At 73.1% G+C, this 112855-nt stretch carries 100 protein-coding genes, 1 pseudogene and 2 riboswitches (1 of these 103 running past the window's edge); of the genes and pseudogenes, 42 read left to right on the forward strand and 59 right to left on the reverse strand.

Annotated elements, in window-relative coordinates:
- Positions 1 to 102 precede the first annotated feature (102 nt).
- Positions 103 to 1686: a glycoside hydrolase family 20 protein gene (locus ACIG3E_RS01725; protein ID WP_399609934.1), complete on the reverse strand. Its 1584-nt coding sequence runs from the start codon at positions 1684 to 1686 to the stop codon at positions 103 to 105.
- Positions 1687 to 1992: 306 nt separating this feature from the next.
- On the opposite strand from ACIG3E_RS01725, the gene ACIG3E_RS01730 reads away from it, so the two are divergent.
- The 6 genes from ACIG3E_RS01730 (at position 1993) to ACIG3E_RS01755 (ending at position 6894) form a co-directional block, all read left to right on the forward strand.
- Positions 1993 to 2589, forward strand: a complete 597-nt coding sequence (locus tag ACIG3E_RS01730; RefSeq protein WP_399610751.1) for a 2-oxo-4-hydroxy-4-carboxy-5-ureidoimidazoline decarboxylase — start codon at positions 1993 to 1995, stop codon at positions 2587 to 2589.
- 148 nt (positions 2590 to 2737) lie between these two features.
- Positions 2738 to 3118, forward strand: a complete 381-nt coding sequence (sdhC, locus tag ACIG3E_RS01735; protein WP_138961444.1) for a succinate dehydrogenase, cytochrome b556 subunit — start codon at positions 2738 to 2740, stop codon at positions 3116 to 3118.
- 8 nt (positions 3119 to 3126) lie between these two features.
- Positions 3127 to 3609: a succinate dehydrogenase hydrophobic membrane anchor subunit gene (locus ACIG3E_RS01740; protein ID WP_172385184.1), complete on the forward strand. Its 483-nt coding sequence runs from the start codon at positions 3127 to 3129 to the stop codon at positions 3607 to 3609.
- A gap of 16 nt (positions 3610 to 3625) precedes the next feature.
- On the forward strand, positions 3626 to 5380 hold the full coding sequence (gene sdhA, locus ACIG3E_RS01745) for a succinate dehydrogenase flavoprotein subunit (protein ID WP_399609938.1): 1755 nt from the start codon (positions 3626 to 3628) through the stop codon (positions 5378 to 5380).
- Positions 5380 to 6141 (forward strand): succinate dehydrogenase iron-sulfur subunit, encoded by a 762-nt coding sequence (locus ACIG3E_RS01750; protein ID WP_399609941.1) that lies wholly within the window; start codon positions 5380 to 5382, stop codon positions 6139 to 6141. The genes sdhA and ACIG3E_RS01750 overlap by 1 nt, the downstream gene beginning before the upstream one ends.
- 153 nt (positions 6142 to 6294) lie before the next feature.
- Positions 6295 to 6894: a Uma2 family endonuclease gene (locus ACIG3E_RS01755; RefSeq protein ID WP_399609944.1), complete on the forward strand. Its 600-nt coding sequence runs from the start codon at positions 6295 to 6297 to the stop codon at positions 6892 to 6894.
- A gap of 48 nt (positions 6895 to 6942) precedes the next feature.
- Here the strand turns inward: ACIG3E_RS01755 and ACIG3E_RS01760 are convergent, their stop codons facing one another.
- Positions 6943 to 9591 carry an MMPL family transporter gene (locus tag ACIG3E_RS01760; RefSeq protein ID WP_399609947.1) on the reverse strand — a complete coding sequence of 883 codons (2649 nt, stop codon included), beginning with the start codon at positions 9589 to 9591 and terminating at the stop codon, positions 6943 to 6945.
- 276 nt (positions 9592 to 9867) lie between these two features.
- On the opposite strand from ACIG3E_RS01760, the gene ACIG3E_RS01765 reads away from it, so the two are divergent.
- Positions 9868 to 10533: a response regulator transcription factor gene (locus ACIG3E_RS01765; RefSeq protein ID WP_399610752.1), complete on the forward strand. Its 666-nt coding sequence runs from the start codon at positions 9868 to 9870 to the stop codon at positions 10531 to 10533.
- Positions 10530 to 12068, forward strand: coding sequence for a sensor histidine kinase (locus ACIG3E_RS01770; protein ID WP_399609949.1), 1539 nt, complete (start codon positions 10530 to 10532; stop codon positions 12066 to 12068). Before ACIG3E_RS01765 ends, ACIG3E_RS01770 begins: the two co-directional genes overlap by 4 nt.
- Here ACIG3E_RS01770 and ACIG3E_RS01775 read toward each other — a convergent pair.
- Together ACIG3E_RS01775 and ACIG3E_RS01780 are read right to left on the reverse strand one after the other, a co-directional pair.
- Positions 12034 to 13272, reverse strand: coding sequence for a metallophosphoesterase (locus ACIG3E_RS01775; RefSeq protein ID WP_399609951.1), 1239 nt, complete (start codon positions 13270 to 13272; stop codon positions 12034 to 12036). The genes ACIG3E_RS01770 and ACIG3E_RS01775 overlap by 35 nt on opposite strands.
- A gap of 2 nt (positions 13273 to 13274) precedes the next feature.
- Positions 13275 to 13514, reverse strand: coding sequence for an SCO4848 family membrane protein (locus tag ACIG3E_RS01780; protein WP_138961436.1), 240 nt, complete (start codon positions 13512 to 13514; stop codon positions 13275 to 13277).
- Positions 13515 to 13623: 109 nt separating this feature from the next.
- On the opposite strand from ACIG3E_RS01780, the gene ACIG3E_RS01785 reads away from it, so the two are divergent.
- On the forward strand, positions 13624 to 14859 hold the full coding sequence (locus ACIG3E_RS01785; protein WP_399609953.1) for a D-alanyl-D-alanine carboxypeptidase family protein: 1236 nt from the start codon (positions 13624 to 13626) through the stop codon (positions 14857 to 14859).
- Here the strand turns inward: ACIG3E_RS01785 and ACIG3E_RS01790 are convergent.
- The 4 genes from ACIG3E_RS01790 to ACIG3E_RS01805 are packed head-to-tail and all read right to left on the reverse strand — an operon-like array spanning position 14828 to position 17721.
- Positions 14828 to 15760: a YihY/virulence factor BrkB family protein gene (locus ACIG3E_RS01790; protein ID WP_399609955.1), complete on the reverse strand. Its 933-nt coding sequence runs from the start codon at positions 15758 to 15760 to the stop codon at positions 14828 to 14830. The two genes, ACIG3E_RS01785 and ACIG3E_RS01790, sit on opposite strands and share 32 nt — an antisense overlap.
- On the reverse strand, positions 15748 to 16248 hold the full coding sequence (locus ACIG3E_RS01795; RefSeq protein WP_399609957.1) for a GtrA family protein: 501 nt from the start codon (positions 16246 to 16248) through the stop codon (positions 15748 to 15750). The genes ACIG3E_RS01790 and ACIG3E_RS01795 overlap by 13 nt, the downstream gene beginning before the upstream one ends.
- Positions 16245 to 17192, reverse strand: a complete 948-nt coding sequence (locus ACIG3E_RS01800) for a decaprenyl-phosphate phosphoribosyltransferase (RefSeq protein WP_399609960.1) — start codon at positions 17190 to 17192, stop codon at positions 16245 to 16247. The genes ACIG3E_RS01795 and ACIG3E_RS01800 overlap by 4 nt, the downstream gene beginning before the upstream one ends.
- Positions 17185 to 17721 (reverse strand): phosphatase PAP2 family protein, encoded by a 537-nt coding sequence (locus tag ACIG3E_RS01805; protein ID WP_399609963.1) that lies wholly within the window; start codon positions 17719 to 17721, stop codon positions 17185 to 17187. The genes ACIG3E_RS01800 and ACIG3E_RS01805 overlap by 8 nt, the downstream gene beginning before the upstream one ends.
- Before the next feature lie 143 nt (positions 17722 to 17864).
- On the opposite strand from ACIG3E_RS01805, the gene ACIG3E_RS01810 reads away from it, so the two are divergent.
- Both ACIG3E_RS01810 and ACIG3E_RS01815 read left to right on the forward strand, forming a co-directional pair.
- On the forward strand, positions 17865 to 19334 hold the full coding sequence (locus ACIG3E_RS01810) for an FAD-binding protein (RefSeq protein WP_399609964.1): 1470 nt from the start codon (positions 17865 to 17867) through the stop codon (positions 19332 to 19334).
- Between the two features lie 152 nt (positions 19335 to 19486).
- Positions 19487 to 20242, forward strand: a complete 756-nt coding sequence (locus ACIG3E_RS01815) for a decaprenylphospho-beta-D-erythro-pentofuranosid-2-ulose 2-reductase (protein WP_399609968.1) — start codon at positions 19487 to 19489, stop codon at positions 20240 to 20242.
- Between the two features lie 55 nt (positions 20243 to 20297).
- On the opposite strand, the gene ACIG3E_RS01820 is transcribed toward ACIG3E_RS01815, so the two are convergent.
- Both ACIG3E_RS01820 and trpS read right to left on the reverse strand, forming a co-directional pair.
- The gene (locus ACIG3E_RS01820; RefSeq protein ID WP_399609970.1) at positions 20298 to 20870 is read right to left on the reverse strand and encodes a 2'-5' RNA ligase family protein; all 573 of its coding nucleotides are present in this window, start codon (positions 20868 to 20870) and stop codon (positions 20298 to 20300) included.
- A gap of 90 nt (positions 20871 to 20960) precedes the next feature.
- Complete coding sequence (trpS, locus tag ACIG3E_RS01825; RefSeq protein WP_399609972.1) at positions 20961 to 21998, reverse strand: tryptophan--tRNA ligase; 1038 nt, start codon at positions 21996 to 21998, stop codon at positions 20961 to 20963.
- A gap of 107 nt (positions 21999 to 22105) precedes the next feature.
- On the opposite strand from trpS, the gene ACIG3E_RS01830 reads away from it, so the two are divergent.
- Positions 22106 to 22387, forward strand: a complete 282-nt coding sequence (locus tag ACIG3E_RS01830; protein ID WP_399609974.1) for a type II toxin-antitoxin system RelE/ParE family toxin — start codon at positions 22106 to 22108, stop codon at positions 22385 to 22387.
- 11 nt (positions 22388 to 22398) lie between these two features.
- Here ACIG3E_RS01830 and glyA read toward each other — a convergent pair whose 3' ends face one another.
- Positions 22399 to 23697 (reverse strand): serine hydroxymethyltransferase, encoded by a 1299-nt coding sequence (glyA, locus tag ACIG3E_RS01835; protein WP_399609977.1) that lies wholly within the window; start codon positions 23695 to 23697, stop codon positions 22399 to 22401.
- Between the two features lie 41 nt (positions 23698 to 23738).
- A riboswitch (ZMP/ZTP riboswitch) is annotated at positions 23739 to 23829 on the reverse strand.
- Positions 23830 to 24000: 171 nt separating this feature from the next.
- On the opposite strand from glyA, the gene rocD reads away from it, so the two are divergent.
- The 6 genes from rocD (at position 24001) to ACIG3E_RS01865 (ending at position 29666) form a co-directional block, all read left to right on the forward strand.
- Entirely contained in the window at positions 24001 to 25203 is a 1203-nt protein-coding gene (rocD, locus tag ACIG3E_RS01840; RefSeq protein WP_399609979.1) for an ornithine--oxo-acid transaminase, read from the forward strand.
- Positions 25204 to 25438: 235 nt separating this feature from the next.
- Positions 25439 to 26338, forward strand: coding sequence for a polysaccharide deacetylase family protein (locus ACIG3E_RS01845; RefSeq protein ID WP_399609981.1), 900 nt, complete (start codon positions 25439 to 25441; stop codon positions 26336 to 26338).
- Between the two features lie 271 nt (positions 26339 to 26609).
- Positions 26610 to 27056, forward strand: a complete 447-nt coding sequence (locus ACIG3E_RS01850; protein WP_399609984.1) for a hypothetical protein — start codon at positions 26610 to 26612, stop codon at positions 27054 to 27056.
- A gap of 140 nt (positions 27057 to 27196) precedes the next feature.
- Positions 27197 to 27541 (forward strand): hypothetical protein, encoded by a 345-nt coding sequence (locus ACIG3E_RS01855; RefSeq protein WP_399609987.1) that lies wholly within the window; start codon positions 27197 to 27199, stop codon positions 27539 to 27541.
- A gap of 162 nt (positions 27542 to 27703) precedes the next feature.
- On the forward strand, positions 27704 to 27988 hold the full coding sequence (locus ACIG3E_RS01860) for a DUF397 domain-containing protein (protein WP_399609989.1): 285 nt from the start codon (positions 27704 to 27706) through the stop codon (positions 27986 to 27988).
- Between the two features lie 94 nt (positions 27989 to 28082).
- Positions 28083 to 29666, forward strand: coding sequence for an alpha/beta hydrolase (locus ACIG3E_RS01865; RefSeq protein ID WP_399609991.1), 1584 nt, complete (start codon positions 28083 to 28085; stop codon positions 29664 to 29666).
- Here ACIG3E_RS01865 and ACIG3E_RS01870 read toward each other — a convergent pair.
- Complete coding sequence (locus tag ACIG3E_RS01870; RefSeq protein ID WP_399609993.1) at positions 29663 to 30286, reverse strand: hypothetical protein; 624 nt, start codon at positions 30284 to 30286, stop codon at positions 29663 to 29665. The two genes, ACIG3E_RS01865 and ACIG3E_RS01870, sit on opposite strands and share 4 nt — an antisense overlap.
- Before the next feature lie 194 nt (positions 30287 to 30480).
- Here ACIG3E_RS01870 and ACIG3E_RS01875 point away from each other — a divergent pair, with 194 nt between their 5' ends.
- On the forward strand, positions 30481 to 31302 hold the full coding sequence (locus ACIG3E_RS01875; RefSeq protein WP_399610755.1) for a hypothetical protein: 822 nt from the start codon (positions 30481 to 30483) through the stop codon (positions 31300 to 31302).
- Positions 31303 to 31351: 49 nt separating this feature from the next.
- Here the strand turns inward: ACIG3E_RS01875 and ACIG3E_RS01880 are convergent, their stop codons facing one another.
- Complete coding sequence (locus ACIG3E_RS01880) at positions 31352 to 31825, reverse strand: RrF2 family transcriptional regulator (protein ID WP_399609995.1); 474 nt, start codon at positions 31823 to 31825, stop codon at positions 31352 to 31354.
- A 117-nt stretch (positions 31826 to 31942) separates the two neighbouring features.
- Between ACIG3E_RS01880 and ACIG3E_RS01885 the strand changes: the two genes are divergently transcribed.
- Positions 31943 to 32686, forward strand: a complete 744-nt coding sequence (locus ACIG3E_RS01885; protein ID WP_399609998.1) for an SDR family oxidoreductase — start codon at positions 31943 to 31945, stop codon at positions 32684 to 32686.
- A 27-nt stretch (positions 32687 to 32713) separates the two neighbouring features.
- On the opposite strand, the gene ACIG3E_RS01890 is transcribed toward ACIG3E_RS01885, so the two are convergent.
- Positions 32714 to 34159: a PLP-dependent aminotransferase family protein gene (locus ACIG3E_RS01890; protein WP_399610001.1), complete on the reverse strand. Its 1446-nt coding sequence runs from the start codon at positions 34157 to 34159 to the stop codon at positions 32714 to 32716.
- Between the two features lie 46 nt (positions 34160 to 34205).
- Here ACIG3E_RS01890 and ACIG3E_RS01895 point away from each other — a divergent pair, with 46 nt between their 5' ends.
- Complete coding sequence (locus ACIG3E_RS01895; RefSeq protein WP_399610003.1) at positions 34206 to 34751, forward strand: carboxymuconolactone decarboxylase family protein; 546 nt, start codon at positions 34206 to 34208, stop codon at positions 34749 to 34751.
- A 60-nt stretch (positions 34752 to 34811) separates the two neighbouring features.
- Positions 34812 to 35549: an isocitrate lyase/phosphoenolpyruvate mutase family protein gene (locus ACIG3E_RS01900; RefSeq protein ID WP_399610005.1), complete on the forward strand. Its 738-nt coding sequence runs from the start codon at positions 34812 to 34814 to the stop codon at positions 35547 to 35549.
- A gap of 112 nt (positions 35550 to 35661) precedes the next feature.
- Here ACIG3E_RS01900 and ACIG3E_RS01905 read toward each other — a convergent pair whose 3' ends face one another.
- The 5 genes from ACIG3E_RS01905 to ACIG3E_RS01925 form a co-directional block, all read right to left on the reverse strand.
- Positions 35662 to 36627: a glycine betaine ABC transporter substrate-binding protein gene (locus ACIG3E_RS01905; protein WP_399610007.1), complete on the reverse strand. Its 966-nt coding sequence runs from the start codon at positions 36625 to 36627 to the stop codon at positions 35662 to 35664.
- Between the two features lies 1 nt (position 36628).
- A complete protein-coding gene (locus ACIG3E_RS01910; RefSeq protein ID WP_399610010.1) occupies positions 36629 to 38596 on the reverse strand; it encodes an ABC transporter permease in 1968 nt (655 codons plus the stop codon).
- Positions 38596 to 39741 carry a glycine betaine/L-proline ABC transporter ATP-binding protein gene (locus tag ACIG3E_RS01915; protein WP_399610013.1) on the reverse strand — a complete coding sequence of 382 codons (1146 nt, stop codon included), beginning with the start codon at positions 39739 to 39741 and terminating at the stop codon, positions 38596 to 38598. The genes ACIG3E_RS01910 and ACIG3E_RS01915 overlap by 1 nt, the downstream gene beginning before the upstream one ends.
- Positions 39742 to 39901: 160 nt before the next feature.
- Complete coding sequence (locus tag ACIG3E_RS01920; RefSeq protein WP_399610016.1) at positions 39902 to 41458, reverse strand: GMC family oxidoreductase; 1557 nt, start codon at positions 41456 to 41458, stop codon at positions 39902 to 39904.
- Positions 41459 to 41575: 117 nt separating this feature from the next.
- Positions 41576 to 43078 (reverse strand): aldehyde dehydrogenase family protein, encoded by a 1503-nt coding sequence (locus ACIG3E_RS01925; RefSeq protein WP_399610019.1) that lies wholly within the window; start codon positions 43076 to 43078, stop codon positions 41576 to 41578.
- Between the two features lie 204 nt (positions 43079 to 43282).
- Here ACIG3E_RS01925 and ACIG3E_RS01930 point away from each other — a divergent pair, with 204 nt between their 5' ends.
- Positions 43283 to 44065: a hypothetical protein gene (locus ACIG3E_RS01930; protein WP_399610022.1), complete on the forward strand. Its 783-nt coding sequence runs from the start codon at positions 43283 to 43285 to the stop codon at positions 44063 to 44065.
- Positions 44066 to 44140: 75 nt separating this feature from the next.
- Here ACIG3E_RS01930 and ACIG3E_RS01935 read toward each other — a convergent pair whose 3' ends face one another.
- From ACIG3E_RS01935 to ACIG3E_RS01950, 4 genes are all read right to left on the reverse strand, one after another.
- Complete coding sequence (locus tag ACIG3E_RS01935) at positions 44141 to 44650, reverse strand: hypothetical protein (protein WP_399610025.1); 510 nt, start codon at positions 44648 to 44650, stop codon at positions 44141 to 44143.
- 3 nt (positions 44651 to 44653) lie between these two features.
- Positions 44654 to 44899, reverse strand: coding sequence for a helix-turn-helix transcriptional regulator (locus ACIG3E_RS01940; RefSeq protein ID WP_138961404.1), 246 nt, complete (start codon positions 44897 to 44899; stop codon positions 44654 to 44656).
- A 53-nt stretch (positions 44900 to 44952) separates the two neighbouring features.
- On the reverse strand, positions 44953 to 45324 hold the full coding sequence (locus ACIG3E_RS01945) for a hypothetical protein (RefSeq protein WP_399610029.1): 372 nt from the start codon (positions 45322 to 45324) through the stop codon (positions 44953 to 44955).
- A gap of 101 nt (positions 45325 to 45425) precedes the next feature.
- Positions 45426 to 46382 carry a LysR family transcriptional regulator gene (locus ACIG3E_RS01950; RefSeq protein ID WP_399610031.1) on the reverse strand — a complete coding sequence of 319 codons (957 nt, stop codon included), beginning with the start codon at positions 46380 to 46382 and terminating at the stop codon, positions 45426 to 45428.
- A 92-nt stretch (positions 46383 to 46474) separates the two neighbouring features.
- Between ACIG3E_RS01950 and ACIG3E_RS01955 the strand changes: the two genes are divergently transcribed.
- Positions 46475 to 47875, forward strand: coding sequence for an MFS transporter (locus ACIG3E_RS01955; RefSeq protein WP_399610033.1), 1401 nt, complete (start codon positions 46475 to 46477; stop codon positions 47873 to 47875).
- 13 nt (positions 47876 to 47888) lie between these two features.
- Here ACIG3E_RS01955 and ACIG3E_RS01960 read toward each other — a convergent pair whose 3' ends face one another.
- The 5 genes from ACIG3E_RS01960 to ACIG3E_RS01980 all read right to left on the reverse strand — a co-directional run bounded on the left by ACIG3E_RS01960 (position 47889) and on the right by ACIG3E_RS01980 (position 53538).
- Positions 47889 to 48656, reverse strand: coding sequence for a hypothetical protein (locus ACIG3E_RS01960; RefSeq protein ID WP_399610036.1), 768 nt, complete (start codon positions 48654 to 48656; stop codon positions 47889 to 47891).
- Between the two features lie 3 nt (positions 48657 to 48659).
- On the reverse strand, positions 48660 to 49055 hold the full coding sequence (locus tag ACIG3E_RS01965) for a hypothetical protein (RefSeq protein ID WP_399610038.1): 396 nt from the start codon (positions 49053 to 49055) through the stop codon (positions 48660 to 48662).
- Positions 49052 to 50992 carry a hypothetical protein gene (locus ACIG3E_RS01970; RefSeq protein WP_399610041.1) on the reverse strand — a complete coding sequence of 647 codons (1941 nt, stop codon included), beginning with the start codon at positions 50990 to 50992 and terminating at the stop codon, positions 49052 to 49054. Before ACIG3E_RS01970 ends, ACIG3E_RS01965 begins: the two co-directional genes overlap by 4 nt.
- 196 nt (positions 50993 to 51188) lie before the next feature.
- Positions 51189 to 52178: a malate dehydrogenase gene (locus tag ACIG3E_RS01975; RefSeq protein WP_399610042.1), complete on the reverse strand. Its 990-nt coding sequence runs from the start codon at positions 52176 to 52178 to the stop codon at positions 51189 to 51191.
- Positions 52179 to 52425: 247 nt separating this feature from the next.
- Positions 52426 to 53538 (reverse strand): DUF1152 domain-containing protein, encoded by a 1113-nt coding sequence (locus ACIG3E_RS01980; protein ID WP_399610045.1) that lies wholly within the window; start codon positions 53536 to 53538, stop codon positions 52426 to 52428.
- Between the two features lie 78 nt (positions 53539 to 53616).
- Here ACIG3E_RS01980 and ACIG3E_RS01985 point away from each other — a divergent pair, with 78 nt between their 5' ends.
- Positions 53617 to 54357, forward strand: a complete 741-nt coding sequence (locus ACIG3E_RS01985) for a GntR family transcriptional regulator (RefSeq protein ID WP_399610047.1) — start codon at positions 53617 to 53619, stop codon at positions 54355 to 54357.
- A 98-nt stretch (positions 54358 to 54455) separates the two neighbouring features.
- On the forward strand, positions 54456 to 54899 hold the full coding sequence (locus ACIG3E_RS01990; protein WP_399610050.1) for an ATP-binding protein: 444 nt from the start codon (positions 54456 to 54458) through the stop codon (positions 54897 to 54899).
- Between the two features lie 750 nt (positions 54900 to 55649).
- Here the strand turns inward: ACIG3E_RS01990 and ACIG3E_RS01995 are convergent.
- Positions 55650 to 57032, reverse strand: coding sequence for a DUF2690 domain-containing protein (locus ACIG3E_RS01995; RefSeq protein WP_399610758.1), 1383 nt, complete (start codon positions 57030 to 57032; stop codon positions 55650 to 55652).
- A 387-nt stretch (positions 57033 to 57419) separates the two neighbouring features.
- Here ACIG3E_RS01995 and ACIG3E_RS02000 point away from each other — a divergent pair, with 387 nt between their 5' ends.
- Complete coding sequence (locus tag ACIG3E_RS02000; RefSeq protein ID WP_399610053.1) at positions 57420 to 57980, forward strand: peptidoglycan-binding protein; 561 nt, start codon at positions 57420 to 57422, stop codon at positions 57978 to 57980.
- 297 nt (positions 57981 to 58277) lie between these two features.
- Here the strand turns inward: ACIG3E_RS02000 and ACIG3E_RS02005 are convergent.
- From ACIG3E_RS02005 to ACIG3E_RS02015, 3 genes and pseudogenes are all read right to left on the reverse strand, one after another.
- Positions 58278 to 58502 (reverse strand): annotated as a pseudogene (locus tag ACIG3E_RS02005) (helix-turn-helix domain-containing protein); the annotation flags it as partial.
- Positions 58503 to 58833: 331 nt separating this feature from the next.
- Entirely contained in the window at positions 58834 to 59742 is a 909-nt protein-coding gene (locus tag ACIG3E_RS02010; RefSeq protein ID WP_399610056.1) for a helix-turn-helix domain-containing protein, read from the reverse strand.
- Positions 59739 to 60530 carry a peptidoglycan-binding protein gene (locus ACIG3E_RS02015; RefSeq protein WP_399610058.1) on the reverse strand — a complete coding sequence of 264 codons (792 nt, stop codon included), beginning with the start codon at positions 60528 to 60530 and terminating at the stop codon, positions 59739 to 59741. Before ACIG3E_RS02015 ends, ACIG3E_RS02010 begins: the two co-directional genes overlap by 4 nt.
- A 296-nt stretch (positions 60531 to 60826) precedes the next feature.
- On the opposite strand from ACIG3E_RS02015, the gene ACIG3E_RS02020 reads away from it, so the two are divergent.
- Entirely contained in the window at positions 60827 to 61219 is a 393-nt protein-coding gene (locus tag ACIG3E_RS02020; protein ID WP_399610061.1) for a hypothetical protein, read from the forward strand.
- 8 nt (positions 61220 to 61227) lie between these two features.
- On the opposite strand, the gene ACIG3E_RS02025 is transcribed toward ACIG3E_RS02020, so the two are convergent.
- From ACIG3E_RS02025 to ACIG3E_RS02040, 4 genes are all read right to left on the reverse strand, one after another.
- Positions 61228 to 61920, reverse strand: a complete 693-nt coding sequence (locus ACIG3E_RS02025) for a response regulator (RefSeq protein WP_399610063.1) — start codon at positions 61918 to 61920, stop codon at positions 61228 to 61230.
- The gene (locus ACIG3E_RS02030) at positions 61917 to 63077 is read right to left on the reverse strand and encodes a sensor histidine kinase (RefSeq protein WP_399610066.1); all 1161 of its coding nucleotides are present in this window, start codon (positions 63075 to 63077) and stop codon (positions 61917 to 61919) included. The genes ACIG3E_RS02025 and ACIG3E_RS02030 overlap by 4 nt, the downstream gene beginning before the upstream one ends.
- Before the next feature lie 467 nt (positions 63078 to 63544).
- Positions 63545 to 64078 (reverse strand): DUF3017 domain-containing protein, encoded by a 534-nt coding sequence (locus ACIG3E_RS02035; protein WP_399610067.1) that lies wholly within the window; start codon positions 64076 to 64078, stop codon positions 63545 to 63547.
- A gap of 16 nt (positions 64079 to 64094) precedes the next feature.
- Positions 64095 to 64952: a bifunctional methylenetetrahydrofolate dehydrogenase/methenyltetrahydrofolate cyclohydrolase gene (locus ACIG3E_RS02040; protein WP_172385272.1), complete on the reverse strand. Its 858-nt coding sequence runs from the start codon at positions 64950 to 64952 to the stop codon at positions 64095 to 64097.
- A gap of 248 nt (positions 64953 to 65200) precedes the next feature.
- On the opposite strand from ACIG3E_RS02040, the gene ACIG3E_RS02045 reads away from it, so the two are divergent.
- Positions 65201 to 65833, forward strand: coding sequence for an RDD family protein (locus ACIG3E_RS02045; protein ID WP_399610069.1), 633 nt, complete (start codon positions 65201 to 65203; stop codon positions 65831 to 65833).
- Positions 65834 to 65907: 74 nt separating this feature from the next.
- Here ACIG3E_RS02045 and purH read toward each other — a convergent pair whose 3' ends face one another.
- Both purH and purN read right to left on the reverse strand, forming a co-directional pair.
- Complete coding sequence (gene purH, locus ACIG3E_RS02050) at positions 65908 to 67503, reverse strand: bifunctional phosphoribosylaminoimidazolecarboxamide formyltransferase/IMP cyclohydrolase (protein WP_399610071.1); 1596 nt, start codon at positions 67501 to 67503, stop codon at positions 65908 to 65910.
- A complete protein-coding gene (gene purN / locus ACIG3E_RS02055; protein ID WP_399610074.1) occupies positions 67500 to 68174 on the reverse strand; it encodes a phosphoribosylglycinamide formyltransferase in 675 nt (224 codons plus the stop codon). The genes purH and purN overlap by 4 nt, the downstream gene beginning before the upstream one ends.
- 233 nt (positions 68175 to 68407) lie before the next feature.
- On the opposite strand from purN, the gene ACIG3E_RS02060 reads away from it, so the two are divergent.
- The gene (locus ACIG3E_RS02060) at positions 68408 to 69289 is read left to right on the forward strand and encodes a hypothetical protein (protein WP_399610077.1); all 882 of its coding nucleotides are present in this window, start codon (positions 68408 to 68410) and stop codon (positions 69287 to 69289) included.
- A 607-nt stretch (positions 69290 to 69896) separates the two neighbouring features.
- On the opposite strand, the gene ACIG3E_RS02065 is transcribed toward ACIG3E_RS02060, so the two are convergent.
- A complete protein-coding gene (locus ACIG3E_RS02065; protein WP_399610078.1) occupies positions 69897 to 71750 on the reverse strand; it encodes a DUF6350 family protein in 1854 nt (617 codons plus the stop codon).
- A gap of 107 nt (positions 71751 to 71857) precedes the next feature.
- On the opposite strand from ACIG3E_RS02065, the gene ACIG3E_RS02070 reads away from it, so the two are divergent.
- The gene (locus ACIG3E_RS02070; protein ID WP_399610081.1) at positions 71858 to 72976 is read left to right on the forward strand and encodes a helix-turn-helix domain-containing protein; all 1119 of its coding nucleotides are present in this window, start codon (positions 71858 to 71860) and stop codon (positions 72974 to 72976) included.
- A gap of 61 nt (positions 72977 to 73037) precedes the next feature.
- On the opposite strand, the gene sucD is transcribed toward ACIG3E_RS02070, so the two are convergent.
- From sucD to ACIG3E_RS02095, 5 genes are all read right to left on the reverse strand, one after another.
- Positions 73038 to 73922, reverse strand: coding sequence for a succinate--CoA ligase subunit alpha (gene sucD / locus ACIG3E_RS02075; protein ID WP_138961382.1), 885 nt, complete (start codon positions 73920 to 73922; stop codon positions 73038 to 73040).
- A 20-nt stretch (positions 73923 to 73942) separates the two neighbouring features.
- The gene (sucC, locus tag ACIG3E_RS02080; RefSeq protein WP_399610084.1) at positions 73943 to 75121 is read right to left on the reverse strand and encodes an ADP-forming succinate--CoA ligase subunit beta; all 1179 of its coding nucleotides are present in this window, start codon (positions 75119 to 75121) and stop codon (positions 73943 to 73945) included.
- A 429-nt stretch (positions 75122 to 75550) separates the two neighbouring features.
- Positions 75551 to 76765: a VWA domain-containing protein gene (locus ACIG3E_RS02085; RefSeq protein WP_399610760.1), complete on the reverse strand. Its 1215-nt coding sequence runs from the start codon at positions 76763 to 76765 to the stop codon at positions 75551 to 75553.
- A gap of 197 nt (positions 76766 to 76962) precedes the next feature.
- Positions 76963 to 79410 carry a DUF5682 family protein gene (locus ACIG3E_RS02090; RefSeq protein WP_399610087.1) on the reverse strand — a complete coding sequence of 816 codons (2448 nt, stop codon included), beginning with the start codon at positions 79408 to 79410 and terminating at the stop codon, positions 76963 to 76965.
- Positions 79407 to 80561 (reverse strand): AAA family ATPase, encoded by a 1155-nt coding sequence (locus tag ACIG3E_RS02095; protein ID WP_399610089.1) that lies wholly within the window; start codon positions 80559 to 80561, stop codon positions 79407 to 79409. Before ACIG3E_RS02095 ends, ACIG3E_RS02090 begins: the two co-directional genes overlap by 4 nt.
- Before the next feature lie 202 nt (positions 80562 to 80763).
- Here ACIG3E_RS02095 and ACIG3E_RS02100 point away from each other — a divergent pair, with 202 nt between their 5' ends.
- Together ACIG3E_RS02100 and ACIG3E_RS02105 are read left to right on the forward strand one after the other, a co-directional pair.
- Positions 80764 to 82197, forward strand: a complete 1434-nt coding sequence (locus ACIG3E_RS02100) for an SWIM zinc finger family protein (protein ID WP_399610092.1) — start codon at positions 80764 to 80766, stop codon at positions 82195 to 82197.
- 17 nt (positions 82198 to 82214) lie between these two features.
- Positions 82215 to 83948: a DUF5691 domain-containing protein gene (locus ACIG3E_RS02105; protein WP_399610094.1), complete on the forward strand. Its 1734-nt coding sequence runs from the start codon at positions 82215 to 82217 to the stop codon at positions 83946 to 83948.
- A gap of 119 nt (positions 83949 to 84067) precedes the next feature.
- Here the strand turns inward: ACIG3E_RS02105 and ACIG3E_RS02110 are convergent, their stop codons facing one another.
- The gene (locus ACIG3E_RS02110) at positions 84068 to 84484 is read right to left on the reverse strand and encodes a cobalamin B12-binding domain-containing protein (RefSeq protein ID WP_138961378.1); all 417 of its coding nucleotides are present in this window, start codon (positions 84482 to 84484) and stop codon (positions 84068 to 84070) included.
- A gap of 390 nt (positions 84485 to 84874) precedes the next feature.
- Here ACIG3E_RS02110 and ACIG3E_RS02115 point away from each other — a divergent pair, with 390 nt between their 5' ends.
- Together ACIG3E_RS02115 and ACIG3E_RS02120 are read left to right on the forward strand one after the other, a co-directional pair.
- On the forward strand, positions 84875 to 85726 hold the full coding sequence (locus ACIG3E_RS02115; RefSeq protein ID WP_399610097.1) for a lipase family alpha/beta hydrolase: 852 nt from the start codon (positions 84875 to 84877) through the stop codon (positions 85724 to 85726).
- A 223-nt stretch (positions 85727 to 85949) separates the two neighbouring features.
- Positions 85950 to 87512: a M23 family metallopeptidase gene (locus ACIG3E_RS02120; protein WP_399610099.1), complete on the forward strand. Its 1563-nt coding sequence runs from the start codon at positions 85950 to 85952 to the stop codon at positions 87510 to 87512.
- Positions 87513 to 87573: 61 nt separating this feature from the next.
- Here the strand turns inward: ACIG3E_RS02120 and pcrA are convergent, their stop codons facing one another.
- Complete coding sequence (gene pcrA / locus ACIG3E_RS02125; RefSeq protein WP_399610101.1) at positions 87574 to 90036, reverse strand: DNA helicase PcrA; 2463 nt, start codon at positions 90034 to 90036, stop codon at positions 87574 to 87576.
- A 293-nt stretch (positions 90037 to 90329) separates the two neighbouring features.
- A riboswitch (cyclic di-AMP (ydaO/yuaA leader) is annotated at positions 90330 to 90486 on the forward strand.
- Between the two features lie 7 nt (positions 90487 to 90493).
- On the opposite strand from pcrA, the gene ACIG3E_RS02130 reads away from it, so the two are divergent.
- Positions 90494 to 91762, forward strand: a complete 1269-nt coding sequence (locus tag ACIG3E_RS02130; protein WP_399610103.1) for an NlpC/P60 family protein — start codon at positions 90494 to 90496, stop codon at positions 91760 to 91762.
- Between the two features lie 92 nt (positions 91763 to 91854).
- On the opposite strand, the gene ACIG3E_RS02135 is transcribed toward ACIG3E_RS02130, so the two are convergent.
- A complete protein-coding gene (locus ACIG3E_RS02135; protein WP_399610105.1) occupies positions 91855 to 92208 on the reverse strand; it encodes a hypothetical protein in 354 nt (117 codons plus the stop codon).
- 341 nt (positions 92209 to 92549) lie between these two features.
- On the opposite strand from ACIG3E_RS02135, the gene ACIG3E_RS02140 reads away from it, so the two are divergent.
- Complete coding sequence (locus ACIG3E_RS02140; protein ID WP_399610108.1) at positions 92550 to 93656, forward strand: NlpC/P60 family protein; 1107 nt, start codon at positions 92550 to 92552, stop codon at positions 93654 to 93656.
- Positions 93657 to 93807: 151 nt separating this feature from the next.
- Here the strand turns inward: ACIG3E_RS02140 and ACIG3E_RS02145 are convergent, their stop codons facing one another.
- From ACIG3E_RS02145 to ACIG3E_RS02155, 3 genes are all read right to left on the reverse strand, one after another.
- A complete protein-coding gene (locus ACIG3E_RS02145; protein ID WP_399610110.1) occupies positions 93808 to 94542 on the reverse strand; it encodes a LuxR C-terminal-related transcriptional regulator in 735 nt (244 codons plus the stop codon).
- The gene (locus ACIG3E_RS02150) at positions 94539 to 95825 is read right to left on the reverse strand and encodes a PspC domain-containing protein (protein ID WP_242721310.1); all 1287 of its coding nucleotides are present in this window, start codon (positions 95823 to 95825) and stop codon (positions 94539 to 94541) included. Before ACIG3E_RS02150 ends, ACIG3E_RS02145 begins: the two co-directional genes overlap by 4 nt.
- Positions 95826 to 95912: 87 nt before the next feature.
- Entirely contained in the window at positions 95913 to 96137 is a 225-nt protein-coding gene (locus ACIG3E_RS02155; RefSeq protein WP_399610113.1) for a hypothetical protein, read from the reverse strand.
- 6 nt (positions 96138 to 96143) lie between these two features.
- Here ACIG3E_RS02155 and ACIG3E_RS02160 point away from each other — a divergent pair, with 6 nt between their 5' ends.
- Together ACIG3E_RS02160 and ACIG3E_RS02165 are read left to right on the forward strand one after the other, a co-directional pair.
- Complete coding sequence (locus ACIG3E_RS02160; protein ID WP_399610115.1) at positions 96144 to 97472, forward strand: PspC domain-containing protein; 1329 nt, start codon at positions 96144 to 96146, stop codon at positions 97470 to 97472.
- Positions 97459 to 97734 carry a hypothetical protein gene (locus tag ACIG3E_RS02165; protein ID WP_399610117.1) on the forward strand — a complete coding sequence of 92 codons (276 nt, stop codon included), beginning with the start codon at positions 97459 to 97461 and terminating at the stop codon, positions 97732 to 97734. The genes ACIG3E_RS02160 and ACIG3E_RS02165 overlap by 14 nt, the downstream gene beginning before the upstream one ends.
- On the opposite strand, the gene ACIG3E_RS02170 is transcribed toward ACIG3E_RS02165, so the two are convergent.
- From ACIG3E_RS02170 to ACIG3E_RS02180, 3 genes are all read right to left on the reverse strand, one after another.
- Positions 97731 to 98258, reverse strand: a complete 528-nt coding sequence (locus tag ACIG3E_RS02170) for a DoxX family protein (RefSeq protein WP_399610120.1) — start codon at positions 98256 to 98258, stop codon at positions 97731 to 97733. The genes ACIG3E_RS02165 and ACIG3E_RS02170 overlap by 4 nt on opposite strands.
- Before the next feature lie 224 nt (positions 98259 to 98482).
- Entirely contained in the window at positions 98483 to 99748 is a 1266-nt protein-coding gene (locus ACIG3E_RS02175; protein ID WP_399610122.1) for a hypothetical protein, read from the reverse strand.
- Between the two features lie 163 nt (positions 99749 to 99911).
- On the reverse strand, positions 99912 to 100571 hold the full coding sequence (locus tag ACIG3E_RS02180) for a class II aldolase/adducin family protein (RefSeq protein WP_399610125.1): 660 nt from the start codon (positions 100569 to 100571) through the stop codon (positions 99912 to 99914).
- Positions 100572 to 100779: 208 nt separating this feature from the next.
- On the opposite strand from ACIG3E_RS02180, the gene ACIG3E_RS02185 reads away from it, so the two are divergent.
- A complete protein-coding gene (locus ACIG3E_RS02185; protein ID WP_399610128.1) occupies positions 100780 to 101259 on the forward strand; it encodes a pyridoxamine 5'-phosphate oxidase family protein in 480 nt (159 codons plus the stop codon).
- A gap of 113 nt (positions 101260 to 101372) precedes the next feature.
- Here the strand turns inward: ACIG3E_RS02185 and guaA are convergent, their stop codons facing one another.
- A complete protein-coding gene (guaA, locus tag ACIG3E_RS02190; protein WP_399610130.1) occupies positions 101373 to 102962 on the reverse strand; it encodes a glutamine-hydrolyzing GMP synthase in 1590 nt (529 codons plus the stop codon).
- Between the two features lie 683 nt (positions 102963 to 103645).
- On the opposite strand from guaA, the gene ACIG3E_RS02195 reads away from it, so the two are divergent.
- Positions 103646 to 103951, forward strand: coding sequence for a chorismate mutase (locus tag ACIG3E_RS02195; RefSeq protein WP_138961362.1), 306 nt, complete (start codon positions 103646 to 103648; stop codon positions 103949 to 103951).
- Between the two features lie 749 nt (positions 103952 to 104700).
- Here the strand turns inward: ACIG3E_RS02195 and ACIG3E_RS02200 are convergent.
- Complete coding sequence (locus ACIG3E_RS02200) at positions 104701 to 105570, reverse strand: hypothetical protein (protein ID WP_399610134.1); 870 nt, start codon at positions 105568 to 105570, stop codon at positions 104701 to 104703.
- 118 nt (positions 105571 to 105688) lie between these two features.
- On the reverse strand, positions 105689 to 106090 hold the full coding sequence (locus ACIG3E_RS02205; RefSeq protein WP_399610136.1) for a hypothetical protein: 402 nt from the start codon (positions 106088 to 106090) through the stop codon (positions 105689 to 105691).
- Between the two features lie 278 nt (positions 106091 to 106368).
- On the opposite strand from ACIG3E_RS02205, the gene ACIG3E_RS02210 reads away from it, so the two are divergent.
- On the forward strand, positions 106369 to 107550 hold the full coding sequence (locus ACIG3E_RS02210) for an LAETG motif-containing sortase-dependent surface protein (RefSeq protein WP_399610138.1): 1182 nt from the start codon (positions 106369 to 106371) through the stop codon (positions 107548 to 107550).
- A gap of 184 nt (positions 107551 to 107734) precedes the next feature.
- On the opposite strand, the gene ACIG3E_RS02215 is transcribed toward ACIG3E_RS02210, so the two are convergent.
- The 3 genes from ACIG3E_RS02215 to ACIG3E_RS02225 form a co-directional block, all read right to left on the reverse strand.
- Positions 107735 to 109585 (reverse strand): GMC oxidoreductase, encoded by a 1851-nt coding sequence (locus tag ACIG3E_RS02215; RefSeq protein ID WP_399610141.1) that lies wholly within the window; start codon positions 109583 to 109585, stop codon positions 107735 to 107737.
- An 82-nt stretch (positions 109586 to 109667) separates the two neighbouring features.
- Positions 109668 to 111284, reverse strand: coding sequence for a succinic semialdehyde dehydrogenase (locus tag ACIG3E_RS02220; protein WP_399610143.1), 1617 nt, complete (start codon positions 111282 to 111284; stop codon positions 109668 to 109670).
- A 177-nt stretch (positions 111285 to 111461) separates the two neighbouring features.
- Positions 111462 to 112855: the 3' portion of a serine/threonine-protein kinase gene (locus ACIG3E_RS02225; protein WP_399610146.1), read on the reverse strand. 331 nt of this gene lie beyond the right edge of the window; only the last 1394 of its 1725 coding nucleotides appear in the window; the start codon falls outside the window, past its right edge — the gene reads right to left on this strand; the stop codon is at positions 111462 to 111464.

The raw sequence follows: 112855 nt of genomic DNA on the forward strand, positions 1-112855 counted from the left end.
CGCACCCGTGCCTGTGCTGCCGTGGCCGCACACCCTAGAGGGCCGTGCCCCTTTCCCCCCTAGGTGGCCCGCACAGGCGTGTCCTCAAACTCCGGCGGGCCGTCAGCCGCCGCTCTCCACCCGCCCCGCGAGGTCCACGAAGCCGCGCCACGGCAGCGAGGGCCGCCGCGCGTCCCACAGCTTCTGCGCCGTCGCCCGCAGCGGCATCCGGATGCCCCGGGCCACCTGCTCCTGCGTCTGGGCCCCGGCGAGGTCGCACCAGACGGCGAAGACCCCGCCGAGGATCCGGTCGTCGTACGCCGCGTCGACCGGCCGGGTGCCGCGCAGGACGCGCGGCGTCCACTGTTCGTAGACGCGCTGCCCGGTGGGGTAGGCGAAGTCGTTCGGCTCCCCCAGGACGTAGTAGAGGTACTCGTCGTTGTAGTTGACGACCTCGCGGCCCCCGCGCAGGTACTCCACGGGGTCGCGGGCGCCGAGTTCCTTGCCGGTCCAGTACGCGACCTCGACGCGCTCGTCGACAGCCGTGACGCCGCCGCGGAAGAAGCCGTCGTTCCAGGCCCGGACCGCGCGCGCCGGGCCGACCGCCCGCGCCCGGTCGTTCAGCCACCGCGTCGCCAGGTCCTGGATCCGGGCGCCGGGGCCGAGCCGCTCGCGCGCGGCCGCGGCCAGGCGCGGATAGGACGCCTCCGGGTCGCGGACGACCAGGGCCTGGTACTCGTCGGCGCCGATGTGCCACTGCCCGCCGGGGAACAGCTCGCCGTACTCGCGCAGGAGGTCGTCTACGATCCGGGCCGCCTTCGGATTCGCTATGTCCACGGCCCCCCGCGTCGCCACGCCCCGGGTGTCGCGCAGCTGGAGGTCCGGGTGGGCTTTGAGGACCGCGCCCAGGTGCCCGGGCGAGTCGATCTCCGGCACGACCGTGATGTGGCGGCTCGCGGCGAGGTCGACGATGCGGCGCACCTGCTCCTTGGTGAGGTGGTCGGCCGACACCACCTCCGGGTGCGACTCCGAGGCGACCCGGAACGCCTGGTCGTCGGAGAAGTGCAGGCCCAGCTCGTTGTACTTGAGGTCGCCGAGCTCCGTCACGCGCCGCTCGATCCACTCGGCCGAGAAGGGCTTGCGCGCGATGTCGACCATGAACCCGCGCCGCGGCTTCGCGGGCGCGTCCCGTACGACGCCCTCGGGCGCGGCGCCGTCGGCGCGCACGGCCTGCTTCAGGGTGCGGGTGCCGTAGAAGACGCCCGCCTGCGCGGGGGCGCCGATGCGGACGATCCGGTCCTTCACGGTGAGCGTGTACGCCTCCGGGTTCCCGCCCGCCGGGCCGTCCTCCAGGTCGAGCCGTACGTCGCCCCGGCGGGGCCGCGCCTCGCCCCCGTACCGCAGCCGCAGCTCACCGGCGAGGAGCCGGGCCTCGTCACGCAGCTCCGGGGCGCCCACGACCACGCGGCCCCCGGGCCCGGGGCGCCAGCCGGGGCCGCGGGCGGGGGTGTGCTCGCGCACGGCGGGGATGGTCCGCGGGGCCTTGGACAGGGCGTAGGACCGCGAGGGCTCGGCGGAGGTGGGGGCCCGGCCGCTCCGCCGCCCGCCGTCGCTGCCGCCGCCGTCGGGCCACGCCACCAGGGCCACGACCACGGCACCGGCCGCGACGACGCCTCCGCCGATGAGGGCCGCGCGCCGCCGCGTCACCGCCGGTCACCTCCGTCAGCGTCGGCTGTCGCGGCCCGCGGGACCCCCGCGGCTCGGACGGCTCGCACCGCCCCCACGACTCGGACGGCTCGCACCGCCCCCACGGCTCGCACGCGTATCAAGGCGTCCACACCCCCACGCTAAGCCCCGTCTCCCCGGCCCCGCCCGTCCACTCGGTGCCGCCAAACTCTCCCATCCGGATGAATTCGCCGCGCCGATTCCACAGAGCGCACGGACACCCCTCCCGCCACCCCGATAGCGTGGCGCCCCGTCACTCACCCGTTTGCCCTCCGCCGAGGAGCCCCCCTGCCGTCGCACCGCGCCATACCGGCCCCCTCGGGACCTCCGGCGTCTCCGGGACCGCTGGAGCCCCTGAACACCGCGTCCGCCGACGAGGCCCAGCGCACCCTTCTGACCGCTTGCGGAAGCAGCCACTGGGCCCGCAGGCTCGCCGCCCACCGGCCCTACCCCGACCTCGACGCGCTGCTCGCCGCCGCCGACGAGGCCGCGTACGACCTGACCCCCGCCGACCTCGCCGAGGCCCTGGCCGCCGAGCGGTTCGAACCGGCCGTGGCGCCGGGCAGCGCCTACACCGCCGCGGCCACCGCCCTGCGCGCCGCCCACGCCGCCTACGAGAGCCGCTTCGGCCACGCCTTCGTGATCTGCCTGGACGCCACCGCGCCCAGCGAGGCCCTCGACCACCTGCTCGCCTCGCTGCGCGACCGGCTCGGCAACGACCGGGAGGAGGAGCTCGCGGTGGCCGCGGACGAGCTGCGGCGCACGGCTCGTGCCCGACTCACCCGACTCGTTCACAACTGGCCGGATATTTCCGTTCCGCGCCCGTCCCGGCAGCCGGATCCGCCCCGCGCGACGCGCAGCGATAGCCCGTACGTACCAGTTTGATTGCCTGTTTGATCACACCCGAGGACCCCGGGCGAGGGAGCCGACAACTCGTCGATACGATGACGAGCGGCCGGTGGACCGTACCCGGCCGGGCTCGTCCGACAGAGAAGCCGGCCGGCCCCAATCCCCGCTCCCGGAGGGTTCTTCCGTGCCGGCTGGAACGCTGTACCGCGGCCGGGAAGGCATGTGGTCATGGGTGGCTCATCGAGTCACCGGTGTCCTCATCTTCTTCTTCCTGTTCGTACATGTCCTCGACACCGCTCTCGTCCGTGTCTCCCCCGAGGCGTACGACGAGGTCGTGGCGACCTACAAGACGCCGATCGTCGCGCTCCTCGAGTACGGCCTGGTCGCCGCCATCCTCTTCCACGCGCTCAACGGCCTGCGTGTGATCGCCGTCGACTTCTGGTCGAAGGGCCCGCGCTACCAGAAGCAGATGCTCTGGACCGTCGTGGGCATCTGGGTCGTCCTGATGGTGGGCGCGCTGTACCCGGTCCTCGGCCACGCCGTCCGTGAACTGTTCGGGAGCTGAGGCCAGACATGTCCGACACCACGCTTGAGAAGTCCGGAGTGGGCCCCGTCGAGGGTGACTCCCTCTACGACGCCGACCACCCCGCGCCCGTCATCGAGGCCCCCCGCAAGCGCACGTCGAAGACGCCTCGCGCCACCCGCGGCAACTTCGAGATGGCCGCCTGGCTGTTCATGCGCCTGTCCGGCGTCGTCCTCGTCGTCCTCGTCATCACGCACCTGCTGATCCAGCTGGTGCTCGACGGCGGTGTCTCGAAGATCGGCTTCGCGTTCGTCGCGGGCCGCTGGGCGTCCCCGTTCTGGCAGGTCTGGGATCTGCTGATGCTGTGGCTCGCCATGCTGCACGGCGCGAACGGCCTGCGCACGGTCATCAACGACTACGCGGAGCGTCCGAACACGCGCCTGTGGCTCAAGGGCCTGCTGTACACCGCCACGGTGTTCACCATCCTCCTGGGCACGCTGGTGATCTTCACCTTCGACCCGAACATCCGCTAAAGCCGAGGCGACCCCAGTGAAGATTCACAAGTACGACACCGTCATCGTCGGCGCGGGCGGCGCCGGCATGCGCGCCGCCATCGAGGCGACGAAGCGCAGCCGCACCGCCGTGCTCACCAAGCTCTACCCCACCCGCTCCCACACCGGCGCGGCGCAGGGCGGCATGGCCGCCGCGCTCGCCAACGTGGAGGAGGACAACTGGGAGTGGCACACCTTCGACACGATCAAGGGCGGTGACTACCTGGTCGACCAGGACGCCGCCGAGATCCTGGCGAAGGAGGCCATCGACGCGGTCCTCGACCTGGAGAAGATGGGCCTGCCGTTCAACCGCACCCCGGACGGCACCATCGACCAGCGCCGCTTCGGCGGTCACTCCCGCAACCACGGCGAGGCGCCGGTGCGCCGGTCCTGCTACGCCGCGGACCGCACCGGCCACATGATCCTCCAGACCCTCTACCAGAACTGCGTCAAGGAGGGTGTGGAGTTCTTCAACGAGTTCTACGTCCTCGACCAGCTCATCGTGGAGGAGGACGGCGTCAAGAAGAGCGCGGGCGTCGTCGCGTACGAGCTGGCCACCGGCGAGATCCACGTCTTCCAGGCGAAGGCCGTCATCTACGCCTCGGGCGGCACCGGCAAGTTCTTCAAGGTGACCTCCAACGCGCACACCCTCACCGGCGACGGCCAGGCGGCCTGCTACCGGCGCGGGCTGCCCCTTGAGGACATGGAGTTCTTCCAGTTCCACCCGACCGGCATCTGGCGCATGGGCATCCTGCTCACGGAGGGCGCCCGCGGTGAGGGCGGCATCCTCCGCAACAAGGACGGCGAGCGCTTCATGGAGAAGTACGCGCCGGTCATGAAGGACCTCGCGTCCCGTGACGTCGTCTCGCGCTCCATCTACACGGAGATCCGCGAGGGCCGCGGCTGCGGTCCCGAGGGCGACCACGTCTACCTCGACCTCACGCACCTCCCGCCGGAGCAGCTCGACGCCAAGCTCCCGGACATCACGGAGTTCGCGCGCACCTACCTCGGCATCGAGCCCTACACGGACCCGATCCCGATCCAGCCGACCGCGCACTACGCCATGGGCGGCATCCCGACGAACGTCGAGGGTGAGGTCCTGGCGGACAACACCACCGTCGTCCCGGGCCTGTACGCCGCTGGCGAGGTCGCCTGCGTCTCCGTCCACGGCGCCAACCGCCTGGGCACCAACTCGCTGCTCGACATCAACGTCTTCGGGCGCCGCGCGGGCATCGCCGCCGCGGAGTACGCCGCGAAGGCCGACTTCGTGGAGCTGCCGGAGAACCCGGCGCAGCTCGTGGCCGACCTGGTCGAGCAGCTGCGCGGCTCCCGGGGCACCGAGCGGGTCGCGGAGATCCGCAAGGAGCTCCAGGAGACGATGGACGCCAACGTGATGGTGTTCCGCACGGAGCAGACCATCAAGACGGCCGTCGAGAAGATCGCCGAGCTGCGCGAGCGCTACAAGAACGTCTCGGTCCAGGACAAGGGCAAGCGCTTCAACACCGACCTCCTGGAGGCCATCGAGCTGGGCAACCTGCTCGACCTCGCCGAGGTCATGGCGGTCTCGGCCCTCGCCCGCAAGGAGTCCCGCGGCGGTCACTACCGCGAGGACTACCCCAACCGCGACGACGTCAACTTCATGCGCCACACCATGGCGTACCGCGAGGTCGCCGACGACGGCAAGGACTCGATCCGCCTCGACTACAAGCCGGTCGTCCAGACCCGCTACCAGCCGATGGAGCGTAAGTACTGATGGCAACCCCGACGATGGACAAGGTCGAGGCGGACGCCGCGGCCTCGTCCCACCTCATCACCGTCACCTTCCGGATCCGCCGCTTCAACCCGGAGGTCTCGGCGGAGGCGACCTGGCAGGACTTCCAGCTGGAGATCGACCCGAAGGAGCGCGTGCTCGACGGTCTCCACAAGATCAAGTGGGATCTGGACGGCTCGCTGACGTTCCGCCGCTCCTGCGCGCACGGCATCTGCGGCTCGGACGCCATGCGGATCAACGGCAAGAACCGCCTGGCCTGCAAGACCCTGATCAAGGACATCAACCCGTCGAAGCCGATCACGGTCGAGCCCATCAAGGGCCTGACGGTCCTGAAGGACCTCGTCGTGGACATGGAGCCGTTCTTCCAGGCCTACCGCGACGTGATGCCCTTCCTGGTCACCAAGGGCAACGAGCCGACGCGCGAGCGCCTGCAGTCCGCCGAGGACCGCGAGCGCTTCGACGACACGACGAAGTGCATCCTCTGCGCCGCCTGCACGTCCTCGTGCCCGGTGTTCTGGAACGACGGCCAGTACTTCGGCCCGGCCGCGATCGTGAACGCGCACCGCTTCATCTTCGACAGCCGTGACGAGGCGGGCGAGCAGCGCCTGGAGATCCTGAACGACAAGGACGGCGTGTGGCGCTGCCGCACCACGTTCAACTGCACGGACGCCTGCCCGCGTGGCATCGAGGTCACGAAGGCGATCCAGGAGGTCAAGCGCGCCCTGATCACCCGCCGCTTCTGAGCCTCCGGCCCGGCCCGCAGTGAGGGCCCCGCTCCCCGGTTCCGCACCGGGGGCGGGGCCCTCACTCGTTCTGGTGAACGATTCGGCTCCGGACGCCCGGGCCTGGTTCGTCCTACGATGATGCTCTCGACACCAGCCCACAGGAGGCACGCGATGTCCGCAGCATCCGTCGAGCAGCCGCACGACGACCGACCGCTGATCGCCGAGGCCAACAGGCTCAGGGACCGCAATCCGGGCTACCGCGTCGAGATCATCGGAGGCCAGATCCTCGTGACCCCGCCCGCCGACGGCCCTCATGCCGTAGCCCTGACCGACCTCATGATTCCTTTCCTCTCGGCGGGTCTGCACACGACGGACAGCAAAGTGGTGCAGGCCATCGGCCTCTGGCTGCCCACGGGCGTCGAGGACTTCGCCATCCCGGACCTGGCGGTGGTGGACGCCGACTACGGCGACCACTACATCGAGAACAATTGCTACGACCCCACAGTCTTCCGCCTGGTCCTAGAGGTCACCTCCAGCAACTACCAGACGGACCTGCGCACCAAGGTCTCCGCGTACGCCGAGGCCAAGGTCCCCGTCTACGTCATCGTCGACCGCAAGCACCAGCGGCTCCACGTCCTCACCGACCCGGCAGCTGACGGCTACGCCAGCCACCAGGTCCACGCCCCCGGCCAGATGGTCGCCCTTCCCGACTCGATCGGCGCCAAGGTGTCCCTGGACGTGACGGCCCTCCTGGAAGCCGGGAAGCGCTAGCCCCGCTACGAATCCACCCGCTCCCACCCCCGCCGCTCCGCCGAAGCCTCACAGCATGGGCCCCGTGCCCACCGCCTCCAGGAGTTCCAGGTCGTACGTCAGGGGGCCGTTGCCGAGCATGATGTGGCGGGCCTTGGAGGCGTAGCCGGGGGCTGTTGCCGCGAGGAGGTAGACGCCGGGGGCGGGGGCCGACAGGTGGTAGGAGCCGTCGGCCAGGGACGAGACGCGGTCTAGCTGGCGGCCGCTCTTGGACAGCAGGGTCATGGTCACGGTGTGGATGGGCTCGCCGTCGGGCGTGATGATGAAGCCGTGCACGACGTGCGCGCCGCGCTCCTGCGGGGCGGGCAGGCCGGGGGCGGGAGTCTCGTCGTCGGCCGCGTAGGCCGCGTCGTACGGGTCGTACGGGTCGTACGGGGAGAAGTCGCCGCGGGCCGTCAGTGGGTCGACCGCACCGCACGTGCCCTGGGCCGCGCACGCCTCGGGCGCCGCACACGGGTCCGGCGCGGGGCCCGCCGGGCCGAGGGCGGCCGCCACCAGCGCCTCCAGCTCCTCGGGCGCCGGGGGCACGGCGTCCCGCGGCTCGACGGCGAGGTGCGGAAGGCGCCGGTCGAGCCAGGGCGGGAGCCACCAGTTGGCGCGGCCGAGCAGCTGCATGGCGGCGGGGACGAGCGCGGTGCGCAGCACGAACGCGTCGAGCGCGACGGCCGCGGCGAGGCCGATGCCCGCCGTCGCGCCCTCCAGGTCGCCGCTGAGGACGAACGCGGAGAACACGCAGATCATGATGAGGGCCGCGCAGTTGATGACCCGGCTGGTCTCCCCGAGGCCGACGCGCACCGCGCGGGCGTTGTCCCGGGTGTGCACCCACTCCTCGTGCATGCGGCTGACCAGGAACACCTGGTAGTCCATCGACAGGCCGAAGAGCAGCGACAGCATGACGACGGGCAGGAACGCCGTGATCGGGCCCTCCTTGGCGATGCCGAGCGCCTCCGCTCCCCAGCCCCACTGGAACACCGCCACCAGCACGCCGAAGGACGCGGCGGCCGCGACCAGGTTCATGACGGCCGCCGTCAGCGGGACGACGAGGGAGCGGAAGGCGACGAGGAGCAGCAGGAAGCCGAGCACGACGATGGCGCCCACGAAGTACGGCAGGCGGTCCGCCGTGACCGTGGCGAAGTCCTTGAACACCGCGGTCACGCCGCCGACGTGCGCGTCCACGCCCGCTCGCGGAAGGACGTCGGCGCGCAGCCGGTCGATCAGGCGGTCCGTGGCGGCGGACTGCGGCGAGGTGGTGGGGACGACCTGGATGACGGCGGTCCCGCCGTCGGCCGAGGGCGTCGCGGGGGCGACGCGCGCCACGCCCTCCGTCGCGCGGATGCGCTCCACCAGAGCCTCGGTGGCGGCCGGTTCGGCCTTCGCGACGACGACTTGGAGGGGCCCGTTGAAGCCGGGCCCGAAGCCCTCGGCGAGCAGGTCGTAGGCCTGTCGGGTGGTGCTGGACTCCTGGTGGTTGCCCTGGTCGGTGGCGCCGAGGCGCAGGGAGAGGAGCGGCAGCGCCAGGGCCGCCATGACCGCGACGGCGAGCAGCGCGACCGCGCGCGGGCGCCGCTCCACGGCCGCGGCCCAGCGCGCCGCGAGGCCGGTCGGCTCGTCCGGTTCGGGCCCGGTGGCCGCGAGGCGGCGCCGCTGGCGGCGGCTGAGCACGCGGGAGCCGAGCAGGCCGAGCATCGCGGGCAGCAGGGTGAGGGCGGCGAGCACGCTGAGGACGACGGTGAGGGACGCGGCGATGACCACGCCGTCCAGGAAGCGCATGTTCATCACGAGCATCCCGGCGAGCGCGACGCACACGGTGCCGCCCGCGAACAGCACGGCGCGGCCCGAGGTGTCGAGGGCCCGCGCGGCCGACTCCTCGGGGGTGAGGCCGCGCAGGATGCCCCGGCGGTGCCGGGTGACGATGAACAGGGCGTAGTCGATGCCGACGCCGAGCCCGATCAACGTGCCGAGCAGCGGCGCCACTTCGGGCACCGCCGTGACGTGGCTGAGCAGCATCGTGGCGAGCAGCCCGGCGCCGACGGCGAACACGGCGGTGAGGATCGGCAGGAGCATCGCGAAGAGCGAGCCGAAGGCGAGGAAGAGCACCACGGCGGCGGCCGCGATGCCGACGGCCTCCGCGGTGCCCGCGGGCGGCTCCTGGATGCGGGCGACGGCCTGGCCGCCGAGCTCGACCCGCAGGCCCGGGCGGGCGGCGGAGCGCGCGGTGTCGACGACGTCCTCGACGAGGCTCTTCGAGACCTCGTTGGCCTGCTCGGTGAAGGTGATCTGCGCGTACGCGACGCGTCCGTCGCGGCTGACCCGGGCGGCGGCCTCCGGCCCCGGCGCGTACGGGCCCGCCACCTCGCCGACGCCCTTCATCCCGGCGATCTCGGCGAGCACCGGTTCGATCCGGCCGCGCACGGCGGCGTCCCGCGCCGAGCCCCGCGCGGTCTTCCACACCACGGTGTCCGTGTCGCCGCTGCGCTGGGGGAACGCCTTCTCCATCAGGTCACCGGCGCGCGTGGAGTCCGTGTCGGGGGCGGAGAAGACGTTCGCGTAGTCGGTGCCCGCGGAGCCGCCGACGGCCCCTAGACCGACCAGTGCCGTCACCCACAGCACCAGGACCACCAGCCGGTGCCGGTAGCACCAGCGTGCCCATGCGACCACGATGTACGCCCCTTCGTCCCGACGGCCCGGTCTCTTCGCCGGGCCGTGCCGTCCGCCGCCGCCCGGCCCCGCGGCCCCTTCGCACGCGCGAAGGACCCCCAGCATCAGCGGCGGACGGACCGTGCGCGCGGCAAAGGCCGGGATTCTCAAGCAACTCCAAACCACGGAGCGGCCCCCCGGTACAACGAGCACCCCGATACTGGGGACATGAGCCACGCCGAGGATCCCCGGGGAACATCTGTCGCAGAGGCCGCCCCCGTGGCGGGCGCGGCCACCGTGCTCGTCGTGGAGGACGAGCCGAGCATCGCCGACGTCCTCAGCCTCACCCTGCGCTTCCACCGCTTCGACGTGATGACGGCGGGCTCCGTCCGCGAGGCCCTCGCGCTCACCGAGCGCACCCGGCCGGACTGCGCGCTCCTGGACGTGATGCTGCCGGACGGCGACGGCCGGGCGCTCGGGCGTGAACTGCGCGCGCGCAGGCCCGACCTCGCCCTGGTGTTCCTCACCGCCCGCGACGCGCCGACGGAGGTCGTCGGCGCCCTCGGCTTCGCCGACGACTACATCACCAAGCCGTTCCACATCGACGAGGTCGTCGCCCGCATCGGCGCGGTGCTCCGCCGCACCCGGCCCGGCGACGTGCTGCCGCAGCGGCCGCCGCTGCGCTACGGCGACCTGGAGCTGGACGAGACGACGTACCTGGTGCGCAGGGGCGGCCGCGAGGTGCAGCTCACGCCCACCGAGTACGCCCTGCTGCGCTTCCTGGTGCGCAACGCGGGCCGGGTGGTGCCCAAGGAGCAACTGCTGCGCCACGTCTGGCACATCGAGCACGCGGCGGAGTCGACGGTCGTGGAGACGTACATCAGCTATCTGCGGCGCAAGCTCGACCAGGTGGGGCCACCGCTGATCACGACGCGGCGCGGCGTGGGATACGGGCTGGCATGAGGAAGCGGGCGCACACCGGCCCGCGGCGGCTCTTCGGGAACTCGCTGCGCGCCAAGCTCACCCTGGTGAACGTCGTCCTGCTCGCGCTCGGCATCGCGGCCGCGACCGCCGTGAGCATCATGGGCATGAAGCACTACCTGCTGAACAGCGTCGACTCCGAACTGAAGAGCTCACGCGCGGCGTTCAGCGGCATGCCGGTCACCCTCGACCATCTGAGGAAGATCAACAGCTTCAAGAAGTCGCTGATCGAGCTGCCCCAGCAGGTCGGCAAGGAGACCGAACTGACGCCTTCCTCCTCGCTGTTCGTCGCGGTCGACATCGACGACAGGCCCGTCAACTTCGGGTACGTCGGCTCGACGGAGCTCCAGCTCCAGCTCGCCCAAGCCGTCGGCGACGCGCAGGAGTTCGCGGACAAGGAGACGCCGAGCGACGTACGGCTGGGCGGCGACTCCTACCGCGCCCTCGGCATGCGGATCGCCGACGGCACGGTCCTCGTCATCGCCACCTCCACGGAGGACGTGCACGCGAGCGTGCGCCAGGCGCTCCGGGTCGACCTCGCCTTCGGCGTGCTGCTGCTCGCGCTGCTCGCCGTCCTCACGATGATGTCCGCGAGCCGACGCCTGCGGCCCCTGGAGGACATGGTCGAGACGGCCTCCGCGATCGCGGAGGGCGATCTGAAGCGGCGCGTGCCCCGCAGCCGGACCGAGGTGCGGGAGACCGAGCAGCTGCGGCTCGCGCTCAACTCCATGCTCCAGCAGGTCGAGGCGGCCTTCGCGACCCGTGAGCGCAGCGAGGCCCAGCTGCGGCAGTTCGTCGCGGACGCCTCGCACGAGCTGCGCACCCCGCTGTCCGCGATCCGCGGCTACCTCCAGCTCTACGACAACGGCATGCTGACCACCCCGGAGGACCGGAGCCGCGCCTGGTGCCGCGTCAACGCCGAGACCGACCGCATGAACCACCTCGTGGAGGAGCTGCTCACCCTGGCCCGCCTCGACCAGCAGCCCGAGCTCCGCCTGCGCCCCGTCGACCTGAGCCGTCTGGTGCGGGACGCGGCCGACGACCTGCGGGCGCAGGACCCGGGCCGTCCGCTCACGGTGTGCGCGGACGGCGCGATCCTCGTCCGGGCGGACGAGCAGGGCCTGCGCAAGGTCCTCGCCAATCTGCTCGCCAACGTCCGCGCCCACACCCCCGCCGAGACCCCGGTGCGGCTCGGCCTTGAGCGGCGGGGCCAGGTGGTGTGCCTGACCGTGGCGGACGAGGGTCCGGGGCTCGGCGAACAGGACGCGGCCCGGGTCTTCGACCGCTTCTTCCGTACGGGCCGCAGCGGGGGCAGCGGGCTCGGCATGGCCATCGTGCAGGGCGTGGTGGCGGCCCACGGCGGCCGCGTCCAGCTCCGCACGGCACCGGGCGAGGGCCTGACCGTCGTGGTCAGCCTCCCGCGCGTGCCGTCACCGCCGTCGCGGCCGCGCCCGAAGGAGCCGCGGGAGCCGGTCGCCCTGCTCACGCCGCACGCGACGCCAGCTCCACCACCGTGATGTCGGACGGGGCCCCCACCCTGACGGGCGGGCCCCACGCCCCGGCGCCGCGGGTGACGTACAGCTGGGTGTCGCCGTAGCGCTCCAGGCCCGCGAGCGTGGGGTTGGCGAGGTCGGCGACGACGTTGTTGGGCCAGAGCTGGCCGCCGTGGGTGTGGCCGGAGAGCTGGAGGTCGACGCCGTGCTCGACGGCGTCGTGGATGACCACGGGCTGGTGGGCGAGGAGCACCGAGGCACGCGTGCGGTCCCGGTCGCCGAGCGCCTTGGCGAAGTCGGGCCCCTGGCCCTCGTCCTCGCCCTGTACGTCGTTGACTCCGGCGAGGTCGAAGTACGGCAGTTCGGTGCGGGCGTTCTCCAGGGGGCGCAGGCCGAGCGAGCGGACGTGCTCCACCCACTGCTCGGCGCCGGAGAAGTACTCGTGGTTGCCCGTGACGAAGAAGCTTCCGTGGCGTGCGCGCAGGTCCGCGAGCGGGCGGGCGGCGCCCGCGAGGTCCTCGACGTCCCCGTCCACCAGGTCGCCGACGATCGCGATGAGGTCGGCCTGGGTGGAGTTGACGGTGTCCACCACGCGCCGGGCGAAGCCCTCACCGAGCACCGGGCCCAAGTGGATGTCGCTGACGACGGCGATCCGGAAGCCGTGCGCCGCACGCGGCAGCTTGGCCAGGGGGACGGTGATCCGCTTCACGCGGGGGCCTCGGAGCACCTCGTACGTGCCGTAGCCCACGGTCGCCGCCGCCACGGTGGCTGCGCCCGCGGCTACCGTTCTGGCCACGAAGACGCGGCGGGGCAGGTCACCGCCGGGGCCCGTCGGCTGGGGCTGCGCCCCTTTCCCCGCCTCGTTGGCGCTTCGCGCCTCGTCCTCAAGCGCCGGACGGGCTGATTCGCTCGCTGGCCACCGGTTCAACAGCGGGCGTACTAGCTCCCCCACCAGCAACGCCAGGAGCAGGTACAGCGCGAACGCCATCCACAGGAAGCCCGGCCACGCCAGGACCTGCTGGAGCAGGAACGGTGCCCCGGTGCGCTCCGCCGCCAGCGCTCCGAACATCAGCAGGGGTCCCGCGAGGAACGCCGGAGTGCCCAGGCGTCTGCCCCACGAGCCCTTGATCGTGGTGTCGCGCACCGTCCGTCGCCACACGTACCAGAGCAGGCCGCCGAAGACGGCGGCCGCACCCAGGGCGACCAGGGCGAACCCGAGGACGCCCACCGCTATGAGCTTCGGCGCAGTGCGCGCACCCCACGCAACCCGATGGTCCCGACCACCGTCCCCAAGACAAAGGAGACAACGGCGAGCGTCAGGTGCACCCAGAAGTACGCCGTGGGACGGCCGTCGTCGAAGGCGAGCCCGCTGCCGTCCTTCCACAGGTTCTTGACGAAAGTGATCCAGATGACCCAGCTCCACGCGCCGAAGGCGAGCAGGAACCAGGAGACGGGGCGGCTGAGCTTCATACGCTCAGTATCACCAGGCGCCCTCACGGACCGCCTTCGGGGTGGGGGCCGCCGGGCGGGGCGGACCTCGGCACAAACGGGCGCCGCCACGCCCTGTACGTTCTCGTCCGTGCCTGCTGTGAAGAAGACCGCCCTGCTCATCGCCACTGCGACCCTGGTGTCCCTGTCGGCGGCCACGCCCGCGCTCGCCGACGGCAAGCCGGGCGGCGACAAGGACAAACAGCCGAAGCCGCCCGCGCACATGTCCACGGTCGGCGGCGCCCGCCTCGGCAAGCCGGGCACCCAGGTGGATCTCCAGTCGGGCGCGCCAGTGCTGCCCAAGGACCTGTCGGCCCGCTCCTGGATGGTCTCGGACGCGGAGTCGGGCGAGGTGCTCGCCGCGCACAACCCGCACTGGCGCCTCGCCCCGGCGAGCACCCTGAAGATGCTGTTCGCGGACACCGTGCTGCCGAAGTTCCCCAAGACCCAGAAGCACAAGGTCGCGCTGACCGACATGCAGGGCATCGGCCCGGGCAGCAGCCTGGTCGGCATCAAGGAGAACGAGACGTACTCGGTCCACGACCTGTGGCTGGGCGTCTTCCTGCGCTCCGGCAACGACGCGGTGCACGTCCTGTCCGCGATGAACGGCGGCGTGCCGCGGACCGTGCAGGACATGCAGAAGCACGCCGAGGAGCTCCAGGCCCTCGACACCCACGTCGTCACGCCGGACGGCTACGACGAGAAGGGCCAGGTGTCGTCCGCGTACGACCTGAGCCTGTTCGCCCGCTCCGGCCTGCAGAAGAAGGACTTCCGCGAGTACTGCGCGACGGCCACCGCGGAGTTCCCCGGCGCGACCGTGAAGGTGAAGAAGGGCAAGGACAAGGGCAAGACGAAGCGCGAGTCCTTCGGCATCCAGAACACCAACCGCCTGCTCACCGGGGCCGACGGCGTCGAGGCGTACAAGGGCATCGCGGGCGTCAAGAACGGCTCGACGACCAACGCGGGCAACACCTTCACGGGTGTCGCCGAGCGCGACGGCAAGGTGCTGCTCGTCACCGTCATGAACCCCTCGTCGGGCGAGCCGCACGCCGTCTACAAGGAGACGGCCCGGCTGCTCGACTGGGGCTTCGCGGCGCACGACAAGGTGAAGCCGGTCGGCGAGCTGGTCCCGCCGAAGGGCGCCGCCACCGGCGCGGGCAAGGGCGCCCCGGGCGACGGCGGCACGAACGCGAAGAACGTGGCGCACGCCTCGGGCAGCAAGTCCAGCGGCATGGGCGTCGCGCTCGGCATCACGGCCGGGGTGCTCGCCCTGGTCGCGGGCGGTCTGTTCCTGCTCAACCGTCGCTGGCCGCTGCGCCGGGGCTGACGGGCTCCCCGGCCTGCCGGGCCGCGCTGTCCGTCGTGCGCTCCTCGGGGCGTTCCGTCTTCGGCACGGCCGTCCAGGCGGCGCAGAAGAGGAGCAGCTTCGCGGTGAAGTTGATCCACAGCAGCAGCGCGACGGGCACGCCGAAGGCGCCGTACATGCTCTTCGCGGCGACGCCCTTCATATAGCCGCCGAGCAGCAGTTTCAGGAGCTCGAACCCGGCCGCGCCGAGCAGGGCTGCGACGATCAGCGCGCGCCGGGGCGGCTGGACGCCGGGCAGCAGCGTGAGGACGTACAGCAGGAGCAGGAAGTCGGCGAGGACGGCGACGGCGAACGCGGCGAGCTGGAGCAGGACGCCGCCGGGGCCGTCCTTGTCGACGCCGAGCTGTTCGGCGGTCCAGCCCACGGCGGTGGAGGCGACGGCGGAGGCGATCAGTGAGGCCAGCCCGGCGCCGCCGAGCCCGGCGAGCACGCCGAGGTCCTTGAGCTTGCGCAGGAAGGGGTTCTCGTCGGTGTCGTCGAGCAGCCACACCGCGCGCAGGCACTCCCTTATCGAGCCGACCCAGCCGACGCCGGTGAACAGCAGCAGGGCGCCCGCGACGAGGCCGACGGTGCCCGCGTTGGCGACGAGGGCGTCCAGGTCGAGCTGGTCGGAGATGCCGGGGACCTGCTCGGAGATCTTGTCCTCGATCTTCTGCGTCTGCTTCGCGGAGAGGGTGGCCGCGGCGATGGCCGCGGCCACCGTGATCAGCGGGAACAGCGCGACGAAGCTGATGAAGGTCATGGCGGCGGCGAGCCTGCTCCAGTGGACCTCGTCGAGCCGTTCGTAGGAGCGCCACGCGTGGGTGCGCGTCAGCCGTTCGACGTACGGCCCGATGCCCGGCAGCTTCTTCAGCCAGTCCATGTCCCCTGCCCCGTTCCTGGTGCGGTCTGTGCGGCCCGCGGGGTCCCCGTGACCTGCGGGATCCGTGCGGCCTGTGAGCGGAATACCAACGTCCGGGTACCCCAAAACCGCAGGACAGTGGCCAGTGCCATGCCGATTCCCGCACCGGATACCGTGTCCGCCCGGCGCGAGGTCAACCCGAGGCCGTAGTGGGAGACGGCGATGCACAGGAGCTGGACGAGGGCGCCCGCGACGTTGACGGCGCAGAAGACGGCGTACTGGCGCAGCCGCGAGGCCCCTCCCGCTTCGGTCCGGCGGTAGGTGCCGAGCGCGTTGCCCGCGTACGCGACCGTGCACCCGGCGACGAACGACAGGGCCTTCGCGGTCAGCGGGTCGAGCCCGACGGGCCCGCGCAGCCACAGGAACAGACCGAGGTCGGCGGCGTACGCGCAGAGCCCGGCGGCGGCGAAGCCGAGCAGCTCGCGCGCGGCGGGGCGCACGCGCCTCACCAGTCCGCGACCGCGAGCCCGTACATGGCGAGCCAGCCGAGCCCGATCACGGCGAGCGCGCGGTCGTGCAGGACGACGTCCTCGGGCTCGCCCGCGGTGCCCCGGTCGGCGAACACGGCGTAGCGCAGGACCGCGAGGATGAAGGCGACCATGGACAGCTGCCGCCACGGCAGCACGCCGGTGCCCGCGGCGGAGCCGGACTCCATGGCCCACAGGCAGTACGCGAGCACGGCGACACCCGCCGCGAGCTGCCAGACGAACCGCAGGTAGCCGGTGGTGTACTCGGTCAGGAGCGCCCGGGTCGCGCCCGCCCGGCCCGCCATCTGCACGGCCTCGGAGTACCGCTTGGCGGAGACCATGAAGAGCGCGCCGAAGCCGGTCGTGATCAGGAACCAGCGCGACAGCGGAATCCCGAGCGCGATCCCGCCGATCATCGCCCGCATCAGGAATCCGGTGGTGACGACGGCGAGGTCGACGACGAGCACGTGCTTGAGGCTGACGCAGTACGCGAGCTGCATCACCACGTACGCGGCGAGCAGACAGGCCGTCAGCGGCGTGCACAGCGCGGCGGCCGCGAGCGGCGCGGCCACGGCGAGCACCCCGCCCGCGGTGTACGCGACGGGCACCGGGACCACCCCGGCCGCGACGGGCCTGCGGCACTTGGTGGGGTGGGCGCGGTCGGCGTCGGCGTCGCGGGCGTCGTTGATCAGGTAGACGGCGGCCGCGGCGGCCGTGAACAGGGCGAAGACCAGCGCGAGTTGGCCGAGCGCGTGGCGCGAGAACAGCTCGCCCGCAGCCGCCGGGGCCGCGATGACCAGGACGTTCTTGATCCACTGGCGGGGCCGCGCGGTCTTCAGGAGCCCGAGCGGCAGGCCCCCGGGGCCGGGCTTCGGGGCCTGCGGGGAGCGGGGCGGGGCGAGCAGGGCGGTGGTGCGGTCAGCCATCGTGACGGCCTCCGTTCGGGCGCGGGGCGCGGGTCCCGCGCAGCCAGGGGACTCCGGCGCACGCGGTGGCCGCGCCGAGGGCCGCGCCCACCGCCACGTCCGAGGGGTAGTGCACGCCGACGACGAGCCGGGAGAGGCACATCGCGGCGGCGAGCGGCGGGAGCAGCCGGGCGCCCGTCGGCCGCAGCGCGCCGTACGCCACCGCGGCCGCGACCGCCGACGTGGCGTGCGAGCTGGGGAAGGAGTGCCGCCCCGCGGTCCGTACGAGCGGGGTGACGTGCGCGGGCCGTGGACGCCGGACGAGCCGCTTCACCCCCATGCTGGCCAGGTGCGCGGTGGCGGTGAGCGCGGCGGCCCGCAGCCAGGCGGGGCGCCGCTCGCGGTCGAGCGCGGCCCCGGTCAGGCCCAGGGCGAGCCACAGCGCGCCGTGCTCACCGCTGTGGGACAGGGCGCGGGCGGCGGCCGCCACGCGCGGATCGCTCCCGCGGGCGCGCAGGGCCGAGAGCAGCCGGTGGTCCATGTCGTCCATACGGACAGGCAACACCCCGCGAATTGCAGGATTGTTGGGTGACACTCTTTTAATCGCCCATTCCGGTGAGAGTAAGGACGATTTAGGAAGAACAGTCCCTCATAGGGAGCAAGCGGCACATATACGGGCGATACGGTCGCGCCATGCCTGCCGTGCCCGCCGCCGCGCCCGCCGTGCCCGCCACGCCCGCTTCCCCTGCTCCGCCCGCTTCTCCGGCCCCGCCCGCCGCCGCTCCGCCCGCCGCCTCCGCTCAGCCCGCCGTGTCCGACGCGCTCGCCGCGCCCCTGTCCGGCTGGGGCCGCACCGCTCCCACGGCGGCCCGCCTTGTGCGCCCCCGCTCCCGCGAGGAGGCCGTGGCCGCGCTGCACGCCTGCGCGGAACGCGGCGGCATCGCGCGCGGGCTCGGCCGCGCCTACGGGGACGCCGCGCAGAACGCGGGCGGCGCCGTGCTCGACATGACGGGCCTGGACCGGGTGCACACCATCGACGCCGACACGGGCACGGTCGTGTGCGACGCGGGCGTCTCGCTGCACCACCTGATGGAAGTCCTGCTGCCGCTCGGCTGGTTCGTGCCGGTGACGCCCGGCACCCGCTACGTCACCGTCGGCGGAGCGATCGGCGCCGACATCCACGGCAAGAACCACCACGTCTCGGGCTCGTTCTCCCGCCACGTACGCTCCTTCGACCTGCTCACGGCCGACGGCGCGGTCCGCGCGGTGAAGCCCGGCAGCAAGCTCTTCAACGCCACGGCGGGCGGCATGGGCCTGACCGGCGTCATCCTCAAGGCGAAGCTGCGCTGCCTGCCGGTGGAGACCTCCTACATGTCCGTGGACACCGAACGGGCCACGGACCTGGACGACTTGATGGCCCGCCTCACCGCCACCGACCACCGCTACCGGTACTCCGTGGCGTGGATCGACCTCCTCGCGCGCGGCGCCGCGACGGGCCGCGCCGTCCTCACGCGCGGCGACCACGCCCCCTTGGACGCCCTGGACGCCCGCGCCCGCAGGGCCCCGCTGGCCTTCCGCCCCCGCAGGCTCCCGCCCGCCCCGGCCTTCCTGCCCGAGGGCCTCCTGCGCCGCACGACCGTCGGCCTCTTCAACGAGCTCTGGTACCGCAAGGCGCCGCGCTCCCGCACCGCCGAGATCCAGCGCGTCCCGGCCTTCTTCCACCCCCTGGACGGCGTCCCCCACTGGAACCGCGTGTACGGCAAGGGCGGCTTCCTCCAGTACCAGTTCGTCGTCGGCCACGGCCAGGAGGAGACGCTGCGGCGCATCGTGCAGCGCATCGCCCGGCACCGCTGCCCGTCCTTCCTCGCCGTACTCAAACGCTTCGGCGACGCCGACCCCGGCTGGCTCTCCTTCCCCGTGCCGGGCTGGACCCTGGCCCTGGACATCCCCGCGCACCTGCCCGGCCTCGCCCAGCTCCTGGACGGCCTGGACGAGGAGGTCGCCGCCGCGGGCGGCCGCGTCTACCTGGCCAAGGACTCCCGCATGCGCCCCGAGGTGCTTGCCGCGATGTACCCCCAGCTCCCCGCCTTCCGCGCGCTGCGCGCGGAACTGGACCCGCGGAACGTCTTCCGCTCGGACCTGTCGCGCCGCCTGGATCTCTAGCAGTACCGGGGAATCAGCCCGTCCGGCGATTGAGGACGAGGCGCGAAGCGCCGATAAAGCGGGGGCACGGGGGCGGCAGCCCCCGGTTCGGGAAGGGGCGGGCCTGGGGCGCACCGCGAGGGCCCCCCCACGCACCCCACCCAAGGAGAGCCATGAAAGACGCCTTCGGCACCCCCCAGTCCCTCCTGGTCCTGGGCGGCTCATCGGAGATCGCCCAGGCCACGGCCCACCGCCTGGTGACCCGCCGCACCCGCGACATCTGGCTGGCGGGCCGCCCGTCGCCCACCCTGGAACGCTCCGCGCAGGCCCTGCGCGACCGGGGCGCCGACACCAGGACCGTGCCGTTCGACGCCCTGGACCCCGAGTCCCACGAGACCGCCCTCGGCAAGGTCTTCGCGGAGGGCGACGTCGACATGGTCCTGCTGGCCTTCGGCACGCTCGGCGACCAGGCCCGCGACGAGGCCGACCCCGTCGCCGCGGCCCGCGTGGCCCAGACGAACTACACCGGCGCGGTCTCCGCGGGCCTGGTCTGCGCCCGCGCCCTCCAGGCCCAGGGCCACGGCTCGCTCGTCGTGCTCTCCTCCGTCGCGGCCGAGCGCGCCCGCCGCTCGAACTTCATCTACGGCTCCAGCAAGGCGGGCCTCGACGCCTTCGCCCAGGGCCTGGGTGACGCGTTGCACGGCACCGGCGTGCACGTGATGGTCGTGCGCCCCGGCTTCGTGCGGTCGAGGATGACGGCGGGCCTGGCGGAGGCCCCCCTCGCGACGACGCCGCAGGCCGTGGCCGTGGCCATCGAGGCGGGCCTGCGCCGCCGCGCGGAGACGGTGTGGGTCCCGGGGAAGCTGCGCCTGGTGATGTCGGCCCTGCGGCACGTGCCGCGGCCGGTCTTCCGCCGCCTGCCGGTGTGACCGGTGCGGCCGGAGTGACCCGTGCGGCCGGTGTGGCCCGTGCGGGCGCGGCGGGTCAGCGGGCGGGCAGGGTGTCCCGGGCCGCGGCCTGCGGCGGCACCGTGGACCCGCCGAAGGTGAACTCGCGCAGCTTGCGCCACACCCCGTCGGCCCCCTGCTCGTACAGCGCGAAGCCGGTGCAGGGCCACTCGGCCTCGTAGTCGGCGAGTTCCTCGTACGCCCGGTCCATGGCCTCTTCGGCGATGCCGTGCGCCACGGTGACGTGCGGGTGGTACGGGAACTGCAGTTCGCGCGCGAGCGGCCCGGACGCGGCGCGGACCCGCTCCTGGAGCCAGGAGCAGGCGGAGCCGCCCTCGACGACCTGGACGAAGACGACGGGCGAGAGGGGACGGAACGTGCCGGTGCCGGAGAGCCGCATCGGGAACGGTCTGCCCGCCGCCGCCACCGACACGAGGTGGTGCTCCACCGCGGGCAGCGCCGCGGCGGCCACCTCAGTGGGCGGCAGCAGCGTGACGTGCGTGGGGATGCCGTGCGCGGCGGGGTCACCGAAGCCCGCACGCAGCTCCTGGAGCAGGCTGCCGTGTGGCTCCGGGACCGCGATCGACACACCGATCGTTACGGTCCCCACGTCGTACTCCTGTCGTCGTGTGGTGGGCAGGGGGGTGCCGCCGTGCCGGGGAACGGCGGCCGTGCTGCTCGGCCTGTGCTCGGGTGGAGCTCAGTGCTTGGCGGGCAGGAAGCCCACCTTGTCGTACGCCTGGGCGAGGGTCTCCGCCGCGACGGCGCGCGCCTTCTCCGCGCCCTTGGCCAGGATCGAGTCGAGCGTCTCCGGGTCGTCCAGGAACGCCTGGGTCCGGTCCCGGAAGGGGGTGACGAACTCGACCATGGCCTCGGCGAGGTCGGTCTTCAGCGCACCGTAGCCCTTGCCGGTGTACTTCTGCTCCAGTTCCGGGATACCGGTACCGGTGAGCGTGGAGTAAATGGTGAGGAGGTTGCTGACGCCCGGCTTCTGCTCCGTGTCGTACCTGATCACCGTGTCGGTGTCGGTGACCGCGCTCTTGACCTTCTTCGCGGTGGCCTTCGGCTCGTCGAGGAGGTTGATCAGGCCCTTCGGGGTGGACGCCGACTTGCTCATCTTGACCGTCGGGTCCTGCAGGTCGTAGATCTTCGCCGTCTCCTTGAGGATGTACGGCTTGGGGACCGTGAAGGTCGCGCCGAAGCGGCCGTTGAAGCGCTCGGCCAGGTCGCGGGTGAGCTCGATGTGCTGGCGCTGGTCCTCGCCGACCGGGACCTCGTGGGCCTGGTAGAGCAGGATGTCCGCGACCTGGAGGACCGGGTACGTGAACAGGCCGACGGAGGCCCGGTCCGCGCCCTGCTTGGCCGACTTGTCCTTGAACTGCGTCATGCGGGAGGCCTCGCCGAAGCCCGTCAGGCAGTTCATGACCCAGGCGAGCTGGGCGTGCTCGGGCACGTGGCTCTGCACGAACAGGGTGCAGCGCTCCGGGTCGAGCCCGGCGGCGAGCAGCTGGGCGGCGGCGAGCCGGGTGTTCGCGCGCAGCTCGGCCGGGTCCTGCGGGACCGTGATCGCGTGCAGGTCCACGACCATGTAGAACGCGTCGTGGGACTCCTGGAGGGCCACCCACTGGCGCACGGCGCCCAGGTAGTTGCCGAGGTGGAACGAGCCTGCGGTGGGCTGGATCCCGGAGAGCACACGGGGTCGGTCACCGGCGGCGGGTCGGGGACTTTCAGAGGCCATGCCCAGCATTCTCTCAGGTGCCGCCCGTTGGTCGGGAACTGGTACGTGGCGGGCCGGTCCTCTCGGTACGCTGCGTGCGGCCGCACCAGGCTGGACAGGAGGGCGCCATGCCGTACGAAGAGGTCTATGAGGTCCTGTTCACCGAGCCCGCGGCCCGTGACCGCGACCGGCTCGACCCCGTGTGTCGCGCCTCGTTCGACAAGGCCGTCGCCCTACTCGCCCGCGACCCGTACACCGAGCACTCCCGGCCGGTCGGGCCCGGCGAGCAGGACCGTGAGATCCGCCTCACGTCACAGATCGTGGCCGAGTACATGGTCTCGCGCGGCCGTCTGCTCCTGGTCGTGCTGCGGATCTTCGACGACGCCGACATCCTGCTCGTCGAGGACTGACCCGGCGGGCGTCAGCCGGTCGGCAGCCCCGGCGCGGGGAACGCGGACATCAGCTCGGCCACCTCGCCGCGGATCTTCGCCAGCGCGTCCTCGTCCGCGGTCCGCGCCGCCTGGACGCCTCGGTCCACCCACTCCGCGACGGCCGCCATGTGCTCGACGCCGAGCCCGCGGGACGTCAGGGAGGGGGTCCCGATCCGCACCCCGGAAGGGTCGAAGGGCTTGCGGGTGTCGAAGGGCACCGTGTTGTAGTTGACGACGATCCCGGCCCGGTCGAGGGCCTTCGCCGCGACCTTGCCCGGCACGTCCTTGGGCGTGAGGTCCATCAGGATCAGATGGTTGTCCGTACCGCCGGAGACGAGGTCGAAGCCGCGGGCGAGCAGCGCGTCGGCGAGGGCCTTGGCGTTGGCGACGACGGCGTGGGCGTAGTCGCGGAAGGACGGCTGCGCGGCCTCGCGCAGGGCCACGGCGATCGCGGCGGTGGTCTGGTTGTGGGGCCCGCCCTGGAGCCCGGGGAAGACGGCCTTGTCGATGGCCTTGGCGTGCTCCTCGCGGGCGAGCAGCATCGCCCCGCGCGGCCCGCGCAGCGTCTTGTGGGTGGTCGTGGAGACCACGTCGGCGTACGGGACGGGCGAGGGGTGGGCGCCGCCCGCGACGAGCCCGGCGATGTGCGCGATGTCGGCGACGAGCACGGCCCCGGCCTCGCGGGCGATCTCGGCGAAGGCGGCGAAGTCGATGGTGCGGGGCAGCGCGGTGCCGCCGCAGAAGATCAGCTTGGGCCGTTCCTTGAGGGCGAGGTCGCGGACGGCGTCGAGGTCGATCAGCCCGGTGTCCTCGCGGACGCCGTACTGCACCCCGCGGAACCAGCGGCCGGTGGCGGAGACGCCCCAGCCGTGGGTGAGGTGGCCGCCCATCGGCAGGGCCATGCCCATGACGGTGTCGCCGGGCTCGGCGAAGGCGAGGTAGACGGCGAGGTTGGCCGGGGAGCCGGAGTAGGGCTGCACGTTGGCGTGGTCGGCGGAGAAGACGGCCTTGGCGCGGGTGATGGCGAGGCGCTCGACCTGGTCGATGTTCTGCTGGCCCTCGTAGTAGCGGCGGCCGGGATAGCCCTCGCTGTACTTGTTCTGGAGGACGGTGCCGGAGGCTTCGAGGACGGCGGCGGAGACGTAGTTCTCGCTGGGGATGAGGCGCAGGGTGTCGGCCTGGAGCTGTTCCTCGGCGGTGACGAGGGCGGCGAGCTCGGGGTCGGCGGCGGTGAGCGCCGGGTGCCGGGGCGCGGGCGAAGGGGAGGGAGAAGGGGAAGGGTGACTCATGGTGTCCTCCGGGGCGAGCGGTGATGGTGTCCGGTCGGGTCCCGGGGTGCCCAGGCGGGCGGCACCTCGAAGGTGTTGCCTCGCACGGCTTCCTCAGGGTCGCTTCCCTGTGCGCCAGTCGCCGTGCTGTGGAAACCAGGGTAACGGTCAGGCCACCGTGTCAGGGTTCGCGTTCCGAGCGAGCGACGATAGGTATTGGGCCACGAACCCGCTCTGTCCCCTACGACACGCGAGACCTTCCTTGCGCCGTTAGTAGCCGTAGGACTCGCACGACGACGTGCGAACGTGAGAAACGGAGACCCCGTGACTGCTACGGAAGACCTCATCGCCTCGGCCGAAGCGCACAGCGCGCACAACTACCACCCCCTGCCCGTCGTCGTCGCGTCGGCGGAGGGCGCGTGGATGACGGACGTCGAGGGCCGCCGGTACCTCGACATGCTCGCCGGTTATTCGGCGCTCAACTTCGGCCACGGCAACCCGCGCCTCATCGAGGCCGCCAAGCAGCAGCTGGGGCGGGTGACACTGACGTCACGCGCGTTCCACCACGACCGTTTCGCGGAGTTCTGTACGCGGCTCGCCCGGCTGTGCGGCAAGGAGATGGTGCTGCCGATGAACACGGGCGCGGAGGCCGTGGAGACGGCGGTGAAGACCGCGCGGAAGTGGGGCTACCGCGTCAAGGGCGTGCCCGAGGGCCGCGCCCGGATCGTGGTGGCGGCGAACAACTTCCACGGCCGGACGACGACGATCGTCAGCTTCTCCACGGACCCCGAGGCCCGGGCGGACTACGGCCCGTACACGCCGGGCTTCGACATCGTGCCGTTCGGTGATCTGGGGGCGCTGCGGGACGCCGTCACCGAGGACACGGTGGCGGTGCTCATCGAGCCGGTCCAGGGCGAGGCGGGGGTGCTCGTGCCGCCGCCCGGCTATCTGCCGGGGGTGCGGGAGCTGACGCGCGAGCGCGGGGTGCTGTTCGTCGCGGACGAGATCCAGTCGGGGCTCGGCCGCACGGGGCGGACCTTCGCGTGCGAGCACGAGGGCGTGGTGCCGGACGTGTATCTGCTGGGCAAGGCGCTGGGCGGCGGGGTGGTGCCGGTGTCGGCGGTGGTGGCGGACGCGGACGTGCTCGGGGTGTTCCGGCCGGGTGAGCACGGGTCGACGTTCGGCGGCAATCCGCTGGCGTGCGCGGTGGGCCTGGAGGTCGTCGCGATGCTGGAGACGGGCGAGTTCCAGCAGCGGGCGACGGAGCTCGGCGAGCATCTGCACGCGGAGCTCGGGCTGCTCGCGGGCTCCGGGAAGGTGGTGGAGGTGCGCGGGCGCGGCCTGTGGGCGGGTGTCGACATCGACCCGTCGCACGGCACGGGCCGGGAGATCTCCGAGAAGCTGATGGAGCGCGGTGTCCTGGTGAAGGACACCCACGGCTCGACGATCCGGATCGCTCCCCCGCTGGTGATCAGCAAGGAGGACCTGGACTGGGGGCTCGACCAGCTCAGGGCGGTGCTGGGCTAGCCGCCCGCGGTGCCGGGGGGCGGGGCCGCCGTCGCCCGCGCGCGGGCCGCGTCGAAGGCGCGCTGTTCGGGCGGGGGCGAGCCGCCGCCCGACCCGCGTGACGGGTGTCACATCCAAGATCACCTTGACCTTCACACCAGTGTGAGGGTTCGACCATGAGGTCACGCAGGCGGCAGGAAAACACCGCAGGCGGCGGCCCCGCGGGCCGCTCAGGCCACTTCAGAGGGTGATTGTGATGGACAACGAACTCTACGACTACAGCCCCATCGTCGAGCGCGAGCCGCTCCACTGGCCGGAAGGCAAGCGCGTCGCCTTCTACATCGGCCTGAACGTGGAGCACTTCGAGATCGGCAAGCCCTCCACGAGCGTCTACCCCGGCACCGCGGAGCTCACCCCCGACCCGCTCAACCACGGCTGGCGCGACTACGGGGCGCGGGTGGGCTTCTGGCGCACCCTGGAGACCCTGGACCGGCACGGGGTGCGCGCCAGCGTCCTGCTCAACTCCGACGTCGGCGACCGCTACCCGCAGATCGTCGAGGCGGGCCGGGAGCGGGACTGGGCGTGGCTCGCGCACGGCAAGACCAACTCGGTCCTGCACACCGGGATGACCGAGGACGAGGAGCGCGCGTCGCTCAAGGACATCGTCGAGACGATCGAACGCACGACGGGGACGCGGCCGCGCGGCTGGATGGGCCCCGGCCTGACGGAGACCCACCACACCCCGCGGCTGCTCAAGGAGCTGGGTCTCGACTACGTCCTTGACTGGACGGCCGACGACCAGCCGTTCCCCCTGAACGTGCCGGGCGTGCTGAGCGTGCCGTACACGGTGGAGCTGAACGACATCGGCCTGTTCGTCAGCAAGAACACGCCGGGCCCGGACTTCGTACAGATGCTGAAGGACCAGGTCGACCAGTTGAACGCGGAGGCGGAGGCCACGGACAGCGGGCGCGTCATGCCGCTGGCCCTGCACCCCTTCGTCATCGGCCAGGCGTTCCGCGCCAAGTACCTGGACCAGGCGCTCGAGTACATCGTGAACCACCCCGGGGTGTGGGTGACGACGTCGGACGAGATAGCGGAGCACTACCGCGCCACGCGGACCGACAGCGCGAACGGCACGTCCAGCAAGGACGCGTGACGGCGCACGAGCACGGGGGTGCGGCAGGAGCCTCGACGGTCATCAGGGCGGCTGGGAAACTTCCCGGCCGCCCTGACCCGTTTCGCCCCCGCACTGGCCGGATTGCGGCTATAGGCAATGTTTTCGCAAGGAAGACCGATTGGTCCGAGCCGTCTTGAGCTTGGCGATATCTGGTGGTGTGTCAAAACCGGGAGTGCGGTGAGGGTGGGACCCGCCCCCGACGGCGTCCCGCCTCGCGGGGAAGCGGACTGCGAGAGAGGAAGTGCTGACCATGCCTCCGATCCCGATCAAGCCCGGCATCTACAAGATCCACGCCCACATCATCGGCCCGTCGGCCCTGGTGACGGCGACGGAGCACGCCGTCAACCACGGCGCCCCCGTCATCACCGACCGGCTCAACCCCCTGCCGATCGAGCAGGAGTGGCTCATCGAGCCCGCCGAGCCGATCCCCGGCGCGCCCTACGTGATCCGCCTCGCCCAGCACGTGGAGGCGGGCCTGCTGATCGCCGACGACAGGCTCTACGTGAACGCCGTTCCGCGCGAACAGCTGGCGAAGTTCACGTTCGAGACCGTCATCGGCGGCGTCAAGATCCTCTCCGACAAGGGTCTGGCCCTGCGCGCCAACCACCGGGGCGCGCAGATCACGCTGGTGGAGCCGAAGCCCGAGTTCCAGGAGACGTGGACGCTGGAGTTCGTGAGCCCGGGCGGCGAGGAGTAGCACCGGGGCGGACGACGAGCGCCGCCCGCGCGCAGGGGTGCGCGCGGGCGGCGCACGCTTGGCCTTCCCGCTCCGCCCTCCCGGCCACCCAGGGACGTACTCCCTGGTCGCACCGGCCCCTCAGGCGGAACCGTTGCCCCATGACCACCACACGCATTGACGCGCCGCGCCGCCGCCTGGGCCGACTGGCCCTGGTCTCGGGCGCCGCGCTCGCACTGTTCGCCGCGCTGCCCATGAGCAGCGCCCAGGCCGCCGTCGGCCACTTCTACTGGGGGTCGAGCACGGGCGAGAGCTTCCAGATCGACGACCCGATCCTCGGCAAGTGCTACCCCCTCTACAAGGCGACCAGCGCGTCCAACCAGACCAACGCCACCGCCACGATCTTCTACGACGCCAACTGCGAGAGGGACTGGGGCAGCCTCCAGCCCGGCGGCTACTCCAACTACTTCGGCGCCGAGACGTACAGCGTCAGGTTCGGCAGCTAGCCCCCGAACCCCCACACGACGGCGGGGCCTCCCCTTCCGGGCCCCGCCGTTTTCCCGTGCCCGGGCCCGGCACTGGGTCGGGTGAATTTCGGCTGCACGGAACTGGGAGTGGAACGGTGGTTCTAGGCTCGGCGGGGACTATGTGGGTGGGGCTGTTCGGAGGTGGGCTGTGGGTGGCAGCCTCCGGGCCCAGGCGCGGCCACCACCGCCGGGAACAACTCCGCACTGGAGTGGCGCAAGAGCAGCCACAGTACCGCCGACGGGCCCGACTGCGTCGAAGTCGCCTGGGCCAAGAGCAGCCACAGTACCGCCGACGGGCCGGAGTGTGTCGAAGTCGCCTCCGCCATGGGCACGGTCCACATCCGTGACTCCAAGAACCCCGACGGGCCCCGGCTCACCGTCACCCCCGCCGCCTGGGCGGACTTCATCCGTCACCCCGTCACGTAACGCCCCGCGTGGGGCGCGGGTATAGGTTTCCCTACCCCCACCCCGGGTGCCCGCCGGAGTGAGGCCGGGCGGTGGCGGTTCTAGCGTCGGGGGCATGGACGAGCACCCGCGGCGAGCGCCGCGCAAGGCACCTCGACGACGTACCGCGGCGTTCGGAGCGGTGGCGGCCGCCCTCGCTCTCGCCGCCCCGGCGGCGAACGCCCCGGCGGCGAACGCCGCACCGGACCCGGGCGGCGGCCTCGGCCGCTACTACCACCAGCGCCTCCACTGGGGCAGCTGCGCCAAAGGGCCCGGTGACGAGCAGGGGCGGGAGCTGGACGAGGCGGGGGCGCGGTGTGCCGGTGTCACCGTGCCGCTCGACTACGCGGAGCCCGGGGGGCAGACCCTCCGCGTCGCCATCTCCCGCCTCAAGGCCAGCGACCAGCGCCACCGCATCGGCACGCTGCTGCTCAACAACGGCGGCCCCGGCGGGCCCACGCTCGACGCGCCGCCCGCCATCCGCAAGGCCATGAAGGAGACCGGCGCGCGCTACGACCTCATCGGCATGGACCCGCGCTTCGTCGGCCGCAGCACCCCGCTGGACTGCGGCTGGCCGGTCAGCACCGCCGTCTCCTCGGCCGGGAGGAGCCGCGCGGGCTTCGACCGGCAGGTCGCCCGGCAGCGGGACCTGGCCGACCGGTGCCGGGCCACCAACGCCGCCGTGCTGCCGCACGTCAGCACGCGCAACACCGCCCGCGACATGGACGTCATCAGGGGCGCCCTCGGGGAGGAGAAGCTGTCGTACCTCGGGTACTCGTACGGCACGTACCTCGGCACCGTCTACACGCAGATGTTCCCCGGCCGCTACGACCGCGTGGTCCTCGACGGCGCCCTCGATCCCGCGCGCTACCAGCCCCGGATCCTCAGGGGCGCCGAGCCCGAGAACGAGCGGGCCCTCGCGGACTGGGCCGCCTGGGCCGCGCGGCGGCACGGGACGTACGGTCTCGGCCGCACCCGCGCCCAGGTGCTCGCCACCGTCGACCGGATCGTCGCGAAGTCCGCGCGCGGGCTGACGCTCGGCACCGGGGCGGAGGTCTTCCGCATCGACGCATCCCACGTGCCGTTCCTGCTCGTGGAGGGCCTCGCGGACGACTCCGGCGCGGCCCGCGCGGCGCTCGGCGAGACGGTGTCCGCGCTCGCCGGGGCCGCCGCGGGGAGGCCGGTCCGGCCGTCGGAGCGCCTCGCCGCCCTGCTGCGGTACGCGACGACCGGCGTGGACTCCGCCGCGGGCAGCGCGCAGACCGCGATCCTCTGCGGCGACGTGGCCGCCCCGCGCGACCCGGAGAGCTACTGGCGCGACATCCAGCGCGCCCGTGCCCGGCATCCGCTGCTCGGCCCGCTGACCCGCAACATCAGCCCGTGCGCCTTCTGGGACCGCCCGCGCGAGCGGCCCACGCGGGTGCTGCGCGGCGCCCCGGCGCTGATCGTGGCCGCCACCGGCGACCCCCGCGCCCCGTACAAGGGGAGCGTCGCCCTGCGGCACCGCCTGCCCGGCTCCCGACTGCTCACCCTGAAGGGCGCGGGCCGCCACGGGCTGTACGCCGAGTACGGCAACACCTGTGTGGACGACCACGTCAACGCCTATCTGGCGACGGGCGAGCTGCCCGCCAAGGACCCGGTCTGCGTCAAACGGCCCTAGCGGAGCGCCCACTTGAGGGGCTCCTTGTAGAAGCCCTGCGAGTACGTCACCGACTTGACCGTGGCGTCGGCGGGGATCAGATAGGGCTCGCACACCGTGCGCTCCTCGCCCTTCTTCCAGACGTCCTCGCCGCCGAGCTCCCGCTTGCCGTCGTTGCCCACGCAGTCCCGGGGCTGGCTGGAGAGGGCGCCGATGAGGATGAACTTCGTGGCCGGGCTGCCGTCGGAGGTCTCGGCGTTGACGTTGCTCATCACCATCGGCTGCTTCACCGGGGACCCGCCGACGTGCTTGGCCTTGACGTAGATCCAGGCGACCTTCTTGCCCTTGTACTTCTTCTCGTCGTCCAGCTCCTTGAGGTCCGCGGGCTTGCCGACGGTGACCTTCGTCGGCGTGATTGAGAACTTGCCGGTCTTGTCGTACCGGGTGATCTCCTGCACCGGGCCCGCCTGGCCGACCTTCAGGTCCTTCGGGGCCTCACTGGCCCGGGCACCGGACTTGCCGTCCTTGCCCTTGTCGGAGTCGTCCGAGCCGCCGCACGCGGTCAGGGTGACGGCGGTGGCGGCCGCGACGGCCACGAGGCCGAGGCGCCGACGGTACTGGGGTGCTCGCTGAGTGCTCATGTGCTGTGCTTCCTGACTTGTTACGGGCCGCTGAGCCCCCAGTCCTCGACGGCCCGTCGCCGACCGGGGCGGGGGGGTGCGGCGTTCCGCGAAACGGCGGTCAGCCTAGAGAGCCGCTGCTCCGCGCCGCCCACCGGGCTCCCGCCCGCACACCCGCAAACCCCCTCCCCTACAGTCACTTCGTGACTCTTGGGATGATTTGCGCGCTCGGTTCGGCGGTCTGCTTCGGCATGGCCTCGGTGTTGCAGGCGGTCGCGGCGCGCTCGACCGCGCCCGGTACGGGGTCCGGCGTCGACCCCGCGCTGCTGCTTCGCGCCGTGCGGCAGTGGCGGTACGTGGCCGGACTCGCCCTGGACGGGGTCGGGTTCCTGCTCCAGATCGTGGCCCTGCGGTCCGTGCCCATCTACGCGGTGGGCGCCGCGCTCGCCGCCTCGCTGGCCGTGACGGCCGTGACCGCGGCGCGGCTCCTCGGGGTGCGGCTCAGCGGTACGGAGTGGGGCGCGATCGGCGTCGTGTGCGCCGGGCTCGCCCTGCTCGGCCTCGCGTCCGGCGAGGAGGGCGACAAGGGCGGCTCCACGGAGCTGCGGTGGGCGATGCTGGGCGTCGCCCTGGCCGTGCTCCTGCTCGGGGCCGTGGCCGGGCGCCTGCCGGACCGGGCGCGGGCGGTGGCCCTCGGCCTCGGGGCGGGCTGCGGCTTCGGCGTGGTCGAGGTGACCGTGCGCCTGATCGACGACGTCTCGCCGGGGGCGCTCGTCGCCAACCCCGCCGCGTACGCGCTCCTGATCGGCGGGGGCGCCGCGTTCCTCCTCCTCACCTCCGCCCTCCAGCGCGGCTCGGTCACCGCCGCCACGGCGGGCATGGTCATCGGCGAGACCATCGGCCCCGCCCTGGTGGGCGTGGTCTGGCTCGGCGACCGCACCCGCGAAGGCCTCGGCTGGCTGGCCGTCCTCGGCTTCGCGGTGGCGGTGGCGGGAGCCCTGGCGCTGGCCCGCTTCGGCGAGGCCCCGACCGACTGAGACCCGCCCCGGGGAAGGGGCGCGCGGCCGGGGAAGGGGCGCGCGGCCGCTACCCCGCGCCCACGAGCAGCCGCCGGGTGCGCTCCGGAGCCCACTCCGGGAGTTCGGCGAGGAGGTCGGCCAGGGTGACCGCGGCGAGGCTGGTGCGCCAGGCGGTGTGGGCCGCGGCCATCTTCGCCGCGATGAGGCAGACGGCGCGGCAGTCCTCGGCGGGCAGCGCGCCCCGGCCCTGCTGGCGGATCTCCCGGCACTCATAGGGGGGCGCCGCGCCGTCCACCGCCTCGACGATGTCGAGCAGCGTGATGTCCGCGACCGGGCGGGCCAGGCGGAAGCCGCCCCTCGGGCCCGTCGTCGCGGCGAGGACACCGGCCTTGACGAGCGGCTGGAGCTGCTTGGCGAGATAGGCCTGCGGCACGTCGAAGTACCCCGCGAGCTGTCCCGCCGACGCGGTCGCGCCCGGCTCCAGCTGCGCCAGCGACGTGGCGCAGTGCAACACCCACTCCGTACTCACAGGCAGCTTCATGCCGTCGAGTCTATCTCGGACATCCTAGATCCGGGATATTGCGGATACATTTAGTCCGAGATATGGTTCGGGTACCGAACGAAACACCAAGGGACACCAGGACCAGGGGAGATCGTCATGCGCATCGCCGTCGCCGGAGCCACCGGGAGCATCGGGGCCCGCACCGTCGCCGTACTGGAGAAGGCGGGCCACGACGTCGTGCGCGTCAGCCGCTCGCTGGGCGTGGACCTGACCACCGGGGAGGGGCTCGACGCCGCGCTCGCCGGGGTGGACGCGGTCGTGGACACCACCAACTGCACCGCGAGCGACCCCGCGGAGACGGTCGCCTACTTCGGCACCACCACGCGGACCCTGCTCGCCGCCGAGGAGAAGGCGGGGGTCAGGCACCACGTCCTGCTGTCCATCGCGGGCATGGACCGCGTCGAGGGCAACGCGCACTACGTGGGCAAGCGCGAGCAGGAGCGCCTGGTCGCCGCGGGCCCGGTGCCGTGGAGCATCGTCCCGGCCACGCAGTTCCACGACTTCGCCGCGATGGTCGCGGGCTGGACCGAGCAGGACGGCGTCGCCACCGTCGCGCCGCTGCTCCTCCAGCCCGTCGCGCCCGACGACGTGGCGAGCGTCCTCGCCGAGGTCGCGGCCGGCGCGCCCGTCGGCCGCCATCAGGACGTGGCCGGGCCCGACCCGCAGGACATGGTCGACATGGCCCGGCGCACGCTCCAGGCCCAGGGCCGCACGGTGAAGCTCGTCCCGACCTGGTCGGGCCTCTTCGGCCCGGACATGGCGGGCGACGTACTGCTGCCCGCCAAGGACGCCCGCATCATGCCCACCACCTTCGAGGAGTGGCTGGCCACGCAGGGCTAGCCCGAGGCGCCCGGCGCCCGGCCCCGGTCACGGCAGCGAGCGGCACAGCGCGTCGAGGGCCGCGGCCCAGGTGTGGTCGGCGGGCGTGCCGTAGCCGACCACCAGCGCGTCCCGGCCGTCCGCTGCCGCCCCGGGGTGGCGGAAGCGGGACAGGCCCTGGACCGCGAGGCGCTGCCAGCTCGCGGACTGCACCACCAACTGCTCGGTGCCGGGCGGCAGTTGGAGCACCGCGTGCAGTCCCGCCGCGATGCCGGTGACGCGGACCTCGGGCGCGCGCTCGGCCAGGGCGGCCACCAACTGGTCGCGGCGGCGCCGGTAGCGGAGCCGCATCGCGCGCACATGGCGGTCGTACGCCCCGGACGTCAGGAACTCCGCGAGCGTCAGCTGGTCGACGGCGCCGCCCGACGCCCCCGCCCGCTCCTTCAGCTCGGCCACCTGAGAGGCCAGCGCGGCCGGGAGCACCATCCACGCGATCCGCAGGCCCGGCGCGAGGGACTTGCTGGCCGTGCCCAGGTACACCACCCGGTCGGGGTCGAGGCCCTGGAGCGCGCCGACCGCCTGCCGGTCGTAGCGGAACTCGCCGTCGTAGTCGTCCTCCAGGATCAGCCCGTCCGACCGCCGCGCCCACTGCACGGCCTGCGCCCGCCGGTCGGGATGCAGCGGTACGCCGATGGGGAACTGGTGGGCGGGCGTAAGGAGCACCGCCCGGTGCGCGGCCAGCCCGTCGGTGCGCGTGCCGTGTGCGTCGAGCCCGAGCGGCCGGGTGCGCAGGCCCATCCGCTCAAGCCGGTCCCAGTGCAGATCGAGACCGTACGACTCGACCGCGATCTCCCCCGGGCCGCGCGCGCCGAGCAGCTCGCCGAGCAGCGTCAGGCCGTGCACGAAGCCGGGCACGACGACGATCCGGTCCGGTTCGGCGTGCACGCCCCGGGCCCGGGAGAGATACGCGGCGAGGGCCGTGCGCAGCTCGATCCTGCCGCGTGGATCGCCGTAGCCGAGCGCGTCGTTGGGAGCCGCGGCCAGCGCGCGCCGCGCCGCCTTCAGCCACTCCCCGCGCGGGAAGGACGCGACGTCCGGCCTGCCCGGGGTCAGGTCGTGGACCGGGGCGCCACCGGTGCGGGGCGGGCGCGCGGGCGCCACCGGGCGCGGCACGTCACGGGCGGCGACCCGGGTGCCCGAGCCCTGCCGGGCGGTCAGCCAGCCCTCCGCGACGAGGTCCGCGTACGCGTCGGCGACCGTGTTGCGCGCGATGCCCAGGTCGGCGGCGAGCGTACGGGACGACGGCAGGCGCGTGCCCGGCGCGAGCCGACCGCAGCGGACCGCGTCGCGCAGGGCGTCGGTGAGGCTGCGGCGCACCCCGGAGCGGGAGCCCCTGCCGGGCGCGTCGAGATGGAGGTCCACGCTCCAGCCCCCGCTGCGGCCCGAGGGGCCTGAGGTGTCCGCTTCGCCGGAAGTGGCCCAAGATTTCTCCATGGGAATGGACCATACCTGTGGGCCGATCGCCCCGTAGGTTCAAGCCATGACCCACACCACGCAGGCCGCCGCCACCGCCCCGCACGCGCACGCCCACGACGACCGGCTGCCCGAGCACACGCCCCGCCTCAACATGGCCGAGCTGGCCCCGGAGGCGTACAAGGCCATGATCCGGTTCGCCGCGGCCGCCAAGCGCGGTGTCGACCCGGTCCTCTTCGAGCTCATACAGATCCGGGCCTCGCAGCTCAACCACTGCGCGTTCTGCCTCGACATGCACACCAAGGACGCCCTCGCGGCCGGTGAGAGCGTCGAGCGGATCGTGCAGCTGTCCACCTGGGAGGAGTCCAAGCACTTCTACACGGCCCGGGAGATCGCCGCCATCGAGCTGACGGAGGCCGTGACCGTCCTCACCGACGGCTTCGTCCCCGACGCGGTGTACGAGCGCGCCGCGCGCCACTTCGACGACGCGGAGCTGGCCCACCTCATCGCCGCGATCACCCTGATCAACGGCTGGAACCGGTTCGCCGTGACCACGCGCATGGTGCCCGGGCACTACACGCCCGGGTCCACCGCGCACCGGCCCGCCGTGTAGCACCGGCACGTCGCGCGCGCGGCGCGCGTTCCCGCAGCCCCGAGAGGATGAGCACCACCCATGAGCAAGTGCACTGCCGAGGCGTTCGGCGCCCTGCACCACGGACGGGCGCCGGGCGACCCGCTCGTCCTGCCCGGGCCGTGGGACGCGGCCAGCGCCCGCGTCTTCGAGGAGGCCGGGTTCCCCGCGCTCGCCACGCCCAGCGCGGGCGTCGCCGCCGCCCTCGGGTACGCCGACGGGTCCGTGCCGCCGGGCGAGATGTTCGAGGCGGTCGCGCGGGTCGCGCGGGCCGTGTCCGTGCCGGTCAGCGCGGACGTCGAGGACGGGTACGGGCTGCCCGCGCGCGAGCTGGTGGGGCGGCTGCTCGACGCCGGGGTCGTCGGGTGCAACCTGGAGGACTCCTGGGGGGCCGAGGGCGCGCCGCCGGGCGCCCTCAAGGACCCGCGGGAGCAGGCGGACTACCTCGCGGCGGTGCGGGAGGTCGCCGGGCGCGAGCTGTTCGTCAACGCGCGCGTCGACACGTATCTGCGCGGGGGCGCGGACTTCGAGGAGACCGTGGCGCGGGCGCGGCTCTACGTCGAGGCCGGGGCGGACTGCGTCTACGTCATCAAGGCGCCGGTGGCGGTGCTGCCCGCGCTCCGCGCGGGCATCGGGGGGCCGCTGAACGTCATCGGGCTGCCCGGTGGGCCCTCTCCGCAGGAGCTGGGGCGGCTCGGCGCGACGCGGGTCACCTTTGGGCCGGGGCTGCACCGGCAGGCCATGGCGGCCCTGCGCGACATCGCTAAGCAGGTGGCGTAGCCCTGCCGGGGGCTTCCCCCATCCCGCCCCTTCCCGAAACCGGGGGCTCCGCCCCCGGACCCCCGCTCCTCAAACGCCGGAGGGGCTGGAAACCCAGCCCCTCCCACGAGGGTCACTTCGGGAGCCACGCCTTCCACTTGGCCTCGTTGTCCGCGACCCAGCGCTCCGCCGCGTCTTCCGGGGACATCTTCTTATCGGCGATCATCAGGGAAACCTCGTTCTGGTCGGCCTCCGACCAGTTGAAGCGCTTCAGGAAGGCCGCCGCGTCGCCCCCGTTCTTCGCGAAGTCCGCGTTGAAATACTTCTGGAGCGGCGTGTGCGGGTAGGCGCACTTGATCTTCGCGGGGTCGGCGTCGCAGCCCTCCTTGTACGCGGGCAGCTTCACCTCCGTCATCGGCACCTTCTTGAACAGCCACTGGGGCTTGTACCAGTAGGTGAGGAACGGCTTTCGCTGCTTGGCGAACTGTTCGATCTGGGTGATCTGGGCCGCCTCGGAGCCCGCGAAGACGACCTTGTAGTCCAGGTCGAGGTTCTCCACGAGGGCCTTGTCGTTGGTGACGTAGGACGGGGAGCCGTCCATGAGCTGGCCCTTGCCGCCGGACTCCGGGGTGCGGAAGTCCTTCGCGTACTTGTTGAGGTTCTTCCAGTCGGTGACGTCGGGGTGCTTCTTCGCGAAGTACGTGGGGACGTACCAGCCGATGTGGCCGGTCACGCCGACGCCGCCGCCGGGGACGATCGTCTTCTTGTCCTTGATGTAGCGCTGCTCCTGGTCCGGGTGGCCCCAGTCCTCCATGATCGCGTCGACGCGGCCCTGGCTGAGCGCGTCCCAGGCCGGGATCTCGTCGATCTGGACCTTGTCGACGCGGTAGCCCAGCTCGTGCTTGAGCAGGTACTCCGCGACGGCGACGTCGGCCTGCGCGCCCACCCAGGACTGCACGGACAGGGTCACGGTCTTGGCGCCCGCCGCGTTCGCGTACGGGGAGGCCTGCTTGCTCATGTCGGCCTTGCCGCAGCCGGAGAGGGCGAGCAGGGCCGCGCCCGCGCTGACCGAGGCGATGACACGGGTACGCGTACGCATGTCAGGCTCCCTTCTTCGCGCGGCGTTCCGTCGGCTGCGTCACCCGGTCGAGCATCAGGCCCAGGCAGACGATCGCGATGCCGCCGACCAGGCCGGTCGCCAGGTCGCCGCGGGCGAGACCGGCGAGGACGTCGTAGCCGAGCGCGCCACCGCCGACCAGGCCGCCGATGACGACGACGGCGAGGACGAGCACGACGCCCTGGTTGAGGGCGAGGAGCAGGGCCGGGCGGGCCAGCGGGAGCTGGACCTGGCGCAGGACCTGCCAGTTGGTGGCCCCGAGGGACTTCGCGGACTCCATCGCGGCGGGGCTGACCTGGCGCAGGCCCTGCGTGGTGATGCGGACGACGGCGGGCAGCGCGTACACGACGGCGGCGAAGACCGCGGGGGCGCGGCCGACGCCGAAGAGCGCGACGACCGGGATCAGGTACACGAACTGCGGCATCGTCTGGAAGACGTCGAGGACGGGGCGCAGGGCACGTTCGAGACGCCTGCTGCGCGAGGCCGCGACGCCGATCGCGAAGCCGAGGACGAGGGTCACCGCGACGCCCGCGAGGACCTGGGAGAGCGTGTCGAGGGAGGCGTTCCACACGTCGAGCACGCCGATCGCCGCCATCGCGAGGACGGCCGTGAGGGCGGTCTGCCAGGTGCCGATCACCCAGGCGAGGGCCGCGACGATCAGGAGCAGCGACCACCAGGGCAGGCCCTGGAGGCCGTCGCGCACCGGGTCGAGGACGTACGTGGTGAAGTGCGCGGACCAGTCGGCGGTGCCGCCCACCACGGGCACGCCCGTGTAGAGGTGGTCGACCATCCAGTCCTTGGCGGTGTTCACCGGCTCGGCGATCTGCACGACCCAGCTCGTCGGCCACTCCAGGCGGTCGGCGAACCGGGCGGCGAGCGCGCAGGCCACGGTCACGGCGGCGGCCAGCGACCAGCCGCGCCAGCCGCGGAGCGGGGACTCGTCCACGCGCTGCGCGCCGAGGCGTTCGCCCGCCGCGCCCGTGACCCGGTCGAGGACCACGGCGAGCAGCACGATCGGGATGCCCGCGGCGAGCGCCTGGCCGACGTCGACGGAGGCGAGCGCCTGGTAGACGCGGTCGCCGAGGCCACCGGCGCCGATCACGGAGGCGATGACGGCCATGGAGAGCGCCATCATGATCGTCTGGTTGACGCCGAGGAGGAGTTCCTTGCGGGCCAGCGGCAGGCGCGCGGAGAGCAGCCGCTGGCGGCCGGTGGCGCCGAGCGACGCCACGGCCTCCATCACGCCGCCGTCGGCGCCGCGCAGGCCGAGCGCGGTGAGCCGGGCCATCGGCGGAGCCGCGTACACGACCGTCGCGAGGACGGCGGCGGGCACGCCGATGCCGAAGACGAGGACCACGGGCAGGAGGTAGGCGAAGGCCGGGAGCACCTGCATGGTGTCGAGGACCGGGCGCATCATGCGGAAGAGGCGGTCGTTGAGCCCGCCCGCGAGGCCGAGCAGCAGGCCGAGGGCCACGGACGTGAGCACGGCCACGGTCATCAGGGCGAGCGTCTGCATCGTCGGCACCCACATGCCGAGCAGCCCGCAGATCCCGAAGGCCGCGACGGCCGTCACGGCGAGCTTCGCGCCCGCGACGCGCCAGGCGACCGCCCCCGCGGCGACGGTGACGCCCGCCCAGCCCGCGGCGAGAAGGACCAGGTAGACGCCGCGCACGGACAGCACGATGGCGTTGGAGACGTGCCCGAGGAAGTAGACGAACAGCGGGTGGCTGTCGCGGTTGTCGATGATCCAGTCGCTGGCCTTGCCGAGCGGCTCGGACAGGTCGACGGTGAGCGCGCCCGGCCAGGCGCCGGAGGCCCACTTGGCGTTGACGATCGGCACGGTGATCGCTGCCGCGAGGGCGAGCAGCAGGAGCTTGTGCACGGCGCGGTGCCGCAGCAGGGCGCCGAGCCCCGTATCTCGTACGGGCGTGGACGCGGTGGCGGAGGCCATCAGGCGCTCACCTCGCCCGGTACGGCGTCCCCGGGCGTGGCGGGCACGGCCTTCGGGGCCGCCGGGGTCGGCACGCCCGCGACCACGCCGAGCAGGTGCTCCTGGTCGACGACGCCGAGGCACCGCCCGTCGTCCATCACGCGGGCCGGGAAGCCGGTGCGGGCCACGGCCTCGATGGCCTCGGACACGGTGGCGTCGGGCGCGACCGCCGGGCCGCGCTCGTCCTTCTCGGACGCGGGGTCGAGGGGCCGCATGGCGCTGCGGACCGTCATGACCTGCTCGCGCGGCACGTCCCGGACGAAGTCGCGGACGTAGTCGTCGGCCGGGGAGCCGACGATCTCCTCGGGCGTGCCGAGCTGGACGACGCGGCCGTCGCGCATCAGGGCGATGCGGTCGCCGAGCTTGAGGGCCTCGCTGAGGTCGTGGGTGATGAAGACCATCGTGCGGCCCTCCTCGCGGTGCAGGCGCACGACCTCCTCCTGCATGTCGCGGCGGATCAGCGGGTCGAGGGCGCTGAACGGCTCGTCGAAGAGCAGGACTTCGGGGTCGGCGGCGAGCGCGCGGGCCAGGCCGACGCGCTGCTGCTGGCCGCCGGAGAGCTGGCCGGGCTTGCGCGCCTCCAGGCCTTCGAGGCCGACCTTGGCGACGACCTCGGCGGCCCGCTCGCGCCGCTCGGCCTTGCCGACGCCCTGGATCTCCAGGCCGTAGGCGACGTTGTCGAGGACCGTGCGGTGCGGGAGCAGGCCGAAGTGCTGGAAGACCATGGACGCGCGGTGGCGGCGCAGTTCGCGCAGGCGCGCCTTGTCCATGGCGAGGACGTCCTCGCCGTCGATGGCGACGGAGCCGGAGGTGGGCTCGATGAGGCGGGTCAGACAGCGCACGAGCGTGGACTTGCCGGAGCCCGACAGGCCCATGACGACGAAGACCTCGCCCTTGTTGACGTCGAAGGACACGTCCCGCACGGCGGCGGTGCAGCCGGTGCGCTCGCGCAGCGCGGCGGGGGCGAGAGCGGTGAGCTCCGGGTCGCCCGGAACGCGTTCGGCCTTCGGCCCGAAGACCTTCCACAGGTTCCGCACGGCGAACACGGGGGCCGCCGGGGCGGCGCCGCTCTCGTCCAGGGGGGCGGTGGCGACGGCTTCAGTCATCGGCGCTCACCTCGCAATTCGCCGAGCGGGCGGGGTGCGGGAGCGCGCCCCGAAGCGGCGCGGGCCGTGTCGATATGCGGCTCCGCCGCGTGGGCGCGACCAGCCGCGGGTACCTGCCCGAAACGGCGGGTGGGCGGGAGAGAGCCCCAGCGGAAGCGGCTCATCGGCCGTCACCCCCAAGGAGCTCGGCACATTTCTCCCCGACCATGAGCACTCCGATCATCGGGTTCACGGCGGGCATCGTCGGGAAGACGGATGCGTCCGCGATACGGATTCCGGACAGGCCCCGGATCTTCAACTCCGGGTCCACCACGGCGAGTTCATCAGTGGAAGCACCCATTCGGCAGGTGCCCGCCGGATGGTAGACGGTGTGCGCGGCCTTGCGGACCAGCTCGCTGATCTCGGCGTCGTCGGTGACGTGCGGGCCGGGGAAGACCTCCCGCTTGAGCCACTTCTTGAACGGCTCGGCCTCGGCGACCTTGCGGGCCAGCTTGATGCCGTCGACGAGCGTCTGCCCGTCGTAGTCGTCCTCGTCCTCGAAGTACTTGAAGTCGAGGGCGGGCTTGACCTCCGGGTCCGCCGAGGTCAGGTAGAGGCGGCCGCGGGCGCGGGACTTGGGGATGTTCGGCGTCATCGACACGCCGTGCTCGGGGCGTTCGTAGCCGAGGCGCTCCGGGTTGTCCGTGAACGGGATCTGGTAGAAGTGGAACATCAGGTCCGGGCCCTTGTGCTCCGGGTCCCGCTTCACGAACAGGCCCGCGTCGGAGTCCATCGCGGAGTTGCCCGGGATCGGCCCGTCGGTCTCCCAGACGATGACCGACTCGGGGTGGTCGATGAGGTTCTCGCCGACGCCCGGCAGGTCGTGCGTGACGGGGATGCCGAGGGCCTCCAGGTCCTTCTTCGGGCCGATGCCCGAGTGCATGAGCAGGCGCGGGGTGTCCACGGCGCCCGCGCACACGAGCACCTCGCGGCGGGCGGTGAGCAGCCGCTCCGCGCCGTCCTTGGTGCGCACGTGCACGCCGCGCGCGGTCTTGCCCTCAAGCTCCAGCTTGTACGCCCACGTCTCCAGGAACAGGTGGAGGTTCGGGCGGTCACCGGCCTCCATGTGCGGGTGGAGGTAGGCGACGGAGGCGGAGGAGCGCTTGTTGTTCTCCGGGTGGTACGCCAGGTCGAAGAAGCCGACGCCCTCGTCGAAGGGCCGGTCGTTGAAGCCGACGACCTCGGGGACGCCCAGGGCCTCCTTGACGGCCTCGATCCAGTCGCTGGCGATCTGGTTCTGGTCCTTCTTGGCGACGCGTACGACGTTGTTGCGCAGCTTGCCGTAGTACGGGTCCATGGCCTTGGCGTTCCAGCCGGTGGCGCCCGCGGCCTCCCACTCGTCCCAGTCGGACGGCAGCGGCTTGAAGGAGATCAGCGTGTTGTGCGAGGAGCAGCCGCCGAGGACCTTGGCGCGGCTGTGCAGGATGTGCGAGTTGCCGCGCGGCTGCTCGGTGGTCGTGTACTCGTAGTCGAGCTCGCCGCCGAGCAGGCCGAGCCACTTGCGCAGCGTCAGGACGTCCTCGCGGTCGATGTCGCTCGGGCCGCCCTCGATCACCGCGACGGTGACGTCGGGGTTCTCGGTGAGCCGGGATGCGATCACCGATCCCGCGGTGCCGCCGCCGACGATCACGTAGTCGAACTCGGCCGGGGCCTGGGGGTTGTCAGACGTTCCAGTCATGGGGGTACTGCTCCTCGTCGCTGCCAAGGTGCTTGCGCGTAAGGGGGATTGCGGTCGTACGGACTCAAGGGGCCGCGGGCCGGGACGGTCGGGGTCCCGGCCCGGGGCCGTGGGGCCTCAGCCCTTGAACCAGCGGACCGGCGCGGGCGCCAGGTTCTCGTAGACGTGCTTGGCCTCGCGGTACTCGGCGAGTCCGGCCGGGCCCAGCTCGCGGCCGACGCCGCTCTTGCCGAAGCCGCCCCACTCCGCCTGCGGCAGGTAGGGGTGGAAGTCGTTGATCCAGATGGTGCCGTGGCGCATCCGCCGGGCCATGCGCCGGGCGCGGCCGGAGTCGGTGGTCCACACGGCGCCCGCGAGGCCGTACTCGGTGTCGTTGGCGAGGGCCAGGGCCTCGTCCTCGGTGCGGAAGGTCTCCACGGTCAGGACCGGGCCGAAGACCTCCTCGCGCACGACCTTCATCTCGCGGTGGCACAGGTCGAGCACGGTCGGCTCGTAGAAGTAGCCGGTGGCCGGCCTGGTGTCGCTGGGCTCGGGGCGCTTGCCGCCGCAGCGCAGGGCGGCGCCCTCGGCCAGGGCGGAGGCCACGTACGCCTCGGTCTTCTCGCGCTGCTCCTTGGAGACGAGCGGGCCGACCTCGACGCCGTCCTCGGTGCCGCGGCCCAGCTTGATCTTCTCGGCGCGGCGGGCGAGTTCGGCTACGAAGCGCTCGCGCACGGACTCCTCGACGATGAGGCGGCCGCCCGCCGAGCAGACCTGGCCGCTGTGGATGAACGCGGCGTTCAGCGCCTGGTCGACGGCCGTGTCGAAGCCCTCGTCGGTGGCGCAGGCGTCGGCGAAGACGACGTTGGGGTTCTTGCCGCCGAGTTCGAGGGCGACCTTCTTCACGCCGAGGGCCGCGGCCTGGGCGACCTTGGTGCCGGAGGCGAGCCCGCCGGTGAAGGACACCAGGTCCACGTCGGGGTGGTCGGCGAGCCGGGCGCCGACGGTGTGGCCGGGGCCGGTGACGATGTTGGCGACGCCCTCGGGAAGGCCCGCCTCGACGAGCAGCTCGATGAGCGCGACCGTCGTGAGGGGCGTGATCTCGCTGGGCTTGATGACGAAGGTGTTCCCGGCCGCGAGGGCGGGCGCGATCTTCCAGCTGGCCTGGAGCAGCGGGTAGTTCCAGGGCGTGATCATCGAGCAGACGCCGATGGGCTCGTGCACGACGACGCTGTGGATGTCGTCGGACCCGGCGTCGACGACGCGGCCCGCGCCCTCGCCGATCACGAGGTCGGCGAAGTACCGGAAGGCGTCGGCCACGCAGTCGACGTCGACGCGGCCCTCCTCCAGGGTCTTGCCCGCGTCCCGGCTCTCCAGGAGCCCGATCTCCTCGCGGTCGCGGACCAGCAGGTCGGCGACGCGGCGCAGCAGCGCGGCGCGCTCGGCGACGGGCGTGGCGGGCCAGGGGCCCTCGTCGAAGGCCCGGCGGGCGGCGGCGATCGCGGCGTCCGCGTCCTCGGCGCCGCCCTCGGCGATGAGGGCGAAGGGCTTGGCGTCCGCCGGGTCGAGGATCTCGCGCGTTGCGCCGTTCGCGGCCGCGCGCCATTCGCCGCCGACGTGGATGGTCTGTTGTGCGGACACGTCCCTGTTGCCTTCCGTTCCTGGCACTTTCCTGCCTTGCGCCCCACCTGGTCACTCGTGGTAGCCGGGTGCACCTGCCCTGGCCCGGGGAAAGCATGCGCATTCGATGGCCGAAAGTGCGCTGTGTCACTGCGTATGCGGGTACGCGAGGGGAAACGTACGCTCGAAGCACGTTCTGTCACTGGAGGTAGCTCTATGAGGCGAATGTCTCTTATGTCGGCGCGGGCCGCTACCGGGGTCTGTGCGGCGGCGGCCCTGGCCCTGCTCGTCCCGGCCTGTTCGTCGGACGACGACAAGGGCGACAAGAAGGACAAGACCTCGGAGCTCAGCGCCCAGGAGATCTCGGACAAGGCGAAGCAGGAGCTGCTCGACGCCACGTCGGTGCACCTCACGCTCGCGGAGAAGGGCACCGACGCCGAGAAGGACGAACCGGCGGCGATGGACCTGACGCTCGACCGCGCGGGGAACTGCACGGGCAAGCTGACCTTCGCCGCGGGCGGCGGCTCCGCCGACCTGGTCAAGCGGGGCGACAAGGTGTGGATGCGGCCGGACAGCGCGTTCTGGCGCCACCAGGTGCCGGGCGGCGACGGCGCGGCCGCCGCCGAGCTGTTCAAGAACCGCTACATCCACGGCAGCACGAGCGACCCGCTGCTCAAGGGCCTGGCCGAGGTCTGCGACCTCAAGAAGCTCCAGAAGTCGGTCGACGAGGACTCCGACGACGACACGGACAAGCTGAAGAAGGGCGACGTCACCACGGTCGACGGCACGAAGGTCGTGCCGCTCACGTCCACCGAGGACGGCAAGAAGAAGACGCTGTACGTGGCGTCCGAGGGAAAGCCCTATCTGATCCGCGCCACGGAGAAGGGCGACGGCGAGGACAAGACAACCACGCTGCGTGACTATGGCGAGCCGGTCCCCACGGAGACGCCTTCGGCTCAGGACTCTGTGGACATCGCGAAGCTCAAGGATCAGCTTCAGCGGACCTGAGGGCGCCGCTCCGTCGCCATCTGCGGGTTCGTCGGGGCTGGTCGCGCCGTTCCCCGCGCCCCTTCGGGGGCGCGCTTAGAAGTCGGCGGGTTCGTCGCGGGCCGTCAGGCCCGCTACCCACAGGGGCATCAGCCAGTGCGCTACGAAGGCGCAGAGCGTCACCTGGAACACCAGCGCCTTCGCGTCCACTCCGGCGAACCCGGCGACGCCCGTGCCGACCACGGCCGCGAGCAGCAGCCAGGTCATGACCTGGTGGGCGCGGGCCCGCACCCGGTCGCGCTCGCCGCGCTGGCGCTCGTCGAGGGCGCGCTGGCGCAGTTCGAGCAGGCCGCGCGTGGCGCCGTTGATGATCCCGGTGGCGACGCACCAGGGCAGCAGCAGGCCGAGCAGCACCCACACCGCCCAGGCCGACTCGCCGACGACCGTGCCGAGCCAGGCGGCGACGGCGGCGACGGACAGCGCGATGTGCGCACCGACGACGGCGCGGCGCCGCCCGGCCGTGCGGTACAGCGGCTCGCCCTCGGTGCGGTTCATCAGGGCCCGCATGCGCCGGTCGTACGAGGTCAACTGCTGCTGCTGTGCCATGACTTACTGGTCCCTCCCGTACAGCTCGTCCGTGAGCGGGCGAAAAGGCTCCAAGGAGAACAGCGCCTCGACCGGCAGCCCGAAGTACTTCGCGATCTTCAGGGCGAGGTCGAGGCTCGGGTTGTACTGCCCGCGCTCGATGTAGCCGATGGTCTGGTAGTGGACGCCCACGGCCTCGGCCAGGCTCTGGCGCGACACCTTCCGCTCGGCGCGCACCACGGCCAACCTGTTGTGGACTTGCTCGCTCATGTATAAGAAGTACTACATTCAGCAGCAGGTGAGCAACAGCAGCGGCCCGGGTCTCAGCCGTCGCCCTGGTGCAGCCACGCCAGGACGGCGACGACGTACAGCGCGGCCGTGAACGCCTTCACGGTCAGCCAGGTCAGCACGCAGCCCACCGCCGCGAGGCTCACGCGCACCCCGCGCGCCTCCCGCGTCCGCGGCGTGAACCAGCTCCCGGCGACCAGCAGGAAGCCCGGCGTATAGGTCAACGCGATCCAGAAGAAGGGCAGTTCGGCGCCCCTGAGCCGCAGGAACGCGCACAGCAGCGCGAGCGTCGTGGCGGCGGCCGGGGCGAGCCACCACCACGCGTCCCGCTCCGGGGTCCGGACGGCGTACCACGGCCGCTCCGGGGTCCGGACGGCGTACCACCGCGGGTCCTGGGTCTGTCGCATGCGTCGCAGTCCACCGCACGCGCGGCGGCCGGGACAGAGCACGCGTACTCAGACCACGTACTCAGACGCCCCCGCGCACCGCGTACGACGGACGCGGCCGCTCAGGCGCCGCGCACCAGCTCGCGGACGCAGCCGCGCAGCCACGCGTGGGCCGGGTCGGCGTCGTGGCGCGGGTGCCAGGCCATGGCGAGGCGCAGCGGCGGCAGCTCCAGGGGGATCGGGAAGCTGACGAGGCCGAGCTCCTCGGCCAGCGGCCGCATCCAGCCGGTGATGAGCCCCACCAGGTCCGTGCGCAGCAGGATGAACAGCGACGCGGTGTACGTGCCCACGTTGCCGACCACCCGGCGCTCCAGGCCGAGGTCGGCGAGGGCCGTGTCCAGCGGGCCCGCCATCCGGCCCTTGCGGGACACCGTCAGATGGTCCGCCGCGGCGAACCTGGCGGGCGTCAACTCGCCCTCCAGGAGCGGATGTCCGGGCCTGACCAGGCCCTTCATCGTGTCCTCCAGGAAGTGTTCGACCCGCACCTCGGGCGCCACCGTGTCGATCACGCCGACCTCCAGGTCCGCGACGCCCTCGCGCAGCACGGGCGCGTCCAGATGGCTCTCCGGCAGGAAGCGGAGCCGCACCCCGGGAGCCTCCGCGGCGGCGCGGGCGAAGAGCGCCGGGGCGTAGGTCGCGGCCAGCGAGTCCTGGCCCACGATCGTCAGCGTCCGCTCGACGGTGCGCAGGTCCTGGGCGCCGGGCCCGGCGAACACCGCGCGGGCCCGCTCCACCACCGCGCCGACCTCCGCCCGCACCGCGAGCGCGTACGGCGTGGGCACCAGGTGGCGGCCCGCCCGCACCAGGACCGGGTCACCGAGCGCCTTGCGGACGCGGCCGAGCGTACGGCTCATCGCGGGCTCGGAGAGGTGCAGCCGCCGGGCCGCGCCGCGCACGCTGCCCTCGTCGAGCAGCGCGTCGAGGGCGATCAGCAGATTGAGGTCGACGTCGGGGCGGGACGGCACGCCCGCGCCGGACCGGTGCGGCGGCGGGGGCTCGCTGGATTGCGTCACACGCAATCACTCCTTGCAGAGATTGCACTGGAAAGCAGATACGGAACGAGCCTACGGTGACGGTGCATCCCACCCCACACCGCTCCCGAGGAGGAGCCTTGCCTTCCCCTGCCCTCAGCGAAGCACCGGCCACGGCCGCGCCGCCGCGTCCGGCCTCCGCCACGACCACGACCCTCGTCGTCCTGTGCGCCTGCGTCCTCGTGGCCCAGAGCATGGTCGCGGCCATCAACCTGCTGCTCCCCCAGCTCACGGCGTCGTCGCTGCGGCCCGACGCAAGCGAACTGCTCTGGACCGTCGACGCCTACACGATCGTGTTCGCGGGCCTGCTGATCCCGGCGGGCGCGCTCGGCGACCGCTACGGCCGCAAGGGCGCGCTGCTCACCGGGCTCGGCCTGTTCGGCGCGGGCGCCACGGTGAGCGCGCTCGCCACCACGCCCGCCCTCCTCATCGCCGGGCGCGGCGTCTCCGGCGCCGGGGCCGCGCTGATCATGCCCGCGACCCTGTCGATCCTGATGCGCGTCGCGACGCCGCAAGAGAAGCCCCGCGTCCTCGCGTCCTGGGCGCTCGCGGCGGGCCTCGGCGGCCTCGCGGGCAACGTCGGCGGCGGCCTCATCGGCGCCCACCTCTCCTGGCGCGCCCTGTTCTGGGTGATGCTCCCGCTCGGCGCGCTGCTCGCCCTCGCGGTGGCCCGTACGACGCCGCGCACCCCCGTGGCCCTGGAGACACCGGCCCTCGACCCGCTCGGCACGCTGCTGCTCGTCGCCGGTCTGGTCGCGGTCCTCTTCGGCATCATCGAAAGCCCGCTGTACGGCTGGGCATCGGCCCGCATCCTGGCCGCCTTCGCGGTGGGCGCGGCCCTGATCGGCGCCTTCGCCGGGCACGCGCTGCGCTCGCGGGCGCCGCTCTTCGACCCGCGCGCCTTCCGCTCCCCGCGGCTGCGCGCGGCGGTCCTCGGCACGGCCGCCAGCTTCTTCGGCCTCTTCTCGCTCTTCTTCGTCAACTCCCAGTACCTGCAGTACGTGAAGGGGTACGGGGCCGCGCGGGCGGGCCTCGCCATCGTGCCGCTGACCGTCGGCATGGTGCTCGTCCCCCGGCTCGCGGCACGCTGGTCCGGCGTGCCGCGCCCCGTCGTCGGCGGGGGCCTGTTCCTCATCGGCGCGGGCCTGCTCGCCACGTCGACGGTCGACGCCTCGACCCCCTACGCCCTGTACGCCTGCTGGCTCCTCGTCATCTCGGCGGGCACCGGCCTGTGCATGCCCGCCCTGACCCTGAGCGTCGTCGCCTCCCTGCCCCCGCACCAGGCGGGCCTCGGCTCCGGCCTCAGCACGTCGTCGCGGGAGATCGGCGCGGCGCTCGGCGTGGCCGTCACCGGCACGGTCCTCGCCCACCACGGCGGCGACTTCGCCGGTGGCATGGAGGCCGCGCTGCGGGTGGTGGGCGTGGCCGTGCTCGTCGCCGCCGCAGTGGTCACCCCGGGCATCGGCCGTACGCGCGACTAGGGCCTGGCGGCGGTCAGTCGGGGTCCACGCACACCGAACCCGGCGGGCAGAACCAGGCCCGGGCGTTGCTCACGAGCTGCCGCACCTGCGCCCGGTCCGTCGCGGTGGACCCGTAGCCCACCAGCGCGTACAGCTTGCCGTCGGCGGCCATGAAGCGGTCGTCCACCACGTACCACGGCTCGACGTCGGGCTCGTTCTCGATGTGGCCCGTGACGTAGGTGAGCCGCTGGCCCTCGGCGATGGACTCCAGGGACAGCTTCTGGAACGCGGACGACTTCGGCACCTTGGTGTCGTCCAGGAAGTCCCGGAACGACGCCTGCGGAGTCGGCTCGCTCACCTCGTACACCTGGAGCCGCTGCGTACTGCCGTAGTTGCGGTAGTTGACGACCCCTATGCCGCCCTGTCCGGGCGCCGCGGTGCGGCTCCAGCCGATCGGCACGGCCACCCGGAAGCCCCGGGCGTCGGTCACGGTCTCGTAGCCGCGCGGCAGGCTTCCGGCCGCCGCGGACGGACTGTCCGTCGGCGAGGGCCCCGACGGCGTGTCGCCCGTGTCCGCGCTGTCGGCCGAGGCCAGCGGCGCGAGCAGCGACGCCGTCGGCTCCGGCTCGTCCTTCCAGCCGAGCGCCCACGTGCCGAAGGCGAGCCCGCACACCGCGAGCACGGTGACGGCCCCGCGCCAGGCGGTGCGCTGGCGCGCCGCGTCCCGGTCGTGGAGCGCCACGGCCTGCCGCTCCCGCTCGTGGCCCACCCACTCCTGGCGGTCCTCGTCGAAGACGCGCACGGCTCAGCCCGGAAGCTGGGGCAGCTGGGCGAGCGCCTGGAGCACCGCCGTCACGGACGCGGCCGTCGTGGCGGCGGGCGCGTACTCCGCGAGGCGGGCGCGCACCCGGGCGAGCGGCCCGGCGCCGGAGCGGCCCGTGCGGGCGATCTCGCCCTCCACGTCGGCCAGTTCGGCGTCGAGGGCCTCGTCGTCGGCCGCCCGCTCACCGCGCTCCAGGTCGCGGCGCAGCCGTCGTACGGACGTGAGGAGGTCCGCGTACCGCGGACTCGCCACGACCGTCGTGTAGTTGGTGGACTCGGCGGTGCCGTGGTCGCCGAAGGACTGGGAGCCGCCGCTGATCGTGTTGATGTGGACGGTGGCCCCGCCGCCTGTGTTCGCGGCCTGTGCGTTGTCACTCATACCGTGGTCTTCTCCGTGTGGGTGGCCTGGCCGTGGGTGCCGGTGGCGAGGGCGCCGCCGGACATCTCGTTGATGTAGACGCCGCTGTTGTTGATCTGCGTGATGTTCTGCTCCAGGCGGTCGGTGCGGTAGCCGCTGGCCCGCAGCGCGTCGCGGACGCCTTCGCCGATGCGGTCCTGGAGGGTCTTCGTGTACCGGGCGACGTCCATCTCCTGGAACAGGGACAGCTCGTCGGTGGCGGCGAGTTCGCGCAGGGAGACCAGCGGCGCGTCCGGGGGCGCGGTGCGCACGGGCAGGAGCTGGGCGCCGACGACGCGCAGGAACCGTACGGCGCGCGCCGTCGCGCTCTCCGGAGGGCGCGCCCCGGCGTGCCGCCGCGCGCCCTTGCCCGCCGGGGCCGACGCGTCGGGCCCTGGCCCGGCCCCGGCCTCAGCGGCGGCGGTGGCAGTGGTGGCGGCGGTGGCGGTGGCGGTGGCGCACCAGTGCCGGGCCGCCGCGCCGAGCGTCGACAGCGCCCGCAGCGCGCCGAAGCCGAGCGCCACGGCGAACGCGGGTCCGTCCACGCACGCCCGCAGGGCGTCCCGCAGCGGCCCCTCCGGCTCGCCCGCCGCGACCGCGTCGGCCCCGCGGAACTCCGGCAGGACCGGCCCAAGGACGTGCGGCACCACCTCGAGGACGAGCATGCCGCCCTGCGTGTGCACCCGGACCAGGAGCGAGACGACGACCTGCTCGTTCCAGGAGCCGACGCGCAGCCGCAGGAAGTGCCGCCGGGCCTCGCCGCCCTCGCCCACCGACTCGGCGAGGTGGCGCCGCACCGCGCTCGGGTCGTACACCCGCGCGGTCTCGTCGCCTTTGCCCGTGTACAGCTTCTCGTCGCGGCCCGCGCCCGACGGCAGGTACACGAACTCCTCGATCTCCAGGTCCCGCAGCCGGTCCTTGCTCGTCTCGCCCGCGGACCTGCGCAGCCCCTTGAGCCGGGGCTCGATCATGGTGATGACGTCCCGTGCGGTCAGCGGCCCGCGGGGGCGCTGCGACGGTACGCCGCCGTCCGCGTCCTGCCGGTCGTCGGGCTTCAGCTCCAGGACGACCGACCACGGCTTGCGGGGCCTTCCCGCTCCCACGAAGGGGCGGTTGACGTCGTAGAGGGCGAGCGGGGCCGCCTGCTCCCTGAGTACGCACTCGGCGATGCCCGCGTACCGCGCGGGCAGCTCCGGCTGGTCGGTCTCGGCGAAGACCTGCCGGGCGAGCTGGGTGCGCAGCACGCGCTTGGCGCGGAACTGGTGGCGCCACACCACGACCGTGACGAGCAGCGGGAAGATCACCGGGTACGGCGTGTCCGTGACCCCGCCGACCGCCGCGACCCAGTACGTGAGGGCGAACACCCAGGCGACGACGGTCACCAGCCAGCCGAACCGCGACCGCAGCCAGGCGAGCACCGCGGGCAGCCGCACCGGTCGCAGCGGCTGCCCGACGCCCGTGTCCCGGCCGGAGACGACCCGCCCGCACCACAGCAGGAGCACGACCGCCCCGTACCAGAGGGCCCAGCCGCCGGGCAGCACGCCGGTGGCCTCGGCCCCGGATCCCTCCGCGCCGTCGCCGTTGAAGGCGAGCAGCAGGGTGTCGCCGAGGGAGAGGCCCGCGTCGCCGCCCACGCGGTCGTTCGCCGCGTCCCAGGCCATCACCGTGTCGGTGGCCAGGAACCCCACCCACACGGCGAACAGCAGGGCCGCGCTGACGACCTCCTCGCGCCGGGCCCGCAGCGCGTGCGCGAGCACCGGGAGGACGTCGGTGCCGAGCGGCGGCGCGACCGGGCGCTCGGCGTGACCGATGAGTTCGCCGATGACGCGTCGGCGGAAGTCCGCGTTCTGGCGCGCTCCGACGCTCAGCAGGCGGGTGGATTCGGTGTGCTGGTGCTCGCGTGGCGTGTCCCCTCGCATGGCGCGAAACCGTAGTGGCCGGGCGGCGGGGCTGTCCGGGAAACGGGCGCACGCCCTTCGAAACAGTGAAGGAAGGGACGGTCACGCTCCACGGAACGGCTCACGGCTCACGGAACGCAGAACGCAGAACGCCCCCGGTGGCCGTGGTGTACGGCCGCCGGGGGCGGGATGCGTCGCTACGGGCGAGCCTGGGGGCTCAGATGAGGCCGAGGGCGCGGACCGCCTCGCGCTCCTCCGCCAGCTCCTTGACGGAGGCGTCGATGCGGGCGCGGGAGAACTCGTTGATCTCCAGGCCCTGGACGATCTCGTACTTGCCGTCCTTGGTGGTGACGGGGAAGGAGGAGATGAGCCCCTCCGGAACGCCGTACGAGCCGTCGGACGGGATGCCCATGGAGGTCCAGTCACCGGCGGCGGTGCCGTTCACCCAGGTGTGGACGTGGTCGATGGCGGCGTTCGCGGCCGAGGCGGCCGAGGACGCGCCGCGGGCCTCGATGATCGCGGCGCCGCGCTTGGCGACGGTCGGGATGAAGGTATCGGCCAGCCACTGCTCGTCGCCCACGACCTCGGCGGCGTTCTTGCCCGCGATCTCCGCGTGGAAGATGTCCGGGTACTGGGTCGCCGAGTGGTTGCCCCAGATGGTGAGGCGCTTGATGTCGGAGACGGCCGCGCCGGTCTTCTTCGCGAGCTGCGAGATCGCGCGGTTGTGGTCCAGACGGGTCATCGCGGTGAAGCGCTCCGCCGGGACGTCCGGGGCGGCGGCCTGCGCGATGAGCGCGTTGGTGTTGGCCGGGTTGCCCACGACCAGGACCTTGATGTCGTCCGCGGCGTGGTCGTTGATGGCCTTGCCCTGCGGCTTGAAGATGCCGCCGTTGGCCTCCAGGAGGTCACCGCGCTCCATGCCCTTCGTGCGCGGGCGGGCGCCGACGAGCAGGGCGACGTTGGCACCGTCGAAGGCCACGTTCGGGTCGTCGCTGATCTCGATCGAGTTCAGCAGCGGGAAGGCGCAGTCGTCGAGCTCCATCGCGGTGCCCTCGGCGGCCTTCAGGGCCGGAGTGATCTCCAGCAGGCGCAGGTTGACCGGCACGTCCGCGCCGAGCAGGTGGCCGGACGCGATGCGGAACAGCAGCGCGTAGCCGATCTGGCCGGCCGCGCCGGTGACGGTGACATTCACGGGAGTGCGGGTCATGGCGATCTCCGTAAGACAGCTGGCGGTGGGGGTCCCTGCCCCATGTGCTGGATCCCCACCGACGCCCTCGATGATCGATCTCTTGGCATCAAGAGAGATCCGCGGTCAGGCTATCGCGCCGGTTCTCGCCGGGGGCGCCAGGGCGGTGTGGCTCACCCCACATGGTGGGGTTTGCGCGGGGGCGGTGCGCTGGGCGGGGCTCTGCGCGGGTCAGAGGCCCTCTGCCCCCTCCTGCGCGTCCTGCGACTCACCTGCGTGGAAGCTGCCACACGGATGCGGGGAGGCGGCTGGCGCGCGTGGCGTTGAGTTGGGCGAGGTGCTGGAGTGCTTCACCGGTGAGGCCCAGTGCCTCGGTGAGGCGGCGGACGGTTGTGTGGGTGGCTCCTCGGGTGAGGGCGGCTTGTTCGAAGTCCTTGATCTGAGCCAGTAGGTCGTGTGGTGCGGCAGGGGCCTGCTTCTGCTCGCTCAGGCGTTGGGCCTTGGTTCGTTCGTAGTCGATCTCGGAGGTGCCGCAGACGGTGCGGCACCGCTCCTCCGCCTCGTCGAGGGTGGTCGTGTCGACGATGGCCTGGGCGAGGCGGTTGGCGGCGAACGCTCCCGGCAGGTCGACCTGGTGCACGGTAGGGCCTTCGGCGGTGAGAGGCACGGGGAGTCCGGCGTCGCGGACCTCGCAGAGGCCTCGGGCGCCCAGGGCCGTGGCGGCGAGGAGGGCCGTCGCCTCGGAAGGGTGCCATGCGAGGACCGAGGCGATGGCTTGGGTGTGCTCGGGGGTGAAGGTGGTGATCAGGGAGCCGAGGCGGGGGCGGAGGGTGGCTGCGGGGAGTTCGCCGTCCAGGCCCGGGCCCGCGACCAGGAGGCGGACGTCGGCGGTCGCGTTGGCGCGCGTGCAGGCGGCGAGGGTGAGGGCGTCGGCCAGGGGGCTGCGCAGGGTGGGTTCGTCGCCGTGGGCCAGGATGTCGCCGCCGACGTCCAGGAGGTCGATGGTCTGCGGGGTGAAGTGGGCGGTGAGTTCGTCGAGTTGGCGGGTGATGCCGGTCGCCCCGGCGTAGGGGTCGATGAGCGCGAAGGTGTGCGGGAGTTCGGCGGCCAGGCGCGGGAGGGTTGCCGCGTGCGGCGGCTTCGGGGTCGCGGTGACGGGGACTGCCCGCACGTGTGGGGCGAGGTGGTGCAGGCCGGTGAAGTCGGACGGCGCTCGGGGGCCCGGGACCGGGTCGATGATCAGGCGGTCCCAGGAGTAGGTGAGGATCAGGGCCGGTTCGTCGTCGGCCGCGTACAGGGCGGTGTGGAGCATGGCTGCCGCGACCGCGTCACCGCCGCCTCCGGCCGCCACGATGAGTCGCTTCACAGGAGCTCGCTTCACGGAAGCAGCGTAGAGGCGGCTCGCTCCTGCCCACCTATAGTGGCCCGTGGTATTAGCCAGTTGACGAGGGGATGCCGCGTGCCCGAGATCGCTGAAGCTCTGCCCAAGTACCTGCAGATCGCGCAGTACCTCCGCGATCAGATCCTGCGCGGCGATCTGCGGCCCGGTGACGAGGTGCCCTCCGAGAGGCAGTTGGCCGCGGACTGGAATGTCTCCCGGCCGACGTCGGCCCGCGCGCTGGAGGCGCTGCGGCATCAAGGGCTGGTCGAGAAGCGGCAGGGCTCGGGGACGTACGTACGCGATCAGCAGGTGCACCGGCGGGCCCGCGAGCGGTACGGGCGGGCCCGGCAGACCGGGCGGATCTACGGCCCGGGCGAGTACGCGGTCATCGCCTCCGCCGGGTACGCCGAAGCCCCGGACCACGTGGCCGAGGCACTTGAGCTGGGCAAGGACCGGCGTGCGATCCAGCGGCGGCGGGTGACCAACTCCGGTGAGCAGCCGGTCGAGGTGTCCACGTCGTGGTTCCCGGCCGAGCTGGGGCGCCGTGCGCCCAGCCTTCTGGAGCCCGAACGGATCCGCCAGGGCACGGTGATGTACGTCGAGGAAGCGACCGGTCGTCGCGGCAGCTACGGCGAGGACCGGGTCTGCGCCCGGCTGGCCGACGCGGCGGAGGCAGCCGAGCTGAGGCTTGAGCTGCCTGCGGCCGTCCTCGTCGTCCATCACGTCGTGTACGACCTCCAGGACCGGCCGCTGGAGTTCGCCGAGGCCGTCTACCCGCCAGGGCGCTGGGCGTTCGAACAGGGTTACCCATTGGGGTGAGTCATGGGCGCAGCTTGCACCGAACCGCTTGCCGCTTGAAGTGGCCAATGCCACTATCCGGTAAGTGGCTAAGGCCACTTACCGGAAGGGGAAGCGCAATGACGCGCACCTACGGCACCTTTCACGACGGACCCGCCCCCGAACCCCTCGGCGGCATGACCCTCTGCCCCGTCCCGGAGTCGGTGGGCCACGCACGCCGCTGGTTCCGCGAGTTCACCGACCCGCACCAGCTCGTGTGCTCCGTCGACGACTGCTTACTCATGATCTCCGAACTGGTCACCAACGCCATCCTCTACGGGAAGGCCGACGACCCCTGGCGCGTGCGCATCCACTGGTACCGCGTCGGCCAAGCCCTGCGCGTCGAGGTGCACAACCCCGGCTCCCCCGCCCACGTCCGGCAGCGCACGCCCGAAGCCACCGAAGCCCACGGCCGCGGACTGCTCCTCGTCGACGGGCTGGCCGACGAGTGGTGGGCCGGTCCGAGCCAGCACGGCGGGACGCTCGTCGCGTTCGTCATGCACCGCGCCTTCAAGCCCGGCTGACGAACTGCCCCTCACCATGCCCCCTGCCGAGCGTGGCTGGGGCCCTGACCAGGGTCGGTCCGCGCCCATAGCTGGGGCTGGCTGCCTTGCCGGATCTCCCTGGCCGGGGCTGACCGGCTGGGCCGGGTGGTCGGGTGGGGCTCCAGTGGGGATTCCGACCGGCCTCGGTGCGGGGCTCCTGGGCGGGGCGCCCGTGCGGGGGGCTGAGGGGGTGGCGGCCGCCACCTCGGGAGAGGGGGGGTGGCGGCCGCCGTGGGGGTGTGACCACTCCCGTGGGGGTACGGTGCGCCTTCCCGGTGCGGGGGCCTGCATTCCCCTTCGGGCCCCTCCAATTTCGCCCTCTCCCCGGGCTGCCCCGGGCGGGGGTCTCCCACCCGCCCACCCGAATCACCCCAGCCTCGCCAGGCGCCACCGCCCAGTGGGTGGTTCCGCCGCTACGGCGACGGGCTCTCCCACCCACCCGAAACTCGCCCGCTTCGCCAGCCAGAGCCTCAGGCGCGGCGTCCCCAGGCCCAACACCCCGGCGGGGGCGGGCGGCGGGCCCGCGCCGAGGAGGTACCCCGTGCAGGCAACCGTTCCCCAGGGCCCGCCTCATGGCGGCACAGAACCGGACCCGGCGAGGGCGCGGGGCTGAGCCCTGCCGGGCGGGGGCGGTGGGTGGGACCAGCCCCGCAGCGCGATGCTGGGGCGTAAGGCCAGGCTTCGCCAGGAGGCGCCGCCCCGGCCAAGCCCCCGTTCAGCCAGCGGCAGCTACCCCGTGCAGGCCCGCTCCCCCGAAGCCAGCGACGCGCAGGCCTTGGCCTGCGTGCCCGACGTGACCGCCACCATGGGCGTGTACGCGTCCACGTCCGCGGCCCCGGCCACCGTCCCGCTCTGCCGCCCCGCGGCCCCCGCGTCCGCGCCCTTGATCTGCACCTTGTCGCCGGGCTTCGCCTGGGTGATCCGCGCCCACGCGGCCCCGCAGGTCTTGCTGTAGCGCACCTCGACGAGGGTCTTCGTGCCGACGGTCACCCGGGCCGTCGTCCGGGCGAACTCGCCGCCGCAGCCCATGTTCTCGGGGTCCTTGCCCGCGCACGCGGCCCCGCTGCACTCGACCCCGGCGGGCAGGTCCGCCGTGGCGGTCGTGCGGGTCGGGGACGGCTTGGCCTTGTCGTCGTCCTTGTCGCCCTTGCCGACGCCGGTGAGGAACGCGGCCGCCCCTATGACGACGAGCGCGCCGACGACGCCCGCGAGGAACATCGTCAGCTTCCGCTTGCGCCGCTGCCCGTCGGGCGACTTCCCGTCGGGGCCCACGGGACCCGCGGGGGCCGTGGTCACGCCCCGCGCCCCGCTGCCGTACGACGTCGCGGCCGAGGCGTGTGCGGAGGCCGCCGCCGTGGGCGGTGTCGCCGACGCCTCGTACGAGGACGGGGCGGAGGACGGCGACGAGGCGGACGCGGAGGGAGCGGAGAACGCGGCGGAAGCCGCAGCCGCGGACGGCGCGGACGGCGCGGAAGGTACAGAAGAAGCGGAAGGCACAGACGACGCAGAGGGCGCCGGAGACACAGCCGGACCCGCAGCCCCCGCACCCGGCCCCGGCCCCGCAGCCCCCGGCCCCGCACCAGCACCAGCACCAGCACCAGCACCAGCACCAGCACCAGGCTGCGCCCCCGCCCGCCCCCCATACCACCCGCCCTCCCGGCGCGGCGGCACCGTCGGAGACACCCCGGCGGGGCCCGCCACACCGGTGACCGCGCCGACGCCGCCCCTGGCCTTGCCGGAGCCGCCCTTGCCCTTGGGCGGGTCGGGCGTGCCGAGTTCGCCGAGGGCCGCGCGGGCCTGGGAGATGCGGATGGCCTGCATCGTCATGTCGTGCCGCATCTCGGAACGGCTCCAGGCGCGCTCCGCGAGCTCCCACAGGGTGACGAGGTGCACGGCGGGTGTGCCGGTGACTTCGGCGAGCGCGACGACGGCGCCCTTGGGGGCGAGCAGCCGCCCGTTCAGATAGCGCTCCCAGGACGTCTTGCTGTAGCCGGTCCTGTCCGCCACGGCGGCGATGCTGAGCCCGCTGTTGTCGACGAGTCTGCGCAGCTGGCTCGCGAACTCCCTGACCTGTGGGTCGAGGTCGTCCGGCAGCGCTTTCCAACGAGGCATCGCTCCCCCAATCCCCCCGTGCGTGCAAGTACCCCACGCATCGTGCTCCCTGGCCCAGTGCCCCGTACAAGCCCCCGAACGCTCCGGATCTGGACTACCCAGAGAGATGCGCCAGGCCAGGATGACAGTTCCCGGATTGGGGGCGCACGGGAGCATATGGGCCAGATGCGCCCCGTCGCACGCTCCGCGGTCGACGCACAGTGTCCCATCGACATCCCATTGCACGATGCGGAACCCCAGGTCCCGCGCCGGGACGTCCCGGAACCGTCCCGGATGCGTCACTTGACCCTTTTGCAGAGTGCCCGCGTCACGGAGGATCGAACGCGGCACATCCGTGCCGGACCCGGCCGAAACAGGCCGAACCAGACCACACCACGGGGGATTTCCATGCGCCACCTCACGACCACCGGCGGCCGGAGGGCCCGGCGGCTGCTCGCTGCCGCCGTCGCCACGGCCGCGGGCACCGGTCTCGCGCTCACCGCCGCCGCCCCGCTCGCCACCGCCGCCGCGCCGCGCGTCATCGACGGCAGCGGTTACGCGTACAACGACTGGGGCGACGAGGGCACCCTGTCCATCGACAGCCACAGCACCAACAGCGACGCCACCGCGCTGTGGCAGACGGTCCTGTACGCGGACGGCGCCAAGTGGCGCGACAGCGACGGCGAGCCGCACACCTTCAGGAAGTCCGACATCACGGGACGCTTCGAGGAGCGCACGGAGTCCGCGACGCGCTGGTGGCAGCGGCACGAGGACCTGGAGGACGTCGACGGCGTCGTCGGCAAGGAGACGTTCGGCGACGCCGACAACTCCCTGTCCGGGCCGGAGCCGGACGGCACGGTCCTGTTCATGGGCTTCCAGCACACCGTCGCCTTCAAGCGCCTCCAGGGCACGTACTACGTGAAGGTCCACGGCCAGTGGCGGAAGGCCGCGTACAAGTCGTTCGACTGACCCCAGCGGCGGCCGCCCGGGCCCCGCGGGCCCGGGACTCCCCCGGCCGTCGCGGTCCTCGCCCCGGGCGGCCGTCAGCTGCGCGACGACCCACAGCAGGCTCACGAGCAGCAGCACGGTCACGGCGAGCGCGGACCACGCCACCAGACGCCAGGAGGGCGCCGCCGCCCGCCGCACGGGAGCCGGTGACGGGGGTGCGGCCGGTGTCCTCCGTTCCGCTTCCGGCGCGGGGGCCGCGCCGCCCCGCGGCCACCTCCGCACCGCGAGGTCCCGGGCCGCGAGCAGCCGGGCGGCGTCCGCGCCCGCGACCCGGCACAGGGCGAGCACGGCCTGCCGGGGCGGGGGCTGTCGGGCGTTGAGGTAACGCTGCCAGGAGGACTTGCTGTATGAGGTCCGCTCGCCGAGCCCGACGAGGCTCAGTCCCGTGCGGTCCTTGAGCAGCCGCAGCCGCTCCACGAAGTCCCGCACCTCCGACGGCAGTTCGTCCGGCAGCGGCTGCCAGGCGCTCGCGCGCGCACCCATCGTCCATCCCTCCTCGCGCGCCCTGGTTCTGCGTTATCCGGTTTGTCACGTGACGGGGGAACAGCCCTGTTTGGTTCCTGCGGCACGGGCCTTGTCGGCCAGGTCGTCGCGCAGCCGTTGCGGGCCCCGCACACCGTTGCGGAATGGTCACTTCCGTGCCACAGGGGACCGGCCGCCCTTGAAGCGAAGATGGCGTGTCCACGACGCTTGAGGCACACGGCGAGCGCGCATCCCGCTCCCGGACGTACGGCGGCGCCCGTCCTCCCACGGGGGAGAGGACGGGCGCCGTCCTGCACCATCGAAGCGGCTTCGAGCTGGTGCTTCTTGGTACTCAGCCGGAGAAGCAGGTCTTCTTCGCGGTGCTCGCGAACGTCACGCACACCCGCGTCGACGCCGGGTCGGCGCCCTTGAGCGCCGTCATGGACGTGGCCAGATACCGACGGGCGTCCCCGGCCTCGTCCGCCCGCACCTCCTTCGCCCGCGCGCCCGGCAGCGAGACCACCACGCGGTCGCCAGGAAGGAGCCCGGTCGCCCGTGCCCACACCGCGTCGCACGCCTTGCCCACGCGCAGTTCGACCCGGCGCCCCGGGGCGAAGGAGCGGGTGGCGAGCGACACCACCTGCCCCGGCCCGCCGCAGCCCATCCGCTGCGGCTGCTCGCCCTCGCACGCCGCGCCGACGCAGCGCGGCTCGTACGGACCGGGCGCGGGCTCGGTCGCCACGTGGCTCCGCCGGTCGCCCTCACCCGTGGCGGCGAGCCCGGCCGTCACACCGCCCGCGACCACCGCGACGGCGGCGATCCCGAGCGCGAGCACGGTCCAGCGGCGCCGCCCGCCCGTGGCCCCGCCCCACGCGGCTCCGGCAGGACCGGCAGGACCGGCAGGACCGAGGAGCGTGCCGGGGGCCTCCGCCGCCCGGCCTGCGGCGGGCCGGTCCCCCTCGCCCGCCCCGTCCCCCCGCGCCGACCGCCCGCTCCACGCCGCGTCCGCGAGGTCCCACAGCGCGAGCAGGCGGCCCGGCGGTTCGTCGGCGAGCGCGCACAGCGCGAGGACGGCCGTGCGCGGCACGGGCTTCTTGCCGTTGAGGTACCGCTCCCAGGACGACTTGCTGTACGCGGTCCTGCGGCCGAGGGCCTCCAGGCTCAGCCCCGTGCGCTCGCGCAGCTCCCGCAGGGCCTCGGCCAGCGGCAGACACGCGGGCGGCGGAGCCGACGGCCCGCCCCGTTCCCCGCGCCCCTTCACTTGCGCAGCGCTCCCCAGGTGTCCGGGCCGACGATCCCGTCGGCCACCAGGTCCCGCGCGCGCTGGAAGCGCTTGACGGCGGCCTTCGTCCCGTCGCCGTACGCCCCGTCGACCTTTCCGGCGCCGAAGCCGTGCGCCCTCAGCAGGCACTGCACCTCGACGACCTCCCAGCCGCTGCTCCCCCGGTCGAGGATCGCGGTGGCCGTCGTCGCGTACCCGGCGTACCGCACGCCGTCGGCGCGGCCCTCCTCGCACGAGTACGTCCGCCTCTGCGCGTACGAGAACACGCCGCGCCCCGTGTCGCCCTCGTCCTCCGTGAACGCCCACCCGGCGAGCAGGCCGCCCGCGAACGCGACGGCCACCGCGAGCACAAGGGCGGCCAGCGCGGACCGCAGCCGCACGGTGCGCCCCGCGGGCGGCGCGGCCGGGCCCGGCGGGCCGGGCGGCTCACTCGCACGTGTCACCGGCCCGGCGGCGGCCGCGGGCTCCGCCGCCTCGGCCCCGCTGTCCCGCGGCTCCTCGGGCCCGTCCGCAGCCCGTGCCACCTCGTGCAGGACGAGCAGCCGGGTCGGATCCGCGCCGCACACCTGCGCCAGCTCCTCGACCGCCGCACGCGGCACGGGCTTCTTGCCGTTCAGATACCGCTCCCACGAGGAGCCGCTGTACGACGTCTTGGCGCCGAGCGACGCCAGGCTGAGCCCACTGTGGTCCTTCATCCGCCGTAACTGGACGAGGAGCTGGCGCTCCTGCTCTCCCAGCTGCGCGGGCAGCTCTTTCCAACGCGGCATGGTGTCCCCCGGACGCGTCGCAAGGTTCCCCGGGCGCATCGCCCCTTGTGTTCCGAAAGACGGCGGATGCACCAATTCCAGTTCCCCGGCGGCCTTTTCACGCGTTCGAACAAGCCACTTCCGCCGCGTCCCACGTCCCACGCCCGCGCCCCCGGCCGACGCTCCGCCGCAGCTCAGCGGGTGGGACATCCCAAGGACACCCACCGGGACCAGCCGCTCTCGCTGTTGACCGATTCCGCTCGGCACAGTCGAGAACACCGCATCTCGCGGCACCACATCCACGGGGGAGAACACCCATGACCAGCACCTCACGCATACCGTCCGGCACCTCGGACACCGGCTGGGGCCGCAGGGCCCGGACCCGCGTCCGGGCCGCCGCCTTCGGCCTCGCCGCGACCGCCCTCCTGGGCGGCGGCCTCGCCCTCAGCCCGGACGCGGCCGCCGCGCCCGACCGGGGCCCGGCCGCCGTCGTCCGGTCCGAGGCCGCCCCGCAGGGCACCGCGCCCGCCTGCGTCCAGCGGTCCGTCAACGGGCGCTCCGCCACCGCCACCAACAACTGCGGCCGCGTCATGCGCGTGAAGATCGTCGTCAAGCACGGCCCCGACTCGCGCTGCCACTCGCTCAAGCACCGCGCCTGGGCGCGCCACAGCTGGCCCTTCGGCTCCTACGACAAGACCGTGACCTGCTGATCGACGGGTCAGAGGGCCTGGTCGCCCGGGGTGACCAGGCCCGACTCATAGGCCATCACCACGGCCTGGGCCCTGCTGTCGATGTCCAGCTTGTTCATCGTGCGGTTCAGATGCGTCTTGACGGTCGCCTCGCTGATGTACAGGCGGTCCGCTATGTCGGCGTTCGACAGGCCGCGCGCTATCAGCCGGAGCACCTCAAGCTCCCGGCCCGTCAGGGACTCAAGGCCCGGCGGCGACTCGGCCCCCACCAGCGGGGTGCTCCCGGGCCGCGAGGCGAACGCCTCCACGAGTCGGCGTGTGACGCTCGGCGCGAACAGCGCGTCGCCGCTGCCCACCGCCGCCACCGCGGCCAGCAGCCGCTCCGGCCCCGAGTCCTTGAGCAGGAACCCGGACGCGCCCGCGCGCAGCGCCCCGTACACGTACTCGTCGAGGTCGAAGGTGGTCAGGACCAGGACGCGCGGCGCCGGGTCGGGGGCCGCGGCCAGGATGCGCTCGGTGGCCGTGATGCCGTTCATGCCGGGCATCCGGATGTCCATGAGGATCACGTCGGGCCGGGTCGCCGCGGCCAGCTCCACGGCCTCCGCGCCGTCGCCCGCCTCGCCGACCACCTCGATGCCGGACGCGGCCCGCAGCACACCGACGAGCCCGGCGCGGATGAGGAACTGGTCGTCCACGACAAGCACCCTGATGTGTGGGGTCATTCGGTGGTGTCGTCTCCCGGCGGTGCGGCCCGCGCGGACGTGGGCAGAGTCAGCCTGACGGCGAACCCCCCGGTGCTGCGCGGCCCTATGCTGATCGTTCCGCCGTAGAGCTTGGCCCGCTCACGCATGCCAATCAAGCCATGTCCCCGCCCTCGGCCCACTCTGGCCTGAATCACCCCCTCCCCGTCGTCGGTGACGGAGACCTCGATGTGGTCGCGGTGATAGTGCAGTTCGACGACGGCGCTCGCCTGCCGCGCGTGCTTCAAGACGTTCGTGAGCGCCTCCTGCACCACCCGGTACGCGCACAGCTCCACGCCGGGCGCGATGGGCCGGGGCGTCCCGACGACCCGGAACTCCACGGGCACGCCGCCCGCCCTGACCCGCTCCGTCATCTCCCCGATGCGGGCGAGCCCCGGCATCGGGGCGTCCGGCGCCTCCTCGCCGTCCTCCTGCGCCCGCAGCACCCGCAGCATGCGCCGCATCTCCTCAAGGGCTTCGGCGCTGGTGCCGGATATGGTGCCGAGCGCGGTGCGCGCGGTCTTCGCGTCGGAGTCGAAGACGAACTTCGCGAGGCCCGCCTGCACGGAGATCACCGACATGTGGTGGGCGACCACGTCGTGCAGCTCCCGCGCGATGCGGCCGCGCTCCTCCACCACGGCGTGGCGGGCCTTCTCCTGGTGCTCGGCCCGCGTCCTGCGGGCGAGCTCGGCGGAGCGGCGCGCCAGATAGCCCATGCGCCACACCATGCCGTTGAAGCAGATGCACTGGGCCACGACGGAGGGGATGAAGGAGTCGTCCATGGTCAGCAGGGAGCCGAAGGCCCACAGGGCGGCGAGCAGGACCGCGAGCACACCGGAGACCCGCGTCGGCCGCAGCAGGGAGACCGTGTAGAGGCACAGCAGCGGCCCGAAGGACGTCACGACGGGCCAGTAGCCCGCGATGATGTAGACGACCCAGACGCAGTACGTCACCAGGCAGACGGTGATCGGCGCCTTGGAGCGGGCCAGCGTCGGCAGGATGACGAGCACGCCGAGCCCGTAGCCCCGCGCGTCGAGCGGGGTGAACCCTATGCCGTTCGCGCTCGGCCCGATCAGCACCAGCGCCACGACCTGCCCGAGTGCGAGCAGGAGGTCGGCGGTGAACGGGCGGAGTCGCATCGCCGCAGCGTAACGCGCGTCTCGCGAAGCCACGTCAACCCGTCGTCGTACCGCGGAAGTTGTAGCTGACGGGCAGCTGCGCCCTGCGGCGTAGCCGAACGTCAACCTCGGACAGGACGACGCGGGGCACCCGCCGCCCGTAGTTTCTTGCTTCAGCACCACCGCCCGAGTCGCCCAGACGACACGGCGCGCACGGGGGAAGGAGGCGCGGACCTGCTGGCGGGGGGAAACAGCGAGCAGGTCCGCACCTCACAACGACACACCACAACAGCACACCACAGCAGCAGCCAGAGCGGCAGCGACACAGACCACTGAGGTCGAGGCTTCGTGCACGGGGGCGCGCACGGGGGAACGGGCCCTCGGCCGCGAGCACCACCCTGCCCCACGGCCGACGGCCCGTACTCTCCTGGCGAGTACGGGCCGTCGGTGTGTCCGGGCCGCGCGACCGGGCCGCCGCGCGCGCCCGGCTAGCTGCTGATCGTGAAGTGCAGCGTGTCGTCCAGGAACGGGATCACCAGCCACGGATCGGGCTGCGCCATCATCGCGAGGAGCACGATGGCGAGGCCGAGGATCCCGTACGTCACCATGTCGGTGAACCGCGAGCGCACCGCCAGCATGCCGACGCCCGGCAGCGTCCAGCGCATCACGGCGCCCGCGAGCAGCCCGAGCCCGACCAGTATCGTCCCCACCCGGAAGACGTCGAACGCGGTCAGGAGCAGCCCGAGGGCGACCACCGACACGACCACGAGCAGCGGCCACTGCCGCGCGGGCGCGGGCGCGTCCCCCGGCGCGGCCCGGCCGCCGCCCTCGGGCCGCGCGGTGTCCCGCGTGAACAGCGGGAAGCGCCGCGACGTCTTGCGCGGCACCCCGTCGGGCCCGGGGGCGCTCACCGTGCCCTTGGCGGTGGGCTGCTCCGACGGCTCCCCGGAAGCCCCGGCCTCCGGCCCCTCGGTTCCCGTCCCGGCCCCGGCGCCGGTCCCGTCCTTGGCGTCAGCACTCATGGCGGCCACTCCCGGCTCAGCCCGCGGCACCGCGCTCGGCGGCCTCGACCACGTTCACCAGGAGCTGGGCGCGCGTCATCGGGCCCACGCCGCCCGGGTTGGGCGACAGCCATCCGGCGACCTCGGCGACGCCGGGGTGCACATCGCCGACGATCTTCCCGCTCTCGTCCCGGGACACGCCGACGTCGAGCACGGCCGCGCCGGGCTTCACGTCCTCCGGCTTGACCAGGTGCGGCACGCCCGCGGCGGCCACGATGATGTCCGCGCGGCGCAGGTGCGACGCCAGGTCACGGGTGCCGGTGTGGCACTGCGTCACCGTCGCGTTCTCCGACTTGCGGGTGAGCAGCAGCGGCATCGGGCGCCCGATGGTGACGCCGCGTCCGACGACCACGACCTCCGCGCCCTTGATCTCCACGTCGTGCTGCCGAAGGAGCCGGATGATCCCGTACGGCGTGCACGGCAGCGGCGCCGGTTCGTTCAGGACGAGGCGGCCCAGGTTCGTCGGGTGCAGCCCGTCCGCGTCCTTGGCCGGGTCCATCAGCTCCAGGACGCGGTTCTCGTCGATGCCCTTGGGCAGCGGCAGCTGCACGATGTAGCCGGTGCAGGCCGGATCCTCGTTCAGCTCGCGGACCACCGCCTCGATCTCCTCCTGCGAGGCGGTCGCGGGCAGTTCGCGCTGGATGGAGGCGATGCCCACCTGCGCGCAGTCGCGGTGCTTGCCCGCGACGTACTTCTGGCTGCCGGGGTCCTCGCCGACGAGGATGGTGCCGAGTCCGGGCGTGACGCCCTTTTCCTTCAGGGCCGCCACACGGGCGGCCAGTTCGGACTTGATCGCTGCTGCGGTGGCCTTGCCATCGAGAATCTGGGCGGTCATGTTCCCATCCTCCCGGATGAGCACGCCCGCGGACCAATCCGGGGCACCCGGACGCTGCCGCGTTCGCAGTCGCGTTGCACTCGCACAACGCTCGGTGAACGCGGCTGGACAAACAAGCGGGCGCTGAAGAACGATGAGCACCACAGTGCCGCGGCCGGTGTCGGGGGGACCGACGCATCTGTGAACGTTCCTCCGTGCGTGCCGTGACGTCCCCGCACTCCCCGCTCCGACCGGAGGAACACCCCAGCATGAGCACGCCGCCGCCCAACCCCTACGGCCAGCAGCCCCAGCAGCCCGGCCACGGCCCCGGATACGGCTACCCGCAGCAGGCCCCCCAGGGCGTCCCGCCGCAGCAGGGCGGCTACCCCGGGCAGCACTACGCCCCGTACCCGCAGCCCCAGCCCGGCCAGGCGCCCTACGGCGCGTACCCGCAAGCGGCGGGGTACGGCATGGGCCACGACGGCCGCCCGGAGCTGGCGCACTGGGGCCTGCGGGTGGGCGCGACCCTGCTGGACGGCCTGATCACGATCGCGCCGCTGTACCTGATCGTGGGGCTCGCCGTCGGCATCGGCGGCGAGGACATGACCGCGGGCGCCTCCCTCGTCTCGGTGGCCGCCCTCGTCTACACGATCTTCATGGGCTTCTACCAGATCCACCTGGAGGGCAAGACCGGCCAGACGATAGGCAAGCGCGTCGTCGGCATCCGCGTCCTGCGCGAGGCCGACGGCCGCTTCCTCGGCTTCGGCATGGCCTTCGTCCGCAAGCTCGCGCACTTCCTCGACAGCATCCCCTGCTACATCGGCTACCTGTGGCCGCTGTGGGACGACAAGAAGCAGTGCTTCGCCGACAAGGTGTGCGGCACGGTCGTCATCAAGGGCTGAGCCGGTACGTGCACGGCGCGGGCGCCGCACCCCCTCGCAGGGGTGCGGCGCCCGCGCCGTTCGCCCGTCTGGGCTCAGTGGAAGAAGTGCCGCGTGCCCGTGAAGTACATCGTCACGCCCGCCTTCTTCGCCGCCTCCACCACCAGCTCGTCGCGGACCGAACCGCCCGGCTGGACCACGGCCTTGACACCCGCGGCGGTCAGGACCTCCAGGCCGTCGGGGAAGGGGAAGAAGGCGTCGGACGCGGCGTACGCGCCGCGGGCGCGCTCCTCGCCCGCGCGCTCGACCGCGAGCTTCGCGGAGTCCACGCGGTTGACCTGGCCCATGCCGACGCCGACGGAGGCGCCGTCCTTGGCGAGCAGGATCGCGTTGGACTTCACCGCCCGGCAGGCGCGCCAGGCGAAGGCGAGCTCGGCAAGCTCGCCCGGGGACAGCGCGTCACCGGTCGCGAGGGTCCAGCTGGCGGGGTCGTCGCCGTCGGCCTGGAGGCGGTCGGTGACCTGGAGCAGCGCGCCGCCGTCGATCGGCTTGACCTCGACGGGCGCGGCGGGCGCCTGCGGGGCGCGCAGGACGCGGATGTTCTTCTTCTTGGTCAAGGCCTCAAGGGCGCCGTCCTCGAAGTCCGGCGCCACGATGACCTCGGTGAAGATGTCGGCGACCTGCTCCGCCATCTCCTTGGTCACCGGCCGGTTGACGGCGATGACGCCGCCGAACGCGGACAGCGGGTCGCAGGCGTGCGCCTTGCGGTGCGCCTCGGCCACGTTGCCGCCGATCGCGATGCCGCACGGGTTGGCGTGCTTGATGATCGCCACACACGGGTCGTCGTGGTCGTACGCGGCCCGGCGCGCGGCGTCCGTGTCCGTGTAGTTGTTGTACGACATCTCCTTGCCGTGCAGCTGCTCCGCCTCGGCGAGGCCGCCGCGGCCATCGGTGTAGAGGGCGGCCTTCTGGTGCGGGTTCTCGCCGTAGCGCAGCTGGTTCTTCAGGTCGAAGGCGGCGCCGACGAAGGCCGGGAAGCGCTCGTCGGCCTCCGGCGCGGTCTCCAGGAACCAGTTGGCGACCGCGATGTCGTACGCGGCCGTGTGCTGGAACGCCTCGGCGGCAAGCGCGCGGCGCGTCGCGAAGTCGAAGCCGCCCGCGCGGACCGCGGCGAGCAGGTCGCCGTACCGGGAGGGGCTCGTGACCACGGCGACCGACGGGTGGTTCTTGGCGGCGGCGCGGACCATCGAGGGGCCGCCGATGTCGATCTGCTCGACGCACTCGTCGACGCTCGCGCCGGACGCCACGGTCTCGCGGAACGGGTAGAGGTTCACCACGACCAGGCCGAACGGCTCCACGCCGAGCTCCTGGAGCTGCTTGCGGTGCGCCTCAAGACGCAGGTCGGCGAGGATGCCCGCGTGCACGCGCGGGTGCAGCGTCTTGACCCGGCCGTCCAGGCACTCGGGGAAGCCCGTGAGCTCCTCGACCTTGGTGACGGGGACGCCCGCGGCGGCGATCCGCGCGGCGGTCGACCCGGTCGACACCAGCTCGACGCCGGCCTCGTGCAGGCCACGCGCGAGGCCTTCCAGGCCGGTCTTGTCGTACACGCTGATCAGCGCGCGGCGGATGGGCCGCTGGTCGGCCCCCGCGGTGCTGGGGGGTGTCTGGGGCGTCGTACCTTCGGCGGTCACGGGATAACTACCTTTCGTCCCTCGATGCTGTAGCCGTCGCGGGCGAGGCGTCCCACGACGTCGACGAGCAGGCTTCGCTCGATGTCCTTGATGCGCTCGTGCAGAGCGCTCTCGTCGTCCTCGTCCCTGACCTCCACCACGCCCTGCGCGATGATCGGGCCGGTGTCGACGCCGTCGTCGACGAAGTGGACGGTGCAGCCGGTGACCTTCGCGCCGTACGCGAGCGCGTCGCGGACGCCGTGGGCCCCCGGAAAGCTGGGCAGCAGCGCGGGGTGCGTGTTGACCGTGCGCCCGCCGAACCGCGCGAGGAACTCCTTGCCGACGATCTTCATGAATCCGGCGGAGATCACCAGGTCCGGCGCGTACGCGGCCGTGGCCTCGGCGAGCGCGGCGTCCCAGGCCTCCCGGCTCTCGTAGTCCTTCACCCGGCACACGAACGTCGGCAGGCCCGCGCGCTCGGCGCGCTCCAGGCCCGCGATGCCGGTGCGGTCGGCGCCGACGGCCACGACCTCGGCGCCGTAGGCGTCGGCTCCGTGCTCCGCGATGGCGTCGAGCAGTGCCTGGAGATTCGTGCCTGATCCGGAGACCAGCACGACGAGGCGCTTGGCCTTGGCCACGACGGGGCCCTTTCTCGGGAGTGCTCTTTGTACGGTCGTACGAAGGCTTCGCATCCCCCGATACGGGGAACTCTACGAAGCGGCCGACCGTCAGCAACGATACCGGCACACCCGGCGGCCCCTCACGGGACGGGGGCGCGGCCGGAAGGTAGCGTCTGTGGGGGCAGCCGCCCGAACGCCTAGTTGCCTAGCTCCACCACCGAGTTGCCCGGCTCCGCACAGCCGGGCCGCAGAGCACCGCCAGCGCTCTGTGCCAGAGCTCTATACAAGGGGAAGACGCACACCTGATGCCGGACCGCAGCCTCCGCCTCACGCCACCCTTCGCGTCCGCGTACGGACCGACGCACGACGGGCGCCACGGCTCGACACCCGGCCCGGGGGCGGTGCTGCTCCGGGAGGGGCGGCCGGGCGCCTCGTCCCCGGCGCCGGAGGACGAGCGCGACGGCCGGGGCTCGGGTGGCCAGGGCTCTGGCGGGCAGGGCTCCGGCGGGCAGGGCTCTGGGGGGCAGGGCTCCGCGCAGGACGACAACCCGTTCGCGCCGCCGCCCGAGGGCGCGCCCGAGCAGCCCTGGCGCCCCCGGCATCCGGGCGGCTCGGGCTCCGACGAGCAGGGCTCCGGCGGCCACGGCTCCCCGTGGGGCAGCCAGTGGAGCGACCAGCAGCCCGGCCGCTCCTCCGGCGGCTTCGGCGACCGGCCGCGCGGCCAGGGCCAGGACGGCTCCGGCGGGCAGAACGGCCAGGGCGGGCTGCGCTGGGACCCGACCGACCCCGCCCAGCGCCGCGCGCGCTACGCGCTGCTCTCCGGCATGTGGGCCTTCTTCTTCGCGCTCTTCGGCTGGGACTACGTGGCGCTGCTGCTCGGCGCGCTCGGCATGTACTGGGCCATCAGCGCGCTGCGGGCCAAGCCGCGGCGCCCCGACCCGACCGCCGCGGGCGCGGCCCCGCCCGAGCCGCAGGGCCGCGGGTCTCGGCCCCAGACCACGGCGGCCATCAGTGGCCTGGTGACGGCGTCGCTGGCGCTGGTCATGGTCCTCGCGACGTTCGGAGCGCAGCTCATCTACCGGGACTACTACACCTGTCGCGACGACGCGCTCACGGGGGCCTCGCAGCAGGCCTGCGAAGACCTTCTCCCGAAGCAACTCCGCCCCCTCCTAACCGACCGCGACTAACCCCCGGCCCCACGCCCGGCCCCGCCCCGGCCTGACCCGGCCCGGGCCCGGCCCACCCCTCTGCCCCTGCCCCCGGGTCGGCCCCCGCCCAGCACCCTGCCCGGCCCTCTGCCCGGCCTGCCCTCGGCCCTGCCCTCCCCCAGGACCGGCCCCGACGCGTGGAGCCCTGCCCCTGCGCTGCCGAGGCCTGGCGGGCGGCGCCCTCCGCCCCATCCGCTACCGCGGCGGGGGCTCTCCCACCCGCCCGCCCGGAACTCCCCTGCCTTGCGAGGCTGGGCCCCGACGCGGAGCGCCACCGCCCGGTGGGTAGTTCCGCCGCTACCGCGACGGCCTTTCCCACCCACCCACCCGAATCACCCCAGCCTCGCCACCCGAGGCCTCAGGCACGGCGTCCCCAGGCCCAACGCCCCGGGGGGGGCGGGCGGCGGGCCCACCCCGCGCCACGGGGCTCCGCCCAGCCCAAGGCCCACCCCCACCGCTGTGGGCAATCGTCCCGCAGGGCGAGTGGGGCATCCCCTGCTCGAGCGAAGCCGAGAGCTTGGGGAAGGGTGGGCACAGCCCCAGGCGCCGAGCAACCGTTGAACCAGGCCCTGGCCTCAGCCCCGGCTCAGGTTCCCGTTCCAGTTCCGGTTCCGGTTCCGCCCGGAGGGCCCTCGTCGCGCTCCGGCAGGAAGTCGTACGGCTCGAAGAGCGACGGCGGGCCCGGCGGCTCCTCCGCCAAGGGCTCGAAGGATCCGGAAGGCACGGAAGCCTCCGAATCGGACGGCTCAGGCCCGGAGAACCCGGCTTCGGAGGGCTCCCCAGGGACGGCAAGCCCCGACGAGGAGCCCCCAGAAGAGGAGCCCCCGGGCGCCGAAGGCCCAGAGAGGAAGGCCCCGGGAAGAGGGGCCCCAGGGCTGGCGGCCTCAGGCATGGAGGTCCCGGGGAGGGAAGTTCCAGGCAGGGAGGCGCCAGGGTGGGCGGCCTCAGGCAGGGCGGCCCCAGGGCGGGCAGCCCCGGGCAGGGAAGCCCCAGGGTGGGCACCCCCGGGCAGCGAGGCTCCCGGCTGGGAAGCCCCAGGCAGGGAAGCCTCGGGGGGCGTGGCCCGGCGGGGCCAAGGGCGGAGGCGGCCCGCCAGGCGCCCGGCCCGAGGGACCCGTCCCCACCCGGCCCGAGGGCCCCGTACGCGCCACCCCCGCACCCCCAGCGCGACCGGCACCCCCACACCCCCCACCCAAGCGCCCGCCGCAACCCCCGTGAGCCACCCCACAGGCCCGAACTCCGCAAGCTCCCCCACCCCCATCGCGCCCCCGGCCGCCTCCGCGAGCACCCCGCACGCACCCCCGCACCCCACCGCCGCCCCCAGCACCACAAGCACCGTCCGCCCCGCGGACCACGCCTCCTCCCGCTCCCCGTACGCGGGAGCCGCCGCCCCCGCCACGAACCACCCCACCGCGCACCCGGCCACCACCGGCACCACCCCCACCGCCCAGGTGACCGGCGACCCGCCCCCGGCCCCCGGCACCGCCGCGAGCAGCGGGAACTCCGGCAGCAGCGGCGCCGCCCCCGCGCCGAGCGGCCCGACCACGGTCCCCGTACCGAGGACGAACCCGGGCCCGAGCCCGTACGCCGCGCCCCACACCGCCGCGTTCGGCAGCAGCGCGAGCGCGAGCAGGAGTACCGCGAACCGCCCCGACCACACCCCCGTGAGCTCGAGGAACGACCCCCGCACCAGAGGGCCGTGCAGCACCAGCGACACCCCGACGAGCAGCGCGCCCCCGCCCACGAGCAGCACCGTCCCGGCCGCCGCCGCCCGGCAGGCGGCCCGCACCCGGTCCCGTACGAAGAGGCGCCGGACCCCGGCGGGAAGCCGCTCCCCGGCGCGCGTCACCACCCCGGGCAACGGCCCCCGCGGCCGCCCGTGCGCCGTCCACACCCCCGAACCCGCCGCCGCCACCGCGAGCACCGACACGTGCCCCACCGCGCTCGGCCACGACGGCCGCAGCTCACCGCCCGCCGCGTACAGCGTGGCCGCGGACCCCACCAGGAGGTAGCCCGCGACCACGCCCCACCACGCCGCCCGCACCCCCATCGCGCGCCCCTGCGGATCCGCCGCGTCCCGCGCGGCCCGGTGCAGCAGCCAGCACGGCAGGGCGAGCAGCAGCAGCGGGGTCACGCCGACCGGCGCGGGCGCCCCGGACAGCGTCTCGGTGCGGATCAGCTCCGTGCCGTGCGCGAGCAGCCACAGCGACGCGGCGACGTGCAGCGCCCCGTCGGGCCCGCTGTCCGGGTACGGCGAACTGATCCACAGGACCATCACCAGGACCGCGAACGCGCCGAGGCCGAGCCCCGCCGCGATCGCCCCGCCCAGGACTCCCGTGGCGAGCCCTGACGAACCGTCATGCGTCCGCTCCGCCACGGCAGACGCGTTCGGCTGTTCCTGCGGCGGCGGCCACGAGCCGGAGTCGGTGAGGTGAGTCACCCCGCCATGCTCCCAACGACACGCGCTTTCGCGGCGTAACAGGCGAATACCGGATGTGTCGCCCAAGATACGTTTATGTTCTTTTTCGTACGGCGGGACGACGAGCCATGACCCAGAGCCCGGCCTCCCCCAAGCTCTCGGCCCCGTCCGAGCAGGAGGGATCCCCTTCCCTGCCGCCCCCCGAGGAACGCCGCAGGCTCCGCGAGGCGAAGCCGCTGAGCCAGGCCGAGCTCGCCGCCCTCGTGGGCGTCACCCGCGAGACCGTCCGCTCCTGGGAGTCCGGCCGCACCGAGCCCCGCGGCAGCAGACGTACGGCCTACGCGAAGCTCCTGGAGTCCCTCGCGAAATCCGCGGCCCCGCCTCCCGACACCCCGGCCCCCGACGCCCCGGCCGCCGACGAGCAGGCGGAACCCGCGCCCCCGGCCACCGCCGAAGAGGCCTTCGACACCCTCTGCGCCCGCACGGCCCCGGCCCTGCTCCGCCAGACCTACGCCCTCACCGGCCACCGCGCCCTCGCCACCGAGTCCGTCGAGCGCGCCTTCCAGCTCGCCTGGCAGCGCTGGCCCGAGGTCGCCGTGGACCGCGACCCGGCGGGCTGGGTCCGCGCGGCCGCCCACGAATACGCGCTGTCCCCCTGGCACCGCTTCCGCCCCGGCCTGCGGCACCCCGACGCGCCGCCCGCCGACGCCGGTGACCGCGCCGTCCTCGACGCCCTGCTCGGCCTGCCGCCCGCGCAGCGCCGCACCCTGATGCTCTACGACGGCGTCGGGCTCGACCTGCCCGAGACCGCCGCCGAGACGGAGGCCAGCACCCCGACCGCGGCGGGCCGACTGCTCAGCGCCCGCGGGACGGTGGCCGCGCGCCTGCCCGACCTCGGCCTCGCCGACCGGCCCGGGGACCTGGCCGAGCGGCTGACCGCGCTCGGCGGCGCGGAGCGGCTCGTCGTCCCCCGCCCCGCCCGCGTCCGCACCGCGAGCGAACGCCGCGCCCGGCTGTGGACCCGCGCCGCCATCGCCTTCACCGCGCTGATCGTCACCGCCACCGCCCTGACCCTGCGCACGGCCCCCACCCGCTACGAACCGCCCGTGCCCGCGGGCAAGGCCATCAGCGGCGTCCCCCCGCGCATGGGCCCGGGCCCCCTGACCCCCGAGGACGAGACCCTCAAGCAGAAGCTGCGGTCGGCGCCCCACCCCGGCCCGGAGCGCCTCACCCCCAAGGCCTCCTAGGCACAGAAGCGGGCCCGCACCCCCGTCAGGGGTGCGGGCCCGCTTCTGTGGACCGTGGAGGTCAGCCCGCCAGGATCGCCCGGGCCAGCTTCGCCGTCTCGGTGGGGGTCTTGCCGACCTTCACCCCGGCGGCCTCGAGGGCCTCCTTCTTCGCGGCGGCCGTACCGGAGGAGCCGGAGACGATGGCGCCGGCGTGGCCCATCGTCTTGCCCTCGGGCGCGGTGAAGCCCGCGACGTAGCCGACGACCGGCTTGGTCACGTTGGCCTTGATGTAGTCCGCCGCGCGCTCCTCGGCGTCGCCGCCGATCTCACCGATCATCACGATCAGGTCGGTGTCGGGGTCGGCCTCGAACGCGGCCAGGGCGTCGATGTGCGTCGTACCGATGACCGGGTCGCCACCGATGCCGACGGCCGACGAGAAGCCGATGTCCCGCAGCTCGTACATCATCTGGTACGTGAGCGTGCCGGACTTCGAGACCAGGCCGATGCGGCCCGGCTTCGTGATGTCGCCCGGGATGATGCCCGCGTTCGACTGGCCGGGGGTGATCAGACCCGGGCAGTTCGGGCCGATGAGCCGCGTCTTGTTGCCCTTCTCCACGGCGTACGCGTAGAACGCGGCGGAGTCGTGGACGGCGATGCCCTCGGTGATGACGACCGCGAGCGGGATCTCGGCGTCGATGGCCTCGACGACGGCGGCCTTCGCGAAGGCCGGCGGCACGAAGAGGACGGAGACGTTGGCGCCCGTCTTCTCCATCGCCTCGGCGACGGTGCCGAAGACCGGGATCTCGGTGCCGTCGATGTCGACCGTGGTGCCCGCCTTGCGCGGGTTCACGCCGCCGACGACGTTCGTGCCGTCACCCAGCATGAGCTTGGTGTGCTTCATGCCCGTGGCACCGGTCATGCCCTGGACAATGACCTTGGAGTCCTTGTTGAGGAAGATAGCCATGGCTGTTTGGTCCTCGTCCCTTACTTCGCAGCCGCGAGCTCGGCGGCCTTGTCGGCCGCGCCGTCCATGGTGTCCACGCGCTGCACCAGCGGGTGGTTGGCGTCGGAGAGGATCTTGCGACCCAGCTCGGCGTTGTTGCCGTCGAGGCGGACGACGAGCGGCTTCTCGACCTTCTCGCCCTTCTCCTCCAGGAGCGCGAGCGCCTGGACGATGCCGTTGGCGACCTCGTCGCAGGCGGTGATGCCGCCGAAGACGTTGACGAAGACGGACTTGACGGCCGGGTCGCCGAGGATGATCTCCAGGCCGTTCGCCATCACCTGGGCGGAGGCGCCGCCACCGATGTCCAGGAAGTTGGCGGGCTTCACGCCGCCGTGGGCCTCACCGGCGTAGGCGACGACGTCGAGGGTGGACATGACCAGACCCGCGCCGTTGCCGATGATGCCGACCTCGCCGTCGAGCTTGACGTAGTTGAGGTCCTTGGCCTTGGCGGCAGCCTCGAGCGGGTCGGCTGCGGCCTTGTCCTCCAGGGCCTCGTGCTCCGGCTGGCGGAAGTCGGCGTTGGCGTCCAGGGACACCTTGCCGTCCAGGGCCAGGATGTCACCGGAGGCGACCTTGGCCAGCGGGTTGACCTCGACGAGGAGGGCGTCCTCCTTGACGAAGGTGTCCCACAGCGTCACCAGGACGTCGGCGACCTTGTCCGCGACCTCGGCCGGGAACTTGGCGGCCTCGACGATCTCCCGCGCCTTCTCCGGGGTCACGCCCTTGTTGGCGTCGATCGGGGTCTTGGCGACGGCCTCCGGGCGGGTGGCCGCCACCTCCTCGATGTCCATGCCGCCCTCGACGGAGGCGATGGAGAGGAAGGTGCGGTTGGTGCGGTCCAGGAGGAAGGAGACGTAGTACTCCTCCACGATCTCCGGGGCCGTCTCGGCGATCATCACCTTGTGGACCGTGTGGCCCTTGATGTCCATGCCGAGGATGTCCGTGGCGCGAGCGACGGCCTCGTCCGGCGTCGCCGCCAGCTTCACGCCGCCGGCCTTGCCGCGGCCGCCCACCTTCACCTGCGCCTTCACTACCGACTTGCCGCCAAGGCGCCCAGTCGCCGCGCGCGCCGCCTCAGGCGTGTCGATGACTTCACCGGCCAGCACCGGTACACCGTGCTTGGCGAAGAGGTCCCTCGCCTGGTACTCGAACAGGTCCACGCGCGTCCGTCCCTTTTCAGTGATCTCGCGCCGCTGTCGCTAGCGGCTTCAGTCTCTGCGTGCTCTGCGTGGGCGTGCCGCGAAGGGCAACGTGACTGCGCTGTCACAAGGGAGGCGTAGCCGAAGAGTCCGGTACGCGGCATGTCCGTCTCGCAGGTTATCGCCGTGGGACGTGCGTCCCTAAATCGCAGATCACATTTGCGCGGTGATGACGGTCACAGATCGTGCCCGGCGTGGTAGGCGTGCGGGCCCCGAGCGCCCCCTCGGCGCGGCCCCTCACGGCCTCCGGGCCCGGGCGGGCCCCGCCGACAGCGCTCTCGACGGGCCCCACCCGTTCGCTCCCGCGATCATCCGCCGCACGGCGCGCCGCCCCCGCGAGGTCCCGCACACCACCCCCGCCATCCCGCCCGCGAACGGCCGCGCACCCCCTTACCGACGAGTACTACTCCTCTCCGGTATGGGCAGCGGTCGGCGCTCGATCGCCGCGGCCATCACTTCGGGGAAGTGGTCGGGGGTGCAGGCGAACGCCGGCGCGCCGAGGGCGGCGAGCGCGGCCGCGTGGTCGTGGTCGTACGCGGGCGCCCCCTCGTCGGACAGCGCGAGCAGCGTCACGAACTGCACGCCGGAGGCCTTCATGGCCGCGACCCGCTTCAGCATCTCGTTCCGTATCCCGCCCTCGTACAGGTCGGAGATCAGGACCACGACCGTGTCGGCCGGGCGGGCTATCCGGGACTGGCAGTACGCGAGCGCCCGGTTGATGTCGGTGCCGCCGCCGAGCTGGGTGCCGAAGAGCACCTCCACGGGGTCGTCGAGCTGGTCCGTCAGATCGACCACGCTGGTGTCGAACACCACCAGCCGCGTGCTGATCGACCGCATGGACGCGAGGACCGCGCCGAACACCGAGGCGTAGACGACGGACGCCGCCATCGAACCCGACTGGTCGACACAGAGGACGACGTCCTTCTTCACCGCCTGCGAGGCCCGCCCGTACCCGACGAGCCGCTCGGGGACCACGGTCTTGTACTCGGGCAGGTAGTTCTTGAGGTTGGCCGCGATCGTGCGGTTCCAGTCGATGTCGTGATGGCGCGGCCTGCGCACCCGCGCGCTGCGGTCGAGCGCGCCGGTGAGCGTGGCCCGGGCGCGGGTGGCGAGCCGCTTCTCCAGGTCCTCGACGACCTTCCGCACGACCGCTCGCGCGGTGGCCTTCGTCTCCTCCGGCATCGCCTGGTTCAACGAGAGCAGCGTGCCGACCAGATGGACGTCCGCGTCCACCGCCTCCAGCATCTCCGGCTCCAGGAGCAGCGCGGACAGGCCGAGGCGGTCGATCGCGTCGCGCTGCATGACCTGCACCACGGACGACGGGAAGTACGTCCGGATGTCCCCGAGCCAGCGCGCCACGGCGGGCGCCGACGCCCCGAGCCCCGCCGACCGCCCCTGCCCCCGGTCCTTCTTCCCTCTTCCGTTGTTGTAGAGCGAGGACAACGCCCCGTCCATCGCGACGTCCCGCCCCGCCAACGCACACCCCGTCCCGTCCGCCCCACCCCCACCCAACACAAGCCGCCACCGCCGCAACCGCTCTTCCCCCACCCCGCCACCCGCACCTTCTGCCTCCACCACCACGTCCCCGACACCACCGCCGCCCATGCCACCCGGGGCCACACCGCCACCCATGCCCCCGGCGCCGTCCACGCCCTCCGTGGCCTCCGTCCCATCCGCGACCTGCACCGCCGCCACATCGTCCGCGCGCTCCGTGACGTCCATGGCTTCCGCGCCCTTCACACCGTGCGTGCGCTCCGTGGCCTCCCCGACCGCCCCGCCACTCCTGTCTTCCTCAGGTGTCATCAGGCCACCCCCACGAGGCCGTTGTCCCGCACGGCCGTGGCTCGGCTGCTGCCGGAGCCGTTGCCTCGGCCGTCGCCGCGGCCGCCGCCCCAGCCCGTGTCGCCGTCACCGTCGTCTGCGCTTGCGTACACGACACCACCGCCCTTGAGTCGATCGTCCGCGGTTCCGCCCAGTCCCAACAGCAGCCCCACCACCGGCAGGACCGCGTCCGCCCGCTCCCGGTCCAGCTCCTGGGCGAACCCGGGCACCCCGGCGGCGGCCGGGGAAGTGCCCCGGCCGGGGCCCCGCCGCACCAGCTCGCCCAGCGTGCGCCGCACCCCTTCCTCGTACGCGGAGAAGGTCCGCCGCAGCAGCGGCAGTACGTCGACGAACGCCTCGGCCGACACCCCCGTGAGCCACTGGTCGACGAGCCCGAGCAGCCGCTCGTCGTGGACGAGCAGCATGCCGCCGCCCGCGCCCCCGCCGACGAAGCCCTCGATCCACGCGGCCGCCTCCCCGGGCTCGGTCCCCCGGGACAGGGCGAGCCCCATCAACCGCGCGGCCTCCCCCTCCGCCAGCACCCCGTCGTCCATCAACAACCGGGCACACCGCCCCCGGACAACCCCCACGACCCGCTCCCCACCCGCGAGCCCCCGCAACACCCCAAGCCAACGCGCACGCACACCGGCCCCCGCAGGGCGGGACGCGGTCGAAGCCGCCAGCGACCCCAGCAGCCCCACGGCCCCGTGCACCGCGTCCACGCGCTCCCGCATCCGCTCGGCCGCCTCCGCGTCGAGCCCCACACAGGCCGACGGCAGCCCCACGCACACCCGCTCCACGAGCCCGAGCGCCACCTCCCCCAGCGCCCCGGTGTCGGTGCCGCGCACGTCCCCGTACCGCAGGGACCGCACCAGCGCGGGCAGCGCCTCCGCCAAGTGCCCCACGTCCGCGTCCAGGGCCGCCCGGTCGGCCAGCACCCGCATCACCACCGGCAGGGCCGACGGCAGCTCGGCCAGCAGGCACTGCTCCGCCAGGGCCGTGACGTCGGCGAGGGCCTCGGCGCCCACCGCGTCCGCCTCCGCCCTGGCGGTCGCGGCGCTCACCACGGTCGTGCCCCACACCCCCGCCTCGGCGACCCGCACCGACAGCTCCGGCTCCCACCGCAGCCGCCAGGTCTCCCGGAACGTCCCGGTGCTGCCGCGCGACCGCACCCGCTCGCCCCAGCCCACACCGAGCAGCCGCAGCCGGTGCAGCAGCCTGCTGCGCGCCGCGTCGGTGTCCTTGCGCAGGTCGAGCTCCACCTCCCGCTCCAGCGCCTCCGGCTTGAGCCGCAGCTTGCGCTGGAGGCGGCCGAGGTCCCGCTGGAGGGGCACGGCCGGGGCGGACTCCGGCACCTCGCCGAGTACGTCGCCGACGACGAGCCGGTCGTGCACCAGGGCGAGCGGCACGTCCGAGCCGTCGCACATCACGGCCCGTACCGCGTCGGTCGTCTCGGTGAGCCCGGCCAGCGGCCGCCCCCGCATCGAGGCGAGCGTGTCGGCGAGCCGCACCGCCTCGATGACGTGCGCGGACGACACGATCCTGCCCTCCTCCCTGAGCAGCCCCGCGACCCTGGTCAGCCAGCGCTCCACGGGCCGGTCGGGCGCGCCGAACAGATGGCCGTACCAGCCGGGCGAGTCGATGCCCGCCCCGTACCCGCTCCTGCGGGCCAGGCGGCGGTGCGTCCAGGGCACCCACGTCATGTCGACCTTGACCTTCGGCAGGCCCTTGAGCAGCGCCCGGTCCGCGGCCACCGTCGTCCGCTGCCGCAGCGCGGGCACGTGCCACGCCCCGCACACCACGGCGACGCGCTCGCCCCCGAACTCCCGCTGGGCCGCCCGCACTTGCAGCCGCATGTACGCCTCGCGCAGCAGGTCACGGCCCTCACCGCCGCTGCCTGGTGTCTCGCGCAGCGCCCCCATGGCCTCGCCGAGCGCCTCAAACGGGGCGAACGGGTCCGCGCCCGCCCCGCGGTGCTCGACGACGTCCTCCCACCAGCGCTCCGGGTCGTCGTACCCCGCGGCGTCGGCGAGCGTGCCGATGGGGTCCCCCCTGCCCGGCCCCGGCTCGTCCCGCTCCTCGTCGCGGTGCGCGAGCGTGTGCGCGGCCGGGAGGTCCATGAACCGCACCGGCACCCCCCGCCGCACGGCCCACTGGATCGCCACCCACTCCGGCGAGAACTCCGCGAGCGGCCAGAACGCCGACCGGCCCGGCTCGTCCACCACGTGCGCGAGCAGCGCCACCGGCGGCCGCATGTCCTCGTCCACGGCGAGCCGTACGAGGTCGTCGGCCTCCGGCGGGCCCTCGATCAGGACCACGCCCGGCGCCGCCGCGTCGAGCGCGGCCCCCACCGCGCGCGCGGAGCCGGGGCCGTGGTGCCGCACCCCGAGCAGCAGCGGCCCGCCGGCCCGCCCCCTACCGGTGCTCACGCGCTCACCTCGCGGCACGCGCGGTAGAAGTCCTTCCACCCGTCACGCTCGCGCACGACCGCTTCCAGGTACTCCTGCCAGACCACCGCGTCCGCCGCCGGGTCCCGTACGACCGCGCCGAGGATGCCCGCGGCGACGTCACCGGGGCGCAGCACGCCGTCCCCGAAGTGCGCGGCGAGCGCGAGGCCGTTGGTGACCACGGAGATCGCCTCGGCCGTCGAGAGCGTGCCGCTCGGCGACTTGACCTTCGTACGGCCGTCCGCCGTGACGCCGTCGCGCAGCTCGCGGAAGACCGTGACGACGCGGCGGATCTCGTCGATGCCGTCGGGCGCGGCGGGCAACTCCAGGGAGCGCCCGATCTGGTCGACGCGACGCGCGACGATGTCGACCTCGGCGTCGGCGCTCTCCGGCAGCGGAAGCACCACGGTGTTGAAGCGGCGGCGCAGGGCGCTGGACAGGTCGTTGACCCCGCGGTCGCGGTCGTTCGCCGTGGCGATCAGGTTGAAGCCGCGGACGGCCTGCACCTCCTCGCCCAACTCCGGTATGGGCAGGGTCTTCTCCGACAGGATCGTGATCAGCGTGTCCTGGACGTCCGCGGGGATGCGGGTCAGCTCCTCGACCCGGGCCGTCATGCCCTCGGCCATGGCGCGCATCACGGGGCTGGGCACGAGCGCGTCGCGGCTGGGGCCGTGGGCGAGCAGCCGCGCGTAGTTCCACCCGTAGCGAATGGCTTCCTCGGGCGTGCCCGCCGTGCCCTGCACCAGGAGCGTCGAGTCGCCGCTGACCGCCGCGGCGAGGTGCTCGGACACCCAGGTCTTCGCGGTGCCGGGCACGCCGAGCAGCAGTAGGGCGCGGTCGGTGGCGAGCGTGGTGACGGCGACCTCGACGATGCGGCGCGGGCCCACGTACTTGGGCGTGATGACGGTCCCGTCCGGCAGCGTGCCGCCCTGCAGATACGTGGCCACGGCCCAGGGCGAGAGCCGCCAGCGGGCCGGGCGCGGCCGGTCGTCCTGCGCGGCGAGCGCGGCGAGTTCGGCGGCGAAGGCGTCCTCGGCGTGCGGCCGCAGCTCCTGCGTCGCGTGCTCGCCGCCGCCCTCCGCGGGCCTCCTGGACGCGGCGCGTGTGCCGGTCGGTTCCACGGAAACGGTCATGGTGGTCCCCCCTCGAGCTCGGGCATGCGCGAGCCACCCGAAGCGCGCATGCGTCGGCAACGACGCGGCCTCGCCGACGGCTCGGCCGCGATGTGGTTCCACGGTGCACCACGCCACTGACAATCGCCCCCGGCAGGCCTCTGACCTGCATGGATTCCGTCCTCGCGGTTGATTGTCAGTGGCGGGACCTACCGTCGACGACATGACTCAGCAGGGGGTGCGCTGGACGGCGGACCAGGTGCTGGCACTGGCACCTGACGCATCGTCACGCAAGGCGGGAAGCAGGCTCGGCGGCGCCGGGCCGTGGTCGCAGACGGGCAGTTCGGGCGAGGGGGCGGTGTGGGGGCTGTGCAAGGGCAGCGGCAGCAAGCCGTACCAGACGGTGATCGACGTGGCGGACCCGGCGGGCCCCGCGTACAAGTGCAGCTGCCCGAGCCGCAAGTTCCCCTGCAAGCACGCGCTCGGGCTGCTGCTGCTCTGGGCGGGGGCGAGCGGCGCGGCGGGGCCGGGCGGCGCGGCGGGCTCTGAAGGCCCGGCGGACGCGGTGCCGGACGGCGCCGCGCCACCGGACTGGGCACGGCAGTGGCTGGACTCGCGGCGCGCCAGAGCGGAGACGAAGCGAAATCCGGACGCGGCGCCGGAGCGAACGGCCGCCGACCCACAGGCGGCCCGCAAGCGGGCGGAGCGCCGGGCCGAACGCGTCACGGCGGGCGCGACGGAGCTGGAGCGCCGCCTGGCCGACCTGCTGCGCGGCGGCCTTGCCACGGCCGAGCAGTCGGGGTACGGCCTGTGGGAGGAGACGGCCGCCCGCATGGTCGACGCCCAGGCCCCGGGACTGGCCGCGCGGGTGCGGGAGTTGGGCGCCATACCCTCCTCGGGGTCCGGCTGGCCCGCCCGGCTCCTGGAGGAGTGCGCCCTGCTGCACCTGCTCGCCTCGGGCTGGCTGCACCGCGACCGGCTGCCCGCCCCGCTGGCGGCCACGGTCCGCTCCCGCGTCGGCCTGCCCGCACCGGCCCGGGGCGCGCCGGTCCGGGACATGTGGCAGGTCCTCGCCCAGTACGACACGGCGGACAGCAAGCTCACCACGCGCCGCGTGTGGGTGTACGGCGAGCGGTCCGGGCGCACGGCCCTGCTCCTGTCGTACGGGGCTGCGGGCCGCGCCCCCGCCCTCAGCCTGCCGGTCGGCCTGGCCCTGGACGCCGAGCTGGTTCCGTACGCCGTCGACCCGGCGGCACAGGGGCTCCGCGCCGACCTGGGCGAGCAGTTCACCGCCCCGGTCCCCACCACGCACCGCCCGCCGGGCCTGCCCCCGGCAGCGGCGACGGCCCGCTACGGCGAGGCGCTGCGCGACGACCCGTGGCTGGACGCGTGGCCGACGACCCTGGCCCGGGTGATACCGGTCCCGGCCCGCGCCTCCGGCCGGGGCAGCGAGCCTGACGCCGAATGGCAACTGGCCGACGCGGACGGCGACTCGGCCCTGCCCATCTCCCCGTCCGCCGCGTCCCGCTCCGGCCTCTGGCGCCTGGTCGCCCTCTCCGGAGGCGCCCCGCTCACCGTCTTCGGCGAGTGCGGCCATCAGGGCTTCACTCCCCTGGCGGCCTGGGCGGACGGCACGACGGAGACCGTACGGCTGTGACAGGAGAGGGAGCGAAGATGACGACACCGACACCCGCCACGCGCGCGCGGACGACGCGTACGCCCCGCACGGAGCCGACCGCCCCGCAGCCCCAACTCCCCGCACCCACGGCGGAGGCCCCACCCGGCCACCCGGCCGACCCACTCCCCGCCCCTGCGGCGGCCGCCTTCACCCGCACTCCTTGGGAAGAGCTCGTCACGGCGGCGCTCCTGGGCACGGACCGGCGCACGCCGCCCCTGGACGCGCCCGGCAAGGAGGCCCCCATAGCCCTTCTGGACGCGGCGGCCGTCCAGACGGTGCACCGCAGAGCGGGCCTGCGCCCCGCGCCCGCTGCCGCACGGCCCGAGCCCGCTCCCGAGGACCCCCGGCCCGTCGTGCCGCCCGCGGCCCGGCGTCGCCTCGCGAGCCTGCTCGCCGACCACCCGGCGGCGGGCGGCGGCCGCCGGGGCACCGCGCCCGACCTGATGGAACTGCTGCCCCAGTGGCTGGCCCTGGCCATCGACCGGGGCTTCGCGGCCCCGCCGGAGCTGCTGCCCGCGCTGTTGGCCGCGGCCCGCGGCCGCACCGACCTGCGCCCCCAGGCCCTGGCCTTCGCGGGCCCGCGCGCCCTGTGGCTCGCGGGGCTCAACCCGGACTGGAAGTTCGCGCTGCGCGCCGCCCCGCACCGCGCCGCGGCCACCGGCACCCAGGCCCGGGCCGAGGTCGAACGCCGCTGGCAGGAGGGCCTGTTCGCGGAGCGCGTCGCGCTCCTCACCACCCTCCGGGAACACGACCCAGCCGCCGGGCGCGAGCTCCTGGCCGACACCTGGGCGACGGAGCGGGCCGAGGACCGGCTGATGTTCCTCGACTCGCTGCGCACGGGCCTGGGCCCGGCCGACGAGCCGTTCCTGGAGCAGGCCCTCCGCGACCGCAGCCGCAACGTCCGCGCCACGGCCGCCGAGCTCCTGTCCGCCCTGCCGACCTCGGCGCTCGCGAGCCGCATGGCCGACCGCGCCTCCTCCTGCGTGGCGCTCGACCGCACCGCGAGCACCCCGACGCTCACCGTGGAGGCCCCGCACGAGTGCGACGCGGGCATGGAGCGCGACGGCGTCGCCCCGAAGCCGCCCGCGGGCCGGGGCGAGCGCTCCTGGTGGCTCGGCCAGCTGGTGGAGGCCGCACCCCTCGCGACCTGGCGGCACAGACTCGGCGGCCGCGCCCCTGCCGACATCGTGGCGCTTCCCGTCGCGGACGACTGGCGCGGCGAGCTGCACGCCGCGTGGTGCCGCGCCGCCGTCCGCCAGCGCGACGCGACCTGGTCACGGGCGCTGCTCGGCGCCCCCTCCGCGCCGGACGCGGCGGGCCCGGGCGCGGTGTCCCTGGCGGAGCGCGCCAAGCTCCTGTCCGCCCTGCCCGCGCCCGAGCGGGCCGCGTGGGTGGCGGGCTTCATCGACGCGCACGGCCTGTCCGAGGCCTTCCAGCTGCTCGGCGGATGCGCCGTCCCCTGGGCCCCCGACCTCGGCCGCGCGGTCGTGGACGCACTGAACATCGCACGCGACGCGGGCAGTTACCCCTGGAGCTTCAGCGGCGTCATGGGCCTCGCGGAGCGCTGCCTCGACCCGGCCGAAGCCGTGCGGCTCGACGCCCTCACCGCCGTGCCGGACGAGCGCGAGGACGCCGCGCCCGGCGCCGGAGGCTACTGGTCGGAGGCGTTTCAACGCCTGGTCACGACCCTGCGCCTGCGCGCGGAGATGCGGGAGGAGCTCACCCCTTGAAGCACGTCACCGCCCGGCCCGGGGAAGCCGCCCGCCCCAGGGGAGCCACTCGGCCCGAGGAAGCCGCCCGCCCCGGAGAGGCCCGCAGGGACCGGCCCCACGGAGCGCCGCGCGCGGACCTACGCCTCGGTGGGCTGCCGTACGTTCGCCCGGACCCACTCCACGATCGCCGTGGTCGTCGCCCCGGGCGTGAAGATCTCCGCGACGCCCATCTCCTTGAGCGGCGGGATGTCCTCTTCGGGGATGATGCCGCCGCCGAAGACCTGGATGTCCGCCGCGTCGCGCTCCTTCAGGAGCTCGATGACGCGGGCGAACAGCGTCATGTGCGCCCCGGACAGGATGGACAGGCCGATCGCGTCGGCGTCCTCCTGGATGGCCGTGTCGACGACCTGCTCGGGCGTCTGGTGCAGGCCGGTGTAGATGACCTCCATGCCGGCGTCGCGCAGGGCCCGCGCGATCACCTTGGCCCCGCGATCGTGGCCGTCGAGGCCCGGCTTGGCGACCACCACGCGGATCGGACCGGCTCCCACACCCATCACTGCCTCCATGTACCGACGTCCATGTACGGAAATACCGCTGTCCCAGCACGGATACCCCGCGCCGCACCGGCCGGGTAGGTGAACGAACGTTATCTCCAGCATCCCGCAGCACGCAGTTTCGTGGTGGAGAGGGAGGGGGAAATCACACGGTGGGACACGTTCGCTGCGCGCCGCCCCCGTTTCACGGGGCGAGAGCCGGGGGCCGCGCGAGGGGAGCCGCCACGAGGCCGCCGCCGCGCCCCCGTGCCGTCAGCCGCACGGCACGGGGGCGGCGGGGCTTCGTCCGTGGTGCGACGCATCGTGGTTCGTCATGCCTCGGTCACGGCTTCCCATGAGAGGCACACGGGGGACAAGGGTGTCTGCCCGTGTGCCGACCGGGAGGTCGACATGACGGTCACCAGGATCCAGCCCTTTCGCCTCTGCGCCGCGTTGCTGCCCGCGCGACTGGCGGGACTCCCCTTCGCCCTGCTGAAGGCGACAGCCCTGGAGCTCGCGATCCTCGCCGGGCACCTGCTGCTGTACCCCTCGGGCATCACCCAGGAGCGGCGCCCGGCGCCGCAGCCACCGCCGCCCGACGCCCCGCGACTGCCTGCCCGGGACAAACCCCCGGTCCTGCTCCTGCACGGCTTCATCGACAACCGCTCCGTCTTCGTCCTGCTGCGCCGCAGCCTCGCCCAGCACGGCAGGCAGCACCTCGAATCCCTCAACTACTCGCCGCTGACCTGCGACATCCGCAAGGCCGCCGAGCTGCTCGGCCGCCACGTCGAGGAGATCTGCGAGCGCACGGGACACGCGCGCGTGGACATCGTCGGCCACAGCCTCGGCGGCCTCATCGCCCGCTACTACACGCAGCGGCTCGGCGGCGACACCCGCGTCCGCACACTGGTCACCCTCGGCACCCCGCACACGGGCACCCGCGTCGCGCCGCTCGCGGACGCGCACCCGATCGTCCGCCAGATGCGGCCGGGCTCGGACGTCATCCAGGAGCTGCGGGAGCCCGCGCCGGGCTGTCGTACGCAGTTCGTGAGCTTCTGGAGCGAGCTGGACCAGGTGATGGACCCGGTCGAGACGGCCTGCGTCGACCACCCCGACCTGAGCGCGCAGAACGTCCGCGTCTCCGGCATCGGGCACCTCGCCCTGCCGGTGCACCCCGCGGTCGCCTCGGCGATCCGGCAGGCCCTGGACCTCGCGGACCCGGCCGCCGACACCCCGGCGTCGACCGACGGCCTTACGGCCTGAGCGTCGCCGACCCGCACGCCACGAAGGCCCCCTGACCTCGAAAGACCTCGAACACTCCTCGAACGCAAGGCCAAGCCTGTGCCCACAGTCCGCCGAAAGGCGGCCGAATGCCCGTTTCCTGCGAGCGCGGAACCTGCCGAAGATTGTCGCGCCCGCATACCGCCGGGTACAGTCGCGGCACTGCGCTGCCAGCCCCCATGCTGTCGAGGCGAAAGAGAAGTTGGTGAACGACCGTCACCCGCCGGGGACCCCCGCTCCGGCCCCGGCACCCGACGCCGACTACGCTCCCTACGGTTCCTACGACCAGAGCGCGCGGCACGTCGGCTACGGGTACGACGGCTACGCCACCGGCACCTTCGCCGCCACCGGGTTCAACGCCCCGGGTGGCTATGACGGCACGGGCGTCTTCGACACTTCCGGCTCCGGATTCGCGGTCGGTGGGGGCTTCCCCTCCGACCCGCTCTTCGGCGAGCTCCCCGGCCAGGCCTACGACACCGGCCAGTGGGCCACCACGGGCCAGCAGCCCCTCGGCCACGACGGGTTCAGCGCCCCGCAGGGCCCCTCCCCGTACGACACGGGCAGCCACGACACCACGGGCAGGTGGGACACCGGCGGGTACCAGCAGCTCGCGGACATCCCGTCGCAGCCGGGCCCCGACGCCACCGCCACCTGGGACGCCAGCACCTGGGCCGACGCCCAGCAGACCGGCCAGTGGGCCACCCAGGTCTTCGACACCGGCGCGTACGACGCCACCGCCTGGAACGGGGACGGCGACCACGAGCCGTACGGCGCGACGCCCGAGACGTACGGCGCGGAGGCCACGGACGGGCCCGCCGCCGCGGCCCCCGACCAGGGCGACGCCTACGAGAGCGGCGACACCCTGTCCGCCGCGTACGGCCAACCGGCCACCGGCGAGCACGAGTTCACCGCCGACGACACGCCCGGCGACGCACTCGGCGACATCGAAGCGGATGCGAACCTCAGCGAGCACGCCCCCTCCGAGCGCCCTCGCTCCACGCGCGCCTCCGCCCCGCGCACCCGCACCCGGTCGCGCCGCTCCCCCGCCAAGCGTTCCGCGCTGCTCACCGTCGCCGTGCCATCGGCGTGCGTGATGGGCGTCGCGGGAGTGGCCGCGGCGTCGGTCGGTGGCCTCAGCGGAGGCGACGACGACACCAAGGAGACGCGGGCGGCCTCCGCCCCGGACAGCGCGTCCGTGCAGCCGTCCGCCGCGAACAACAAGCTCGACACCCAGCTGGCCAACCTCTCGGCCGACGCGGGCGACTTCGCCGACCGCGCGAGCCGTACGCAGGAACGTATTGACCTCAAGGCCGCCAAGGACGCCGCGCACCGGAAGGCGGTCGCCGAGGCCGCGCGCAAGGAGCGGCTGCGCCCGAAGTTCGCGCTCCCCGTCGCCCAGCACGGCCTGAGCGCGTACTACGGCCAGGCGGGCATCAACTGGATGTCGCAGCACTCCGGCATCGACTTCCCGGTGTCGTACGGCACGCCCGTGATGGCCGCGACCGACGGCGTCGTCTCCACGAAGTGGAACAGCGCCTACGGAAACATGGCGATCGTGACCGCCAAGGACGGCACGGAGACGTGGTACTGCCACCTCTCCACGCACAAGATCTCCAACGGCCCCGTGAAGGCGGGCGACACCATCGCCTTCTCCGGGAACTCCGGCAACTCCACCGGCCCCCACCTGCACTTCGAGGTGCGCCCCGGCGGCGGCTCGGCGATAGACCCCCTGCCGTGGCTGCGCAGCCACGGCCTGGACCCGACGTAGCGGACACGAGCACCGCCGCCCTCCTCGTGGAGGCGGCCGGGCCCCCTCCACGAGGCTTCGCTCAGAGCTTCTCGACCGGCGCGTACCGCAGCAGCAGGCGCTTCGGCTTCTCCCCGCCGAAGTCCACCGTCGCCTCCGCGTTCGCCCCACTGCCCTTCACGCCGACCACCGTGCCGAGGCCGAACTGGTCGTGCGTGACGCGGTCGCCCACGGCGAGCGACACCACCGGCTTCTCCGCCGCCCGGCGCGTGGCAAAGCCCTGCGCGCCCCCCGCGCGCGAACGCGACGACGACAGCGAGGACGCCACTCCCCCGGCGGGCCCCGACGAGGCGGGCGCGCCGACGGAACCCGTCCGCTTCCACTCCAGGTGGGCCGCCGGGATCTCCTCCAGGAAGCGCGACGGCGGGTTGTACGACGGCTGGCCCCAGGCGCTGCGCATCGAGGACCGCGTGAGGTAGAGCCGCTCCCGCGCGCGCGTGATGCCGACGTACGCGAGGCGGCGCTCCTCCTCCAGCTCCTTGGTCTGGCCGAGGGCGCGCATGTGCGGGAACACGCCGTCCTCCATGCCCGTCAGGAACACGACGGGGAATTCGAGGCCCTTGGCGGTGTGCAGCGTCATCAGCGTGATGACGCCCGAGCCGTCGTCCTCCTCGTCGGGGATCTGGTCGGAGTCGGCGACGAGCGCCACCCGCTCCAGGAAGTCGGACAGCGACCCGGCCTCGCCCTCCTGGCGCTCCTGCTCGAACTCCAGGGCCACGGCGGCCAGTTCCTGGAGGTTCTCGATGCGCGTCTCGTCCTGCGGGTCCGTGGAGGACTGCAACTCGGCCAGGTACCCGGTCCGTTCGAGTACGGCCTCCAGGACGACCGCCGGGCCCGCGCCCGACTCGACGACGGTGCGCAGCTCCTCCATGAGGGCGTTGAACCGCTTGACGGCGTTCACCGAGCGGGCCGCCATGCCGTACGCCTCGTCCACGCGGCGCAGGGCCTGCGGGAAGGAGATCTTCTCGCGCTGCGCCAGCGCGTCGATCATGGCTTCGGCGCGGTCGCCGATGCCGCGCTTCGGCACGTTCAGAATGCGGCGCATCGGTACGCCGTCCTCCGGGTTGGCGAGGACCCGCAGGTAGGCCAGGACGTCGCGGACTTCCTTGCGCTCGTAGAAGCGGACGCCGCCGACGACCTTGTAGGGCAGGCCGACGCGGATGAAGATCTCTTCGAAGACACGCGACTGCGCGTTCGTCCGGTAGAAGATCGCCACGTCGCCGGCCTTCGCGTCGCCCGCGTCCGTGAGGCGGTCGATCTCGTCGGCGACGAACTGCGCCTCGTCGTGCTCGGTGTCGGCGACGTAGCCGATGATGCCCGCGCCCGCGCCCGCGTTCGTCCACAGGTTCTTGGGGCGGCGGCTCTCGTTGCGCTCGATGACCGCGTTGGCGGCGCTGAGGATCGTCTGCGTGGAGCGGTAGTTCTGCTCCAGGAGGATCGTGGTGGCGTCCGTGTAGTCCTCCTCGAACTGGAGGATGTTGCGGATCGTGGCGCCGCGGAAGGCGTAGATGGACTGGTCGGCGTCACCGACCACGCACAGCTCGCCGGGCCCCTCGCCTTCCTCGCCCTCCTCCAGGGGAGGGCCGACCAGCTCGCGCACCAGCGCGTACTGCGCGTGGTTCGTGTCCTGGTACTCGTCGACCATGACGTGCCGGAAGCGGCGGCGGTAGTGCTCGGCGACGTCCGGGAAGGCGCGCAGGAGGTGCACCGTCGTCATGATCAGGTCGTCGAAGTCGAGGGCGTTGGCCTCGCGGAGGCGCGACTGGTACATCGCGTACGCCTGGGCGAGGGTCTTCTCGAAGCCGTCGGCGGCCTGGGCGGCGAAGTCCTCCTCGTCGATCAGCTCGTTCTTCAGGTTCGAGATCTTGGCGCTGAAGGACTTCGGCGGGAACTTCTTCGGATCCAGGTCCAGGTCCCGGCAGACCAAGGCCATCAGGCGCTTGGAGTCCGCGGCGTCGTAGATCGAGAACGAGGACGTGAAGCCCAGCTTCTTGTACTCGCGGCGCAGGATGCGCACGCACGCGCTGTGGAACGTCGACACCCACATCGCACCCGCGCGCGGGCCGACGAGCTGCTCGACGCGCTCCTTCATCTCGCCCGCGGCCTTGTTCGTGAACGTGATCGCGAGGATCTGGCCGGGGTGCACCCCGCGCTCGGCGAGCAGGTACGCGATGCGGTGGGTCAGTACGCGGGTCTTGCCGGAGCCCGCGCCCGCGACGATGAGCAGGGGGGATCCCGCGTGCACGACAGCCGCGCGCTGGTTCTCGTTCAGCCCGTCGAGGAGCGCCGCCGGGTCGAGGGCCGGGCGGGGGGCGCCGTCCCGGTAGTACCCGTCCCGGGGTGCGGGCGCGTCGAACTTCCCGTCGAACAGGTCGTCCGGAATCGGCTCCGGAGCGCTGTCCTCGGGCGGCGGCGGGGGCTCCTCCTCAGCGCCCTGCGAGGGCTTGAGGTCCGCCAGGAAGCTGTCGTCAAAGAGGCTGCTCATCGCCTCCCGAGTCTAGGCGGCCCCACTGACAAACCACCCCGGGTTCCGGCCACCGCCCCGGCCGCCCGGCGCCGCCCACGGGGTGCCACCGGGCGGTCACGCCGGGCCACGCCGCAGGTGAGCCGCGTCGCGGCGGCTCCGGGCCCCACACGGAGGTGCGGAAAGTCACGAAAACGTATCGGGCATATCGAACATCAATCTTCCCCCGCGCCACCGGAGTTGGCTAGCGTGCTCCGCGGGCCGCACGTCCCCCCAAACCGGCGAACCACGCCGGGCCGCGCGGCCTCCGCCGAGTCCGACGCGCGCCGATCCCGACGCGTCCGGAGCCGGGGACCCACCATGATCCTGGGGTGAATCCGTCCCGCTGCGCCTCGCACGGGCCGGTAGGGCAGCCCTTCCGAACCGCCCGAACCCGACAGCTAACCCGGTAGGCGGTCCACGGAAGGAGTCGCCTCCCTTGGCGTCGCACCGCAAGCCGCGCACCCGATCCCCCCTGGCACGCAGCGCCCCCGCACTCGGCATCACGACGGCCGCGCTGACCTCCGTAGCGCTCCTGTCACAGAGCGCGAACGCGGCACCGTCCGCCCCCGCCGAGCCCACCAGGCCCGCCGAGCCGAGCCTCGAAGAGGTCCAGAAGAAGGTCGACGACCTCTACCACCAGGCGGGCGTGGCCACCCAGAAGTACAACTCGGCCAAGGAACGCACTGACAAGCAGCGCAAGCACGTCGACAAGCTCCTGGACGACGTCGCCCAGCGCACGGACGACCTGAACGAGGCCCGTCGGCAGCTCGGCTCCTTCGCGGCCGCCCAGTACCGCACCGGCGCCGTCTCCGAGACCGCCGCGTTGATGCTCGCCGACGACCCGAAGGGCTTCTTCGACCAGAACCACCTCGCGGACCGGCTCACCAACCGCCAGAAGAAGGCCGTCGACGACTACCAGACCCAGCAGGTGGCGGCCACCAAGCAGCGCGCGAAGGCCGCGAAGAGCCTGAAGACGCTCAGCCGCTCCCGCGACGAGCTGAAGTCGAGCAAGCGGACCGTCCAGACCAAGCTCGGCGAGGCCCGCACCCTCCTGTCGAAGCTGACCGCCGAGGAGAAGGCGCGGCTCGCCGCGATCGAGAAGCGGAAGGAGGAGGCGGCCCGGCGCAAGGCCGCCGAGCTGGCGCGCAAGCAGGCGGAGGAGGAGCGTAAGCGGAAGGCCGAGGAGGCCAGGGAGGCCGAGCGGCGGGAGCGGGAGCGGGGCTCCGACGGCGGCTCGGGGGCGGGGGCCGGGTCGGGCTCCGACACCGGTACCGGGTCGGGAGCGGGTTCCGACTCTGATTCCGGTTCGGGTTCCGGTTCCGGTTCTGGTTCCGGGAGCACGGACGGCGGGTACGCCGCGAAGGCCGAGAAGGTGATCGGCTTCGCCGAGAAGCAGATCGGCAAGCCCTACGTATGGGGCGCCACGGGCCCCGGCTCCTACGACTGCTCCGGGCTCACGCAGGCCGCGTGGAAGACCGCCGGGATCTCACTGCCCCGCACCACCTGGGACCAGGTGAAGGTCGGCACCACGGTGTCCACGTCCAGCGCCAAACGCGGTGACCTGGTCTTCTTCTACGACGACATCAGCCACGTAGGGATCTACATAGGCAACGGCAAGATGATCCACGCCCCCAAGCCGGGCGCGAACGTACGCGTCGAGTCGATCTACTACATGCCGATCCACAGTGTGGTCCGGCCCGCCTGATCCATCTCCCTAGGAGGGCGACACGTTTTCGGCCCTCTACGTAGAGGGTTCGCTGCTCTACGTAGAGGGCCGAAAACGTGGGCGGTGGGCGGCTACGTCCACAGGACGGCGATGAAGATGTTCGCCGTCGTCAGCGCGCCGACCGCGCCGAACATCGCCTTGTCCACCCTCTCCTCGTCGCGCTTCAGGTACACGAGCCCGAGGATCACGACGAGGACCGCCATCTTGATGCCGATCTTGAGGTTGTTGACCTCGTTGTCGTCGGCCTGGTTCAGGCCGACCAGGGCCACGCCCGTGATCAGCATGGTGAGCGCGCCGTGCAGCATCGGGGGGCCGAAGCGGGCCGTGCCGTCACCCATCGCCTTCATCTGGGTCAGGAAGCCGCCCAGGAGCGAGGCGATACCGATGATGTGCAGGCCGACGAAGAGATGGATGAGTACGTCCATGGGGCGGAGCCTAACCGGGCCCGTATCACCCCCCTTCAGGCAGGTGGACCACAAACACCACATCGGTCACAGGAACGGGTGAAGCGGGTGCCGACCGGCCGCCGGAGCGGTCGCGCCCGGTCACGAGCGGGCCACGGGCGCCACTTCCGCACAACAGGTCACGACCCGGTGACGGCGAGGTTTAGCGTCCATGACCGGTGACCGGCTCCCCACCGTCGTCCGGACCAGGGACGGCAGCCGGACATCACCGCCGAGAAGTCCGGCGGCGCCTCGTTCCCCCTGTGCGCGGCGTCGCCGGACCCGTACCGGACCTGGCCACTGTGGAAGGACGTGGAGCCTCCGTGCCACAGCACCGCAAGCCGAAGCAGCGCTCGCTCAGCGGCCATACGGCCCGTACCGCCGCCACCCTCGCCCTCGCGTCGGCGGCCACGGCGACCGCCTTCGAGGGCACCGGACACGCCGAGCCGCGGCTCTCCCTCGGCGAGGTGAGGGCCAAGGTCGACCGGCTGTACCGCGAGGCCGAGGTCGCCACCGAGAAGTACAACGGCGCCAAGGAGAAGGCCGACCGGGCCGAGGAGTCCCTGCGGGACCTGCGGGACGAGGCCGCCCGCAAGACGGAGCGGCTCAACTCGGCGCGCCAGGGCCTCGGCTCACTGGCCACCGCCCAGTACCGCGCCGGAGCCGTCGACCCGTCCGTCCAGCTCGCGCTCTCCGCCGACCCGGACGCCTTCCTCGACCGGGCCACCCGCGCCGACCACGCGGGCCGTCGCCAGGCCGCCGAGGTCGCCGACGTACGACGCCAGGTCAGGGAGCTCGACCAGCTCCACACCGAGGCCGACGACACCCTCGGCGACCTCAAGTCCCGTCAGGCGGACCTGCGGAAGCACAAGAAGACCGTGACCGGCAAGCTCGGCGAGGCCAAGCGCCTGCTCGCCCGGCTGACCGCCGACGAACGGGCGCGCCTCGCCCGCGCCGAGCGCGACGACGAAGCCCGTGGCCCAGCGGGCTCAGGCAGCCCCGACAGCTCCGACAGCTCCGGGCGGCCGTCCCGCGACGACGCGCGCGGCGCGGTCCCGGCGGGCACCGTGAAGGCCCCCGACTCCCGCGCCGCGAAGGCCGTCTCGTACGCCTACAAGGCGCTCGGCAGCCCCTATGTCTGGGGCGCCACGGGCCCGAACGCCTTCGACTGCTCCGGCCTCACGCAGGCCGCCTACCGCGCGGCGGGCGTCTCGCTGCCGCGCACGACCTACGCCCAGATCGACGCGGGCCGCCGCGTCGGACGCTCCGAACTCCAGCCGGGCGACCTGGTGTTCTTCTACTCCGGCATCAGCCACGTCGGCCTCTACGTGGGCAACGGCCAGATGATCCACGCCCCCAACCCCAGCGCGCCGGTCCGTCTGGCCCCCATCGACCAGATGCCGTTCGCGGGCGCCACACGGGTGGCGTGAGGGCCGCGCGGGAGCGGGGCGGGCGGGGACGCCGCCGGGCGGTCGTGGGGCGGGCAGCGCGTCGGCACGGGACGTAACGGGGTGACGGGACGGAGCTTGCCGGGCCGGGCAGGGCGCTGGAGCGGCGCCGGAGCGGGGCGTGGTGGGCCCGTCAGACGAGCCGTCGGGCCGTCGCCCACCTCGTCAGCTCGTGCCGGTTCGACAGCTGGAGCTTCCTCAGGACCGCCGACACATGCGACTCGACCGTCTTCACGGAGATGTACAGCTGCTTGGCGATCTCCTTGTACGCGTACCCGCGCGCGATGAGGCGCAGGACCTCGCGCTCGCGCTGGGTGAGGCGGTCCAGGTCCTCGTCCACCGGCGCCGCGTCCGTCGAGGCGAAGGCGTCCAGGACGAAACCGGCGAGGCGCGGCGAGAACACCGCGTCGCCCTCCTGCACCCGGAAGATCGAGTCGACCAGGTCGGTGCCGGTGATGGTCTTGGTGACATAGCCGCGGGCGCCGCCCCGGATGACGCCGATGACGTCCTCGGCGGCGTCCGACACGGACAGCGCGAGGAACCGCACCGGGCTCTCCGCGTCGGCCATCAACGGCGCGCAGCGGCGCAGGACTTCCACCCCGCCGCCGCCCGGCAGGTGCACGTCGAGCAGCACGACCTCGGGCCGGGCCGCCGTGATCACCGTGACCGCCTGGTCGACGTCCGCGGCCTCGCCGACGACCTCGACGCCCGTGCGCTCGGTCTGGCCGATCTCCGCCTGCACTCCCGTGCGAAACATCCGGTGGTCGTCGACCAGGACGACCTTCACCCGCCGTGCGGCGCCGGTCCCGGCCTCCGCTGCCCCGGCGGCCGGATCCACGGGCCCGCTCGCTTCGGTCGCGTCGCTCATGTCGCCGCCGTCCTCTCCATCTCCAGCTCGACTTCCGTGCCGCCGCCCGGCACCGTGCGCAGCCGCGCCGTACCGCCGTTGCGCTGCATGCGGCCGATGATCGATTCTCGTACGCCCATGCGGTCGTCCGGTACCGCGTCCAGGTCGAAGCCCGGGCCGCGGTCGCGGACCGACACGAAGACCGTCTCCCCCTCGACCTCGGCGAAGACCTGCACCGCGCCGCCCTCGCCACCGTACTTGGCGGCGTTCACCATCGCTTCTCTCGCGGCCTGCATCTGCGCCGTCAGGCGCTCGTCGAGCGGGCAGTCGCCAACGACGACGACCTCGATGGGGACGCCGTGCTTGTCCTCGACCTCCGCGGCGTTGCGCCGGACCGCCTCGGCGAGGGTGTCGGGCTCCTCGGCCTCCTCCTTGCCGGTGCCCTCCGGCTTGTACAGCCAGGCGCGCAGGTCGCGCTCCTGCGCGCGGGCGAGGCGGCGGACCTCGCCGGGACTGTCCGCGTTGCGCTGGATGAGCGTCAGGGTGTGGAGCACCGAGTCATGCACGTGGGCGGCGACCTCGGCGCGCTCCTGGGCGCGGATGCGCATCAGCCGCTCCTCGGAGAGGTCCTGCGTCATCCGCACGAGATAGGGGCCCGCGAGCAGCGCTATGCCGACGAGCACGGCGAGCGCCGCCTGCAGGGCCGCGCCCAGGTCGGACGCGGAGCCGCGCAGCACGAAGATGCCGGACACGCCGACGCCGACGAGGAGCACACCGGCCGCGGTCCGGGCGATCGTCAGGGTGCGGCGCTTGCGGCCGACCTCCATCCAGCGGGCCCGCCGGGCGTTGTCCGCCTGGCGCCAGACGAGGGCGACACCGGCGGCGACGAGCAGGGTCGGCCAGAGATACGCCTTCGTCGGGCCGCCGAGGTCCACGCTGCCGACGAAGACCATGGCGACGGCGAGCATCGCGAGGAGCGCGACGATCTGGCCCTTGTCCGGCTTGCGGGCGACGAGTCTGCGGCGGCCGTCCGCCGCCGTCTCCGTGGTGACCACGGCGGCGCGCTGGGCGCCGACGCCGCCGACGCCGAGGGGCACGAAGAACCAGAACGCCGCGTAGAGCAGCGCGCCGAGGCCGTTCGCCGTGAAGAGTCCGATGAAGATGAGCCGCACCCAGATGACGGGCAGGCCGAGGTGGCCCGCGAGGCCGCGTGCGACCCCGCCGAGCAGGCGGCCCTCACCGCTGCGATAGAGCTTCCGCAGCGGCCGCTCGTCTTCGATGGGTACAGCTGCGGCGTCTGGCATGCCACCGATGGTCACACGCGGGCGGGGCCGGGGGCATCAGGGTCGATCCCCGAGACTCCCCTGATCTCGGGGGCTGGTCGCGGCCGGTCACGGGCCGGTCGCGGGGGCGGAGGCGGGCGGGCGCGGGCCGGGCGCGGCGGCGGGCGCGGCGGCGGGCGCGGCGGCGGGCGCGGCGGCGGGCGCGGCGGCGGGCGCGGCGGCGGGCGGGCGCAGGGCCCGCGTCAGGGTCGCGGCTCCGGGGCCGTCAGGGGTGATATCAGGGTTCGGCCAGGGTTCTCCCGACTGCCGCGAGCGGGGCGGGGCCGTCACCATGGACTCATGACAGATCAGCAGCCCGCGCCGGGTCCACAGGCCCCGCCGCGCGATCATCCATCCGCGACGGCCGAGGAGCCGGGCGGCGCGGAGGTCGCGCGCGAGCGGAAGTTCCGCCGCGACCCCCGGCACCGCAAGCTGGGCGGCGTGTGCGCGGGCCTCGGTCGGCACTGCGACATGGACCCGGTGATCTTCCGCATCGGCCTGGCCGTGCTCGCGGTCACCAGCGGTCTCGGCCTGGTTTTCTACGGCTTCGCCTGGCTGCTCATCCCTTATGAGGGAGAGGAGGAGAACGAGGCGCGACGGCTGCTGACCGCCCGCGTCGACGGCCACGCCCTGACCGCCGTCCTCTTCGCCCTCGTCGGCTGCGGCGTCTTCCTGACCCTGATCGGCAACAGCGGGGCGCTGACCTTCGCGGCCGTCCTCGGCGTCCTCCTCGCGGGCGCGGGGTACTGGTCGCGCCAGCGCGGCACCCCGGACCCCGACCCCGCGGCCGCCCAGGCCGTCGCGGACGCCCCGCCCGAGACGAAGGCGCCGCCCGTCACCGGGGCCCCGTCCTGGTGGCGCACCCCCGTCGGCGAGGAGGGCCCGCCGAAGTACTTCTGGGGCCCCGAGCCGATCGCGGTGGAGTACCAGCCGCCCCCGGGGCACACCTCGGCGTGGGGCGCGCCCCCCTTGGACAAGGAGCCGCCGGGGCGCCGCGGGCCCCGCTGGATCGGTGGCTGGGTGTTCCTGGCCGCCCTGGTCGCGGCCGGCCTCGGCACGAGCCTGACCTGGGAGGACCAGCCGCTCGGCACCAGCCTGCAGACCGGGTTCGCCTGCGCGCTCGCCGTGCTCGGCCTCGGCATCGCGATCAGCTCGTTCCTGGGGCGCACGGGCGCGGGCTCCATCCTGCTGGCGATCATCACCGCCGCCCTCGTCGCCACCGCAGCGGCCCTGCCGAAGAACATCACGGCGGACTGGATACGCAAGGGCTGGACCCCGGCCACGGCCTCGGACATCCGCTCTCGGTACGAGCTGGGGACGGGCGTCGCCACCCTGGACCTGAGCCGGGTCGACCTCCGCAAGGACCAGACGGTGCGCACGCGGGCGGAGGTGGGCGCCGGAAAGCTGAAGGTGATCGTGCCCGAGGACACCAAGGTGGACCTGAGGATCGAGGTGGGTGTCGGAGACATCCAGCTGCCGAGCGACGACAGCCAGGACGTGGACATCGCCCCCGACAAGCAGAAGTCGGTGACGTTGGCCCCGCCCGCGGGCGTCAAGGCCGAAGGCACGCTCGACCTGCGGCTCGAGGTCGGCATCGGACAGGCGGAGGTGGCACGTGCTGCGTCATGAGTTCCAGCCGGGGCGGCTGGTCGGGGGCTTCTTCGTGACGCTCGCCGGGCTCGTCTACGCGGGCGACGCGGGCGGACTGTGGGACACGCCCTGGTTCGTGATCATCCCGATCGTGACGGGAGGTCTGTGCCTCGCGGGCGCCACGGCGACCGTGGCCCACGGCATACGCAAGGGCCGCCGGGCCCGCACCGGCACGCGCGAGGACGGGACGCGCACCATGGGCCCGGGCGAGACGCACACGAGCGAGTCGGGCCGGGGCTAGCGCAGCCGTAGCCCGGAGGCATCGCGGCGCTGGGCGATCCAAGCGTCGACGGAGAGGAAGGACGCCCCCGCGAGCACGAGCGGCAGCCAGGCCATCAGATAGGCGAGGTCGTTGCCGTAGTAGTAGGGCTCGGCGGACCAGCTCATGGTCAGCCAGAGGCTGAGCGAGATCAGCGCGCCGCCGAGCGCGGCGATCCGGGCGAGCAGGCCGATCAGGGTGCCGATGCCGACGGCCACTTCGCCGAGGGCGATGGCGTAGCCGAAGCCGACGGGGCTCTTCAGGGCGAGGTCGACGAGTTCGGGGAGGGCGGAGATGTCGCGGATGTTGTGCATCTGCTCGCCGATCGAGCCGGTACCGCTCGCCTTCATGAAGGCGCTGTCGGTGAGCTTGTCCAGGCCCGCGTAGATGAAGGTGACACCGAGGAAGATCCTCAACGGGAGCAGGGCGTAGCGGGTGGCGGTGTCCCGCCAGCCGTTCCGCCGGGCATAGCCGGTGTGGGTGTCCGTGCGCATGCCGTGAACCATGGCTGTCCGCCGCCTCTCCCGTTGAGCCGTCAACTGACGATACGTAGGAAAGGGAGCCGCCGCTCAGTGGCGTGCGGCGGATCGCGTGAGGTGTGCCCGGACACCACGGGGGGTTGGTGGTTCCGGGCACGCGGAAGGGGGGAGCGCATGCGTCCATTCGGCGCGGTGCGGGCTGCCGGGCGGTGGATCGCGCGGTCCGTGCGCAAGGCGGTGCGGTGGGGCGGTCAGTCCGTCACGTCGATGGTGCAGCGGTTGGTCTCGACACCTGCCGCCGTGATCACTTGGACGTCGACGCGGCCGGGCTCGACGTCGACGGGCACGGGCACGGTCAGGACGGTGTCCGAGGGGTTGGTGAAGCCCCCGGCGACCGGCACGAGCGGCACGTGGACGTGGACGGCGCCGATGCGGACGGCCATCCGGGCGAGACGGTCCGCGTTCTGCGCGCCGGGCGGCACGAAGCCCGCGCCGCGGATCTCGATGTCGTCTCCGGTGCGGATCGGCGCGTCCAGATCGCCCGCCTCCCGGGCCCGGACGACGGACAGGATCACGGGTCGGCCGCCCTCGGAGTACTTGCCCGCCACGTATGTGGCAGCTGATACGAGCACGAGGAGGGCGAGCCCCCATGGCAGGTCGGGCAGCTGCTCGGGGCGGCGGGCCAGCCGGACGGCGACGAAGACGACGGCGGCGGTGCTGACGAGGAGGTACTGGGCGTCCGCGAAGTGGCCGCGGCCCGAGTCGTCGGTGAGGAGATCGGCGGCCCTGGGCCGGTCCGCGCGTACCTTCTGCAGCTTCTGCGCGAGGACCCTGAGGCCCACGACCCGCCGCACGAGCACGGCGACGGCGCAGACGACGGCGAGGACGGTCACCAGGCCCGCGACGCGGTCGAGTTGGAGGCCGTCGATGAGGGCGTCGCGTTCCTCGTCACCGGCGGCCGCGGCGAGTTCACCCGCGAGGACGAGTACGGCGAAGACGACGAGCAACACCCAGGAGGCAGCGACGGCGCGCGAAGTGGACAGACGGTTGTCCTCACCGATGACGGGCGCGAGGACGCCCCCGCGCGCGCGGTGCAGATACGCGGCCCCGGACAGCAGGAAGGCCATGGCGAGCGCCGCGAGCAGTCCGGCCGTGCGCGTGTCCGTCCAGCCGCTGCCGACGGCCGTGAGCGCCTGGACGAGCAGCAGCGCGACGACGCCCGTCCAGACGGCGACGAGGGTGTACCGCCACAGCCGGGCGAGCCAGGCCGCCCCCTCGGCGCGCCCGCGTTCGGCGACGGCCCTGGCGGACTGGGTCAGCTCGTCCGACACCCATTGGCGGGAGGCGCCCGCCGAGTGCACGACGGCCGCGGGCACCCCGTGCCCGGCCGCCAACTCGTCGCGCTTGGCGAGGAACGCGGCCACGGCGCGCCGGTGCCCCTCGCGTGCGCCGTGCGGGCAGTCGCCGCACGTGCAGCCACCCCCGTGCGTCCTCTGCCTGGCTTCCTGCACCGCCACCGCGTACCCCGCCTTCCCCGCCCTCGGCCGAGGCCGTGATCGAACTCGTGACCGGCTCTGCCGCCGCCCACGCGCTCGCGAACTACCTTGCAATGACTGGGAATTGTGCCGTACGGACGCCTGTGCGCGTTCCGCGGGTCAGGTCAGCGCGGGTGGTCGGAGGTCACGCGTGTTGACGTGGGGCCGGGGCGGGCCCGGCCGGGCGGCGGGTGCGGCGGGTCCAGAAGAGCAGATCGGGTTCGGAGCGGCTGATGTCCTGCCACAGGGACTGGTAGTTGATCCAGGCCACGAGGTCGCCGCCGAGCTGCTCCCGGGTCCGCACGGCCTCTTCGTGGGCAATGAGCACCGGGTGGCCCGCGGCCCGGGCGGCGAGCTGGACCTGGCTGGGCCGCTCCATGGAGATGAACCACCAGGCGGCGGCGTCGACGGAGCCGCCCACAGTGAGCAGGCCGTGGTTGCGCAGGATGAGCGCCTTGTGGTCGGCGAGGGCGTGACCGTGGACGGAGTGGCAGTGCGCGACGGCGTCGGGCCGGGCCCTGTAGACCTCGGCGTAGACGGTGAACGCGGCCTGGTTGACGTGGTGGCACCCCTCCACGACCTGCCCCGCCGCGTTGGCGAGGACGAGGTCGCTGACGGTGACGTGCTTGAAGGGCATGCCGAAGGGGTTCACCCAGAAGCGGTCCGGGTGTTCGGGGTCGCGCGCGGTGATGTGGCCGGAGACGCCGTCCTCGTAGCCGAGACGGCCGAAGACGCGCAGGGCACCGGCGAGCCGCTCCTTGCGGTGGCGCCGTTCGTCCTCCGGCCTGTCGTGCACCGGGGGCATGGCGAAGTGGAGCCGCTCGACGGGTATGGGTGTGGGCGCCCGCGTCTGTCCTCCGTCCTTGATCGTACGGAGCGGAAGTCACCGCCGGTCAGCGAAGGGCGACAGGGGCCTTCTGTGAAGAGAGCCTGGAGCCGGGTGTGCCGGGCGGTAGCGCGGTGGACAGGAAAAGGAGACAGCGGATGTCGGGTATCGGCGTCAGACTGTCGGCATGACAGACAACTGGAAGTCGTTCGCGACCGCGGAACCCGAGCTGGCTCGCATGGTGGAGGAGCGATTCGGGAAGTTCACGCACCACGTTCTGGCGACGCTGCGCAAGGACGGGTCGCCGCGCACGTCGGGCCTGGAGGTCAGGTTCCTGAACGGCGAGTTGTGGCTCGGGATGATGCCGGGTTCGCTCAAGGCGCTCGACCTGCGGCGCGATCCGCGGTGCACGCTCCAGGCGAACCCGGGGTCGGGCACGGAGATGGGCGGCGGGGACGTACGGATCTCCGGCCGGGCGGTGGAGGTGCGCGACCCGGAGACGGTGAAGCGGTACACGGACGAGGTGCGGCCGCCGGACCCGTCGGCGTTCCATCTGTTCCGGGTGGAGCTGATGGAGGTCGTGCGGACGGCCATCGAGGACGAGAAGTATCTGGCCGTGCAGCTGTGGAAGCCGGGGCAGCCGGTGCGCACGACACGGCGGACGTGAGAACGCCGGTGCCGCCGTCCCCGGCGGGGGCGGCGGCACCGGCGTTCAGGCCTGGGGGCGCGGGCGGGCCGTGCGGCCCGGACCGGCCGTGGGGCGGGGCCCCGACGGTCGGGTCACTCCCACTCGATGGTGCCCGGCGGCTTGCTGGTCACGTCGAGGACGACGCGGTTGACGTCGGCGACCTCGTTCGTGATGCGGGTCGAGATGCGGGCAAGCACGTCGTACGGCAGGCGGGACCAGTCGGCCGTCATCGCGTCCTCGGAGGAGACGGGGCGCAGCACGATCGGGTGGCCGTAGGTGCGGCCGTCGCCCTGGACGCCCACGGAGCGGACGTCGGCGAGGAGCACCACGGGACACTGCCAGATCTCGCGGTCGAGACCGGCGGCGGTGAGCTCTTCGCGGGCGATGGCGTCGGCCTCCCGCAGCAGGTCGAGGCGGTCCTTGGTGACCTCGCCGACGATGCGGATGCCGAGGCCGGGGCCCGGGAAGGGCTGGCGCTGGACGATCTCGTCGGGCAGGCCGAGCTCCTGGCCGACCATGCGCACCTCGTCCTTGAAGAGCTGGCGCAGCGGCTCGACGAGCTCGAACTCCAGGTCCTCGGGGAGGCCGCCCACGTTGTGGTGGGACTTGATGTTGGCGGTGCCGGTGCCGCCGCCGGACTCGACGATGTCCGGGTAGAGCGTGCCCTGGACGAGGAAGGCGACCTCTTCGCCGTCGGCGGCACCCTCGGCGATGATGTCGGCCTGCGCCTGCTCGAAGACGCGGATGAACTCACGCCCGATGATCTTGCGCTTGGTCTCCGGGTCGGAGACGCCGGCGAGGGCGGTGAGGAAGCGCTCCTGGGCGTCGACGACCTTCAGCTGCACGCCGGTGGCGGCCACGAAGTCCTTCTCGACCTGCTCGGTCTCGCCCTTGCGCATCAGGCCGTGGTCGACGTACACGCAGGTCAGCTGGGAGCCGATGGCCTTCTGCACCAGGGCGGCGGCCACGGCGGAGTCGACACCGCCGGACAGGCCGCAGATGGCGCGCTTGCTGCCGACCTGGGCGCGGATGGCGGCGACCTGCTCGTCGATGACGCTGCCGGTGGTCCAGCTCGGCTTCAGGCCCGCGCCGCGGTAGAGGAAGTGCTCCAGGACCTGCTGGCCGTGCGTGGAGTGCATGACCTCGGGGTGGTACTGGACGCCGTAGAGCTTCTTCTCGTCGTTCTCGAAGGCGGCGACGGGGACGACGTCCGTGGAGGCGGTGACGGTGAACCCCTCGGGGGCGGCGCTGCACGCGTCGCCGTGCGACATCCACACGGACTGGTCGGCCGGGGTGCCCTCGAAGAGGGTCGAGCCGGGCTTGGAGACGCTGAGCGGGGTGCGGCCGTACTCACGGGCACCGGTGTTGTCGACGGTGCCGCCGAGGGTGGTGGCCATCAGCTGGAAGCCGTAGCACATGCCGAAGACGGGGACACCCGCCTCGAACAGGGCGCGGTCGACCGACGGGGCCTCCTCCGCGTACACCGAAGACGGGCCGCCGGAGAGGATGATCGCCGCGGGGTTCTTGGCGAGCATCTCGGAGACCGGCATGGTGCTCGGCACGATCTCGCTGTAGACCCGGGCTTCGCGGACGCGGCGGGCGATGAGCTGGGCGTACTGCGCTCCGAAGTCGACGACCAGAACGGTGTCGGGAGCGGCGGCAGCGGGAGTCGCTGAGGACACGGCGGCGGCCTTCCGGCGTTGAGCGTGCGCAGGAGGTTCGTGAGCGGAAGGGTGCACGAGGGGTGCGCGCGCGGTTGGAGCTGGGGTTGTTTTGTCGATTCTAACGGGCCCGGCCGTGGCGCCTTCGTCGTATCCGACGGACGCCGGGCCCGCGGCCCCGGTGGCAGGGCCCGTCGGCAGCCGCCCCCGGCCCCGCTCCGGGACCCGCTCCACGCCGCTCCGGAACCCGCTCCACACCCGTACGGGGACCGCTGGAAGCCGGGCCGAGGTCCGGCCGCGCTAAGGGTGGGGGCGAGGAGCAGGGGCGGCGGCGGTTCGCCCTGTGCCCGCCGCTTCCGCCCCCTGGGCGGACCAGCCGCCCACAGGTAGGGGGCGCCGGGGTGAAGGGGGCCACGCCCCGGGCCCCGGCCCCGGCCAAGCGCGCGTCTCAGTATGCGAGCCAGCTCACACCCGGTTTGACCCGCCGCGCACGCCTGGGGGCATACTGGCTCCGTGAACAAGCACCTCGGCTTCCTCTTTACCTATGGCAACCGGCCCGCCGGCTGCCATGGTCGAGCTGCTTGATCTCCTGAACAAGCGACTTCCCAGGCGCCCCGGGCCGAAAGGCCCGGGGCGTCCTGTCGTTTCCGGGTCCTTGTCTCCCGGGGCACCGCCGCCAGACGATTCCAGCGAGGAGCCCCACCATGACCGCCACCACGCAGCAGCCCACCACCCCCGCCGAGCGGACGGGTGCCCGTACGCCCGAAGCCGCCGAGCTGATCGGTGGTGCCCGTGAGCGGATCGACGCGCTCGATGACCGGATCATTGGTCTGGTCCAGGAGCGGATGGCGGTCTCCGCGGTGATCCAGGAGGCCCGCATCAGTTCGGGCGGGCGGCGCGTGAACCTCTCGCGCGAGATGGAGATCCTCGCCCACTACCGGGACGCGCTCGGCAAGCCCGGCACCGCGCTCGCGATGACGCTCCTGGAGCTGTGCCGCGGCCGCGTCTGAGGCCGCCCGGCCCCGCACGGCAGCCGCACCACAGCCGCGCCGCGGCCGCACCACGCCCACCGCGACCCACCGCGACCCACCGCGAGGGCCTCCCGGCGCGGGCACGTGCGCACACGGAACCACTGCGCCACGGACCTGAGTTCGGACGCCTTCTCACCCGTACGGCGCGTGACCGGTTCCCGACGGGCTTCGTTGGTCCCGGTGTCCGTGCCAGCCAGGGGCGGGCGGCCCGAAAGAACCACGCGTGGCTCCTCCGCTGGGGCGATGAGGCGTACGGATCATTCGTACGCCGTGGGACCTCGCCCCAGAGATGTGACCGGACGGCAGGGGACAGCAGCCCGGTCACCCAGGGAACGGTCGGCTCCGGGGACGCCCGGAGCCGACCGGCCTCCAGGCCTTCCGCCCGGGTGTTCCCCTCGGGCACAAGTGGATGTAGTCGAAACGGTTGCGCAGAGAACCGGCCATCCTCCACGATGCGTAGAGGGCGAGCGGGCAGCCGCCTCTTACAGAACTCCATTGCCATTGGTCTAAACCAGCCGCGCGCCCCTTGCGCGCCGGAGCGGCCACCGGCACACGAACCAGCGACACACGAACCAGCGGCGTACTCCCCCCGGCGCCGCCCCGAAGCACCGACGCTGCCCTGACGTCGGTGCTGACAGCCAAGGGCCCCGCGGATCCGTCCCGCGGGGCCCTTCGCTCGTGCGGCGGGCGGCGTCATCGGGGCTTCCCGGCGGCGCCGCCCGCGTCCGCTACTTCACCTTGGCCAGCTGCGCGTCCATGACCGCCGCCGGGACCTTCGGCTGGGTGTCCGCCCTGTCCGCCGTCGGCTGGTCGGACCCGCCGTCCTCCAGGCTCTCGTCGTCGCGCGCCACGCTCTGGGGGTCGTACAGGCTCGACGCGGCGAAGGACACGAGGGTGGATCCCTTGCGCACGACGGTGACCGTCCAGCGCTTCACGAACTCGCCCTGGCGGCCGCCGAGGCGGTAGCCGACGGCTTCGTCGCCCTTGTCCGGCGCGGTCAGCGCCGTGACGCCCGAGTAGCGCAGCTCGCCGGTGCGGAAGACGGCGCACTTCTTGGCCTTGGTCGCCGCGCGCAGATCCGCGAGGGCCCGCTCGGCGGCGTCATCGTCGTCGTACGCGTACAGCTCGATGTCCGTCGTCGACATGTCGCGGGTGCTCTTGCCGGTGACCGTGCGGCCGACGTGTCCCTTCGCCCCGGGCGGCGTGGCGGACGTCAGGAGGTCCGCCAGCGGGGCGCAGGCGGCCGGGGAGGCCGCCGCACCGGCCCACGCGGCTTCCAGCTTGTTCGGCTTGCGGGGCGTCACCTCGTGGCCGCGGACGTCACCCTTGGCCAGGGAGGCGGCCGTCAGCTTCGCCGGTGCGCCGCCGCCCGAGGAGCCCCCCGAAGAGCCCTCCGAGGAGCCGCCCGACGCACCGCTTCCGTCAGCCGCGCCGGTCCCGCCCGGCCCGCCGCCGCCCGACCCCTTCGGCTTCGCCTGCTCCGTCGACGACTTGCCCCCGTCGCGGCCGTCGCCGTCACCGCCGCCGCACGCCGCGGTCAGGCCCAGCGTCGCCACGACCGAGGCGGCCACCACCACACGCGACACAGCTGACTTCACGTTCCCCCACTCTCACCCTTGCTCGCCACGGAGCCCTGCGTGCGGAGTCACCCGCACCCCTTCTACGACCGAAGATCGCCGCGGGCGGTTCCACGGATCGGCATCGAATCGCAAACGGTCAGCCCAGCCAGGGCCAGAACCGGTACGGGCTCAGGAGCAGGATCGCGAGGACCATGAAGCCCACGACGATCACCACGCTGCGGACCTGGCGCCACCGCCCGGAACCGGCGCCGCCGCGGCGCGGCCCCACCGGCGCGGACCGCCAGTCGTCCGGGCGCCAGGGCTCCGCGGCCGCCTCCTTGCGCTTGCGGCGCTTGCGCCCCACCGTGCCCTTGGCCTGCTGCCGGGCCGCCTCGGCGTCCAGCTTGCGCAGCCGCTCGGCCACCATGCGCGCCCGCGCCGACGGCTCCTTGGGCGCCGAGGCGCGGATCTCCCGCTCGCTGTCCTGCGCGAACCTCGCCCACACCTCGTCGGGTATGGGCGCCTCGTCATCGGGCTCACGCGGCGACTGTACGGACACTGTGCCCCCCTCCCCCGCCCGTTGCCCTGCGGCGGTTCCATCTCGCTTGCAAACGGGGGAAGTTCTACGACACCCACGAGGACCGCACAAGCCCGGACTCTTCACATCCTCCAGAGATGTGACCCAAAGCACATAAAGAATCCGTGAGTTCGGATGCAACCATTCACAGGAAGCACAAGTCATGCATGCGTAACTACGGCCACTTCCGTGCCCCGGCGCGGAGGCCCCAGCTTCGTGCCACGCGAGACGCGCGGCGCGCCGGACTCACCGAGGTCTTCATGAAGCTTCGCCGTGCCCTGGCCGCCGCGGCGGCGACTGCCGCGCTCGCCCCGCTCGCGCTGCTCTCGGCTCCCGCCGCGCTCGCGACCGAGGGCGATGCCGCGACGCCGGGCACGAGCGTGAGCGAGACCCCGGAGACCTCCGGCACGCCCACACCGGGCACGCAGGAGCCGACGGAGAAGCCCGGCGGGCCCGGCGACGACGGCGCCGGACCGGACGGACCAAAGGAGCCGGGTGCCAAGCCCGGTGAGCCCGGCGGCAAGCCCGGTGACGCCCAGAAGCCCGGCGAGAAGCCAGGGGCGGGCGAGCAGCCCGGTGACAAGCCTGGTGAAAAGCCCGGCGAAAAGCCTGGCGGCAAGCCCGGTGACGGCGCCACCAAGCCCGGCGGCGAAGGGGGCGACAAGCCCCCGTCCCAGGGCAAGGACCACGAGAAGGACCCCACGCCGGAGCCCTGCGAGGTCGACGACAAGACCGGCGACGACCTCGAGAGCCGCCTCGAACTGAGCCTCAAGGGCCTGCCCCGCAAGATCGCCGCGGGCAGCGGCTGGCACGCGTTCACACTGACCGCCGCCAACCCCAGCGACGACGAGCTCGGCGAGGTCAACTGGCTCGCGGCCGTGGACAACTTCTCCAACAGCGAGCACGAGCGGAACTGGCTGAGCACGTACGCGCGCATCCAGTACCTCGACCCTACGGCCGGTGGCTGGAAGTCGATCATCGACGAGGTCTCGGACGGCAGCTACTTCGGGAAGACCACGCTCGGCGCCCACGAGAAGATCGAGCTCAAGCTGCGCCTCGACATCAGCGCCAAGGCCCCGGCGGGCCCGGGCTACGCGCTCGGCCTCGGCGGCTACACGGACGCCGAGCTCAAGTGCACGCACAGCTCGTTCGACTTCTTCGAGTTCACGGTCCTGAAGCCGGGCAGCGGCATCGACTACCCGGGCGAGGCCATCCAGCTGCCGGACCGGCCCGCCCCGCGCCCCGCCCCCAAGCCACAGGGCGGCGTCAAGCCCATCAAGCACACCACCGTCACGACGAGCCCGACGCCCAGCGGCAGCCTCGCCGAGACCGGATCGAGCTCCGCGCTGCCGACCATCGGCATCGTCGGCGGCGTCGCCGTCGTCGTAGGGGCGGGCGCCGTGTTCGTGGCGCGCCGACGTGGTAACTCGGACGCCGCATAGCGCGCTCCACGCGCGCGTGTGACCACGAGACCACCGAAAGACGCGAAGGACCTGCACTCGGAGGGGGGTGCAGGTCCTTTCGCTGTACGGATCCCGGAAGCGGCTGTACGGATCCCGGAAGCGGCTGTACGAAGCCCTGGGAGCCGCCGTACGGAGCGCGGGAGCCCTGGAAGCCCGGTCGCCCCTAGGGCGCCCCGGACCCGCCCTTCGGCGGCACCACCGGCACCCCGAGGAACGGCAGCCGCAGCGCCCCGAACGCGTCCGCCGGGACCGCCGGGGACTTCGGCTCGACCGGTGCGAGACGCGCGTACGCCGTGCCCTGCGCGGGACGCGGATCGGTGCCGCCCTTGTTCGGCCAGAACGACATGGCGCGCTCCGCCTGCGCGGTGATCGTCAGGGACGGGTTCACGCCCAGGTTCGCGGACACCGCCGAGCCGTCGACCACGGAGATCCCCGGGTGCCCGTACAGCCGGTGGTAGGGGTCGATGACGCCCGTCTCCGGGGAGTCGCCGATCGGGCAGCCGCCCAGGAAGTGCGCGGTGAGCGGGGTGCCCATCAGCTCGCCGACGTTCGAGCCGGGGAAGCCGTTGATCTCCTGGGCGATGAGGGTCGCGGCGCGCGTGGCCTCCGGGATCTGGTCCGGGTTGGGCGCGCCGTGGCCCTGTCGGGCCGTCAGCAAGCCCTTGCCCAGGCCCTTCTCCTTGCGGTACGTGGTCAGCGAGTTGTCCAGGGTCTGCATGACCAGGCCGATGATGGTCCGCTCCGACCAGCGGCGGTTCGACAGGGAGCGCAGCGTGAGCACCGGGTGCCGGGCGGAGTTGGCGAGCCAGCCCGCGACCCGCGCCTTGCCGCCCTTGGCGGTGTACGGCACCTGGAGCAGGGTCAGGGTGCCCATGGCGTTGGACTTCTTGCCGTAGCGGACGGGCTCGATGTGGGTGGTGCCGTTGGGATGGATGGACGAGGTGATGGCCACGCCCCGGCTGAAGTCGGCCCGGCCGCCCGGGGCGCCCCCGTGGCGCTTGCGGTAGCGCCGGTCGGAGGTCTGCGCGCCCACCAGGGCCTCCGAGTTGGTGCGCGTCAGCTCGCCGAGGCGCCGGGACACGCGCGGCAGCAGATGGCTGTCCTTCATGCGGTGCAGCAGCGTCTGCGTGCCGTAGGTGCCCGCGGCCAGGACGACCCACCGGGCCCGGAACGTGTGGCCCCTGCCCTTGCGCTTGTTGTCGGTGGGCAGCGTGGCCACCGCGTAACCGCCGCGCGAGTCCTCGGTGAGGGTGACGACGGTCGTCATCGGGTGGATGACCGCCCCGGCCTTCTCGGCGAGGTACAGGTAGTTCTCGGTGAGCGTGTTCTTCGCGCCGTAGCGGCAGCCCGTCATGCACTCGCCGCACTCGGTGCAGGCCCGGCGCGCGGGGCCCGCGCCGCCGAAGTACGGGTCGGGAACTTCCCTGCCGGGCCCGGCCGTTGACTCACCGGTGGCGTCCCGTCCGTCACCAAAGAAGACACCGACCGGTGCCATGTGGAAGCTGTCGCCCACGCCCATGGCCTCGGCGGCCGCTTTGAGATGGACGTCGGAGGGAGTCGTCGTTGGATTGAGCCGCACCCCGAGCATGCGCTTGGCCTGCTCGTAGTACGGACGCAGCTCGTCCTGCCAGTCCGTGATGTCCTTCCACTGCGGATCGTCGAAGAACGCCGCAGGCGGCACGTAGAGCGTGTTCGCGTAGTTCAGCGACCCGCCGCCCACGCCCGCGCCCGCCAGGACCATCACGTTGCCGAGCAGATGGATGCGCTGGATGCCGTACAGGCCGAGTGCGGGAGCCCAGAGGTAGTTCTTCAGGTCCCAGGAGTTCCTGGGCAGGGTGGCGCGCGTGAAGCGGCGGCCCGCTTCCAGTACGCCTACCCGGTAGCCCTTCTCCGTGAGCCGCAGCGCGGCCACGGATCCGCCGAAGCCGGATCCTACGACGATCACGTCGTAGTCGCCCTCGCTGTCCTCCCTGCCCTGGGTGTCCTCGTGCTGGACAGAGGTGTCCTGTGGCATTGGGTCTCCTCCGTACAAGTCGAATCTGCGGGCCTGTGGGAGCTGAGCGCGCAGTTCCCCGCGCCCTTTCGGGGCGCTCCCGTCAGCGCAGGCGCAGCGCCTTCATCACCTTCAGGCTCGTCGTCATGAACGCCGCGTACTTCTCGTCGTCCATGCCGAAGGACGGCGCGAGCGGGATGAGGCGCTGGTGGGCCACGGTCTGCGCCTCGGTGTACTTGAGGATGCCCTCGGAGCCGTGGCGGCGGCCGAGGCCCGAGTCCTTCATGCCGCCCATCGGCGACTGCACACTGCCGTAGGCGGGCGCGAAGCCCTCGTTGACGTTGACGGTGCCGGTGCGCAGGCGGGCGGCGAGGGCGCGGCCGCGCTTGCCGTCCTTCGTCCACACCGAGGAGTTCAGGCCGTAGGGCGTCGCGTTGGCGAGCTCCACCGCCTCGTTCTCGTCGGTGAAGCGGTAGATCGAGACGACCGGGCCGAAGGTCTCCTCCGTGCACACGGCCATCGGCGCCTCGACGCCGTCGAGGATCGTGGGCTCGTAGAAGTACGGGCCTATGTCCGGCCGGGCCGTGCCGCCCGCGACGAGGGTGGCGCCCTTGGCCACGGCCTCGTCGACGTGCCGCCGGGTGGCCTCCAGCTGCCGCTCACCGGCCAGCGAGCCCATCTCGGCGCCGTACGCGAGCGAGCGCCCGAGCCGCATCGCCCTGGTGCGCGCGGCGAACCGCTCGACGAAGGTGTCCGCGATCGCCTCGTGGACGTACAACCGCTCGATGGAGATGCACAGTTGGCCCGCGGACGAGAAGCAGGCGCGGACCGCGCCCGCGGCGGCCTTGTCCACGTCGGCGTCGTGCAGGACCAGCATGGCGTTCTTGCCGCCGAGTTCGAGGGAGACGCCGACGAGCCGGGCGGCGGCGCCCGTGGCGACCTCGCGCCCGGTGCGCGTCGAGCCCGTGAAGGAGACGTAGTCGGCGTGCTTGACGAGTTCAGGGCCCACGACGGGGCCGTCGCCGAGCACGACCTGGAACGCCTCGGCGGGCAGCCCCGCCTCGATGATCAGGTCCCGGGCCCACAGCGCGGTCAGGGCGGTCTCCGTGTCCGGCTTCATGACCAGCGCGTTGCCCGCGACGAGCGCGGGCAGGGCGTCGCCGATGGACAGCTCAAGAGGGTAGTTCCAGGGCGCGATCTGGCCGACGACGCCGCGCGGCTGGCGCAGCTCGGTGACCTTCGTCAGGGCGGGGACGACACCCGTGTGGCGCTTGGGGTTCAGATAGGCGGGCGCGCGGCGACCGTAGTGGCGGGCCGCGACGACGACGGCCTGGATCTCCTCGTGCGCGTGCAGCCGCGCTTTGCCGGTCTCCAGCTGGATCAGGTCGAGCGCCTCGCTCTGGCGCTGGAGCAGCAGGTCGTGGAAGCGCAGGAGCACCGCGGCGCGCCGGCGCACGGGCGTGCGCGCCCAGGCGATCTGCGCGGTACGGGCCCGCTCGAAGGCGGTGGCGACGTCCTCGGGCGTGGACTCGGGCAGCTCGGCCAGCCGCTCGCCGGTGAACGGCGTGTGGTTGGCCGTGCGGCCCGAGCCGAGCACATCGCGGGTGAGCTGGGCGACCAGTTCGGGCGTGACCACGTCGGCGGCGGTGCGGGCGCCGCGCGGGGCCTGGGCGATCGGGTTCGTACCGAGGGGTGCCGCGGGGGCCTGCGAGTCCGTCATGACGGTGAGCGTATGCCTGGGCGGACGCTTTGGGTACCCATGGGTAACGAGCTTTCACGGGTCTCGCACGCGGGCCCGGCGGCCGCCCGCCACCGCGCCAGTGCCTGCTGGCAGCAAAGCCGCTGATCAGCGCGTTAGTCGACGCCGGTCACGCCCTTGCCCGCGGGCAACACCCCCTCAGGGCTTGCTGATCTCCAGGTCCTCGATGGCCTTCCGCGCCACCTCACGGCCGCGCTCGGTGAAGTCGCTCTTGGCCGGGTAGTCGATCCACAGCTTGTACATGTTCCCGGACTTGGTCCGGTAGTAGAAGATCGTGGCCTCGCGCGGGTACTCCGTCTCGCTCTCCTTGTTCGTGTACGGAACGACGTTCTCCGCGGACTGGCTGCCCTTGTAGTCGCTCTGCGTGGTCTTCTTGCCCGGCCGCAGCGCGTCCGGGCTCAGCGCCGAACCGAGCACCGAACTGCCCTGGTCCAGGTCCTTCATGTCCTCGTACGCCTCGGCCATGGAGGTGCCCGCGATGTAGTTGAGGTCGTCCTCGGACTTCTTGTCGAGGGTCAGCGTCACCGAGATCTGACCGCTGGAGTCCCGGTAGGAGACCCAGTGCTCCTTCGGCGCGGCGTCGTCGCCGGGCATCCATGTCGCATAGCCCTTGGGCGCCCACACCGTGGCGCCGAGCTTCTTCTCGTCGTGCTTCTCCCACTCGCCCGCGTCCGAGGAGTCGCCGCCGAACGGGTTCACCGCGACGAGCACGCCCGCCACCACCGCGGCAGCCACCGCCGCGCCGATCACCACGAGCGCCTTGCGGCCGAGGAAGACGCCCTTGCCACGCGGCCCGCCCTGCTCGCCCGCGACCGTGACCACCTGCGTCGGCGGGGGCTGCGGCGGCCGCGCGGCCTCCTCCAGGAGCGCCCGCACCCGCCCCGCGTTCGGGCGGTGCGCGGGGTCCTTGTGCAGCAGGCCGTTGATGGCGTCGGCGAGCGGCCCCCGCACGGAGGCGGGCGCCGCGGGCGTGGCGTTCAGGACGGACTGCAGGGTCGCGGGCGTGTTGCTGCGGCGGAACGGCGACACGCCCTCCGTCGCCGCGTACAGGACGACGCCGAGCGACCACAGGTCGGACGCCGGTCCGGGACGCTGGCCGAGGACGCGCTCGGGGGCGATGAACTCGGGCGAGCCGACGAAGCCGCCGGTGTCCGTCAGATTCGTCTCGCCCTCGATCTGGGCGATGCCGAAGTCGGTGAGGACGACGCGGTCGTGGTCGCCGAGCAGCACGTTGTCCGGCTTCACGTCGCGATGCAGGATGCCCGCCGCGTGCGCCGCCTCCAGGGCGCCGAGCACTTCGAGGCCGACGCGCGCCGCCTCGCGCGCGCCGAGGGTGCCCTCGCGCAGCGCGGCGCCGAGCGAACGCCCCCGTACGAACTCCATGACGATCCACGGCTGGTCGTCCTCGACGACGACGTCGTGGACGTTCACGACCGCCGGGTGGTCGAGGCGGGCGGCGGCGCGGGCCTCGCGGCGCATCCGCTCGAAGGCGTTGGCGCGCTCGCGGTCGGGCAGGTGGTCGGGCAGACGCG

Origin of the sequence: Streptomyces sp. NPDC053474 (assembly GCF_044544845.1) — a bacterium.
GTDB lineage: Bacteria > Actinomycetota > Actinomycetes > Streptomycetales > Streptomycetaceae > Streptomyces.

Excerpts from the sequence above, each read along its gene's own strand:
- ACIG3E_RS01850 (WP_399609984.1), top strand. The coding sequence starts at position 26,610 with ATGCCTCCGATCCCGATCAAGCCCGGCATCTACAAGATCCACGCCCAC.
- ACIG3E_RS01935 (WP_399610025.1), bottom strand. The coding sequence starts at position 44,650 with ATGGCACAGCAGCAGCAGTTGACCTCGTACGACCGGCGCATGCGGGCC.
- ACIG3E_RS02060 (WP_399610077.1), top strand. The coding sequence starts at position 68,408 with ATGCCGGACCGCAGCCTCCGCCTCACGCCACCCTTCGCGTCCGCGTAC.
- glyA (WP_399609977.1), bottom strand. The coding sequence starts at position 23,697 with ATGAGTCACCCTTCCCCTTCTCCCTCCCCTTCGCCCGCGCCCCGGCAC.
- ACIG3E_RS01880 (WP_399609995.1), bottom strand. The coding sequence starts at position 31,825 with ATGAAGCTGCCTGTGAGTACGGAGTGGGTGTTGCACTGCGCCACGTCG.
- ACIG3E_RS01870 (WP_399609993.1), bottom strand. The coding sequence starts at position 30,286 with ATGAGCACTCAGCGAGCACCCCAGTACCGTCGGCGCCTCGGCCTCGTG.
- ACIG3E_RS01965 (WP_399610038.1), bottom strand. The coding sequence starts at position 49,055 with ATGAGTGACAACGCACAGGCCGCGAACACAGGCGGCGGGGCCACCGTC.
- ACIG3E_RS01865 (WP_399609991.1), top strand. The coding sequence starts at position 28,083 with ATGGACGAGCACCCGCGGCGAGCGCCGCGCAAGGCACCTCGACGACGT.
- ACIG3E_RS01750 (WP_399609941.1), top strand. The coding sequence starts at position 5,380 with ATGGCAACCCCGACGATGGACAAGGTCGAGGCGGACGCCGCGGCCTCG.
- ACIG3E_RS02045 (WP_399610069.1), top strand. The coding sequence starts at position 65,201 with ATGAGCACGCCGCCGCCCAACCCCTACGGCCAGCAGCCCCAGCAGCCC.
- ACIG3E_RS01900 (WP_399610005.1), top strand. The coding sequence starts at position 34,812 with ATGAGCAAGTGCACTGCCGAGGCGTTCGGCGCCCTGCACCACGGACGG.
- ACIG3E_RS02095 (WP_399610089.1), bottom strand. The coding sequence starts at position 80,561 with ATGACCGTTTCCGTGGAACCGACCGGCACACGCGCCGCGTCCAGGAGG.
- ACIG3E_RS01915 (WP_399610013.1), bottom strand. The coding sequence starts at position 39,741 with ATGACTGAAGCCGTCGCCACCGCCCCCCTGGACGAGAGCGGCGCCGCC.
- ACIG3E_RS02040 (WP_172385272.1), bottom strand. The coding sequence starts at position 64,952 with ATGACCGCCCAGATTCTCGATGGCAAGGCCACCGCAGCAGCGATCAAG.
- ACIG3E_RS02030 (WP_399610066.1), bottom strand. The coding sequence starts at position 63,077 with ATGCGACTCCGCCCGTTCACCGCCGACCTCCTGCTCGCACTCGGGCAG.
- ACIG3E_RS01780 (WP_138961436.1), bottom strand. The coding sequence starts at position 13,514 with ATGAAGCTCAGCCGCCCCGTCTCCTGGTTCCTGCTCGCCTTCGGCGCG.
- ACIG3E_RS02145 (WP_399610110.1), bottom strand. The coding sequence starts at position 94,542 with ATGAGCGACGCGACCGAAGCGAGCGGGCCCGTGGATCCGGCCGCCGGG.
- ACIG3E_RS02115 (WP_399610097.1), top strand. The coding sequence starts at position 84,875 with ATGACGGTCACCAGGATCCAGCCCTTTCGCCTCTGCGCCGCGTTGCTG.
- purN (WP_399610074.1), bottom strand. The coding sequence starts at position 68,174 with ATGCGAAGCCTTCGTACGACCGTACAAAGAGCACTCCCGAGAAAGGGC.
- ACIG3E_RS01920 (WP_399610016.1), bottom strand. The coding sequence starts at position 41,458 with ATGACTGGAACGTCTGACAACCCCCAGGCCCCGGCCGAGTTCGACTAC.
- ACIG3E_RS01790 (WP_399609955.1), bottom strand. The coding sequence starts at position 15,760 with ATGGACTGGCTGAAGAAGCTGCCGGGCATCGGGCCGTACGTCGAACGG.
- ACIG3E_RS01995 (WP_399610758.1), bottom strand. The coding sequence starts at position 57,032 with ATGCCTCGTTGGAAAGCGCTGCCGGACGACCTCGACCCACAGGTCAGG.
- ACIG3E_RS02185 (WP_399610128.1), top strand. The coding sequence starts at position 100,780 with ATGACAGACAACTGGAAGTCGTTCGCGACCGCGGAACCCGAGCTGGCT.
- ACIG3E_RS01830 (WP_399609974.1), top strand. The coding sequence starts at position 22,106 with ATGCCGTACGAAGAGGTCTATGAGGTCCTGTTCACCGAGCCCGCGGCC.
- ACIG3E_RS01910 (WP_399610010.1), bottom strand. The coding sequence starts at position 38,596 with ATGGCCTCCGCCACCGCGTCCACGCCCGTACGAGATACGGGGCTCGGC.
- ACIG3E_RS02195 (WP_138961362.1), top strand. The coding sequence starts at position 103,646 with ATGACCGCCACCACGCAGCAGCCCACCACCCCCGCCGAGCGGACGGGT.
- ACIG3E_RS01755 (WP_399609944.1), top strand. The coding sequence starts at position 6,295 with ATGTCCGCAGCATCCGTCGAGCAGCCGCACGACGACCGACCGCTGATC.
- ACIG3E_RS01890 (WP_399610001.1), bottom strand. The coding sequence starts at position 34,159 with ATGGAGAAATCTTGGGCCACTTCCGGCGAAGCGGACACCTCAGGCCCC.
- ACIG3E_RS02020 (WP_399610061.1), top strand. The coding sequence starts at position 60,827 with ATGACCAGCACCTCACGCATACCGTCCGGCACCTCGGACACCGGCTGG.
- pcrA (WP_399610101.1), bottom strand. The coding sequence starts at position 90,036 with ATGAGCAGCCTCTTTGACGACAGCTTCCTGGCGGACCTCAAGCCCTCG.
- ACIG3E_RS01875 (WP_399610755.1), top strand. The coding sequence starts at position 30,481 with ATGATTTGCGCGCTCGGTTCGGCGGTCTGCTTCGGCATGGCCTCGGTG.
- ACIG3E_RS02160 (WP_399610115.1), top strand. The coding sequence starts at position 96,144 with ATGACAGATCAGCAGCCCGCGCCGGGTCCACAGGCCCCGCCGCGCGAT.
- ACIG3E_RS01770 (WP_399609949.1), top strand. The coding sequence starts at position 10,530 with ATGAGGAAGCGGGCGCACACCGGCCCGCGGCGGCTCTTCGGGAACTCG.
- ACIG3E_RS02150 (WP_242721310.1), bottom strand. The coding sequence starts at position 95,825 with ATGCCAGACGCCGCAGCTGTACCCATCGAAGACGAGCGGCCGCTGCGG.
- ACIG3E_RS02180 (WP_399610125.1), bottom strand. The coding sequence starts at position 100,571 with ATGCCCCCGGTGCACGACAGGCCGGAGGACGAACGGCGCCACCGCAAG.
- ACIG3E_RS02100 (WP_399610092.1), top strand. The coding sequence starts at position 80,764 with ATGACTCAGCAGGGGGTGCGCTGGACGGCGGACCAGGTGCTGGCACTG.
- ACIG3E_RS01815 (WP_399609968.1), top strand. The coding sequence starts at position 19,487 with ATGAAAGACGCCTTCGGCACCCCCCAGTCCCTCCTGGTCCTGGGCGGC.
- ACIG3E_RS02025 (WP_399610063.1), bottom strand. The coding sequence starts at position 61,920 with ATGACCCCACACATCAGGGTGCTTGTCGTGGACGACCAGTTCCTCATC.
- ACIG3E_RS01940 (WP_138961404.1), bottom strand. The coding sequence starts at position 44,899 with ATGAGCGAGCAAGTCCACAACAGGTTGGCCGTGGTGCGCGCCGAGCGG.
- ACIG3E_RS02210 (WP_399610138.1), top strand. The coding sequence starts at position 106,369 with ATGAAGCTTCGCCGTGCCCTGGCCGCCGCGGCGGCGACTGCCGCGCTC.
- ACIG3E_RS01800 (WP_399609960.1), bottom strand. The coding sequence starts at position 17,192 with ATGGCTGACCGCACCACCGCCCTGCTCGCCCCGCCCCGCTCCCCGCAG.
- ACIG3E_RS02170 (WP_399610120.1), bottom strand. The coding sequence starts at position 98,258 with ATGGTTCACGGCATGCGCACGGACACCCACACCGGCTATGCCCGGCGG.
- ACIG3E_RS01945 (WP_399610029.1), bottom strand. The coding sequence starts at position 45,324 with ATGCGACAGACCCAGGACCCGCGGTGGTACGCCGTCCGGACCCCGGAG.
- ACIG3E_RS02110 (WP_138961378.1), bottom strand. The coding sequence starts at position 84,484 with ATGGGTGTGGGAGCCGGTCCGATCCGCGTGGTGGTCGCCAAGCCGGGC.
- ACIG3E_RS02135 (WP_399610105.1), bottom strand. The coding sequence starts at position 92,208 with ATGGACGTACTCATCCATCTCTTCGTCGGCCTGCACATCATCGGTATC.
- ACIG3E_RS01905 (WP_399610007.1), bottom strand. The coding sequence starts at position 36,627 with ATGCGTACGCGTACCCGTGTCATCGCCTCGGTCAGCGCGGGCGCGGCC.
- ACIG3E_RS01845 (WP_399609981.1), top strand. The coding sequence starts at position 25,439 with ATGGACAACGAACTCTACGACTACAGCCCCATCGTCGAGCGCGAGCCG.
- ACIG3E_RS01930 (WP_399610022.1), top strand. The coding sequence starts at position 43,283 with ATGTCTCTTATGTCGGCGCGGGCCGCTACCGGGGTCTGTGCGGCGGCG.
- ACIG3E_RS02105 (WP_399610094.1), top strand. The coding sequence starts at position 82,215 with ATGACGACACCGACACCCGCCACGCGCGCGCGGACGACGCGTACGCCC.
- ACIG3E_RS01805 (WP_399609963.1), bottom strand. The coding sequence starts at position 17,721 with ATGGACGACATGGACCACCGGCTGCTCTCGGCCCTGCGCGCCCGCGGG.
- ACIG3E_RS01970 (WP_399610041.1), bottom strand. The coding sequence starts at position 50,992 with ATGCGAGGGGACACGCCACGCGAGCACCAGCACACCGAATCCACCCGC.
- ACIG3E_RS01810 (WP_399609964.1), top strand. The coding sequence starts at position 17,865 with ATGCCTGCCGTGCCCGCCGCCGCGCCCGCCGTGCCCGCCACGCCCGCT.
- ACIG3E_RS01855 (WP_399609987.1), top strand. The coding sequence starts at position 27,197 with ATGACCACCACACGCATTGACGCGCCGCGCCGCCGCCTGGGCCGACTG.
- ACIG3E_RS02070 (WP_399610081.1), top strand. The coding sequence starts at position 71,858 with ATGACCCAGAGCCCGGCCTCCCCCAAGCTCTCGGCCCCGTCCGAGCAG.
- ACIG3E_RS02015 (WP_399610058.1), bottom strand. The coding sequence starts at position 60,530 with ATGCCGCGTTGGAAAGAGCTGCCCGCGCAGCTGGGAGAGCAGGAGCGC.
- ACIG3E_RS01885 (WP_399609998.1), top strand. The coding sequence starts at position 31,943 with ATGCGCATCGCCGTCGCCGGAGCCACCGGGAGCATCGGGGCCCGCACC.
- ACIG3E_RS02035 (WP_399610067.1), bottom strand. The coding sequence starts at position 64,078 with ATGAGTGCTGACGCCAAGGACGGGACCGGCGCCGGGGCCGGGACGGGA.
- ACIG3E_RS01740 (WP_172385184.1), top strand. The coding sequence starts at position 3,127 with ATGTCCGACACCACGCTTGAGAAGTCCGGAGTGGGCCCCGTCGAGGGT.
- ACIG3E_RS01990 (WP_399610050.1), top strand. The coding sequence starts at position 54,456 with ATGACGCGCACCTACGGCACCTTTCACGACGGACCCGCCCCCGAACCC.
- ACIG3E_RS02000 (WP_399610053.1), top strand. The coding sequence starts at position 57,420 with ATGCGCCACCTCACGACCACCGGCGGCCGGAGGGCCCGGCGGCTGCTC.
- ACIG3E_RS02155 (WP_399610113.1), bottom strand. The coding sequence starts at position 96,137 with ATGGTGACGGCCCCGCCCCGCTCGCGGCAGTCGGGAGAACCCTGGCCG.
- ACIG3E_RS02215 (WP_399610141.1), bottom strand. The coding sequence starts at position 109,585 with ATGCCACAGGACACCTCTGTCCAGCACGAGGACACCCAGGGCAGGGAG.
- sucD (WP_138961382.1), bottom strand. The coding sequence starts at position 73,922 with ATGGCTATCTTCCTCAACAAGGACTCCAAGGTCATTGTCCAGGGCATG.
- ACIG3E_RS02085 (WP_399610760.1), bottom strand. The coding sequence starts at position 76,765 with ATGGGCGGCGGTGGTGTCGGGGACGTGGTGGTGGAGGCAGAAGGTGCG.
- ACIG3E_RS02220 (WP_399610143.1), bottom strand. The coding sequence starts at position 111,284 with ATGACGGACTCGCAGGCCCCCGCGGCACCCCTCGGTACGAACCCGATC.
- ACIG3E_RS01895 (WP_399610003.1), top strand. The coding sequence starts at position 34,206 with ATGACCCACACCACGCAGGCCGCCGCCACCGCCCCGCACGCGCACGCC.
- ACIG3E_RS01975 (WP_399610042.1), bottom strand. The coding sequence starts at position 52,178 with ATGACCCGCACTCCCGTGAATGTCACCGTCACCGGCGCGGCCGGCCAG.
- trpS (WP_399609972.1), bottom strand. The coding sequence starts at position 21,998 with ATGGCCTCTGAAAGTCCCCGACCCGCCGCCGGTGACCGACCCCGTGTG.